This is a genomic window from Salinisphaera sp., assembly GCF_002729955.1.
In the GTDB taxonomy this organism is placed as follows: Bacteria; Pseudomonadota; Gammaproteobacteria; order Nevskiales; family Salinisphaeraceae; genus Salinisphaera.
Genome location: NZ_PBYA01000027.1, coordinates 1 through 115,343, shown reverse-complemented (window position 1 = coordinate 115,343; position 115,343 = coordinate 1). Strand labels below are relative to the sequence as shown.

The window sequence follows — 115,343 nt, the reverse complement described above, 5'->3', positions numbered from 1 at the left end:
CGCGGGCAGGTATCATCGGAGCCACACGACAGCGGCTCTGGTGTGCGCTCGAACAGGCCGGTATGCGGGTAAGCGAACGCGATATCCGCCCGCCGGACCTCGGCCGCTGCCGTGCCGGCATCGCCTGCAACAGCGTGGGCGGCGTGGTCGCAATATCGCATTTCGACGGTCGCGAGCTTGGCGAGAGCGAATCGGCGGCCGCATACGCGCGCGGCTTATTGAACGACATGGACACTCGCGCGAATGAACGCCGCGAGCGCAACGACAAGGCAGGTAGCAGTGATTAAACGCGTGGTATGGGCGGTGATCGGGCTGGGCGTGCTCGCCTGTGCCGCCCTGGCGATCGATACGGCCCGTTTTTTCAATTCCCCGCTGGAGAACAGCCAGGGCAAGCTGCTGACGGTCGATAGCGGCATGAGCTTCAACGCCATCGCCCGGCGGCTGGTGGCCGAAGACATCATCAGCCGTCCCCGCGACGCGAAGTATTTGTCGCTGTACGCCCGCTATCAGGGCGTGGCCGGCGACATCAAGGCCGGCGAGTATGTGGTTCCGGCCCGCCAGACCCCGGCCCATCTGCTGGAACTGCTGGTTTCGGGCAAGACGCGCCAATACCGCCTGACCCTGGTCGAAGGCTGGCGTTTTTCCGAATTCCGCAAGCTCATGGCCGACAACGATGCCCTCGACCACCAGCTGGCCGGCAAGAGCGATGCCGAGGTCATGGCCGCGATCGGCCATCCGGATGAAAACCCGGAAGGGCGCTTCATGCCCGACACCTATCTGTTCCCCCGCGGCATGACCGACATCGCCTTTCTCAAACGCGCCTATGAGGCAATGCAGCGTTATCTCGATACGCAATGGGAACAGCGTTCCGAGAATACCCCGGTCGAAACACCCTATGAGGCGCTGATTCTTGCCTCGATCATCGAAAAGGAAACCGCGGTACCAGCCGAGCGGGGGCGTATTGCTGGCGTGTTCGCACGGCGGCTGGAAAAGGGCATGCGCCTGCAGACCGACCCCACCGTGATCTACGGCATCGAAGACTACGACGGCAATATCCGACGTTCGGATCTGCGCCGGGATACCCCCTACAACACCTATACCCGGGCCGGGCTGCCGCCCACGCCGATCGCCATGCCCTCGCGGGCGGCAATCGAGGCCGCGCTCAATCCGGAGCCGGGGACGGCGCTTTATTTCGTCTCGCGGGGCGATGGCAGCCACGTGTTTTCCGACACGCTTGCCGAGCACAACCGCGCGGTCGACGAGTACCAGCGGGGCTCCTGAGCGTGGCGGCCGTGGATAACGGGGCACGCTTCATCGCCTTCGAAGGCGGGGAGGGCGCCGGGAAGAGCAGCCAGATCGCAGCAGTTGCTGCCATGCTCGAGGCGGCCGGTCATGAAGTGGTGTGCACGCGCGAGCCGGGCGGTACCGCCCTGGGCGAGGCGATACGCGGTGTGCTGATGGGCGAATATGAAACGCCCATGCCGCCGATGAGCGAACTGCTGCTGGTATTCGCCGCCCGTGCCGCCCACTTGAACGAAGTGATCGAGCCGGCGCTGGCGCGCGGGGCCTGGGTGCTTACCGACCGCTTCACCGATGCCAGCTATGCCTATCAGGGCGTCGCCCGAGGGCTGGGCAACGAAACGGTCGCCGCCCTGGAAACGCTCGTACAGGGCGAACGCCGCCCGGATCGTGTGCTGCTGTTCGATCTCCCGGTCGCCCAGGGGCTGGCCCGGGCCGGCAAGCGCGGCGAGGGCAACCGTTTCGATCGGGAAACGCTGGTGTTTCACGAAACCGTTCGCAACGCCTATCTGGCCCGCGCTCAGGCACAGCCCGAGCGCTATCGTGTGATCAACGCGGGCGAAACCATCGATGCCGTAAGCGAGCATATCGAGAAAGCGCTGGCCGATCTGATATGAGCGATACCCTGTCCGACGACGCCGCCAAGCCGTCCTGGCATGCCACGCCCTGGTCACGCATGGCCCAGGCGATCGCAACGGATCGCGTAGCCCATGGGTTGCTGGTCTGCGGCCCGCCAGGTATCGGCAAACGCCTGTTCGCCGAGCGTATCGTGGCTGCCTTGCTATGCCGCGACCGCGACGACAACGGCGATGCCTGCGGGCGTTGCGCGGCCTGTCGCCAGCGCCAGGCACAAACGCATCCGGATATCTCGCGGCTGGTGCCGGAAGAGGCGGGCAAGCTCATCAAGGTCGATCAGGTACGTGCGTTCTCGCAGCGTCTGCAGCTTACGCCCCAGTACGATAGCGGCCGAATCGGCTGGATCGACCCGGCCGAGGCGTTATCGCCCAGCGCGGCGAACAGTCTGCTCAAAACGCTGGAGGAGCCCCCGCCGGCCTGTCATATCGTTCTGGTCACCGACCGCGTCTCGGCATTGATGCCGACGGTACGCAGCCGCTGCCAGCTTTGGCGCCTCGCGCCACCCGAGCCGAACGAGGCAAGACAGTGGCTTGAAGAACGACAGATCGATTGCGAAGGCCTGGATGCCGACAGTCTGCGTACGCCCTTTGCCGTGGTTGATCGCCAGGCCCAGGACTACGCCGTCCTGATCGACGGCTGGGACGGTACGCTGTCAGACGTGATACGCAATCGTGAGGATCCGGCCGCGGCCGCCGAACGCCTGGCCAAGCAACCCGCCGATCTGTTGACCGACTGGCTCTATCGGCGGGCGAGCGGGCTGCTATCGCTTGCCCTCATGAAAGAGGGCCAATCGGCCGATAACCCGGAAGCACTGCCGGAGGGCCTGGCACGGGTCGCCACGCGCATGGACCCGCATGCTTTTCAGCCCTGGTGCGCCCAGGTGGCCGAGGCCGCGCGACTGGCGCGTAGCAATGCCGACTGGCAGCTGGTGATAGAGTCGTTGTTGCTGGACCTGAAAACCCGTCTCAAGCGCAAGCCGAGTAGATAGATGCCCGAACAGAATGTTGCCAGCCAGTCCGGAATCGTACGTTTGGACGTAGCCGACCGCGCAGAGCTTTGTGCGGCCTATATGCCTTTCGTGACCAACGGCGGACTGTTCGTCAAACAGCAGTATCTGACCCAGACCACCTACGATATGGGCGCGGACGTATTCTTGCTGATGCATCTGGTGGAGCAGAACGAACGTCTGCCCGTGGCCGGAAAGGTGGTATGGGTGACGCCGCGCAATACCGGCAGCCAGCGTCCGGCCGGGATCGGAGTTCAGTTTGCGGCCCAGGACGGCGGGGCCACCCAGCAACGCCTGGAAACGTTGCTGGCCGGCATGCTCGAAAACCGACGCACCAGCTATACGATGTAGCGCGCTGGGCGCTCGCTCGGCCGTTGCCCCGGAGCGTATCAGCCCGTGGCGGCCGCCGGTTCGTCCGCCGGCACGCGCGCTCTGAGCTGTTCGGCCAGCACGCTTTCGCTGGCGATGGCACGCCATACCATGTTGAACATGGCCGGGGCCTTCTCGGCGAGCGGGCGCTTGCGGCCACGCAGCAACCACATCGCGACCATGCGATTGGCCACGCCCCAGATGAAGTCGGAAATCTCGATTTCGTCGACTTCGTTGGTGAGCACGCCACGTTCGCGACCGTCGTTGATCACCCCGAGAAATACCGACATCAGCGCCGGCTGACGGAAGGTATCGTCATCACGCCAGGTACTCAGATAGACCGAGCTTAGGATGATCTGGGCGACCTTCGGGTTACGCTCGAAATAATCGAGCAAGACCCAGAACACCTTGCGCAATCGATCCTCGAAATTCTCGATCCCCTGCAGATGATCGATCATACGATTCGCCAGGTCGCCCAGCCAGGTATCGAGGCTCGCGAACAGCACCGCTTCCTTGCTGCCGTAGTATTTGTACAGCGTTTGCAGGCTGATTCTCGCCTCGCGTGCGATGTTGATCAGCTTGACGCGATGGAATTCACGCTCGGAAAAAAGCTCCAGCGCCGCGGCTTCGATGCGCGTACGCGTCGCCGGGTCCAGACGCGAAAGTGTGCGTTCACGCTCGCTGGTGGTTCTGGGGTATCGATCAATCACGGGTAACACTCATTACACGCCAAATTCTAGGCGACTTTAACAAGAGCCGTGTGCGCGCCCAAGTTTGTACAACTGATTGAAATAATTGCGGACAACTTGAAATGGCACGGGGTAATGCGAATATCGCCGCGTCTCGAGCGCTGGCAGGATAATGGAAATTACCTTTGTGCGCCGCATCGCACGCCGGTATAGTCGTTTGAGTATAGAGCGCGGCCATGTCTGTTGAGCGAGTGTCTACCGGGCCGCGATCCCAACGCTTCGAGCCATGGAGATGCCATGTTTGCCACACTTCTGAAAAAGATCAACGACGCCAAGCTGCTGCCGAAAATTTCGGACACCGAGCGGCATGCCCTCGAGGCGGGCTCTGTCTGGATCGACGGCGAATTCTTTAGCGGTAATCCGGATTTTCGTGCCATGATGGCCGAAGCCTACCCGGGTTTGTCGGAAGAGGAGCAGGCGTTTCTGGATGGCCCGGTAGAAGAACTTCTTCATCGCGTCGACGGTTGGAAGCTGCGAGAGACGCGCCGCATCCCGGACGATATCTGGCAGTTCCTGCGCGACAAGGGCTTTTTCGGGATGATCATTCCGAAGGAGTACGGCGGTTCCGGTTTCTCGGTACTCGCGCGCAGTGCGGTCATGACCAAGACCTCGGGTCTGGGCCCGGTCGGCACCCTGATCGTCATTCCCAACACCCTCGGTGCGGCCGAGTTGCTGCTTGAGTACGGCACCCAGGCACAGAAAGACAAATACCTGCCGGGGCTGGCAAGCGGCGAATATGTGCCGTGCTTCGGCCTGACCGAACCCACCGCCGGGTCCGATGCCGCCTCGATCAAGGCCGAAGGCGTCGTATTCAAGGATGACGACGGCGAAGCCAAGATTCGACTGAATTTCTCCAAGCGCTATATCACGCTGGCGCCGATCGCCAACATCGTCAGCCTGGCCTGTTCGCTACACGATCCGGACAACCTGCTGGGCAAGGGCGAATTTCCCGGCATCACCGTGGTCATGCTCGAAAAGGGCATGGACGGGCTTGAGCTGGGCGATCACCATCTGCCGATTGGCGCGTTCGACAACGGCCCGATCTACGGCAAGGACGTGGTCGCGCCGGTGGAAAACATCATCGGCGGCGTCGACGGTGCCGGCCAGGGCTGGCGCATGCTCATGGAACAGCTCGGCGGCGGCCGTGCCGTATCGCTGCCGGCCAGCGGTGTGGCCCTGGCCAAGACGAGTGCGGCGGCCGTAGGCCCGTACAGCATCGTGCGCGAGCAGTTCGGTATTCCGATCGGCCTCATGGAAGGCGTGGAAGCGAAGATCGCGCGTATCGCCGCCCTGACCTATACCCTGGAATCGGCGCGTATCTATGTCTGCGCAGGCGTGGACAACGGCAACCATCCGCCGGTGATCTCGGCGATTCTCAAGCAGCAGACCACCGAAATCGGCCAGCAGCTGGTGACCGACGGCATGGATGTCATGGCCGGCGCCGGCGTCATGCAGGGCCCGAACAATATCCTCGGCGGCGGCTATGTCGGCGCGCCGGTGAGCATTACCGTCGAAGGCGCGAATATCCTCACCCGCACGCTCATGATCTTCGGCCAGGGCGCGGTGCGCTGCCATCCCTATGCGCTGGATACGCTCAATGCGGTACAGGCCGACGACGTGCCGGCCTTCCGCAAGGCGATCCTGGGCTGGATGGGCCATTCGGTTAAGAATTTCTTCCGTGGCATCCTGCGCGGTGTGACCCGTGGCTGGACCGTGCGTACGCCGGTCAACGATGAAACCGCCCAGTATTTCCGCAAGCTCGGCTGGGCGTCGAGCCGATTTGCCTTCCTGACCGATCTGGCCATGTTCCTGATCGGTGGCAAGCTCAAGCAGCGCGGCAAGATTTCCGGGCGTTTCTCCGATGCCTTGTCGTGGATGCTGTTCGGCGTGACCACGCTGCGTCGCTTCCAGGCCGAGGGCAGCCGCAAGGAAGACCTGCCGGTCGTGCACTGGGCGCTGCGTTACAGCCTGCAGCAGGTCCAGCTGGCCTTCGAAGGCATCTATGCAAACTTCGACGTCCCGGTGCTGGGCTGGATCCTGCGCTATCCGGGCCGCTTCTGGCTCAAGATCAACCCGCTGTCCACCGGCCCGCGTGATTCCATGGACCGCGCGGTTGCGGCCAGCATCCAGGCGCCGGGCGCGCAGTACCAGCGCGTTGCCGGTGGCATGGGTACGCCGCGCGACGACGAACCCGGCATGGGCCGTCTGCTCAACGCCTGGCGTCTGGTCAGCGAAGCGCAACAGGCGACGATGCAGGTCCGCAAGGCGATGCACAAGAAGAAGATTCAGGCCCCGAGCCTGCTCGAAGCGCTCGACTCGGCGGTGGGCGTCGGCGTGATCACCCAGGACGACGCGGCCAAAATCCGCAAGGCCGAAGCGGCACGTCTCGAGGCCATCCAGGTGGATACCTTCTCGGCAGAGGAGTACTACAAGGATGAAGTCTCGGACAATATCGAAGAGCCGCCGTTTGCGCGTGCGGCCAATCAGTAACGCGCGCAGGCGCAACGCTTGGAAAAGGCACCTTCGGGCGCCTTTTTCGTTTGTGCAGGTCAGAATCCAGCGTACGTCTGTTATGGCGTACCGACGGCGTGTGCAGTGAACGGCGCGTCGATATCGGGAGGGGCAAATCGCGGACGGGCGTGGCAGAATGCGCGCCATGAACACGACGACCCAACCCCCGCTCACGCCTCGCGTGAACAGTGCCGGCTATACGCTCGGCGAAGAGATTGCCAACGCGATCACCTCCGGCATCGGCACCGCGCTATCGATCGCGGGGCTGGTGGTGATGGTCGTATACGCGACTTTGCTGGGTAACGTCTGGCACGTCGTCAGCGTGACCATTTTCGGCATTGCGCTCATTCTCAGCCATCTTTCATCCACGCTGTATCATGCGGTGCACCCGCCGCGTGCGAAAAGCGTGCTCAAGGTGTTCGATCATCTCGCGATCTACGTGCTGATCGCGGGTACCTATACGCCGTTCACGCTGGTGAATCTGCGGGGCGTGTGGGGCTGGACGCTTTTCACCCTGATCTGGGCGCTCGCCGTTGGCGGGGTGCTGATAAAGCTCACACGGCTCAATAACGTCAAGTATCTATCCACCGCCTTCTACGTGGCAATGGGCTGGACCGTGGTGCTGGTCATCGGGCCGGTCATCGAGAACGTGGCCATGGGCGGTGTCTGGCTGCTGCTGGCTGGCGGTATCTCCTACACCGTGGGCGTGCTGTTTTATGCCTGGAACAGCATGCCGTACAACCATGCGATCTGGCATCTGTTCGTGATCGGCGGCAGTGTGTTCCACTTCTTTGCCGTGCTGTTCTACGTGATTCCGCTGGCGCCGTCGGCGGCGGCACTGCTGGGCTGACGTGGCCGCCCGGCAGGCAACGCCGCAGGGGGTTCTGCAGTCGGTCTTCGGTTACGACGCGTTTCGTGGCCGCCAGGCCGAGATCATCGATACCGTCTGCAACGGCGAAGACGCGCTCGTGCTCATGCCCACCGGCGGTGGCAAGTCGCTGTGTTACCAGATTCCGGCGCTGGTACGCGACGGCGTGGCGATCGTGGTTTCGCCGCTGATCGCGCTCATGGCCGATCAGGTCGCCGCCCTCGAACAGCTGGGCGTACGCGCGGCCTATCTCAACTCCACCCTCGATTTTGCCGACCAGCAGGCCATCGAGCAGGCCATGCGCGCCAATACCATCGACCTGGTCTATGTCGCGCCCGAACGGCTCATGCAGCCGCGTATGCTCGATCTCGTGGCCGATTGCCGCATTTCGCTGCTCGCGATTGACGAGGCCCACTGCGTATCGCAATGGGGCCACGACTTCCGGCCCGAGTACCGTGCGCTGGCCGCGCTCGCCGACCGCTTCCCCCAGGTGCCCCGTGTGGCCCTCACGGCCACCGCCGACCTGCCCACGCGGGCCGAGATCATCGAACGGCTACGCCTCGAGCAGGCCAGTGTTTTCCTGCACAGCTTCGATCGGCCGAATATTCAGTACCGCGTGGCCGAGCGCGGCAGCGCCAAGCAGCAGCTGCTTGATTTCATCGAACGCGAACACGACGGCGAGGCGGGGATCGTCTACTGTCTGTCGCGCCGCAAGACCGAAGAAACCGCGGAATGGCTCAACCAGCGCGGCAAGACGGCGCTGGCCTATCACGCCGGGCTGCCCGCGCAGCTGCGCCAGACCCATCAGGCCCGGTTTCTGCGCGAAGAGGGCGTGATCGTATGTGCGACCGTGGCCTTTGGCATGGGCATCGACAAGCCCGATGTGCGCTTCGTGGCCCATGTCGATCTGCCGGCCAGCATCGAGGCCTACTACCAGGAAACCGGGCGTGCCGGACGTGACGGCGCCCCGGCCACAGCCTGGATGCTCTACGGCCTCAACGATACGGTACAGCGCTCGCGCATGATCGAGCAGGGCAATGCCCCCGAAGAGCGCAAGCGCGTGGAACGCAGCAAGCTCGATGCGATGCTGGCCTACTGCGAACTGGCCAGCTGTCGACGGGTGAGCCTGCTCGGGTATTTCGGGGAAGAGCGCGAACAGCCCTGCGGCAATTGCGACACCTGCCTGAACCCGCCCGAAACCTACGACGCGACCCGCTTGGCGCGCATGGCGCTCTCGGCAATCTACCGGACCGGCCAGCGTTTTGGCACCGGCTATGTGATTGACCACCTGCGCGGCAGCGCGAGCGATCGGGCGGTCGAACTCGGCCACGACGGGCTGTCGACCTTTGGCGTGGGCGCCGAGGTGGAAACCAAGCAATGGCGTTCGATCATCCGCCAGCTCATCGCCCTGGGCTATGTGCGGGTCGACCCCGGCTATGGCGGCCTGGCCCTGGGCGCAAACTGCAAGCCGCTGCTCAAGGGCAGGGAAACGCTGGAGCTGCGCGTGGATCGCAGCGGCAAGCGCGGGCGTACGCGCAGCCGTCTGAAAAAAGAGCTGCCGCCGATCGAAATGGAAGACGAACCGCTCTGGGAGGCATTGCGGGAGCTGCGCCTGCGCCTGGCCAAGGAACAGGACGTGCCGCCCTACGTGATCTTTCACGACGCGACCCTGCGCGAGATGCTGGCACGCCGGCCGACGAGTACGGCCGAACTGGAGAACGTGCCGGGCATCGGCGAGAAGAAACGCGATGCCTATGGTCGCGAATTCGTGGATCTGATCGCGGAATACGCACGCTGATCGCTCGCCAGGCAAAGGCGAAGCCGTTGCGCCGCCTTGGCGTGTGAGGACACGCCCTAAGACAGCTCACCCCAGCGAAACGCAGGCTCCGCAGCGCCATAAAGTGCGTGCTCGTGGCTGCCCAGCGTGGCCCATAGCTGATCGCCGTAGTCGTAGTGCCACCATTCGCTGGGCAGGTTGACGAAGCCGGCATCGTTCATGGCGTGGTAGAGCAGGCGCCGATTGTCGCGCCAGCGAAAGCGCTGCGTATCATCTCCGGCCGCGGTTTCGAAGTACGCCGTATGCGAGGCATCGCTCATGGCATCGAAACCGCTGCCCATATCCAATAGCCGCCCCCGGTCGTTGGCGATGGACAGATCGACCGCGCCGCCGGTCAGATGATAGGGCGGGCTCTGGGCGGGATCCGGCATCGGTCGGGATACGAATTCATCGATATGCTCAAGCCCGCCGCCTTGTTCGAGTTCACGGGCAAAGCGCTCGAACAGCCAGCGTTGCAGGGCCAGCGGGCGCCACGCATCGAACAACACCAGCCGATAGCCGGAAGGCAGCAGCGCGGCCGCCTGTAGCAGCCGTTCCAGCACGCCTTCGCGTACGAAGCACTCGGGCAGGGCGCCGGGTAGACCTTCCAGATGGTAGCGCGGTCGCACCAGAAGCCGGTCCGGCGCCAGGCTTGCCGGCACCAGCGCTTCGCCGTTGTCGACGATGGGCAGGTGGCGAACACGGTCGGTATCCACCGGGTCGGCGACGGGGACCGGGCGGTCAGTCACTGAGCACTCTCCTTGCCGGTAGGCGGTGAAGCAGCGTTTGTCTGCCCCGTGCCGAGCAGCGCGGTCAGCGCCTGGTCCCGGCTCATCGCAGGCGGTGCAAGACCGTAGATGACCACGCCCAGCACAAGCCAGCCGAGCAGAATGAGGTATTCATGCGGCCAGAGCAGCGACATGCCCGTGCCCGGTAGCAGTGTGGCCAGGATGATGGCCGTGGCGGCGAGGGCGCCGATCACGGGCAACATCAGCCAGCGCACGCGGTAGGGCGCTTCGGCATCCGGCTGTCGGGCGCGTATGCGGTACAGGCTGGCCACGGCCAGCAGCCAGGCCAGGCCGATATAGATGCCGCCGGTATCCAGAAACCAGGTCAGCGCCGCTTCGCCGAGCCAGCCGAGCGCCAGCACCAGATTCAGCGTGAACAGCAGGGCGGTATCGGGCGTGCCCCGGTGCGGGTCGACGCGGGCGAAGACAGGCGGAAATATGCCGGCACGGGCCAGCGCCAGCATCACCCGCGAGCTGGCTACGAACAGCGCGATGAAGCTGGTCAGAAGCCCGAGCAGGGCGATCACGTAGGCACCCCAGGCCAGAACGGGAAAGCCGGCGATACGATAGGCATCGATCGTGCCCTGCTCGAGTTCGGCGGTGCGTTGCCAGGGGATGATCCATGCCGAGGCGGTAAGCACCACGACATAGAACGTACCGGCCAGCAGGACCGTGATCACGACGGCGATGCCGATGCGTCGCGGGGACAGGCGTGCGTCTTCGGCGAGCATGCCCACCAGTGAAAAACCGGTCAGAAAGGTCATCGCCGGCAACACGAACCTCAGCGTATCGGCGATGGGCCGGCCGTCGGCCGCATAGGCCGGCCAGAAATTGGCGCGCTCGCCATGGGCAAAGCCTACGACGGTCAAACCCAGCCCGATCAGCAGCATGGCCGCGAACAACAAGACCTGCACGCCGCCGCCCACTTTCAGCCCGCGGCGATTGATTGCATAGACGGCGATTGCCAGCACCGCGCCAATGATCAGAACCGGTGCATGGACCGTTTCGCCGGCCAGTGTATAGAGCGCGCCGCTATCGATAGCGGGAAAGACGCGTGCCAGCAGGCCGCCGGCGGCTGCAACATAGAACGCCAGTGAACTGACATAGGCACCGATCAACAGCCAGCCGGCGACAAACGCCGTGGGCCGCCCGAAGGCCACGAACGCATACACGATTTCGCCACCGGCACGCGGGTAGCGCGACGCCAGCTCGGCATAGGCCGAGGCGACACAGGCGGCCAGCACCGCGCCGATGATCAGGCCGAATATTTCGCCGCCCGCGCCGTAGGCGGCAAAGAACTCGCCGTTGGTATAAATCCAGCTCGTACCGAGTACGCCGGCCGCGCCCATCGCGATAAGGCCGAACAGGCCCAGACTCTTGTTGAGATCGGTCATCGGGGGTAACCGGGCTGTGGCGACTGCATGATGCACACAGTGTGGCCGTATTGCGCACGCATGCAAAATGCCGCGCCTTGATCATTCGACGTAGAGTCGGGCTAGGCCGTCTGCTCCGGTGCCAGCGACGACGGTCTTTCTGGAGCGCAGAAGATGCGGGCGACGGCCTTGTATTGCCGTCGCCCGCGCGGGCGTCGTACGCCTTGGCTCAAAGCCCGGCGGCGAGCTCTGCGGCTTCGCGTATGGCCCGTTTGGCGTCGAGCTCGGCAGCGAGCTGTGCGCCGCCGATGACGTGGGTCTTGATACCGCGTGCGCCCAGCGTATCGGCGAGTTCGCGTCGCGTTTGCTGGCCGGCACAGATGACCACCGTATCCACCTCGAGAACCCGGGCTTCGTCGTCGAGCCGGATATGCAGGCCGGCATCGTCGATCCGCTCGTAGGTAACGCCGCCCATCATGTGCACGCCCTTGTGCTTGAGCGAGGCGCGATGTGCCCAGCCGCTGGTCTTGCCCAGCCCCTTGCCGGGTTTGGCGTCGGTACGCTGGAGCAGCCAGACTTCGCGCGGCGAGGGTTCCGGGTGGGGCTCGGTGAGACCGGATTCGTGGCTCAAGGTCGGGTCCACCCCCCATTCATCGAAGAACTTCTGCTTGTCTTCGGCCGGCGACGGGCGTGTATGGGTCAGAAATTCGCTCACGTCGAAGCCGATACCGCCCGCGCCGATCACGGCGACGCGGCGGCCGGCTTCCACCCGGCCGTGGATGACATCGATATAGGAGGCGACGCTGGCATGGCCGATGCCGTCGATATCGGGCGTGCGCGGGTTGACGCCGGTGGCGATCACGATGTCCTCGAAGCCCATGGCCACGAGGTCGTCAGCTTCGACAAGCGTATTCAGGCGCAGGTCGACGGCGAGTCGTTCCAGCTTGCGGGCGTAGTAGCGCAGCGTTTCGTAGAACTCTTCCTTGCCGGGAATGCGTTTGGCCATGTTGAACTGGCCGCCGATTTCGCTGGCGCTGTCGAACAGCGTGACCCGGTGCCCGCGCTCGGCAAGACGGGTCGCGGCTTCCAGGCCCGCCGGTCCGGCGCCCACCACGGCGATATCCCGCGGCTTTTTCGCCGGGGCGAAATTGAGCTTGGTTTCATGCCCGGCGCGCGGGTTGACCAGACAACTCGCCCGTTTCCATTGAAAGGTGTGATCGAGACAGGCTTGGTTGCAGGCGATACAGGTATTGATTTCGTCGACGCGTGCGCTGGCGGCCTTGTTGACGAATTCCGGATCGGCGAGGAACGGGCGAGCCATCGACACCATGTCGGCCGTGCCGTCGGCCAGCAGCGATTCGGCCACGTCCGGCATGTTGATGCGGTTGGTGGTGCACAGCGGCAGGGCAACTTCGCCCTTGAGCTTTTTGGTGACCCAGGCAAAGGCCGCCCGTGGTACCCGCGTGACGATGGTCGGGATACGCGCCTCGTGCCAGCCGATACCGGTATTGATGATCGTCGCACCCGCGGCTTCCACTGCCTTGGCCAGACGTACGATTTCCTCCCAGCGCTGGCCGTTTTCTACCAGGTCGAGCATCGACAGGCGGTAGATGAGGATGAAATCGGGGCCAAGCGCCTTGCGGATGCCCTCGACGATTTCCACCGCGATCCGCTGGCGGTTCTCCACGCTGCCGCCGTACTCGTCGTCGCGGTCGTTGACGCGTTCCACGAGGAACTGGTTGATCAGATAGCCTTCCGAGCCCATCACTTCGACGCCGTCGTAGCCGGCTTCACGGGCAAGCTCGGCACAACGGATATAGTCGCGAATGGTGTTCTTGACGCCCTGGGTGGTCAGCCGTCTGGGCTTGTAGGGCGTGATCGGCGACTTGCGATCCGATGCCGACACGATGAACGGGTGATAACCGTAGCGTCCGGCATGCAGAATCTGCATGCAGATCTTGCCACCCTCGGCATGCACCGCCCGCGTGATCTTGCGGTGGGGCCAGACATGCAGCCGATGTGACATCTGGCCGGCCATCGGCGATACCCAGCCGGCCACGTTGGGCGCGATACCGCCAGTAACGATCAGGCCGACGCCGCCCGCGGCACGTTCGGCGAAATAGGCCGCCAGTTCGTCGTAATGCCAGAAGAAATCCTCCATGCCAGTATGCATGGAGCCCATCAACACGCGGTTCTTGAGCTGGGTAAAGCCCAGATCCAACGGCTCGAACAGTTTAGGGTAATCGGTATTGTTCATGGTCTTTCTCGGAGGGCGTCGCGCAAGGATTATATCGAGGGTTGGTTGGTAACCGGGATCACCGTGTCGCTTTTGATCTAAGGCGAAGGAACGATTGTCGGCGTGTAATCGCTATGCCAGTGTCGACTCGAAAGGAGAGTGCGGCATGATTTCAATAGAATCGCACGTCAAGGAGATCGAGCGCGTTACAGGAGGCGCCTGCAGCGCGCGCGACGACGCGGTGGTGCAATCGTGGCGTCGCTGCGTGAACGACTACAGGCTGGACCCGGCCAACGCCCGAAATGCCTATATCGTTCCGCAGGCACGCCTGCGCGAGCATCAGGAACAGGCAGAAGCGTTGATTCGTATCAGCCGCGCCGGCCTGGCATCGCTGTTCGACCAGGTTGCATCCGACGACTACGTGCTGCTGCTCTCCGATGCACGCGGCGTCGCCGTGGATTATCTGGGCCATCCGCGCCTGGATGACGAACTGCGGCGCGCCGGGCTGTATCTGGGGGCCGAGTGGTCGGAAAGCCGTGCCGGCACCTGTGCGGTCGGCGCCTGTCTGGTCAGCGGCGAACCGGTGGTGATCCATCAGGATGACCATTTCGATACGACCCATGCATCGCTGACCTGTACCGCCGCGCCCATCTTTGACACCCGAGGCGAGTTGGCCGCGGTGCTGGATATGTCGCAGCTGCGCTCACCCGTGCCCAAAAGCAGCCAGCGGCTGGCCCTGCATCTGGCCAAGGCCACGGCACGACGTATCGAAATGGCCAATCTGGTGGCCCGAACCGGCGACGAGTGGGTATTGCGGCTCGCGCGTACGCCCGATTTTCTGGATACCGCACCCGATGCGGCTTTGTCGCTCGACGGCGCGGGGCGTATTTCCGGTGTCACGGCCAGTGGTCTCGCAGCCCTGGGCAGTCAGCTCGGCTGGTCGGTTGGCTCAGCCCGGGCATTGATCGGCTGCCCCATTTCCTCGCTTTTCGATATCGGTATCGACGACCTGCCCGCGTTCATGCGCGGTCAGCCGGCCGGGCAGCGGCTGCTGCACGTCAACGGCGAACCATTGCTGTTTGCCAGCGCGATGTCGCCGGCCCACGGTCGCCGCTCAGCCGGCCCGGTCATATCGATGCCGCGGGCCGAGCCGGCGGCCGTGGCCGACCAGTGCGATGCGGCCGTGCAAGAACTGCAAACGCGTGCCGCCAAACTGGCGGCGCGCCGTATTCCGATCCTCATTCAGGGTGAAACCGGCAGCGGCAAGGAGGTGCTCGCCCGGGCCATTCATGCGGAATGTAGCGAGGGCGGGCGCTTCGTGGCCGTCAATTGCGCCGCGATTCCCGAACAGCTGATCGAGTCCGAGTTGTTTGGCCATGTGCCCCATGCTTTCACCGGCGCGGACCGCAAGGGCCGAACCGGGCTGATCGAATCCGCCCAGGGCGGGACCCTGTTTCTGGACGAAATCGGCGATATGCCCTTATCGCTGCAAACACGTTTGCTACGTGTGCTCTCCGAGAACGAAGTCGTGCCGGTAGGCGGGGTAGAGCCGCGGCCGGTCGAACTGCGGCTGGTGTCGGCGACCCATCAGGCGTTGGAAACGCGGGTCGCGGAAGGGCGTTTTCGCGAAGATCTTTATTACCGCCTCAACGCCGCGACGCTGCACCTGCCGCCGTTACGCGAACGCAGCGATCTCGATACGCTGCTGGACGAACTGCTCGTCGATATCGGGCGTCGCCACCAAGCGCACTATCGGCTCGAACCCGGGGCGCAGCGCCTGCTTCGCGCCTATCGCTGGCCCGGCAATCTTCGTGAGCTGCGCAATGCCCTGGAGGTTGCTGCCGCGCTCTGCGACGACGGCCTGGTTCGTGAGAAAGACCTGCCCGAGAGGATTCGCCAACCGCATGGTCAGGGCCCGTCGCTGCTGCATAAGCTCGATCAGTGCCATGGCAACGTATCAGCGCTCGCCCGCGAGCTGGGCGTCGACCGTTCGACCGTGCATCGCTGGCTCAAGCGCGCGCGAAACTGACACGCCTGCCGCCACACCTGTGGAAATACCTGTTGCAGCGCATGCGTTACAGCACGCAGGAATCGAGCGCTTAACGCATATAAAACAATGCGTTGAAAGAACGGCATGGCTATTGCTCCCAATCCGTCAACCGTCATTAGAGGGCGAAGCGATCATGGCCCTAAGCGTATGCCCATATCCATGCGTCGGTATGCATACGCGATCGCTCTCGATGACGGGTTTTCGCTGGTTCAAACAATACAAAAACGGGGTCACTCGAAACTCTCGAGCGGCCCCGAAAAAGCCAAGGAGGAGAGTCCATGCTGGACACGACCGTGGCCGTACAGGCCAACAACGTACTCAATCGTCTCGAGGACGCACTGGCACAGAATGACATCGAGGCAGCCCTCGAATTGTTCGCTGGCGAGTGTTATTGGCGGGATATGCTCGCTTTCACGTGGAACATCAAGACCGCGGAGGGCAAAACGGGGATCCGGGACATGCTCTCGCACTGCCTCGAACAGACCCGGCCGCACGACTGGGCGCTGGACGCACGCGAAACGGTCACCGAAACCGACGGCGTCATCGAAGCCTGGATTGTGTTCGAAACCGCGGTAGCCCGCGGGACCGGGTTCATGCGTATCAAGAACGGCCTGATCTGGACGTTGCTCACCACGATGGACGAGCTCAAGGGCCACGAAGAAGCCACCGGCACCAGCCGCCCGCTGGGTGCGAAGCACGGCGACGATCAGGGCAAGCCCAGCTGGAAGGAGGAACGCGAGCAGGAGCTGGCCTCGCTGGGTGTGGATACACAGCCTTATGTGCTGATCATTGGCGGCGGGCAGGGCGGTATCGCCCTGGGCGCACGCCTGCGTCAACTCGGCGTGCCGGCTCTGATCATCGAGAAGAACGAACGGGCCGGGGATTCCTGGCGCAAGCGCTACAAGTCGCTATGCCTGCACGACCCGGTCTGGTACGACCATCTGCCTTATATCAAATTCCCGCGCAACTGGCCGGTCTTCGCGCCCAAGGACAAGATCGGCGACTGGCTGGAGATGTATGCGCGTGTCATGGAGCTGAATTACTGGGGCTCGACCGAAGCCCGCGGGGCGAGCTACGACGAAGCCTCGGGTACATGGACGGTGGAGGTCGAACGCGACGGGGAAACCATCACCCTCAAGCCACGCCAGCTGGTACTGGCCACCGGCATGTCCGCGAAGGCCAACGTTCCGCAAATCGACGGCCAGGATGTCTTTGCCGGTATCCAGCAGCATTCCTCCGAACATCCGGGCCCGGACGGGATGACGGACAAGAAGGTCGCGGTCATCGGTTCGAACAATTCGGCACACGATATCTGTGCCGCGCTCGCGGAAAATGGCGGCGATGTCACCATGATCCAGCGCTCGTCGACGCATATCTCGCGGTCCGAATCGTTGATGAAGTATGCGCTGGGTCCGCTTTACTCGGAGGAGGCCCTGGCGAACGGCATCACCACCGAAAAGGCGGATATGCTCTTTGCCTCCATCCCCTACGCAATCCTTGCCGACTTCCAGAAGCCGCTGTTCGACGAGATACGCCGGGTCGATGCCGACTTCTATGAGCAACTGGAACAGGCCGGCTTCATGCTCGACTTCGGCCCCGACGATTCCGGGCTTTTCATGAAATACCTGCGGCGGGCTTCCGGCTATTACATCGATGTCGGCGCCTCGCAAATGATCATCGACGGCCGTATAAAGCTGCAAAGCGGCGCGGAGGTGGCCCGCCTGACCGAAAACAGCGTACAGCTCGAAGATGGACGCGAGATCCCGGCAGACGTCGTGATTTATGCCACCGGCTACGGATCGATGAACGGTTGGGCCGCCGACCTCATTTCCCAGGACGTGGCCGACAAGGTCGGCAAGGTATGGGGGCTGGGGTCCGACACGCCCAAAGACCCGGGTCCGTGGGAAGGCGAACAGCGCAATATGTGGAAGCCAACCCAGCAGGAAGCGCTCTGGTTTCATGGCGGGAACCTAGCACAATCAAGGTTTTATTCTCACTTTCTAGCGTTGCAGCTCAAGGCGCGAATGGAGGGTCTGGATACGCCGGTTTATGGCCAACAACCCGCGCACCATAGAAGCTAGAAATCACTTTAACGGGAAAGGGGCTTCGGCCCCTTTTTTGCGCCGCCGTCTGGATCGACCGTGCAAAGAGTGCGCAGCGGTGTTTGATCGAAGGGTTGCGCGCAATAATATGCCCGGCGATTGACACAAATGCGCTAAGTCGGCGTATACACTGATTATCTACGGTAAACTTCGGTTTGTTATCGAAGAGAACCTACCGTATGACCGAATTCTCGGTTGTAGAGCAGCGGGCCTGTGAGCGTCTGGGGAGCATCGATGCGCTCGAGTCGCGCCTGATACGGCCCGAACCACCCGAGTCGCTCGCCATGATCGGCGACGATCGTTATCTGTCGGTGATGAATCGCCGGGTATTCAGGGCCGGGCTGACCCACCGTCTCGTTGACGCCCGCTGGCCTGCCTTCGAGATTGCCTTCGCCGACTTCAACGTCGACGCGGTCGCCGCTCTTGACGACACCGACCTGCAACGGCTGGCACGCGACGAGGCGCTTATTCGTCACCGGAAGAAAATCTTTGCGGTACGCGATAACGCGATTGCGATGCAGGCGATCATTGCGGAATTCGGTAGCTTCGGCGTGTGGCTTGCAGACTGGGCAGAGGACGAAACCGTCGAGCTGTGGCTGGAGCTGCGTGCACGCTTTAGCCAGCTGGGCGGCAATTCGGCGCCGGCGTTTCTGCGCATGTGTGGCAAGGACACCTTCCTGCTCACCAACTGGGTCGTGCGGGCACTGGATGAATGGGGCGCCTATCAGGGGCGCACCAGCAGTCGTGCTGCGCTCATGCAAATTCAAAGCGTATTTGACGCCTGGCACGAAGAAAGCGAACGCCCCCTGTGTCAGATCAGTCAAATTCTCGCATTATCAATAGATTAATACGGATATCGAATGTCGAATAAAGGTTTTTGTCGAGTTGTTTCCCTGGCGGTTCTGGGCCTCGCTACGATGTTATTCGTATCCGGCTGCGGGCAGGGCAAGGAGAGCACCGTCACAGTGGCCGGCGCACTCGATCTCGGCGGGGCCCAGGCGTTGCCCGACAAAGCGACCGCACGCATCAGTATATTCGAGCACCGAGCCGGTGGCGGCGATAAGCGCATCGTGGCGGAGCGCACGCTCCATGATCTCGACGGCAAGTCGATCAAGTTCACGGTCGATATCGAACGCAACCTCATCGACCCCGATGGCGACTACGGACTGCGTGGCGAGATACTGTCGGCGGATGGAACCATCCTTTGGCATTCGGAAAAGCCGAGAAATATCAAACCACTGGAAAATGATTCTGATATCGCGCTTAAACTGGTTCCGAATGCTACCGACGCCGACCTGAGCTTCCAACAGTTTCGTTGTGGCGACGGTTTTCATTTCGCGGCGGCGATACAGCCGGAGCGGGCAGTGGTGCGGCTGGGCAATCGGCGGCTCGGCATGCCTGTGACCGAACACAGCGATACGTTCCAGGGCGAGCATGGCAATCAGCTTATTCGGAACGCGAATGAAATCTCGGTTCGTATCGACGATAGCGCGCATCCGAACTGCTCGGTGGTTGCCGAGCAGTCGCCACCTGCCGCTGGTGAAACACGATCCGTGTCGCAGCCCGAGCCGTCCAGCGCGCCTAGGCGTGAGGGCGAGAATGCCGCAAATAAAGCCCAGCCGACTGAACAAGCAACAAACGACTGAACGCCGCGGGACGAGCGTCATCGTTTGGCGGGGCGCAGAGGCGCCTAAAGGCCTTTCTGAGCGGTACCAACGCATTCCGGGGTGGGGCGTTGATCTGGGCATAATTGGCGCGCTGCCGCTATGATTATCGGGCATGTTTGGAACGAGGCGCCCGAGGCCTGGGGGTTGTTTATTAACCCGCCACGAATATAAACGAGTTGTCGGGTTAGTAACGTGAGTGCGCGACGACGTGCTCGCCGCGGCTGACGGCCGCGAAGCTGTTGAACATCAAGGGCTGACACGTGCAGGCCTTGATTTTTATAGCATTGAAAACGGCTGATAGCGTCAGCTGTTCTGGGGGCCGGGTTAACAGCGGTTGTCAGCCGCACTTTTGCGTAGCGCGGGTGGGCGTTCAAGACAAGGGCGGGTGATGGTCGAGACCGAACGCGGTAGACGGGTATCGCGACGCGTGAGCGTGGCGCTGTATCTCGTGCTCGCCGGCCTTTTGCTGGCGTGCAGCAGCGAGCAGCAGCAGCCACCGCCTAAACCGAAACCCATCGCCTGGGCCGTCGCCGAAGTCGCGCAGAACGGCCAGACGCGATCGATTAGCGGCGTGCTGCAAATGCCGCAGCGTGCCCCCATGGCGTTCGAAGTGCCAGGGCGGGTATCCCAGGTGAATGTCGAAACCGGCGGCGTCTTTGAACGGGGCGATGTGCTCGCTGCACTCAACGACCGCAGTTATGCGCTTACGCTGGCACAGCGCCAGGCCGAGTTGGCAGAAGCGAAAGCCACGAGTGAACTCTCCCGTACCCGTTTTGAGCGCACCCAGGCACTGCGGGCGTCCAACGCGATTTCCCAGGCCCAGTACGACAGCGATGCCGCCGCGCTTGCAAGCGACCGCAGCCGGGTGGAGACGGCACAGGCACGCGTCGATATCGCGCGAAAGGACCTCGCCGATACCCGGCTGGTTGCACCCTATGCCGGGACGGTTGCCCGGCGGCATATCGAACCTGCCCAGCGCGTGCAGGCGGGAGAGATCGCGCTTGAGATCCAGAGCCGTGACGACGGCATGGAAGTCGTCGCCTCGGCACCGGAGACGCTGATCAACGCGCTCGACCGTGACGCAATGCATATTGTGACGCTGGCCGCAGCGCCGGATATGGCGATGATGGCCCAAATAACCGAAGTGGGCACCGACGCGGGCGATCGCAATGCCTATCCCCTGACGCTCGCCATCCCGGAGCCGATTGCGTTTGCGCGTGCCGGCATGACCGCCGAGGTGACGCTGCGTCTCACAGACGAGGCACTCGCCGGCGCCGGCGGCGACGACATCATCGAGATCCCGGTCACGGCATTCGCACAGGGCGCCGGCCGCCAGACGTTCGTTTATGTGGTGGATGAAAGCGATCGCCTGGTACGACGTGAGGTCATGGTGGTCGATATCAGTGGCGACAAGGCGCTGGTGGGTCGAGGTTTACGCTCAGGTGAGATCGTCGCCAGCCAGGGCGTGGCGTTCCTGCACGAAGGCCAGGCGGTCACCCGTATTGGCGTGGGCCCGCGCCAGTTCAACGAATAGCGCCCGTTGATGAATATCAGCCAGCTCGCGCTTCGCTATTGGCCGGTGGTGTTGATGCTGGTCGTGGTGGCCACGGTGGCCGGCGTTCTGAGTTATTTCTCGCTGCCGACCCGGGAAGATCCGGAGATTACGATCCGCGAGGCCGTGGTCACCACGCATTTCGAAGGCTTGTCGGCCGAGCGGGTCGAGCTGCTGATCACGAAGACGCTCGAAGAAGCGATTCGTCAGGTGCCCGAAGTGGAGCAGATCCGCAGCACCTCCATGCCCGGCACCTCGATCATCCACGTCGAGATCCAGGACAAGTACTTCGATCTGGAGCAGATCTGGGACGAAATGCGTCACAAGATCGAAGCGGTGCGCAACGACTTGCCGGAAGGGGCAACGCAGCCGCGGGTCAACGACGACTTCGGCGATGTGGCCGTGGTTACGGCTGCACTTACCGCCGACGATTTTTCCATGTCGCAGATGTTCGACATGGCGCAGCATATTCGCGACCGGCTGTATACCGTAAAGCACACCCAGCGGGTCGATATTCTCGGCGTGCAGCCCGAGCGTATCTATATCGAGACGACAAACGCGCGACTGGCCGAAATGGGGCTGGACCCGGAGCGGTTGATCGCGACACTGGCCGATCAGAACATCATTCGACCGGGCGGCGCGGTGGATACCGGCGGGCGTCGCTTCGCGATCGAGCCGAGCGGCCAGTTCGAGGATATCGAGTCCATTCGCGAGGCCCTGATCGCGCTGCCCGACAGCGATCGCGTGGTGCCCCTGCAGGACATCGCCACCGTCGAGCGCGGCTATCTCGACCCGCCCGGGCAAAAGGCGTATTACAACGGCCGACCGGCGCTGGTGTTTTCGATCGCGATGCTGTCCGGCAATAGCGTGATCGACTACGGCGCCGACGTTAAGCGCATGATCGCCACCTTGCAGCAGGACCTGCCGGCAGGCTACCAGCTGGATATCGCGACCTTTCAGGCCGAGCAGGTCGCAAACACCGTTTACGGCGTGACCGTCAACGTCTTGCAGACACTGGCCATCGTGCTGGCGGTCGTCATTCTGTTCCTTGGCTTGCGTACCGGCGTGATCGTCGGCTCGATCGTGCCGGCGGTGATGCTCGCAAGCCTCGCGGTGATGGGTTTTTTCGAGCTGTCGCTGCAGCGCATGAGCCTGGCGACGCTTGTTATTGCACTCGGCCTGCTGGTCGACAATGGCATCGTGATTGCCGAGGACTTCAAACGACGGCTGGAAGAGGGCGCCAGCCGCGACGACGCCCTCAAACAGACCGGCGATCAAATGGCGATTCCGCTGCTGTCGTCGACGTTGACCACCATTCTGGTCTTTCTACCGCTGATGCTCGCCGAGCACGTGGCCGGCGAGTACACGCGCTCGATATCGCTCGTCATCCTGATTACGTTGCTGATGTCGTGGCTGCTGGCCATGGGGCTGACCCCGCTGCTGTGTTATCGCTTCATTCGGGTAGAACCCGGCACCGCGGCGGACACGCCGCGATTCTCGGAACGGCTGTTTCGACGCATGAACGGGCTGTATGAAACCCGCCTGCGTCGCGTCATGCAGCGGCCGCTGTTGTTTGTGCTGGCCATGCTTGTACTGCTGATCGCTTCGGTGGTTGGGCTCAGCCACGCGCCGGCGAAGTTCTTTCCCGATTCCGATCGTGCGCAGATCCTGGTGTATGTCGATCGGCCGGCCGGCTCTCCGAGCACCGCCACCGACGCGGCGATTCAGCAGATGATGGCAATCGTGGGTGACGCCGAGCGTTTTCCCTACGTACGCGACTTCGCTGCCTATGTCGGCTTCGGCGGGCCGCGTTTCGTGCTTTCCCTGACCCCGGTCGACCCGGCGCCGTTTCGCGGCTTCATGGTCCTCAACATCGACGACTACGAGCATATGAACCGCGCGGAACGCGAAATTCGTGCCGCCCTGAATGCCGAAGTGCCGTCGGCGCGTGCCCGCGTCAAACGCATGTTCCTGGGCCCCAGCGATTCAAGCCAGCTGCAGATACAGATCAAGGGCCCGGACGCCGACTATATCTATGCGCAGGCGGATCGTATCGAAAGCCTCATGGCCACCGTGGCCCATACCATCGATATACGCCACGACTGGGAAAACCGGATCGATGCCATTCGGGTGGATATCGACCAGGCCAGGGCGCGTCGCGCCGGGGTCACATCCGCCGACGTGGCACGGTCGATGAGCCAGTACTTCGACGGTCGCCAGATTACGGAATTTCGCGAGGGCGACGACATATTTCCGATCGTGCTGCGCGCGGCGGACGCCGAACGGCATGATCTCGACCGGGTGAAGTCGCTGTCCGTGTTTTCCCAGTCCCAGGGGCATAGCGTGCCGCTGGAACAGATCGCGGCCTTCGAGCTCGTACCGAGGTTTGGCGTGATTGCACGCGAAGATATGGCACGCACGGTCACCGTCGAAGCCCGTAACACCCAGCTATCGGCCGAAGACATGCTGCCGCAGTTGCAGCAGGGGCTGGACGAGATCGAAGCGACGCTTGCGGCGCATCACCATATCGAGATCGATGGCGTCGTCGAGGAATCGGCCGAAGGCCAGGCCGCCTTGTCGGCGAACTTCCCGCTGTGCGCCGGCGCGATGCTGTTGCTGCTTGTTATCCAGTTCAACGGCTATCGGCGGCCATTGATCATTGTCGCGACGCTGCCGTTGCTGCTCATCGGCGCGGTGATCGGGTTGTACGCAATGCAAGCCAATTTCGGCTTCATGGAAATTCTCGGCCTGTACGCGCTCGCCGGTATTCTTCTCAACAACGGCATCGTGCTGCTCGACCAGATCGAGATCGAACGGGCCGCTGACAACACAACGGCCTACGAGGCCGTCATCTGCGCCTGCGTGCGCCGTTTGCGGCCGATCATGATGACCACCATCACGACCATTCTCGGCCTGCTGCCGTTGATCATCTTTCACGATGCCTTGTTCTACGGTATGGCCAGCGTGCTGGCATTCGGCCTGGCGGTGGGCACGCTGCTCACCCTCGGTGTCGTACCGGTGCTTTACTGCCTTGTATTTCGCGTGCGTAAGCCGGATATGGCCGGGCATGGCACCGCGCGGTGATTTCCTCGCCAGCCACGCCTGTGGGATTCCGGCGACAGCCCGGCTGCGAATGGCGCCACGGCCGGCCGATACAGACCGCATGAAAACGAGTATCAATTACTTCGCCATGGCCTTGGCGGTCGCTGCGGGCGTGTTTGTCGGCAATCTGGCAACGGACTTCACACGTCTTTGGGTCACCACATCGATGCTGGCCAAGGCGACGGGCGAACGGCCATCGTTCGCGGTTAATGAACCGCCGGAGTCCGCCGTTACGGCTGGTAACAATTACCGCGAACAGGTTGCCAGGGAGAATCGCCAGCAGGCGGCACAAGAACAGCGCCAGCGCTCCGACCAGATGCTCGAGCAACGCAAGGCGTCGCCCGAGGGTCGGCGTCTGTATGTTCAATGCGAGGCATGGCAGCGCAACTACGACAAGACACCAACGGATACCACGCGGCGATACGCGGATTTCTACTGCGGTCAGTATCGTCAGTACCTAAACACAGGCGTGATCACGAACGACAAGTCGCCGTTCTAGCGTGTCGGTCGTCCGGTTCGCGATGGCTGTATTGTGAGGCTGCAACGACCGATGCCCACGGCGCCTGCGGTCGGGCCGCGAACTTGCGTTCACAAGTCACGGCGTGGGACAGGCCAATGAATAAACGACTGACTGCGCCAGTTGCCGTGGTAATCGCCGACGATGTGCAGCGGCTTAACCACGGGGCAACGCAGGCCGTCACACACCGGACGCCCAGATATAACTGGGCATAATGTATATTATGTTAAATTAATAATATCGTGGATGATGATGGTTATGCCTGCGCAATACATTGGCGCTGCACGCGTGCCCTGTTTTATCGATACGCTGCGTCGAGCAACGCTGAGTCGCGCGCGGGTAACGGCCTCGCCCGCGCGCTCCAAATGAACAATAGCCGTCGCAGTTTCGACTACTACGCGGCAACCGTGGCCGCCTGGCGGCGTGCATTACGCGCCAGCTTCTGAGTGGCCAGAATAACCAGCGCTACGACCAGGACAGCCCACGGCGCGCCCGTGCCGGTTGCGATGCCTGCAACGAACCCCGCGATGAAGAACAGCGCCACCAGCGTGGTGACCCAGGACGCAACGGTTTGATGATGAATATTCAAAAGCATGACGTGACCCATTGAAGCGGTGACAACACAAAGCCAAAGACCGAACGAAACCTTCGCGCTGCCGGTGCTATATCGGCAGCCAATAAAACGGGTGCCGGCCGAAATGGCGCGTGAGAACGCGGTGGACAATCGGTCGGCACCCTAGTTTACGGCTTCACGTGCACCGGCTTGAGCGATTTCGCTGTGTTTTACAAGATTTTTTGTGTCTCATTGCGAAATCGCCGTTGCTTTCAATAAATCGGCCGATCATGCGCCGCGGTCGGCCTCGGCAAACCAGCGATAGATGCTGGGTAGCACGAGCAGCGTGAGCAAGGTCGAAGTCACCAGCCCGCCGATAACCACGGCCGCAAGCGGGCGTTGCACGTTCGAACCGATGCCGTTGGCAAGCAATAACGGTATCAGCCCGAGTATCGCCGTGAGTGCGGTCATGAGTACCGGCCGTAGCCGATGCTCGGCGCCTATTCGGATCGCCTCATTCATCGGCACACCTTGTGCGCGTAACTGATTGATATACGAAACCATGACCACGCCGTTCTGTACCGCCACCCCGAAGACGGCGATAAACCCCACCGCGGCCGGCACGGACAGATACAAGCCCGACAGCCACAGCGTGAAGATGCCGCCGATAATGGCGAACGGCACGTTCAGAAAGATCAGCGCGGCATAACGCAGGCTAGAAAAGGCGCTGTAGAGCAGCAAAAAGATCAATGCCAGGGTCACGGGCACGACCAGGTAAAGCCGTTTCATGGCGCGTTGCTGGTTTTCGAACTGACCGCCGAAATCGACGAAATACCCAGTCGGCAGGTCAACCTCCCGATCGATCTGTGCCCGCAGGTCGGCGACGACCCCGCCCATGTCGCGTCCGCGTACATTCATCTGCACGAACAGACGACGGCTGGCGTTGGCACGCGAGATTTTCTTGGGCCCGGTATAGGTTTCGATATCCGCCACCCGCGACAACGGAATCAATGCCCCGTCCGGCGCCCGCAAGCTCAGGTTGCGAATGGCATCGATGCGCTCGCGTTGCTCGGGCGCCAGGCGCAGAAAGATATCGAAACGGCGGACCCCGTCGAAAACCTGACCGACGCTCGCCCCGCCGATACCCATCGAAACGGTATCGAGGACATCGTCCACACTGATGCCATAACGCGCCAGCGATGCGCGATCGGGCCGGATGACGATCTGCTGCTTGCCGCCCTGCTGCTGCACGCGTACGTCGACCGCGCCCGGCGTCGTACGGGCGAGTTGTGCGATCTGATCGCCTAGCTTTGCCAGTTTGTCGAGATCATCGCCGAATATGCTGACAACGAGCTGAGCCTGGACGCCCGAAAGCAGTTCGTCGGTACGCAGCTGGATGGGCTGTGAGAAATTATTGGCCAGCCCGGGCACCCGCTCGGACAGCCTGTCCGACATGGCATTCTGCAACTGTTCATAGGAGCGCCCGCCTTGCCAGGCGTCCAGCGGTTTGAGGTTGACGGTCGTGGCCACGACGTTAACCGGTTCGGGATCGCCGCCGACCTCGGCGCGGCCGACCCGCGAATAGGCCCCCGTGACTTCCTCGAACTCTGTGACCGTACGCTGCACGCGTTTGCCATAGGCAATCGCCGAATCCAGGCTTGCGCCCGGCGGCAGCGTGGAGCGCACCATGAATGTGCCTTCACGCAGCGTGGGCAAGAACTCCGTGCCCAGACGCGGGAATATGGCCAGACTGGTCGCGAACAGCACGACCGTGACACCGAATACCCACCACGGCGCCTTGAGAGCGGCATCGCGCACGGGCCGATACCCGGCCTTGAGAACGCGGATCAGCCCTGGCTCGGCCAAAGCCTTCGTACGTGGCAGCAACAACACGGCCAGCACCGGAACCAGGGTGAGCGACAACAGCAGCGCCGCCGCCAGCGCAAAGCTGATCGTATACGCCATGGGCGAGAACAACTTGCCTTCCACGCCCTGGAGCGTGAACAACGGCAGAAACACGAGGATGACGATCGCCACCGCGAACACGATCGGCCGGCCAACCTCGCGTGCCGCGGCTGCGACGATCTCTGTCAGGCTCGCCCCGTCGGGATCGCCCCCTTCGCCGCCCTCGCCTTCGCTGCCACGCTGCGCATTCTGATCGTTCAGGCAGCGCACGATATTTTCGATCATCACCACCGAACCATCCACCATCATGCCGATTCCGATGGCCAGCCCGCCCAGACTCATGAGGTTGGCCGAAAGCCCCGACAGGCGCATGGCGATGAACGCCACCAGCAACGACAGGGGCACGCTCGATACCACGATGAGCGTTGAGCGCAGATTGCCCAGAAACAGATACAGCAAAACCAGCACCAGCACGGCGCCCACCAGCAACGCCTCGACCACCGTACCGGTGGCCTTGTCCACGAGTTCGGCCTGAGAGTAATACACGCGGGTGGTCATGCCCTCGGGTAGCGAGGCGTTGATCTCCTCGAGCTTGGCGTTCACGCGCTCGAGCACGCGTTGGGTATCCGAGCCCACTAGTTTGAGTACGTAGCCGCCGACCGATTCGTCGCCGTTGGCGATTTCGGCGCCCCGCCGGATTGCCCGTCCGTAGCCCACCGTGGCGACGTCGTGGATATACCCCGGCCCGCCGTTACGCGTGGCGATACGCGTATTGCGCAAATCGTCCAGGCCGGCGTCGCCCGCCGATACCCAGCCATAACCGCGGATGATGTATTCCTCGCCACCGCGCTCGATGAACGACGCGCCGACGTTGCGGTTGTTGCGCGCCAGCGCCTCGCGTACATCGCCAGGCGTCAAGGCGCGTGCGGTGAGCGCGGCCATATCGAGCGTGACCTGATACTGTTTTTCATAGCCGCCGATCGACAGCACGCCGGTCACGCCGTCGACGGTGCGCAGCTGCGGCTTGATCAGCCAGTCCTGTGCGGTGCGCCGCTGCATGAGCGAATGGTGAGCGCCGGGTTCGTTTTCCACTGCGTACATGAGAATCCGCCCAAGGCCGGTGGTGATCGGCCCCAGCTGGGGTTCGCCCAGGCCATCGGGCATTTCACGGCGGGCATCGGCCAGGCGCTCGTTCACCAGGCGGCGGGCAAAATAGATATCGGTGGCATCGTCGAAATAGACATCCACCCGCGACAGCCCGAAGATCGAGGTCGATTGCACGCGCTCCAGCCCCGGCAGCCCGTACATGCTGATCTCGATCGGATAGGAAATCAGGGTTTCGATATCCACCGGCGACAAGCCGGGACTGGCGGTATAGACCTGAACCAGCGTCGGCGTGGCGTCGGGAAAGGCATCGACCGGCAGCGAGCGCAACGAGAAATAGCCGCCGATGGCCAGGGCCACGACCGCGACGAGCACCAGCAGGCGGTTTGCCATGGCCAGGCGAATAAGTGCATTGATCATGTTCGCCCCGGCCCTAGTGTGAATGCGCGGCGCTGCGGCCCTTGGCCGTGAGCGCGGCTTTCAGATCGAACGCCCCGGACACGACCAGCCGGTCGCCCACGGCTAGTCCGCTGGCGATCTCCACGTCGTTCATCGTCTGTTCGCCCGTGGCGACCGGCATGAACAGGAATGCGCCCTGTTCTTCGGCAGGCACGAAAACACCTTCGCGCGTATCAATCTGCTGGATGGCATCGGCGGGTACCACGACCCGGATCTTGTTCGTATCGGACGACTTGCCGCCGTCCGACGATGCGTCGATACGTGCGGTGGCGAACATGCCCGCGCGCAGCAAGCCTTGCGGATTCTCGACGATGGCTCGCACCTGGACCGTTCGGGCCTCGGCGTCCAGACGCGGCGAAACCCAGTCGATATGGCCGTTAAAGTGGGTATCCGGTAACGGGCGCACACGGAATTCGACGGTCTGACCGGTTTGTAGCCGGGGCAGATCCTGCTCGGCGGCATCGATCATCAACCACATGCGGCTGTTGTCGACGATATGGATCGGGGTTTCGTTGGCATCCAGGGTCTGGCCGGCCACCAGATCGCGACGGGCGATCACGCCCGCTCGGGGCGCGATCAGGCGCATGCGCGATAACGGCGTATCCGCGCTGTCGTCGATGGCATCGATCGCCGTATCGTCCAGGCCGTACAACCGTAGCTCCGCGCGTTCGGCGCGGCGCTCGGCCCGGGCCTGTTCGTAGGCGGCCCGGGTTTCGGCCAGATCCGAATCGCTTACGATCTGGTCGGCGGCGAGTTTACGATCCCTGGCATAGGCCGCACGGCGGGTGCGATAGCGCGCGGAGGCAGTCAGATAGGCGGCTTTCTCCTTGCCGAGTGCCACGCTGTCGAGCACCGCTAGGGTGTCGCCTTTGTCGACCGGCTGACCAAGATCCACCGCGATATCAACAACCTTGGCCTGCAGGCGCGGGCCGACCCGTGCCACGCGATCGGCATCGAACTCGACCGTGGCCGGTGCAACGATGGTGGCACCGTTACTCGCCGCGCGCGCCTGGCCGATACCGATGTCCAGTTCGGCGCGCTGCTCGGCGCTGAGCTCGACACGGTCGGGGCTGGCTTCGTGTTCGTCGTGGCCATTGTGGGCGTGCTCGCCACCCTCACCTTCGCCTTGGCCTGTGTGGGCGTGGTCGCCCTCTTCTGAATGGGCGGTCGGCGTTGCGTGGTCGGAGTCATCGGTTGCGCTATTGCAGGCGGCAAGTAGCAGCGCGGCCGCGACAATGGCCGCCCGCGTGAGGCCCGCGATGGGACTGTTGTTCGTGTTCATGCGTCGGCCTTTGTGTTGTCCATGACGATCAGCCCGCCGGTGGCGCGCTCCAGGTCGGTGGCGGCGCGTACCAGCGCGGCCAATGCGTCGAGGTAATCGCGACGGATATCGACGAGGTTGTTCTGTGCCGAGGTAATCGCGGGCGCGCCCACCTTGCCGGCGGCAAACGAGCGACGCGTGAGTTCGAGCGTGCTCTCGGCGGCATCGAGCACCGCGTCGCTGAGCAGGTCCGCGCGTTCGCGGGCCGCCCGATAGGCGCTGAGCGCGGAAAGCACCTGCAAACGCACGTCGCGCTGCAGGTTGTCGGCATCGAGACGGGCACGCGAAAGTTCGGCGCTCGCGATCTCGCGCTCGCCTTCGTAGCGGTGCAGCAACGGTAGTTCGAAGCCGATACCGCCCCCGGTAATATCGGCCCCGCCGTCGCTGCGCCCGCCGGCTTCTTCCCGATAGAAGCCGAACACGGTCAGATTGGGCACGAGTTCGCGCCTGGCCAACGACAGTTCCGTGCGGGCGGCCAACACGCGGGCGGCCGCAGCCTCCAGATCGCCGCGTTTTTTTACGGCGCGTTCGAGCAGCCGGCTTTCGTCGGGCAGCTGCAAGCGCCGAAAGGCCAATGTGCCCTCGATACGTAAACGGCGTGCCGGGTCGATCGCGAGCAGGTTTTTCAGCTGCAGGCGTGCCTGGGTGGCCGTATCACGGGCGGCGGCGGCAAATGCCCGGGCCCGCTGAAGGCCCAGCAGCGCCGCATTGGTTTCGATCCGCGTGCCGGCGCCGGCTTCGAGGCGGCGGGCCGCATAGTCATCGAGTTTTTCGTTGGTATCGACGACCCGCTCGGCGGTGGCCACCGCCTGTTCGGCCACCAGTACCGACAGAAAAGCCGCGCGTGTGCGGGCGGCGATGCTGGCGCGCAGATAGGCGGCGTCGGCACGGGCGGCAGACAGTGCATGGCCGGCGACGGCTGCGTTCAGCCCGCCCTGGCCGGCAACCCAGAACTGCTGGCTGATACGAATACCGATATCCGTAGCCGAGCCATCGGGCTGATCGCGGCGGCCGGCCTCCAGCTCCACGCGGGGATTGGACGGTACCGCGACGTCGGCATGAATCGCCTCGCCGCCAAGGCGACGGATTCGGATATCGGCGGCGCGTACCGCGGGATTATAGGTATCCGCCCAGGCCAGCGCCGCATCCAGCGTCAGGGGTTGGGGGATTTGAACGACCGCGCTGGCGCGCACGGTCGCGAACAGCAGGCACAGACCGATCACGGTCGCACCTGCCGAAAAACGACAGAAAGACATGAGCGAACCTCATCGCAATGAATCGACAGGCGCTGGCGGGCAGCGCCTCAGGCCAATGATTCAGGCGATGGGGGGATCGATCAGTGGGGCATGCGTCAGGCTTACGTACCGTTTACCAACACCACCACGAGCCGGCGTCGCTGCCGCGAAATCCGCGCCCGCCAGATCCGAACGCAGCCCCACCAGATGCGCACTGGCATGACAGCAGTGATCGCTATGGCTGGCGTGGTCGGCATCGCCGGCGCCGGTCGCCGGGTGAACGTCAAACGCCGTGGTTTCAATATGGGCATGATCGCTACCCTGCGCGGCCGGCCAATCGATATGGCCCGCCCAGGCCTGGGCGCTGATCGCCACGAAGGCAATCAGCAAAACGGCCACAAGCCGTTGCAGGGTCGGATGACGCACGATCATCCGCGGGATGCTAGCACAGGCAAACCCTGCCTACGGCGCCGCCCGGGGCCCTGCCCGCTCGCCCACGGCCGGCGCGGCGTTGTATTGTGTGCGATCATATTGCGCGTTGAGTTCGGGGCCGGCTTCCAAGCCATTCTCGTTGGCACGGCTTGTTCACTGCCATGGTGACAGGCGTTCGTGGAAGCGGCTAATGTCGAGGCACATGACAGACACTCTCATTTCTTTCACGGATCGGCGGCGCGATACCCAGCCGGTTTCGACGCCCCGGGCGCAGTGGCCGGCCTGGCCGGTCTACGGTCTGGTCGACGACCTGTTCCCGGTCATTGCCGGCTGGCATGCGCAGGGGCGAAGAGTCGCGCTGGCAACGTTGGTCGCGATCACGGGTTCCTCCCCGCGCCCGCTGGGCAGCGAAATGGCGATCAACGATCACGGCGAAATCGCGGGCTACGTATCGGGCGGCTGCGTGGAAGGCGCGGTCGCGACCCAGGCGCTGGAGGTGCTGCGAACGGGCGAGGCGGTCATGCTCGATTACGGCGCCGGCAGCCCGGTTCTGGACGTACAGCTGACCTGCGGCGGCCGTATTGGCATATTCGTGCGCGCGCTCGAAGACCAGCAGGCCTATATTCAGCGCTGGCGTGAGGCGCGTGAGCGGCGACAGCCGCTGGACGTGGCGATCGACCTGGATACCGGCACGCATCGCGCCGGCCCGCCGCAGCCTGTCGGCGACGAACGCGTATTTCAGCAGCGTTATCTGCCGCCCGCGCGGCTGGTCATCGCCGGCGGCGACCCAGTGACCCTGGCCCTGGCTCAGCTGGCGCCGAGTTTCGGCTATGACGTAGTGCTGCTGCGCCCCTACGGCCCGCCCTCCCCGCCGCCGGACGCGGTCTTGACGCATTACGACACCCGGCCTCTGGCGCGCTCACTCGAGGCGTTGGAGCTGGATGCCTTCACCGCACTCTATACGCTTACGCACGATATCGACGACGACCATGCGGCATTGGCGAAAGGGCTGGCTTCGCCGGCATTCGCGATCGGCGCGCTCGGGAGTCGAAGCAAGGCATCCGATCGCAGCGCCCGCCTACGCGCGGCCGGGTTTTCCGAGTCGGACCTGGACCGGCTGCATACGCCGGCCGGCCTGTCGATCAATGCGCGCGAGCCGCGCGAAATCGCCCTGTCGGTATTGGCCGAACTGGTCGCGCTGCGACCGCGCGTAAACGCGGCCACGGCTTGATTGGTGCCGTCGTACTCGCCGCCGGCGCGTCCACGCGCTACGGCCATCGTTCCAAACTGCTGGCGCGTTTCAGCGGGCAGCCCGTCATCACCCGCACCCTGGCAGCGGTGGACAAGCAACCGATTCGGCCCGTCGTGATCGTCACCGGCCGTCAGCCGCAGCGCCTGCGCAAAGCGATACGACAACATAGCGGCCAGGATCGACGGTATCGCTACGTGCATAACCCGAACTACCACCACGGTATGGCTCACAGTCTGCGATGCGGGCTGCGAGCGCTGCCGGCGTCGTGCCAGGCGGCCTTGATCCTGCTGGCGGACATGCCGAATCTCGAGCGGCGTACCGTGGCACGACTCTGCCGGCTGTGGCGGCCGGGGCTGGATTATGTGCGGCCAGTCTGCCGGGGCCGACCTGGGCACCCGGTGGTGGTGGCGCGCCATTTGTTCGCAGAGCTGGCCGCCCTTGCGGGCGATCAGGGCGCGAAGGCGGTGCTGGAACAGGTACCGAAAGAGCGCTATCGGGTGATCGAATCGCCCCCCGGCTGCGTACAGGATGTTGATACGCCGGCTGCGTTACGGCATGCGCAAAAGACCTTCAATCGGGCTGATAGCGAAAACCAAACCGTCTCGATTCATTCATCGTTTATGGTGTAGAAGTATCGGTGTTACCGATGCGTCCAGACGCCGTCAGCAAACAAATAAACCAGAAAAGAATATTCCACCGAGCGACGCGCCGAGCGTTGCCACAGAACTGGAGAAATCCATGAGCAACCGAGACCCCCGCGGCGGCGCCAGCGATGCTGGCGAGGCGCCCCGCAAGGGACAACCCAAGCATTCGGCCTCTCGTCGTCGTTTCATGAAGACCGTCGGCATGTCCAGCATCGCAGCTGCGACCTCGGGTGCCGGCATCGGCCAGGCATTCGCCGACGAAGGCGACGCCCCCGCCAAGGCCGACGATACGCCGGCCGCCGGCAAGACCCGGGTCAAGTTCAAGATCAACGGGCAGATGAAGCAGATCGATGTGGCCCCGAACGTGATTCTGCTGGACGCCATTCGCGACGAACTGCAGCTGACCGGCACCAAGAAAGGCTGTGACCACGGCCAGTGCGGCGCCTGTAACGTGCACGTCAACGGCACCGTGATCAATTCCTGTCTGAGCCTTGCAGTCATGCACGACGGCGACGAGATCACCACCGTCGAAGGCCTGTCCGAAAACGGCGAGCTGCATCCGATCCAGCAGGCATTTCTCGATGAAGATGCCTACCAGTGCGGCTACTGCACCGCCGGCCAGATGATGACCGCGACCTACGTGCTGGGCAGTTCGCATATCGGCGACAGCGACGATGCCGTACGCGAAGCCATGAGCGGCAATATCTGTCGCTGCGGCGCCTACAAGAACATCCTCGCGGCGGTTCAATCCACCCGCGGCAAGGTCTAGGGAGGCTGCAATGCGAAATTTCGAATATCAGAAAGCCGATAGCGTGAATGCCGCGGTCGCCGCCCACGCCGGGCAGCCGTCGTCCTTCGTGGCTGGCGGCACCACCCTGCTCGACCTGGTCAAGATCGACATCATGCAGCCCGAGCGCGTGGTCGACGTCAACGGTCTGCCGCTCTACGACGTCGAGGAACTCGACGACGGCCGGCTCAAGATCGGCGCGATGGTGAGCAATACCGATCTCGCCTATCACCCGACGGTCGTCGAAAAATATGCCGTGCTTTCCGAAGCGCTGTTGTCGGGGGCCTCCACCTCCCTGCGCAACAAGGCAACCACGGCCGGCAACGTGATGCAGCGCGTGCGCTGCCCTTATTTTCGTGACGGCGTATCGGCCTGCAACAAGCGCGAACCGGGCACGGGCTGTGCCGCGATCGGCGGCCATAACCGTAGCGTGCATGCAGTGCTGGGTACCAGCGACCAATGCATCGCCAGCCATCCCTCCGACATGTGCGTGGCCATGGCGGCCATCGGTGCAAAAGTGCTCGTGACCGGGCCGGACGGCGAACGCGAAATCGATTTCCTCGACTTCCATCTGCTGCCCGGCGATTCGCCGGAGAAAGAGCATGCGCTGGACGCCGACGAACTCATCACCCACGTGGTGCTCGATGCGCCCATCAAGGGCAGCCGTTCGACCTACCTCAAGCTGCGCGACCGCGCGTCCTACCAGTTCGCGCTGGCCTCCAGCGGCGTGATCGTGGCGACCGAGGGCAACACCATTCGCGATGCCCGTATCGCCATGGGCGGGGTCGCCACCAAGCCCTGGCGTGCCCGCGAGGCCGAACAGGCGCTGATTGGTCAGCCCGCGAATGAGCAAAGCTTCAAGAAAGCCGCCGAGATCGCTTTCAAGGGGGCCACGCCCTACGAGCACAACGCGTTCAAGATTCCGCTCGGCCAGCAGGCGGTCGTACGCAGCCTGACCAACGCCACCGCGGCCCGAGCGTAGAGGACAAACCATCATGACCGACAAGATTCAAGCCAAGATCATCGGTGCGTCCAAGCCGCGTATCGATGGTCCGCAGAAACTGCGCGGCGAAGCGATGTACGCCGCCGATCATCATCTGCCGAACATGGCCTATGCCTATGGCGTATTCAGCACCGTGGCCAGCGGCACGATCGACAACATCGATCTGTCGAAGGCCAAGCAGATGCCGGGTGTGATCGATATCTTCCATCACGATCATTTTCCCGACCTGTATCGCACCCCGAGCAGCTTTGCCCAGGAAAACAAGGTCGACGAAACCCGTCTGCCCTTCGAAGACGGCAAGGTCTATTACCCGGGCCAGTTCGTGGCCCTGGTGGTCGCGGATACGTTCGCCAACGCGCGCGCGGCCGCCTATGCGGTAAAGGTCGATTACAGCGCCGATGCCGAGCCGATCGCCACCCTCAGCCAGGCACTGGAGCGCGGCGACGAGCCCAAGAAAGCCGACTCCAGCGGCCACAGCCGAGGCAACCCGGACAGCGCGTTCGAGTCGGCGACCAACCGGATCGACGTCACCTACGTGACTCCCATGGAAACTCATAACCCCATGGAAATGCATGCCAGCACGGCCAGCTGGGAAAACGGCGACCTGGTGCTGTATGAGGCCTCGCAGGGCGTGATCTTCGCGCGCAATGTCATGGCCAAGGTGTTCGGCCTGGCGCCCGAGCGCGTCGAGGTACGCTCGCCGTTCATCGGCTCCGGTTTTGGCAGCAAGCTCTGGATCTGGCCGCATGCGATCGCGGCGGCTGCCGTGGCTCGCGAGGTGGGCCGGCCGGTGCAGCTGGTGGTTCCGCGCCAGCAGATGTTCACCACCACCGGCCATCGCCCGCCCACGCAGCAGCAGATTCGTATTGGCGCCGACAACAACGGCAAGCTCACTGCCCTGACCCATGACTCGATCAACACCACGTCGATGGTCGATACCTATGTGGAAACCACGGGCAGCTGCACGAAGAGCCTGTACGACTGCGAAAACCTGCGGGTAAGCCATGCCACCGTCGGCGCCAACCACGGCACGCCGACCTCCATGCGCGCGCCGGGGGCGGCGCCGGGCCTGTTTGCGCTCGAATCGGCCATGGATGAAATGGCGGAAAAGCTGAATATGGATCCGCTCGAATTTCGCAAGGCGAACTACACCGAGCGCGACCAGAGCATGGACCTGCCCTTCTCCAGCATCCACCTGATGGAAGCTTTTGAAAAAGGTGCGGAAAAGTTCGGCTGGGCAAAGCGCAATCACGAGGTGGGCTCGATGCGCGACGGCGAGGAAATCCTCGGCTGGGGCATGGCCGCCTGCAACTGGGAAGCGCTGAAGATGAACTGCGATGCGCGGGTTTCGCTGCGTGCCGACGGCACGGCGTATGCCTCCTGTGCAACCCAGGATATCGGCACCGGCACCTATACCATCGTGGCCCAGGCCGTGTCGTCGATCACCGGTATTGCCCTCGACAAGATCGAGGTCGAGCTGGGCGACTCGAGCTATCCGAGCGGCCCGGTTTCCGGCGGTTCCTGGGCAACGGCCACCACCCTGCCCGCCATCGCCGAGGCCACGCGATCCGCCATCGAAGCGCTGAAAAGCTATGCCACCGGCGACGGCGGCGCCTTCGCGGGCACCAAGGCCGACGATCTGAGCTTCGACGACGGCAAGCTCAGCGACTCCAATGGCAAGTCGGTCGCTTATACCGACGTGCTCGGTCAGCTCAAACTGGCCAATGCCGATGGCGAGGCCCATACGCCGGGCGCCCCCCAGGGCGAATATTCCTTTCGCTCCTTCGGCGCGCATTTCGTCGAAGTCCGCTGGGACCCGGGTATCTCCCGCCTGCGGGTGTCCCGTGTGGTGAGCGCCATCGACGTGGGCCAGATCATCAACGAAAAGACCTCGGCTAATCAGGTCGAAGGGGCCATTGCCATGGGTATCGGCATGGCGTTGTTCGAGAACACCGAGTACGACGAACGCTCGGGGTTGCCGGTCAACAACAACTATGCCGAGTATCTGGTGCCGGTCCATGCGGACCAGCCGGATTCCGTTGACGTGATCCTGCTCGACCATCCGGACTATGCCTTCAACGAGTTCGGTGCCCGTGGCATTGGCGAAATCGGTATCACCGGCATGGCAGCAGCGGTGGCCAATGCCGTGCACCATGCCACCGGCAAGCGTATCCGCGAGCTGCCGATTCGTCTTGAAGAGCTGATGAACGCATAGCGGGAAGCGCTCTGCGCGAAGGGCGGCTGCGGCCGCCCTTCGTGTTTCTGCCCGCGCCCCGTCGATTCATCAACTTTATTCGCCTCTCGCGTTAAACCTTTGTGCCGGAACGATGTCTCAGGGGCATCGCTGCTGGCTATGAACAAGGCTTAACGTGACGATGGACGTATTGATCATCGAATCCGACGATCGCCGGGCGATCGATATCGGCGATTACCTGAGCAGTCGGGGTGACGACCCGGATTTCGCCTCCGACGGCGCCCTGGCCATTCGCCTGTGCGACGCACATCGCTACGACGCAGTCATTCTCGACCCCGACCCGCCCCGGGTCGACGGCGATGGCCTGTGCACCCGGCTGCGTGCCGGCCTCGGCTCGGGCCCGCCGATAATCGTTCTCTCCGGCAACGGCCGCGCGCCGCGTGCACCGATCGAGAATATTGAAAATTGCGTACTGGCCTCCAACGAGCTGCCCGATCTGTACGCACGTCTCGAATCCGCCGTGCACTACAAACGGCGCCGGCTCAAATCGGTTGGCAGCGCCGCCCTGCAGCTCGACCCGGACCTGGGCGTGGCCCACTGCGCCGGCGAAACCGTACCGCTTGCCCCGACGAGCTATCGCATTCTCGAACTGCTGGTGCAGGCACACCCCGATATCGTGCTGCGCGAAACGATCGAGAACGCGGTCTGGCCCGAATGCCGACCGGCGTCGGAAGCCGCCCTGCGTGGCCACGTGCACAGGCTGCGCCAGTTGCTGGCCGAAGTCGGCGGCGAGTCGCTGATTCGCACCGTACGCGGCGTGGGCTATCGCTTGAGCGACGCCGTTTAACCGCGCCTCAGCCCGCGGCCGAGGCGAGCAACGCCCACGGCATATCCAGACAGCACGGTTCGCGGCTTAAAAGCGCGTACTTCTCCATGCGGCGGCCAAGCCACGTTTGCGCCTTTCGACCCGATCGGTGCAATGTAATCTGGCGCCTGTACAAGAAATAAACATGGAGGAGACCGATGCGATATACCCTGCCCCTGCTGGTGGCGGGCGGGCTGTGCCTGCCGCTGTCCGCGCTCGCCAACAAAACCCCTGCCCATGATTACCCGACCCAGGCACGGGTCGAATATGTCTACGAATGCATGAACCGCCTCGGTGGCGAGAACTACGACACCCTCTACAAATGCGCCTGCAGCATCGACCGTATTGCCGATGAGCTGCCCTATGACGAGTACGTCACCCTGGACACCTACCAGCGCGGGCAGAATGCGGCGGGCGAACGCCCCGAGGTCTTGCGGGAGGGTTCGATCGCGCGGGACAGCCGAAGCCAACTCGCGGCGGTCAAGGCCCGGGCCAACCAGCAATGCATGATCGAAACGGAAAAAGACACGAACGACTGAGACGTCGCGCGTTTTAGCGGCCGATTGCTATAGACCTTGGTCGTACTCAACCCCCTGTAATTCCGACATTTATGCTGCATCGCAGCGCGCCGCCGGCCTGGCGGGGCGCAAGCGGCTTAACGCAGGCCTATGAGCAATTCGGCGAATGCTGCCTACGTGTGCGTGGACGTCGCATGGCGCGTGTCGATAGGGCGGTCCGGTTTCGCAAGTCTTGCCGCGCGGGCATTCGCCGACACCGGGAAAAACTCGCGTACTTCAAGATCGGGAAGCATTGCCTTGCAGAGTTGATTTGCGCCAGATCGCACCCCGTTGACGCTATCCCGGTGCCGTGCTATCGAAACCGTGAGGGGATAGACCGGACGCAGCGTTCGTAAAAGCCCCATTCGGCACGGCCAGACCCGTATAAAAAACAGTGGCCGCTGCCTCATAAAAATACGTGACGGAGGAGAAACGTCGTGAAACTACAACCCGCCAAGGGGGCTCTACGCCTGGCAACGGCTGCGGTAGCCGTATCCTCGCTGCTGGGGCCCGGCCTTGTCTTCGCCCAGAACGACAACGCCGGCAAAAACAACAACGGCTCGACAAACCAAAGCAATCAATCGCAATCGACCGACCTGGTCGAAATGCAGAAGAACCCCGATAACTGGATCATGTGGAGCGGCCAGTACAACGGCCAGCGCTACAGCGAACTCGATCAGATCAACACCGAAAACGCCGGCCAGCTCGCACCGGCGTGGACGTTCTCGACCGGCGTACTGCGCGGTCATGAAGGCGGGCCGCTGGTCAAGGGCGACACGATGTACATATCGACGCCCTTCCCCAACAAGGTCTTCGCGATCGATCTGGAAACCCACGCCATCAAGTGGAAGTACGAACCCGTCCAGGATCCGCGCGTCATTCCGGTGATGTGTTGCGATACCGTCAACCGTGGCCTGGCCTACGGCGACGGCAAGATATTCCTTCAGCAGGCGGATACCACCCTCGTGGCTCTCGATGCCGACAGCGGGAAGGTGGTCTGGAAGAGCGTGAACGGCAATCCGAGCAAGGGCCAGACCGCCACCAACGCCCCGCTCGTGGTCAAGGACAAGGTGATTACCGGTATTTCCGGCGGCGAGTTCGGCGTTCGCGGTTATCTGACCGCCTACAACATCGACGACGGCAAGCTCGCCTGGCGTGCCTACAGCACCGGCCCGGACGACACCATGCTCATCGATCCGAACAAGACGATCGATGCGATCACCCAGAAGCCGGTCGGCAAGGACTCGAGCCTGAAGAGCTGGGAAGGCGATCAGTGGAAGATCGGCGGTGGCACCACCTGGGGCTGGTTCACCTACGACCCCGACCTCGACCTGCTCTACTACGGCACCGGCAACCCCGGTACCTGGAATCCGACGCAGCGCCCGGGTGACAACAAGTATTCCATGACCCTCTTCGCCCGCGATCCGGATACCGGCGAGGCGAAATGGCTCTACCAGATGACCCCGCACGACGAATGGGACTATGACGGGGTCAACGAAAAGATCCTCGTGGATCAGGAAATCGACGGCAAGCAGCGCAAGCTCGTCGTGCATTTCGATCGCAACGGCTTCGCCTATACACAGGACCGTACCAACGGCGAGCTTCTGGTGGCCAAGAAATACGACCCGGCCGTTAACTGGGCCAGCGAAATCGATATGGAAACAGGCCGGCCGAAGCTGGTGTCCGAATACTCCACCGACGGCAAGGTCAACCAGAACGTCACCAATATCTGCCCGGCCGCGCTCGGCTCGAAGGATCAGCAGCCGGCCTCCTATTCGCCGAAGACCGGCCTGTTCTACGTGCCCACCAACCATGTCTGCATGGACTACGAGCCGTCGAAGGTGGATTACACCGCCGGCCAGCCGTACGTCGGTTCGACCGTTGCCATGTACCCGGGGCCCAACGATATCGTCAACCCGGTCAAGGAGTTCGAAGGCAAGCGTATGGGTACCTTCATCGCCTTTGATGCCACCACCGGCGAAATCAAATGGTCGGTACCCGAGCGCTTCTCGGTATGGAGCGGCGCCCTGGCGACCGCCGGCGACGTGGTCTTCTACGGCACGCTCGAAGGCTATCTCAAGGCTATCGACGCCAAGACCGGCGAGGAGCTGTACAGCTTCAAGACCCCGTCCGGCATCATCGGCAACGTCAACACCTGGAAATACGACGGCAAACAGTATGTCGGCGTGCTCTCGGGCATCGGCGGCTGGGCCGGTATCGGCATGGCGGCGGGTCTGACCGATCCGAACGCCGGCCTCGGCGCCGTGGGTGGCTATAAGGACCTCAAGAACTTCACCCAGCTGGGCGGTGTTCTGACGGTATTCACCCTGCCCGACGCCGTCGCAGAAAAAGCGCGTACCAGCGAAAAAGTCGCGTCCAAGTAACGCGTATTGGTATGCCTTAACCGCCCGTATCCGTTGTGCTTGTCGCTCGACGGGTACGGGCTTTTTCTTGGCCGCCACGCGGCTCAAGGTGCAATCGAGGAGATTCCTATGACCCCCTTTCGCCAGACGATCGCCGTATCGCTCGTCGCCCTGGCCAGTCTCGGGCTGGGCGCATCCGCGCTCGCCGCCGACGATGGCCCGATCGTGAACGATTACAGCAACATGGGCGCCGAATACAGCCCTTCCGACGACAGTAGCAAGAACGACGCTCCGCAGACCGCGGACCAGAGCAGCAACCGGTCGAGCGACGTGGATCAAGCCTCGCAACAGGCCGCGAACGACGGCGAACTCTACAAGGTCGACTGTACGGGCAGCGATTGCAAGGTCAGCAAGAACGTCATGGTCGGCTACGAGAAGTTCGGCAGCCACTGTGCCCAGTGCCATGCTCAGAACGCCGAAGGCAGCACGTTTGCGCCCAGCCTGGTGCAACGCCTCAAGGGCATGAACCAGGGGCGTTTCACCGCGGCCGTGGCCGGCGGCGTCACGCGACTGGATTCGACCACCGGCCAGTACAGCGTGATGCCGGCCTGGGCCAATAACGAAGACGTGATGAACAACGTGCAGAACATCTGGGCGTTCCTCAAGGCGCGCTCCGATGGCGAACTGCCGGCCGGCCGCCCCACGCCGATGGACGACAAGAGCTGATCGACCGTGGCGCGATCGTTTCTGCCGACTTGCCTGGCCGTTTTCCTGCTGGCGGGTAGCGCTGCGGCAGCGGCGCCCACGATGCCCGCATTCGCGGTCGAGCAGATCGCGGACGGCGTATTCGTCCATCAGGGCCTGCAGGCCGAGGCCGACGATCGCAACCATGGCGATATCGGCAATCTGGGCTTCGTGATCGGCGACGATTGCGTCGCCGTGATCGATACCGGCGGCAGTCCGAGCGTCGGCCGCGCGTTGAGGCGCGCGATCGAGGTACGGACGTCGCTGCCGGTCTGCTACGTGATCAATACCCATATGCATCCCGATCACATTTTCGGCAACGCCGCCTTTGCCGATACGGGCGCACGCTTTGTAGCGGCCGCGGGTTTCACGCAAGCCCTCGCCGCACGGCGTACGACCTATCTTGAGCGCGCAGAGCGCACGCTCGGCGTGGCAACCAACGACGGCTGGCTCGTCATGCCCGGCGACACGGTCGTCGAGCGCATGCGAATCGATCTGGGCGGTCGGTATCTGGCGCTCACCGCATGGGCCGATGCGCATACCGATAACGATCTCACCGTAGTCGACGAATCCAGCCGGACCCTGTTCACCGGCGATCTGCTGTTCATCGACCGTGTGCCGGCAATCGATGCCAGCGTGACCGGCTGGCTTGACGCAATCGAGTCGCTTGCCCAGCACGCCGCCGATATTGCTCATGTGGTGCCCGGCCACGGCCCGGTCGGAGAACAGTTGAACGCGATGCTCGCCCCGCAGACGCGCTATCTGAAGGCGATTCGCGACCAGGTTCGAAGCGCGATCGATGAGGGTTATGGCCTTGCCTATACGACCGCGCATGTCGCGCGCGCAGAACGTGATCGTTGGCTGCTGTTTGACGACTATCACGCGCGCAACGTCACGGCCGCCTACACGGAACTGGAATGGCAATGACCCTCAAGCCCGAATGCAACACGACGAGACAACGCAGCCCGGCCCAGCCATGGACCTGTGCCCCTGCGATGGTCGGCAGGCTGTGGCTCGCGACGGTATGCCTGATCCTGTCTATGAGTACGGCCACAGCCGACGTGCAACGCCGCGATCAGGACGAAGCGGCATGGAAGAGTCTGCGCGCCGAGTATTTCGGCGACCGTGCGATTGCCGACGGCCAGGATGTGGTTACGCTCGATGCGCCTTACCGCGCAGAAGACCCGGCCGTGGTGCCGATCACGATCAGCGACCTCCGAGCGGGGACCGACGAACCGCCGATCCGCAAGCTGTGGCTGGTAATCGACAACAACCCGGTGCCGATGTCGGCGCAATTCGAATTCGGCCCGGCGGCGGGTTCGGCCACCATCGCCCTGCGCGTCCGGGTGAATTCCTATACCTATATGCGCGTGCTTGCCGAGAGCAGCGATGGCCAGCTTTATATGGTCAAACGCTATGTGAAAGCCAGCGGCGGCTGCTCGGCGCCAATCGGCCGCGATCTGAATGCGGCCCGCCAGAATATGGGCGAGATGCGCCTTCGCCGTGTACGGATCGACGATGGCGATGAAACACGAAGCCAGCTCATGATCCGGCATCCGAATATCACCGGGCTGCAGATGGATCAGCTCACACGCCTGGTCGAACCGGCCCATTTCGTCGATGCGATCACCCTGCGCAAGGGCGATGCGCTGGTACTGGATTCGACGATGACCTTTTCGCTGAGCGCCAACCCCAGCCTGCAGTTCGATGTGGCCCGGAATGCCGCCGGCGAACTCACCGCCGAGGTGCAGGACAACAAGGGCAACCAGTTTCGCCAGACCTGGCCGGCCGACGCCGGCGCGAGCCAGGCAAAGACGACCGACGATGGAACTATCCGATGAACACTCACACTCGATTTTCTTACCGACTGGGGCGCACCGCGCTGGCCACCCTGCTTGCGCTGGGCGTGGCCCTACCGGCATTGGCGCAGCGCAGCCGTACCGTCGAAAACCCCGCCGCCGAAGCGCTGCGGGTCTGTGCCGACCCGAGCAACATGCCGTTCTCCAATGAAGCAGGCGAAGGCTTCGAGAACCGTATCGCCAACCTGTTCGGTGAACAACTGGGCGTGCCGGTGGAATACACCTGGATGCCCGAGCAGATGGGTTTCGGCCGCAACACGCTCAAACGCTGGCTGCCCGACGAGAATCGCTATGCCTGCGATCTGATCATCAGCGTGGGTAGCGCATTCGAAGTCGGCAAGACCACCCGACCCTATTACCGCTCCACCTATACCCTGGCCTATCTCAAGGGCCACGGCCTGGATACGATCGAACGTCCCGACGATCTGCTCGACCTGCCCCAGGCGCAAAGAGACGATTTGCGGATCGGTGTATTCACCGGCTCGCCGGCCGGCGACTGGATCATCCAGCACGGCATGATCGGTCAGATCGTCAGCTACCGCGCCCAATCCGGCGGTTACGACGTTGACCCCGCGGATATGGTGGCCAAGGACCTCGTCAACGGCGATATCGATATCGCCGTGGTCTGGGGCCCGATCGCCGGCTACTACGCCGAAAAGATCGATACGGCCGATATCGCCGTCGTGCCCTTCACCCGCGAAGACGGGCCGACGTTCGACTTCCCCGTATCGATGGGCGTGCGCTATGGCAACGACCAATGGTTGCACACCGTGCAGCAGCTGATCGACGACAACCATGCTGCAATCGACGCCATTCTCGACGACTACGGCGTACCCCGGGTGCCGCTGCGCGAAGTCGATCGCCAGGTTCAGGAAGACGACGATGATTAAAGCGCCTGCACATTTTCGCCAAACGCTGCGATGCGCATGCATGGCGCTGCTATGGCTGGCTGGCACGACCGTATCGGCGGCACCACAGGCCGAGCGCGATGCCACCGAACAGCACGACTTCTCGCAGGCGAACCGGCTGTTGTTCATGACCGACCATCTGCAGGGCGTAGAAACGCCCGCGGTTCTCGAGTATGCGTTTGCCCACCGTGAGAAGGACAACGACCGAGATTACGACGACCGAGTCACGCTCAACATCACCGACGGTGCGCAAGCCGGCAAGCATGTGGCCATCGACTTTCTCAGCGGCGAGCGTCATCGCTACATGCCGGACGTCGACAACGCCCGCGGCAATCCGGTCATCATGATGTTTTTGCAAAACGACGTGTCGACACTTGCCCAGCAGACCGGCGGGAGCTGGCGATACTTTCAACGACGGGTGAAGTTCGCGCTGCAGGATTCGGCGTCAGTGACCGAATCCACCGCCGACTATGGCGGCAGCGAGGTCGCCGTGCAGCGGATCGAACTCGAACCCTACGCCGAGGCGCAAGGCCATCGCGAGAAGATGGCGGAGGCGGTGAAGCGCCATTACAGCTTCGTTCTCTCCGATGCGGTGCCGGGCGGCATACTGGAGATGCGCGCAAGCACACCCACGGCGGATGGCCGTGGCGAAACGCTCGATCGAATTACGCTCCTGCCGGCCGAGCGCAACGCGCCGAAGACGCCGTGACCTGCAAGCGGGCCGTGCAGGTACTCCTGGCGGCGCTGATCGCGGCGGCATGCGGAGTCGGCATGGCGGGCCCGCCCACGGCGGACTCGCCCCGCACGCTGCTGATGCTGCCGTTCGATATGGTCGATTCCAGCCTGCAGGGCGAAATGAACCACGGCCCGCTCGAAGCCGATATGGCCCGTCTGGAGCGCACTCAGGGCGTCGTACGACGCGCCTTATCAGACCGCGACGAGTTCCGCCTCGTCGATGCCGCGCCGGTCACTGAGGATATTGCCCAGGCTCGACAAAGCTATCGTTATCTATACGAGTGCAACGGCTGCGAAATCGATCTCGGCCGGGCCGCGGGCGCCGAGCTGGTACTCACCGGCTGGGTGCAGAAAGTCAGCAACCTGATCATTAATATCAATGCCACGCTTTACGACGTACAGCGCGGCAAGGCGATCGCGGGCGCCTCGGTGGATATGCGCGGAAATACCGATCGCACCTGGCGTGCCGCCGCCCTCTATCTGGTCCACCATAGCCTGCCGGCAAATTATCACGCCCGTCAGGCTGCGCGTAACGAGCAGCGCTGATCGTGGCCGGGTTCAGCCGGGATCGACCGGGGCGACCATGGGGGCGACAGCAGCGTCGATGATCTGTCGAAGCTGAGTGTTGATTTGCGTGGCCAACGTATTGAAACGATCGAAATCGGTTGTCGTTGGCAATAACAGCGTGGCGACATGGATACGCTCGTTGTTTTCGAAGATCGCGATACGACAGGGCATATACAGGATCAGGCTCGGTTCGATTTCGATCACACGACGCGCATATTCGAGGTTGCAGAAGTGCACGATCGTGGCATCGCCGAATTGGGCATGCCCGCGGCGGCGTACGGCGTCGCCGATATCGTTGCGACCGACCAGGGCGAAATTGTGCTGGCCGATCGACTGCTCGAGATCGAGCACGACATCCACAAACGCCTTATCCGCCGGCGCCGTTCGATCGTATCGTGCACGCTCGCTCGCGCCGGCGGCAGACGCGATACCAAGCGCCACCAGCAAGAGCAGACGAGCAGGAAAAACGATTGCGCGCATCAAGCGAATCTATCACGGCGCGCGGGTTAGTTACTCATGATAGACGTATAGGCGCGCTGCCTGGCGAACATGTGATGACGCCGTTTGCGTCGCGCGCAGGTCACGCCCTATCGGTCTCCCCCGCTTTTCGAGTTACGAAGTGGCGTCGACGAGCCGCGCAAATCAGTTTTTCCGACGCGCGTCGACAAGCACATACCCGATCCGCTCGGTAGCGCCTGCGATCCCGGGCGCAGGCGCGACTGCTGAGAGCTGCGTTTTCGGTGTATCGCCCCGGCGGGCATTCGCGCCCACGCCGGGGCACAGACATACCCGGGCGGACGCAACAAGCGCCCAATGCCGAGGGCGCCCACGCCGCGTCGCGTGGAGCGACGTGTCGACGCGGCGGCGTCGCTTGGCAGAGGGCGTGGCCGCTGGCTGTTACGCGCGAAGGCCGGTTATGGCGAACCGGGGCCGTCGAGCCGGCGATGGCTGTACTACGCCGCGGTCGTCACAGACGACTGTTGTTGAAAGCAACCGGTCATTCTCCACCGATCCACACCGTTCGCAGCCAGTAGCCGGGCCGTACACCGAGTGCCAGACGACCTCTCAGGGCGTTGTGGAATCTCCGTTGGCCTTGAACGCTGCCCAGCCCCCGTGCTGCGAGATATCGGGCCACCCATGTTCGTCGATCGTGGCCTGCGGGCATAGCATGGCCGTGATCGTTTCGCCGCTGTCCATCTCGACAGTGGATTGCACGAGATCGGGCGGCTCGCTGGCAAGCAGCGCGTCGAACTGAGCATCGCTCAGGGCATAAATCTCGCCGGCAATGGCGATGCCCTGCTCATCTGCCTGTGCGAGCCGAATCGCCGGATGCCATCCTTCGTTCGCATCGTGCAGCCGATAGTGTGGCGCGGTCTTGGCGGCCTTCACAAAGCGCGCCTGACCAAGCGTGTGGTGATCCGGTTGCCCCGACAGCGCCGAGCCGCAGATAAAAAAAAGCGTGTCGTTCTGCGTCATCTCTCTTTCCATGGATAAACCGTTTCCTTTTCCGCGCGACAAGATGCCGGCGGTATGAAACTCAAGTCGGCCGAACGCGAACCCGTCGATCGTCGAAGCGATCGATTGGCGATCGAAAAAAGGCAGAAATCGCCGCTTCGTGAAGACGAAATCATTCGATACAAAGGCGGCAACTGGATACCGTTTTATCGTCAGGCACGCGACGCTCGCTTGATCTTGGCAAGGTTCTCGCTTTGTCTACACGCAAGATGCTTACCAAGGAGTTTGAATGTCCGCGTCCTATACCACCGCGGTTCACCGTATCGCGACCGCCGGCCCCGCTGATACGCGCGGGTTGGAACGCATGATCGATAAGGCGGAAATCGACCCGCAGCGGATCGTTGCGATCTTCGGCAAGACCGAAGGCAATGGCTGTGTAAACGATTTCACCCGTGGCTATGCCACGCAAAGCCTGCGCCAACTGCTCGCCGGGCATATCGGTGCGGCGGCCAACGAGATCGCCATGGTGATGTCCGGGGGCACGGAAGGCGTGCTGAGCCCGCATATCACCGTGATTACGCGCACGCCGAGCGCATCGCCGCCGGCCGCCGACGGCGCAAAAGCGCTGGCGGTAGGCGTTGCCCGCACCCCGACGATCGCCCCGGCCGCGCTTGGGGGCATGGCCCAGGTCGAGGCCGTGGCCGCGGCGGTCAACGATGCCCGTCGCCAGGCCGGTATCGAGGCCTCCTCCGATGTTCACTATGTGCAGATCAAGTGCCCGCTGCTGACCAGCGCGCGGATCGCGAAAGCCGAAGCCGCCGGCGGCGTGCTGGTGACCACCGATACCTACAAGTCCATGGGTTATTCCCGGGGCGCGAGCGCGCTCGGTGCCGCGCTTGCACTCGGCGAGATCGAAGCGGACACGCTTGCCGATGATCACGTACTGAAAGCCATGGATCGCTTCAGCCGGGTTGCCTCCGCTTCTGCCGGCAGCGAACTGAATTATTGTGAAGTGATCGTGTTCGGTAACAGTGCGACCGCCACCGGCGATCTCTATGCCGCACACGACGTCATGAACGACGCCATCGACGCGCGAGCCGTCGGCCTGGCTATCGGCGGCGAAAACGCCGATCACCGGCTCGTCCAGGTCTTCGCCAAGGCCGAAGCCAATCCGAGCGGCCAGGTCCGTGGGCGCCGACATACGATGATCGACGACTCCGATATCAACCATACCCGGCATGCGCGGGCGGTCGTCGGCGGCGTGATCGCTTCCATCGCTGGTGATCCCATGATCTATGTCTCCGGCGGCGCCGAGCACCAGGGGCCGGCCGGGGGCGGTGTCGTTGCGGCGATCCTGTCTCGCTAGAGACGGTTAGCGCGGTAGCGGCTTGAAGTGCGGCTTCTCTTGTACGCAGGTGTTCGACGACGTCTGCGTGCAAGGCACGCTGCAAGACAGTAGATAATCGCGCCGCCTTCGATTACACGGCACACGTTCACGCGACCCGAAGCCTCTTATATGGGGGGCGCTGGCGCAGGGCCACGATCCGTAGAATTCGCCCCTGATTCCGATTTGTCGAGGGACGATTATGCGCACGGATCGCTCGGTAGTTGCTATATCGCCGGCCATAGGCACGTCCGCCGGTTTGCCATGATCATTGCTGCATGAACGGGGACAAATATGCTTTCGAAGCCTCGGCTATCGCAGCACCGACCCGGGCGCACCATGCCGGCGCAGCTGCACTGTAGGCGCGCATTGGCGAGCCGCCGGTACGCATCGCATACTTGCGCCTTTGACTCACGTGGATGACGTTTCATGCCTCGAATCCAGACGATTGCCGTTTTCTGCGGCTCCAATACCGGCCGTGGCGATCGTTACGCCGACGGCGCCGCTGCGCTCGGCAGCGCGATCGCGCAAGCCGGCCTGGGTATCGTCTATGGCGGTACGCACAAGGGGTTGATGGGCGTACTCGCCGATGCGGTAATCGACGGCGGCGGGCACGCGCACGGCGTGATCACCCAGCGGCTGCACGACAAGGGCCACAGCCATCCACGTTTGCATGAAAGCGAAATCGTGGATTCCATGCGTCAACGCAAGGCGCGCATGGCGCAGGTCGCCGATGGCTTCATCGCCCTACCCGGCGGTATCGGCACGCTCGAGGAATTCATGGAAGTCTGGACCCTCAATCAGCTTGGCGAGATCGACAAACCGGCCGGTCTCTATAACATCGCCGGCTTCTATAACCCGCTCATGGCGCTGATCGACCACATGATTGCCGAATCATTCCTGCCTGCCGCACATCGCGACTCCATCGTCGTCGACGGCGACCCGGATTCGTTGATCACCGGATTGCGGGAATTCGAGCCGGTCACGGTTTCGAAATGGCTCTAATCAAGATCTGTTGACAGCGGCGTTGTTGCCTCCGGGCGCTACGCCAAGGGTCTGCTGTCGACCCGATTAGAGCCCGTGATCAAGGAGTGGCCCCATCCAAAGGGGAGCAAGCCAGGCGAATCGATCCTTACGCTGTCCGCTTCTGCCCGGCTGTGGAGGCTTCTAAACCTGATGATCCAGCTCCTCTTCTTCCGGCCTGCTGGTTTGCGTCGTTCACTGCTTCATGGCATCCAGCGCGCCGACCACCTGGTTGGCAAAGCGCGCTGCGGCAACGGAAAGACTGCGGCCCTTGAGTTGGGCACAGACCATGGGGGCGGCCGATATATCGCGTTCGTCGATAGGCCGTGCCACGACGCGCGGGTCGGTTTGGGCGTCGGGTGTGCCGATAGCCACCTGAAAACCAATATTCGCGGTATGGGCTATCAGCCCCCGCATCATTTCGAACGAGTCGGTTTCCACTGCGATGGTGGCCGGCACGGAGCGGGCATTGAGTACGGCATCGATGAGTGCGCGGGTTGCCAGCGTCGCGCGCGGGAGTACGAGCGGATAACTCAGGCAGTCGCCAAAGCGTAACGATTGGGCTGCCGCGAGCGGGTGGTCGATATCCATCATCGCCATGACCGGCTGGGCGACGACGATGAGCGGGAGTAACTCCGCGGTGCGCAGCGGCGAGATGACCAGGGCAAGATCGGCTTCGAACGCGGTGAGCGCACGCATGGCTTCGCCGCGATCGGTGATACGCACGTTGAAGGTTACGCCGGGATGGTTCTGTTGGAACGTACGCACTTGCTGTGAAAGAAAACTCACGGCCACCGCTTGGCTGGCCACGATTTCGACGTGCCCCCGCTTGAGCCCTTTCAGACTCTCGATTTCGGACTGCATCCGATCGAGGTCGGCCAGATGGCGGCGAACATAGCCCAGAAATATTTCGCCCGCCGCGAGCAGGCGCATGCCGCGCGCATGGCGCTCGAACAGCGGCGTGCCGAGGTCTTTCTCGAGATCGTGGATACGCCTGTCCAGCGCGGACGGCGTGATATAGAGCTGCTCGGCCGCACGCCGAATCGAGCCCGCGCGAACCACGGCGTCCATATAGCGAAAGTATCGAAAATGCTTCATCGGCGTCGGTCGGTTGGTACAAGCATGGTGGGGTAATCCCTTGGCAAGGAAGAACCATGCCAAGCGTTGACTTTTAGGCAACGCTGAACCGGAAAGAAAGCAATAGTCGGCGACGGTGTCGCCTGCGAGGCTGTGCCCATCGCTTATCGACGGTATTGACCTTGGCCGATATCCCCCGCCAACCGGTGCATGCGCAGGCCACTGCGGCCTGGCCGCGAGACGAACTCGGCATATCGCTGGTACGCCCGTCGCGACCGGCGCGGCCCCTGGCACTGGCAGAAGCCGCCCCCGAACCGATCACGATCGATGCGGCCCGTACCGCGCTCGTCGTGGTCGATATGCAGAACGATTTCTGTCACGACGAAGGCTGGTTCGCGGCCCGCGGTGTAGATATCGGTGCGATTCAGGCTGTCGTGCCCCACGTGCGCCTTACGATCGATGCCGCGCACGACCATGGCATGCCCGTGATCTTTCTCAACTGGGGCATTCGTGCCGATGCGCTGGAAATGAGCGTCGGCCAGCTCGCCTTCGGGCGACTGTTCGGCCGTGCCACGGGCTACGCCGAAGCGTATCGCGCTGCCGGCGAGCCTGCGCTCGTGACCGGTACCTGGGGCGCGGCCACCATCGATGCACTCGCGCCGCAGCCGCGCGACATCGTGGTGCACAAGAATCGTTTCAGCGGGTTTTGGCATAACGAGCTGGATGCCGTATTGCGCCGTCTGGATGTCACGACGCTGTGTTTTGCCGGCGTGAACACCGACCGCTGCGTGCTCGCGAGCCTGCAGGACGCCACGTTTGCCGGCTACGACGCCGTGCTTATCGACGATGCCACGGCCACGCCCTCTTCCGCCATTGTGCGCGAAGCCGCCTGCACGATCGTGCGCCAGCTCTACGGTTTTACCACCACTGTCGACGCTTTCGTCGATGCCCACTGATTTCGTCATTCCGAGGATTGCCGTCATGGTTCCGATATCCGTTTCGAAACGCCTTGTCCCCCTGCTCGCCGCAGCGTTCGCGGTGCTTACGATCGCTACCAGCGTCCAGGCCGCCACGCCGATCCGCATGGTGCTGAACTGGAAATACGAAGGGCCGCAGGCCTGGTTCTTTCTTGCCAAACAGCGCGGCTATTTCGCCGATCAGGGGCTCGACGTGACGATCGACCAGGGCTCGGGCTCGAGCGCGGCGGTATCGCAGGTCGCGACCGGCGCCTACGACGTAGGCTTTGGCGACGTCAATACGCTCATCGAGTTCGTCGCCAAGAGCCCGGACGATCACCCCTACGCGGTCTATCAGATCTACAACCAGCCGCCGTTCACGATCGCGGTCAACGCCGATAGCGATATCGAAAAACCGGCTGATCTGGAAGGCAAGACGATCGCCGGGCCCGCGAACGACGGCGCGCTGAAGCTTTTTCCAGCGTTTGCCAAGATCGCCGATGTCGATGTCTCCAAGGTCGATATCCTCAATATCGAGCCACGCCTGCGCGAACAAATGCTCATTCGCGAGCGTGTCGACGGCATGTTCGGTTATGTGAACACGATCCGGTTCTCGGCCATGCTCGCGGGTATCGATGCCAACGAGGATTTTCGTTTCATCCGCTACGGCGATTACGGGATGGATCTGTATTCCAACGCCATTCTCGTGTCCTCCGACCTCGTCGAGAACAATCCGAAAGCCGTGCGCGGGCTGGTCGCCGCGATCAACCACGCGATCGCCGATACGTTGGCCGATATCGATACCGGTATCGATGCGGTGATGCAGCGCGAGCCGCTGCTCAACCGCGACGTGGAAACCCAGCGCCTGCTGGCCACCCTGCGCGACGAGATCGCGTTCGACAATATCGGCGAGCTGGGCCTGGGCAATATCGATCGCGCGCGTTTTGCCAAGGCGATCGATATCGTCGTCGATGCCAAGGACCTCGAGCGCACGCCGAGCGTGGACGAGGTCTTCGATACGCGTTTTCTGCCGCCCGAGGCGGATCGTATCCACGCGCTCGATTACGAAACGCCGTAGACCCCTCGCGCGCTCGCGCATTTCGCATCTGAAACGACCCGATACACGCGCCCCGATTCTTGCATGCGAGGTGCGAGGCGCGCGCGCCCACCATCCGCTCTCACGAACGAACAAGACACCGACACATGAACCTGGAACTCGAGAACAAGATCGTCGCCCTCACCGGCCCCGCCAAGGGCATGGGCGAAGTCATTACGCGCGCCTTCGCCGCCCACGGCGCACGGCTGGTACTTCTCGCCCGCGATACGGCGCCGGTCGAACGCCTGGCCGACGAACTCCGCACGAGCGGTAGCGAAGCCTTCGTGGCGGGCTGCGACATCACCGATGCCGAGGCTACGGAGGCTGCCGTGCAGGCCGCGATCGCCCACTACGGCAGGGCAATCGATGTGCTGGTCAATATCGCCGGCGGCTCTGGGCCGATCGGCAAGACCGGCACCCAAACCACGGCTGAGGAATTTCGCCAGATCGTGGATCTGAACATGATCGGTTGTTTCAACACCATCCATGCGGTGGCGCCCGGCATGATTGCGCAGAAAGCCGGTCGCATCGTCAACGTCGGCGGCACATTCGGGATGCGCGGGCGCGCGGGGCGCATGGCCTATTCTGCCTCCAAATGGGGACTGCGCGGTATCACCAAAAGCTTCGCGCTGGAGCTGGGCGCCCACAACATCAACGTGAACACCGTTGCCCCCGGCATGGTCGACGGCCCACGTTTTCGCGACAAGGTCTGTGCCGATATCGCCGCGCGGGAACGCATCAGCCTGGAAGACGCGGCCGCCCGCCACGCCGCCGATTATGCGCTTGCACGCGTGTCCACGAGCGCGGACGTCGCCGATGCCTGTCTGTTTCTCGCCAGTGCCCGCGCACGCCAGATCACCGGCGTGGATCTGCCCGTGGATGGCGGCTGGGCCGCGCTCTAAGGAGTATCAGCATGAACAAACCACAATCCGTCGATCTCGTCATTCACGGCGGCACGATCGTTTCCGATACGCACCAGTTCGCGGCAAGCGTGGCGATCGACAACGGCCTGATCGTGGCGGTCGGCGCCGACCACACCATGCCGGCCGCGACCGAACGCTTCGATGCGAGTGGCCTGCATCTTCTGCCCGGCGCGATCGACGTACACGTACATTTTCGCGATCCCGGCTACGACTACAAGGAAACCTGGGAAAGCGGCACGGCCGCGGCCGCGATGGGCGGCACGACCACCGTGTTCGAAATGCCCAACACCCACCCACCGACAGCCGACCCCGCGGCCGTCGCCGACAAACTCGAGCGTGCCCACAGCAATGCCTACGTGGATTTCGGCGTGTACGGTCTGCTCGCCGAGAACAACGTCGACCAGCTCGAAGCGCTCGCCGAAGCCGGCGTGATTGGCTACAAATGCTTCATGGGCAATACCTTCGGTAACCTGCCCTCGCCTTCGACCGGCGCGATGCTGGAGGCGTTCGAACGTATCGCGCCGCTTGGGCTGCGTACGTCGCTGCATGCCGAAACGGCCTCGATCATGGCCTGGCGCTATGAACGCCTGAAAGCCGCGCAGCGCAACGATGCGCTGGCTCATGTCGCCGCGCGGCCGTCGGTGGTCGCGGTCGAGGCGGTTGCGCGCGCCGCGATTCTTTCTGAATGGTCCGGCGCACGGATTCATGTATTACATGTCTCGTCGGGAGCCGAGCTGCGTCCGATGGCCGAAGCCAAGGCGCGCGGCGTCGATATCACCGCCGAGACCTGCCCGCATTATCTGCGCTTCAATACCGACGACTATGCGCGCCTGGGCAGCGTGATCCGCGTGAACCCGCCGGTCCGCGAGGCTCACGACAGCGACGCCCTCTGGCGCGGGTTGGCCGACGGCACTCTGGACATGATCGCCACCGACCATGCGCCGCACTTGCCCGAAGAAAAACACAACGACGTGATCTGGGATGCCGACTGCGGTTTCCCCGGCGTCGAGACCCAGATGTCGCTGATGCTGGATTCGGTCAACGCCGGCCAGCTGTCGCTGTGCGACTACGTGCGCATTTCGTCGGTCGCGCCGGCCCGGGCCTGGGGCTTGCACCCGGCCAAGGGCCGGATCGGCGTCGGCGCGGATGCCGATATCGCCCTCGTGGACATGGCGCGTGCAGAAACCATCGACCAGAACATGCTGCACTCGGTGAATGCACGCATCTCACCTTTCCACGGCATGCGGGTGACCGGGGTGCCGGTGCATACGCTGGTAGGCGGGCGATTCGTCATGCGCGATCGCCGGCTCGTGGCCGAAGCGCGCGGCCAGGGTCGCAACGTCAAGCGCATCCAGAACATGCCCGCAGCCGATGTCCGCAACGCCGATCGTACGCTCGCCGCCGAACTCGCGCGCGCGCCGGGGGCGGCATCATGAACGCGGCTGCACAGACCAGGCCCGGCCGCTTCGACAACGCTGCGATCGTGCTCGAAGACACGGCGGTGACCTATGGCCACGGCGCGCATGCCACGCACGCGCTGACCACGACATCGCTCTCGCTGCGCGACGGCGAATTCGTCGCACTCGTGGGCCCGTCCGGCTGTGGCAAGTCGACCATTCTCAAACTCGCGGCCGGGCTACTGCCGGCCTCCGAGGGGTATGTATTCGTCGGCGGACGCGAGATCTCGGCCCGCGCCGCACGCGTGGGCATCGCGTTTCAAAACGCCACGATGCTGCCGTGGCTGAGCGTGCGCGACAACATCATGCTGCCGCTCAAGATCGTGTCTCCCTTCAAGGGCGATTACCGAGCCAAGAAGAACGGTGACTATCGCGCACGTGCCGACGCCCTGCTCGCCCAGGTCGGGCTGACCGGTTTCGGCGACAAATTCCCCTGGCAGCTTTCCGGCGGCATGTTGCAACGCGCCTCGTTGTGTCGCGCGCTTATTCACGAACCCCGGGTATTGTTGCTCGACGAGCCCTTCGGCGCGCTCGACCAGTTCACCCGCGAAGAACTGTGGGGCATTCTGCAAAACCTCTGGATGGACAAGAAACCCACGGTGCTGCTGGTCACCCACGACCTGCGCGAGGCTGCTTATCTGGCGTCGCGGATATGCATCATGAGCCCGCGACCGGGGCGTATCGTCGAAGACCGGGCGGTCGAATTCGCCCGGCCGCGCACCGTCGATCGAACCTACGACAACGATTTCGTCGAGCTCATGCAGAGCCTGCGTGCCAAGATCACCCACGACGGCCCGAATGCCGTGGGGAGCACGGCGGCATGAAAACGACTCTGTTCGGCCCCCGGGCGCGTCAGCGTGCAGCATCGCTGGCATTCATCGTCGGCTTCTTTCTACTCTGGGAAGCGGCCTGCGTTGTTTTTTCGATCTCGCCGTTCGTGCTGCCGCGCCCGAGCGCGGTACTGGTTACGCTCGTCGAGCGTTTTCCGGCACTCATGCCACATATCATTCAGACGTTGATGACCACGATGGTCGGTTTTGCCGCCGGCGTGCTCACCGGCGTGATTCTCGGCGCCGTGGTCGGGTCATCCCGAATCGCCTACGACACGGCCTATCCGCTGCTGGTCGGATTCTCCTCGATCCCGAAGGTCGCCGTGGTGCCGATCTTCGTGCTCTGGTTCGGCAGCGGCACGGTGCCGGCGATTCTAACCTCGTACGTGATCTGTATCTTCCCGATCGTGGTCAATGTGGCGACCGGGCTGGCCACGACCTCGCCGGAACAACAGGACGTGCTCAAGGCACTCGGCGCCAGCCGCCGCGAGATTCTGTTCAATATCAGCCTGCCGAGTGCGATGCCGTATCTGTTCGCCGCGCTCAAGGTGGCGATCACACTGGCCTTTGTCGGCACGGTGCTCTCCGAGACGGTGGCCGCCAATCGCGGTATTGGCAACGTGATGATGATCGCGACTTCCAATTTCGATGTGCCGCTGGTGTTCGCCGGCCTATTCCTACTCGCGGTGATGGGCGTAGTGCTCTATGGCCTGTTTTCGCTGCTCGAACGCCGTATCTGCGGCTGGGCATCGCGCGGCGCCGACACGCCGCTGGCCTGATTTTCGCTTACCAAGGAGCTGCTATGACAAACCGTTTACTACCTACACTCACCGGCGCGGCCATGCTTGCGGCAACGCTGGTTGGCGCGACGGCTTTCGCGGCCGAGAAGCTGCCGGTTCGTTTCACCCTGGACTGGAAGATCCAGGGCGTGCATGCCCCGTTCTATCTCGCGCAGCAGCGCGGCTATTTCGCCGATAACGGTCTGGATGTGACCATCGACCAGGGCGAAGGCTCAGCGGCCACGGTCAGTCGTGTGTTATCGGGCACGTATGACGCCGGTTTCGGGGACATGAACGCGATCATTCAAACCGCGGCCAAAACACCCGATACCGCGCCGGTGATGGTGTATCAGATCTACAACCAGCCGCCGTTCGCGGTGCTGACCAAGGCCGATAGCCCGATCCAGTCGGTGGCCGATTTTCCCGGCCATACTTTTGGCGGGCCGGCTGGCAGCGCGGCGACCAAGCTGTTTCCGGCCATGCTCGACGCTTCGGATATCAATACCGATTCGGTCCATATCACCAACGTAGCGCCGCAGTTGCAGGAACAGTTGCTTAATCGTGGTGACGTAGACGCGTCGCTCGTGTTCAACGTCACCAGTTATATGAATCTCGTGTCCCAGGGCAAGGATCCGGACGCCGATTACCGCTGGTTTGCGTATGGCGATAATGGGCTGAATATCTATTCCAACGGCGTGATGGTCTCGCAGGCCATGATCGCCGACCACCCCGGCGCGGTCGAAGGGCTGGTCACGGCGATCAACCATGCCATGCAGGACATCATCGCAGACTCGCAAGCCGGTATCGATGCGGTCAAGGCCCGCGAGGCGTTCATCGACGCCAGCGCCGAGCGCAAGCGCCTGGATTTCGCCATGACGCGTCTGATTGTTTCCGATGAAAGCCGCGCGATTGGTATCGGCGATGTCGATAAACAGAGGCTGTCGAAATCCATCGACACGATCGTCGATCTCTACGATCTCGAGCGTACGCCCAGCGCCGATCAGGTGTTTACCGATCGCTTCTTGCCGCCGCGCGATCAGCGCCTGCCCTAGTCCGTGTCCGCAGTCATAGCCCAAAAGGCCTTGTTCGGGCCCGCTTGCGAAAGCGACGGGCCTGTGCGCATCGGCCACGAGCATGGGCGCATCACCGCGATCGAGACGCTGGCCAACCAGCCCGTGGGGCCGCGGCGGCTGGCCATGCCGTGCTTCGCCAATGCACACGATCATGGTCGAGCGCTGCCGACGCTCGCCTTCGGCGCGCACGACCAGCCACTCGAAACCTGGCTGCTGCGCTTGGCGGTCGCGCCCTCGATCGACCCCTATCTCGCCGCCTGCGCCAGCTTCGGTCGAGCGGCACTTGGCGGCTCGGGCGCAGTGATGATGCACTGCACGCGCGCCCAAGGACTCACCGACCTACCCACCGAAGTGGCAGAAGTTGCCCGTGCGGCGGATACCGTCGGTATTCGGGCGGCGTTCGCGGTCGGCCTGCGCGATCGCAATCCGCTGCTCTATGGCGATGACAGGTTAGTTCGTGAATCGATGGATATTGAAACCCGTCGTGTTGCCGATCGTTATTTTCGTATCCCGACGCAGTCGATCGAGGCGATGTTGAAGAGCGTCGATGCCTGCGCCCAGGCCGTAGCCGATCGTGGGCTGGACGTGCAGTACGGGCCGACCGGCGTACAGTGGTGTTCGGATGCGCTGCTCGCAGCGATCGCCCAGGCCAGCGCCGACAGCAACCGGCGGGTGCATATGCATCTGCTGGAAACGCGCTATCAGCGCGACTGGGCCGATCGGCATTACCCGAACGGCATCGTTCGCCATCTGGCCGATATCGGCCTGCTCGGCCCGCGGCTGACCCTGGCCCACTGTGTCTGGGCACGCGACGACGAGCTCGATCTCATCGCCGAATCGGGCACGACGATCGCGGTCAATACCAGCTCGAATTTGACCTTGCGGTCCGGTATCGCGCCGCTGCGGCGAATGCTCGATGCCGGCTGTCGGGTCGCACTCGGACTGGACGGATCAGCACTCGACCAGGACGATGATGCGATTCGCGAGATGCGGCTTACCCGGTTGCTGCACGCCGATCGAGGCTTCGAAGACTGGAACGGTGATGAAGCCATGCTGCGTAGCGCCTTGGGTCATGGCCGGCACTGTATCGGCGCGCCCGGCAGCGGCATGCTTGCAATTGGCGAGCCCGCCGACTGGCTGCTGCTGGATCTGGACGCCATGCAGAAGTACTGCCTGGTCGACAATCCGCTGTCGAGCTTACTCTTTGCCCGCACGCGGGCCGCCGAGATCAAGGAGCTATGGGTAGCAGGACAGCCCGTGGTACGCGACGGCTGTTTAGCGAATCTTGATCTGGACCTGATCCACGCCGAACTTATCGAACAGTATCGGCGCCACTGGCACGATCGCCGCGATCTACAGAACGTTTGGCCGTCGATCGAAAATCATCTGCGCCGCTGGTATCAGCAGGCAGGCTGTTGCTAGTAGGGAACCGCAACGACGACCGCTTCGCGTTCAGCGAAATGACCGGCTGATGATTTGGGGGATATTTGGGGCATGCCAGGTCACGCATAGTCGAACCATGTCGTACCCTGCTCGTCGTACGTGCTGTTTTAGCCCGTAATCGACTGTTCTTAATGGTGCCGTCGGAGGGACTTGAACCCCCACAGCCTTTCGGCTACTAGGACCTAAACCTAGCGTGTCTACCAATTCCACCACGACGGCGCGCCGGCTATGCTAACCGATCCCGGCCGCGCACGCAGCCCCCGCCCCCGCACAAGGCGGGCAGCGGTACGGCCGAGGTACGGCGATCCCGCGATAAAGGGATGCGTTCATCCGTCGAGCACCGATGACTCGACATGGTGCTCGACATCGAGTTCCTTGTTCACGCTATAGTCGACCGGGCAGTCAATCAGGACAACACCGCCCTGTGCGTAGGCCTGTTCGAGCACATCGTGAAGCGCGTCCTCGGGGCCGAGACGTACGCCGCTGGCCCCGTATGCCTGTGCATAGGCAACGAAATCCGGATTGCCGAAGCCCATGCCGAAGTCCTCGAAGCCCGCCCCGGCCTGTTTCCAGCTGATGAAGCCATAGCCGTCGTCGCGTACCAGGAGCACGACCAGATCAAGGCCGAGGCGCACCGCGGTTTCCATGTCCTGGCTGTTCATCATGAAGCCGCCGTCGCCACAAATCGCCAGCACGCGACGGTCCGGGTGCACCATCTTGGCGGCCATGGCCGCCGCCAGGCCGGCGCCCATGCTGGCCAGTGCGTTGTCGAGCAGCACGGTGTTGTGTTCGAACGCCGGATACATGCGGGCGAACCAGATCTTGTAGATGCCGTTGTCCAGGCTGATGATGTCGCGGCGGCCCATCACCTGCCGTACTTCGCGGACCAGGCGTTGCGGCGTGGGCGGAAAGCTGTCTGCCGGTTCACTTGCATGTAGCAGCTGATCGACATATTCGCGCAGCCGCGCCAGACGGCTGGCGTCGAACCGCGTGCCCTCAAGGCGGGCGCGCAGGGTCTGCAGGGTATTGGAGATATCGCCCAGCACTTCGTGCGAGGGGCTGTAGTACTCATCCGGCTCGGCCGGCACGAAGTCGATATGCAGAATGTCCTTGCTCTTGTCCGCGTTCCAGACCGAGGGCGGATATTCGACCACGTCGTAGCCGAGCGTGATGACCAGATCGGCCTCGTCGATGGCGCTGTGAACGTAGTCGTGCTTGTGAATACCCATGCAGAACAGGCTCTGCGGGTGATCGTCCGCCAGCACGCCCTTGCCCATCTGGGTGCCAATCGCGAACAGACCGGTGGCCTCCACGAACGCCTGCAGCTGCTCGGTGATGCGTTTTCGATTCGCCCCTGCCGAGTAGATGATGATGGGCTGGCGCGCTGCCCGAATCATTTCCGCGGCCTGGTCGGTCGCCTGTTCGTCGGCGTTGGGACGACGCAGCGTGACCCGGCGTTGCGGCACGCTGGGTTCGATTTCTTCGCCGGCGATATCCTCGGGCAACTCCAGGTGCACGGCGCCGGGGCGTTCGGCCTCGGCCACCTTGAAGGCATGCCGCACGCAGCGCGGGATTACGCCGCTATCGGTGATCGAATAGTTCCACTTCGTGAGCGGTTTGAACGTATCGACCACATCGATGAGCTGGAACTTGCCCTGACGGTTGTCGCGCAGTGCTTTCTGGCCCGTGATCGCGAACACCGGCATACCGCCGAGCTGGGCATAGGCAATGCCGGTCAGCAGGTTCGTGGCGCCCGGCCCCAGCGTGGAAAGACACACACCTGCGCGCCCGGTCAGACGCCCATAGGTGGCCGCCATGAAGGCGGCGTGCTGTTCATGCCGGGTGACGACCAGCTCGATATCGCTGTCGCGCAGCGACTCGATCAGGTCGAGATTCTCTTCCCCCGGCACGCCAAACACATACTCCACTCCCTCTTCTTCGAGACAGCGGACAAAAAGATCCGATGCTTTCAAAATAATTCCCTGTGTGGCGGTGTCGGTTTCGACTATAGCCCATCGTAACGAGCGTTACCTGCATGCGTGCGGGCGGATGCGCTCACGGCATACACCCCGGGCCGAGCGCTCAGCGGGGCTCGGCGGCGACCACGGCGACGGTGAGACGCGATACGCACAAATGGCGATCCTGTTCATCGAACAGGTCGGTCTGCCAGACCTGGGTACTGCGCCCGACGCGGATCGGCGTGCACCGTGCGCGTACCGTGCCGCTGGATGCTCCGCGCAGATGGCTGGCATTGAGCTCGATGCCCACGCACACGAAGCGCTCGCGATCCACGCACAGATTCGCGGCCACGCTACCCATGGATTCGGATACCGCACAGGAAATACCGCCGTGGAGCAGCCCGAAGGGCTGGCGCGTACGTTCGTCGATCTCGAAACGGGCTTCGATCATGTCATCGCTGAAATCGGTATAGACCATGCCGAGCCGCGAAATCATGTCGCGATCGTTGACCGCGTTCAGCAGTTCCAGGCTTACGGGCTCGTACCAGTATTTCGACATCGCGCTCTCCTGTTTCGTGTGGGCATGCTGCTCGTGCATAGTACAGGCCACACATTCTCAACGACCCAGAGGACAGGCAATGGCCTTCAACACGGAAGACGGCCCCGGCGTGCATGCCGAGGTGCCGAGCGAAACCCGCGGCTTCATCTTCAACCACACCATGGTGCGCGTCGTCGACCCGCAGGCCTCGCTGGCTTTCTATACCAAGGTTTTCGGCATGCGTCTGTTACGCAAGGTCGATATGCCGGAAGGCGAATTCACGCTCTATTTTCTGGCCTGTACCGGCGACGACGACGTGCCCGAAGACAAGGACGCACGCGCGAAATACGTTAACGGCCGTGAAGGCGTGCTCGAACTCACCCACAACTGGGGTACGGAGAACGACCCGCAGGCGAGTTACCACAACGGCAACGACGAGCCGCAGGGCTACGGTCACATCTGCTTTACCGTGCCGGACCTGCAGGCTGCCTGCGAATGGATGGATGCCAACGGCGTGGCCTTCAAGAAACGCCCCGAGGATGGGCGCATGAGCCATATCGCCTTCGTGCTCGACCCCGACGGTTACTGGATCGAACTGGTCGGTCGCAAGTAGTCATGCGCGGCGGCTGCCGACGCGATCGGCAGCTGCCCGCCGGCCCGAGACAACGCGATTTACAGGCAACAAAAAACCCGCGCGATGGCGGGTTGAATGGTGGGCCGTGCAGGATTCGAACCTGCGACCAATTGATTAAAAGTCAACTGCTCTACCAACTGAGCTAACGGCCCGTATTGGGCGCGCATCATACCCGATTCTTTTCGGAAAATCAGCGCTCGGATTGATAAATCGTGGGATCGGCCACCCCGGCCTGTTCAAAACCCGCGCGCCGCAGCTCGCAGGCGTCACAACGCCCACAGGCACGGCCCTGTACATCGGCCTGATAACAGGACACCGTGCGCGCATAGTCGACGCCCAGCGCGACCCCCTGGCGGATGATCTCGGCCTTGCTCAAATCGATCAGCGGCGTTTTGATGGAAACGCGGTCACCGTCCTGTACGGCAGCCTTCGTAGCCAGCGCGGCCATCCGCTCGAACGCATCGATGAATTCGGGACGACAATCCGGATAGCCGGAATAATCCACCGCGTTCACGCCGATATAAATGGCCTGTGCGCCAAGTACCTCGGCCCAGCCGAGCGCTATAGACAGAAAAACGGTGTTGCGGGCCGGTACATAGGTCGAGGGGATACCCTCGCCACCGGCATCGGGCACATTGATCGCCGGATCGGTCAGCGCTGAACCGCCCATGCCGTCGAAGTCGAGCCGCACGCATTTGTGCTCGGCGATCCAGTCGTGCTCGCTGACATAGGCCCGGGCCGCCGCCAGTTCTGCGGTATGGCGCTGGCCATAGTCGAAGCTCAGGGCGTAGCACTCATGGCCGTCGGCATGCGCCTGCGCCAGACAGGTGGTGGAATCCAGGCCGCCGGAGAAAAGAACGACTGCGCGATTGCGTATCGGCTGGCTCATAATCGCAGGTCAGTTGGTTGGCGGCACCAAGCGCTTTCGAGTACGAAATGCCGTCCATGGCGCGTGGCGCTACGCCCGGCTGTGCAAGTTGGCGCTGGGCACCGTGAGGAATCAATTAGAAGGCAATCGCTCTACCAGCAACCGTATGCGCTGGGGCCAGCCGACCAACACGAGGCGATTGCTTACACCGTCTTCCGATAGCTGATCAGCCGTCCTGCCGCACGATTCGGCTAGCGCGCCACGAGGTCAACGGGAAAATGCCGGCGCGCTGTGTCGCGCCGGCTGAGGTCATACTTCTAGCCGTCGATGCCCTGAAGGCGCTTGCGTGCCATTTCGGCCACGTTGCTGTCGGGATACTGATCGACGACCCGCTTGAGCGTGCCGTAGGCGTTGTCCGTTTCGCCACGCTCGTCCTGGATCACGCCGATCTTGTAGAGCGAGCCCGGTACCTTGCTGCTGGCACGGAAACGGTTGACCACCGTCTGGAATGCCTCCAGTGCGGCGTCGTAGTTGCGCTTGACGTAGTTGGCTTCACCCAGCCAATACCAGGCGTTGTCGCTGTACGTGCTTTCCGGGTTCTGTTCCAGAAACCCTTTGAAAGCGCCGATGGCGGCGTCGTAGTCGCCGGATTTGAGCTTGTCGAAGGCGGCCGTATAGGCCTGTTCGATCGCCGGATCCTGGCTTGAGCTACTGTAATCCGACTGGCCGCTGGACCCGCCCGTACCGCCTGCAGCGCTGCTGCCGGCGGAGCCGCCGCTCTCGACGGCGCTCAAGCGCTTGTCGAGATTTTCGTACAGATCACGCTGGCCCTGTTCGTTCTGGCGCAGCTGATACTTGAGGGTATCGACCTGCCCCTGCAGATCACGAACTTCGGATTGAAGCCGCTGAACCGTCTGAAACAGCGAGAACAGGTTCGGACCGCCGTTGTTATCGGCCTGGGCGAGCATGATCTGCTGGTTCTGCGCGGCGTCCGCCGATGCGGCCGACGCCGGCCGGGAGGTGATCCCGGCCGACGCGGATACGGCAAACGTCACGAGTGCTATCGGTAGTACGTGACGCATGATGGCTGCTTACTTGGTGTAGATGAACTCGACGCGACGGTTCTTCGAGTAGGCCGATTCGTTCGATCCCAGCTCGGCCGGACGCTCTTCACCGAACGACAGGGTGGACAGCTGGCTCGAGCTCGCGCCCGACAGCTGCAGCGCCTGCTGCACGGATTCGGCACGACGCTCGCCGAGGGCCACGTTGTACTCACGCGTACCGCGCTCGTCGGTATGGCCTTCCAGACGCAGCTTGACGTTCGGATGCTGGCTCAGATAGCGGCCATGGGCCTGAATCGCCTGCGAGAAGCGCGACGGAATCGCACTCTGGTCGAGATCGAAGTAGATGATACGGGTCGACAGCGGGTTGTTCGGGTCCATGAACATGGCGCGGTCGGCCGGGTCGATACCCTCGAGGCCGCGTACGTCGATATCGCGACCGGAGTTCATGCCCATGCCCTGATCACCGCCCTGGCCACCCATGCCGGCAGCCGGCAGGTCATCGCCATCGCGCAGGTTCTTCTTGCCGCCACAGGCTGCAAGTACGAGCATGGCCGCAACCAGTACGGCTATCAGCGAAAACCGCTGCCCCATTTTAAACGTCATTTTATTCATTTTTTCCAAAAGCTCCTTGTGAACAGGTCGGCTCGAAAACATTCGAGCCCTTTCTTGAACGGATCGATCGACGGCATCAATAACCGAGCGGGCCCCAGGCCGGTTCTCGCACTTCGCCACTCTGGGAAAGACGCGAGCGGGTCTGGCCGTCCGTGGATACCGTGGCCAATTCGTTGTTGCGGCCCTGGCGGGCATAGATGATGGCTTGGCCGTTCGGCGCGAAATCCGGGCCGTCGTCGAGCGGGCCTTCGCTTACGATACGGATATTATTGTTCTGCAGGTCCATAACTGCAATACGGAAACCGTTGCCACTTTTCTGAACCATGGCGATTTCGCCGCCGTCCGGCGAATAGGTCGCGCGCTGATTGCTATCGCCCTCGAAAGTCAGGCGCTGAACCTGACTGCCATCGCTACGCATCTGGTAGACCTGCGGCTTGCCGCCGCGATCGGATGTGAAGGCGATGCGACTGCCGTCGGGCGACCAGCTGGCTTCGGTATCGATGGCACCGTTGTTGGTCAGCTGGGTGAGCTGATTGGTGGTCAGATCGTAGCTGTAGATATCCGGATTGCCGCGATAAGACAGCGTCATCGCGAGTTTGCGCCCATCCGGCGACCAGGCCGGCGCGCCGTTGATGCCTTCGCGCGACGAAATCTCGCGGATGTTTCCGCTGGCCAGATCCTGCACGCGCAGGCTGCTGCGACCGCGGTTGATATCAAAGGCCACATAGGCCAGCTTCGAACCGTCCGGCGACCAGGCCGGCGACATGATCGGATCGCGCGAGGAATACACGGTCGCCGGGTTGTTGCCGTCGTAGTCGGATACGATCAGGCGATAGCGTAGCGCGCCGTTTTCCTTCGCCATGGTGATATAGGCGATACGCGAGAGGAAGTACCCCTTCTCGCCCACGAATTTTTCGTAGATCAGGTTGGCAACGGTGTGCGCGGCGTCGCGCAGTTCGTTGCGACCGGCGTTGATCTGGAAGCTGGCGACCGAGCGCCCCTGGTACACATCCAGCAGATCGAAGGTGATCCGATAGCCGCCCTGCCCGTTCGGCGCGGCCGAGCCGACCACGAGATTATCCACGGACGAACTGCGCCAGGTCTGATAGTTGACCTGGTTCGCGTCGCTGGGCGTTTCCGCCATGTTGCGGCGTTCCGTGACATCGAACAGGCCGGTGGACTTGAGATCGTCGCTGGCCACCTGGGCCACGTCGACCGGCAGAGTGCCACCACTGGTGCCGAACGGCGAGATCGCGATCGGGATCGCGCTCTGTGCACTGTCGGTGATATCGACCTGCAGGGCGGCCTGGGCCGGCGCCGACGCCATGACCGCCAGCACGATCAGGGCGGCGAACGCCGCTTGGGTTCTAACGAGAATTTGTTTCATTGATCCGGCTCGAAATTGAACTCGATTTCAGAAGAAAAGACGCTGTCCGACGGGGCACGCGGTAACGGGTCGGATTTGCGAATCGCCTGCTCAACCGAGCGATCCACTGCCGCGCTTCCACAGGACCCGATCAGACGAAAGCCCGTGATCTGTCCGCCGGGCAACTGTTTCACCCGTACTTTACAGGAAATGTCGCGGGCGCCCGGCGGACGCACCCAGTTCGATTCCACACGATCCTTGATCGCCTGCACATAGGCGCCGAGAGCTCGCGAATTCGCTGCGTCGCGGCGGCCGGCGGCTTCCTGTTGCATCGCTTCGCGCATGGCTGCTTCGCGAGCCGCCTGTTCTGCCGCTGCCTTGCGTTGTGCCTCGGCACGGGCCTTGCGGGCGGCTTCCTCGCGTGCCTGTTTTTCTGCTTCGGCCTTGCGTTGGGCGGCTTCTCGGGCCTTACGCTCTTGTTCGGCCTTCGCCTTGCGCTCGGCTTCTGCCTTGGCCTTGCGTTCGGCCTCCGCCCGCGCCTGTTTTTCTGCTTCGGCTTTCTTGCGCGCCGCCTCGGCCTCGGCCTTGCGCTGTGCTTCGGCTTTAGCCCGAGCCTCGGCCTCGGCTTTTTCCTTCGCTTCGGCCTGGGCCTTGGCTTTACGTTCGGCTTCTGCCTTGGCTTTACGCTCGGCCTCGGCTTTCGCCTTGCGTTCGGCTTCGGCTTCGGCTTTGCGCTGCGCCTCGGCCTTGGCTTCGCGCGCGGCTTTCGCGTCCGCCTCGCGTTTGGCCTGGGCTTCCGCGGCGGCCTTCTCGCGCGCGGCGGCCGCTGCGGCCTCTTCCTTGGCCTTGCGTTCGCTTTCGGCCTTTTCGCGGGCCGCCTTGGCCTCGGCGGCCTGCTTCTTTTCCGCCGCCGCCTTTTCCTCGGCTGCGCTATTGTCTTCCGGCTCGGGTTCGGGCTCCGGTTCGGCTTCTGTCGGCGGCGCCTCGGGGGCAGCGGCCGGCGAAACCGCATCCGGCATGTCGGTGCTCACGGAGTCCGGGTTGATCACGGAGGCGTTGACGATCTTCTGGCCATGATTGCCGCGCGACGAGGCGTCGGTGACGAAGTTCACGCCCACGACCAGCAGCAGCGCGATCAGCACGTGCAAACCGATCGCCAGGATGACCGCGCGCCAGTTCTGCGCGAATGACTGCCACATCGTCAGCGTTCGCTCGTGCTGTCGTCGATGTTATCGGTCAGCAGCCCCACCTGCGAGGCACCCGCGCGCTGCAGCATCACCATGCCGCGCACCACGTTGCCGTAGCTGCCGGAGCCGTCGCCGCGTACGGCCACGGGGGCGTCGGGCCGCTCACGAATCACGCGCGAGGCAATATCGGTGACTTCGTCGCTGGACAGCGGCTGGTCGGGATTGGCGCCCACGTTGAGATACAGCTGGCCATCCTGGGTGACCGAGAGCACGATCGGATCGTTGTCCTCGGTATCCAGTACCTGGGCGGAGGCGTCCGGCAGGTCGACTTCGACGCCGGTGGTCAACAACGGTGCGGTGACCATGAAGATGATCAGCAGCACGAGCATCACGTCGATATAGGGCACGACGTTGATCTCGCTGGCCAGCCGACGTTTTCCTCGAATAGACATAGTCAGTAATTCCGAAGACAGGCGGCAGGATTAAAGCTCGGGCGGCGTGCGCGTGGGTTCCGGCGCCGGACGTGGTTTTTCCGGCGCGGGCGTGGCCGCATTCACGCCGCGTTCGACGATGCCGGACATCTCTTCCATGAAGGTCTGGAAGCGGTTCTCGATGAAGTCGACCTTGTTGCTGAAGAAGTTGTAGGCCACGACTGCCGGGATGGCCGCGAACAGGCCCATGGCGGTGGCGATCAGCGCTTCGGCGATACCGGGGGCAACCATCGACAGGCTGGCCTGCTTGACGTTACCCAGGGCAATGAAGGCACTCATGATGCCCCAGACGGTGCCGAACAGGCCCACATAGGGGCTGATCGAGCCGATCGTGGCCAGGATCGCCAGGCCGCGTTCGAGGCGCTCGAGCTCGCGCGACAGGGCCACGCGCATGGCGCGCTGTACTGAAGGCACGATCTCTTGCGGGCTGGCATTGCCGGCACTGCGCTGGCGGCGGAGTTCGTCATAGCCGTTCTTGAACAGCGACGGCATGCCCCGGCTGGTATCGGCCTGGGCCTGGGTTTCGGCGTAGATATCCTTGAGGTTGCCGCCCGACCAGAAACGGTCCTCGAACCATTCCATGTCGTTCTGGGTCTGGCTGAGCAGGCGTCGTTTGCTGAAGATGAGGATCCAGGACACAACGGATGCCAACAACAACGCAAGCATGACGAGTTTGACGAGCAGGCTTGCCTGCATGACCAGCCCCCACAGGGACATGTCCGTCGCAACGTTCATTGCATCTCCTTTTGCAATAACTCCGGCAGCGCACAGGGCCGGAAATCGTGAATTCTGACACACGCGACAGTGAATCGTGCCTGAATAAGCACGGTTTTTTCGCGGCGAATGGTTTGCTCGAAAATGATGCGGGCACGGCGGTGTTCGGCGACCGTGGTGAGCACTTCGATATCGTCGTCCAGGCGTGCGGGCTGCTTGAACTTGAGGTTGGCGTCCGCCAGCGTGAATGCGATGCCGTGGCTGTCGGCAAGGGCGCGATGGCTGTGCCCCTGGGCTTCCAGCCAGAGAGTGCGCGCGCGTTCGAGGTACTTCAGATAATTGGCGTGATAGACCACACCACTCGCGTCGGTGTCTTCGTAGAAGACCCGCAGCCGATAGCGCATGGCGGTTTGCTCGAAGAGCTCTACGTCACTCATCGCCGGGCATCGGGTTGAACAGATCCGCCGCGCCGGCATCGCGGGCAGCCGGCTGTGGCAGTCCGAAATGGCGATAGCTGGCCTGGGTGGCGAGCCGGCCACGCGGGGTGCGCATCATGAAGCCCTGCTGAATCAGATAGGGCTCGATGACGTCCTCGATGGTCTCGCGTGCTTCGCCGATCGCGGCCGCAAGGCTTTCCACGCCCACCGGCCCGCCGTCGAATTTTTCGAGCAGTGCGCCGAGCAGTTTGCGGTCCATGATGTCGAAACCGTTGTCGTCCACCTTGAGCATGTCCATGGCCTGGCGGGCCACGGCATGGCTGATACGCCCATCGGCCCGGACTTCGGCATAGTCACGGACGCGCCGGAGCAGGCGATTGGCCACCCGTGGCGTACCCCGGGCGCGTCTTGCGATCTCGGCCGCGCCCTCCTCATCGATCGACACGTCGAGAATGGCGGCCGAACGGGTGACGATATGCGCCAGATCGCTATGCGAATAGAACTCCAGCCGCTGGGCGATACCGAAACGATCGCGCAGCGGCGAGGTCAGCGCACCGGCGCGGGTGGTCGCCCCCACCAGGGTGAAGGCCGGCAGATCGAGCTTGATCGAACGCGCGGCCGGGCCTTCGCCGATGACGATATCGATCTGGTAGTCCTCAAGCGCCGGATAGAGCACCTCTTCGACGACCGGCGACAGCCGGTGGATTTCGTCGATGAACAGCACATCGTTGGGCTCGAGGTTGGTCAGCAGCGCGGCCAGATCGCCCGGGCGTTCCAGTACCGGCCCCGAGGTCTGGCGAAAACCCACCTGCATCTCATTGGCGATCACGTGTGCCAGCGTGGTCTTGCCCAGGCCCGGCGGGCCGAAGATCAGCACATGGTCGAGCGCTTCGCCACGGGCCCGGGCGGCGCTGACGAATATCTCCATCTGTTCGCGTACGCTGGCCTGGCCGATGTATTCGGCCAGGCCGCGCGGGCGCAGCGCGCGATCGAAACGCACCTCGTCGCCCTGTGCGCTGGCGCCGATCAGTCGTTGTGCGTCTTCCATGTCAGCGCACCGCCCGGCGCAGGGCTTCGCGAATCAGGGCTTCGCTGTCCATGCCCTCGGCGTCGATGCCCTTGAGCAACCGGTCCGATTCGGCCGGCTTGTAGCCCAGAGAGGTCAACGCCTGGCGGGCGATCGACTGCACGTCGCCAACGCCGGCTTCGCTGCTGGCCGCCGGGGCCAGCGCCGGCGCGATCGCGGTGCCAGAGAGCTTGTCACGCATTTCCACCAGCAGGCGCGCCGCCGTCTTCTTGCCCACGCCCGGCAGCCCAGTCAGCCGCGCAGCGTCGTCGGCTTCAATGGTGGCGACGAAATCCGCCACGCTCATACCGGAGAGTACGGTCAACGCGAGCTTGGCGCCGACGCCGGAAACCTTGATCAACTCCCGAAACAGGCTGCGTTCGTCGGCGGTGGCAAACCCGTAGAGCAGCATGGCGTCTTCGCGCACCACCATCTGCGTCAACAGCGTGACTTCACCGTGGCTGGCGTTATCGCCCGGCCGGCGGCCCTCGCCGAGAGCGAAAAAGGTCGACAACGGGGCTTCGACTTCATAGCCCACCCCGCCCACGTCGATGACCAGCCGTGGCGGCTGTTTTTCGATGATGCGCCCGCGTAGCTGTCCGATCATGCCCGGCGCCCGGTGGTGTTCGCAGCGATCTTCATGCGCGCCGCGCTACGGCTGTGGTGGATATGGCATACGGCCACGCCTGCGGCGTCCGCCGCATCAGCCTGCAACGTGGAATCCACGCCCAGCAGCACGCGCACCATGTGCTGGATCTGCTTCTTGTCGGCATGGCCACGCCCCACGATGGCCTGCTTGATCTGGGTTGGCGTGTATTCCGAAACAGGCAGTCCGTTGGCCGCGCCGGCACAGATGGCCGCCCCGCGAGCCTGACCGAGCTTGAGCGCGCTCGCGGCGTTGCGCGATACAAATACATCCTCGATCGCCATCTCGTCGGGGCGGTACTCGTTGATGACCGCGCTCAGCCGTTCGAAGATAAGGCCCAGCCGAACCGGGAACGCCTCGCGCGGCAGGCGAATACAGTCGATAACGATCGAGCGCGGCTGGGCGCCGCCCTCGATCACCGCGAAACCCGTGACCGTGGAACCCGGATCGATTCCGAGAATACGTGCCATGCCGCCGTCAGGCCGGCGCGTCGGCAAGAGTTTCTGCGTCCAGCTCGACGTTGCTGTAGACGTTCTGTACGTCGTCCAGATCCTCGAGTGCGTCGAGCAGCTTGAGACAGTTCTGTGCGTCCTCGCCCTGCAGTTCGACGGTCGTTGCCGGACGCATGGTCACATCGGCCGCATCCGGCGCGAAGCCGGCCGCTTCCACCGCCGCCTTGACCTGGGTGTAGTCGTCGGGCGCGGTGAGCACGTCGAAGGAGCCGTCTTCGTATTCCACGAGGTCCTCGGCTCCGGCATCCAGCGCCGGCGCGAGCACGTCTTCGTCGTCGTTGTCCGGACCGTAGGTGAGTACGCCCTTGCGATCGAACAGATAGGCCACCGAACCGTCGGCACCCAGATTGCCGCCGTTGCGGTTAAAGGTGTAGCGCACCTCGGAGACCGTCCGGTTCTTGTTGTCGGTCATGCAGTCGACCATGATCGCGACCCCGTTCGGGCCGTACCCTTCGTAACGAATCTCTTCGTAGTTGTCGCCCTGCCCGTCGCCGGTACCGCGCTTGACCGCCCGTTCGATGTTGTCCTTGGGCATGTTGGCGGCCAGCGCCTTGTCCCAGGCCAGCCGCAGCCGCGGGTTGTCGTTCGGATCGCCGCCGCCCATGCGGGCGGCCACCGTGATCTCGCGAATGATCTTGGTGAAAATCTTACCGCGCTTCTTGTCCTGGGCGTTCTTGCGGTGCTGAATATTCGCCCATTTACTATGGCCTGCCATAATGCCTCGTGGTTGCGCTGCAAACCGTGCCGGGATTCTACCAGCCGTAGGCCGGGGCGAGCGGTCTGACTGTCTTCGCCCTCGCCGCCGGCCCGGTCAGATTTCTATCTGAATACCGAGTTCCACCACCCGTTCGGGCGGAATACGGTAGTAGGACGTCGCCCGCGTGGCGTTGAGGGCCATGAACGCGAACATATGCTCGCGCCATACCATCATGCCCGGCACTTCGCTGGTGGGGATGAGCGACTCGCGGCCGACATAGAAGGTGGTGTGTTCAAGGTCTACATCCAGGCCGAACTCACCGGCGAATCGCAGCGCCACCGGCACGTTGCTGGCCTGCATGAAGCCATAGTAAACCTGCACGCGATAGACGCCGCGACCGAGGTCTTCGATCTTGAGCCGATCCGCTGCCGGTACCCGCGGCACGTCGAGCGTATTCACCGTGAGCAGAATCACCTGCTCGTGCAGCACGCGGTTGTGACGCAGATGATGCAGCAGCATCGGCGGCGTCTTGTGGGTCGCCTCGGTCATGAACACCGCGGTGCCCTCGATACGCATCGGCAGTTCGTCGAGCGATTCGATGAACTCGTCGAGCGGTTCCGTATCGTCCTGGAGCTGGCGACCCACCAGCTCACGGCCGCGCCGCCAGGTGCCCATGATGAAAAAGATCACGCCGGCGACCACCAGCGGATACCAGCCGCCGTCCGGAATCTTGAACACGTTGGCGCCGAAGAAGGCGAGGTCGACCACCAGCAGTACCGCCGCGATGACCCCTGCGATGCGCGGGAACCAGCCCCAGCGATACGCCACGAAGAACGCCAGGATCGTGGTGATGACCATATCCATGGAAACGGCCACGCCATAGGCGGCGGCCAGATTGCTCGACGAGCCGAACCCCAGAACGAGCCCGATGGTCGCAGCCATCAACACCCAGTTCATGAACGGGATATAGACCTGGCCGTAGGACTCGTGCGAGGTCTGCACGATATTTAGCCGCGGCAGCTGGCCGAGCTGAACCGCCTGCCGGGTGAGTGAAAACACGCCGGAAATCACCGCCTGGGAGGCGATCACCGTCGCAAGCGTCGCCAGACCCACGACCGGATAGAGGGCCCAGTCGGGCGCCATCTGGTAGAAGGGCTGGGTGATATCGGGGTTTTCCAGCATCATCGCGCCCTGGCCGAAGTAATTCAGCAACAGCGCGGGCAGAACCAGAAAGAACCAGGCCAGGCGAATCGGTGCCAGGCCGAAGTGGCCCATATCCGCATACAGCGCCTCGCCACCGGTCACCACCAGGAAGACCGTGCCGAGCACGAGAAATCCGGCGAGGCCGTTATCGGCAAAGAAGCTGGCGGCGTACATCGGATTGACGGCCGCGAATACGCCCGGGTGATGAACGATGCCGTTGATGCCCAGCAGGCCGAGCACCGTGAACCAGGTCAGCATGACCGGGCCGAACAGGGAGCCGACCGTGGCCGTGCCCCGTTTCTGAATCAGAAACAGGCCGACCAGAATGGCGATGGTGATCGGCACGATATACGGCTTGAACGCCGGGGTCGCAACTTCCAGCCCTTCGATCGCGCTGAGCACGGAAATCGCGGGTGTGATCGTGCCATCGCCGTACAACAGGGCCGCACCAAACAGGCCCAGCAGCATGAGCATGTAGCGACGGCTTTTCTTTTCCGTCTTCCACGGATTGAGCAGGGCGACGAGGGCGATGATACCGCCCTCGCCGTTGTTGCTCGCGCGCATGACCACCGCAAGATACTTGATCGAGATCACAATGATCAGCGACCAGAACAGCAGTGACAGCACGCCGAAGATATTGGCCGGCACGACGGAAATACCATCGTGGGAATAGAACGCTTCGCGTAGCGCGTAGATCGGGCTGGTGCCGATATCGCCATAGACGATGCCCAGCGCCGCCAGGCACAGAAACGGCAACGACTGCTTGCCCTTGTCGTTGCCGTTCGAGTGCGTGTGGTCACCGTTATGCGAACCGCCGGCGCTCGTGTCGTCGGCGGATTCGTCGGTACCGTTCTTGCTGCCTTTAGCTAGCGAGCGATCTTCTTCCTCGGCGGCCATTCAGCGCTTACTTCTTGCGCTTCGGCGGGAAATGAATCGGTCGCCCGTCCACCGCCAGCGCGGTTTCATGCACCGTTTCGCCCAGCGTGGGATGCCCGTGGATGATTCGGGCGATATCTTCGCTCGACGCCTTGTACTCCATGGCCACGACCATTTCCTGAACCAGCTCGGAGACATACGGCCCGATCATGTGCACGCCCAGAATCTCGTCGGTCTTGGCATCGGCGATCATCTTGACGAAACCGCCCTGCTGAGCCAGCGCCTTGGCACGACCGTTGGCCGCGAAAGGCACCTGGCCAACGCGATACTCGGTACCGGCCGACTTTATCTGGGCTTCGCTCTTGCCGACCCACGCCATCTCAGGGTGGGTATAGACAACCGAGGGAATCACGTCGTAGTTCAGGTGCGGCTTCTGGCCGGCCAGAATCTCGGCAACGGCGACGCCCTCTTCCATGCCCTTATGGGCCAGCATCGGATTGCCGATCACGTCGCCGACGGCATAGACACCCGGCAGGCTGGTACGAAAGCTCTCGTCGACGTCGACAAAACCTTTGTCGTCGAGCTCCACGCGCGCGCCCTTGGCACACAGGTCTTTCGTATGGGGACGCCGGCCCACGGCGACCACCAGGCGGTCGAAGGTGGTCGTATGCGATTCGTCACCCTGCGTGTACTTGACCTCGACGCCGTTCTTGGTCGCCTTGGCTTCGGTGACGCGGGCACCAAGCTGGATATCCAGGCCCTGCTTCCTGAACGACTTCAGGCCTTCCTTGGCCACGTCGCGATCAGCGATCGGCATGAATTCGTCGACGGCTTCCAGCAGCGTCACGTCGCTGCCCAGGCGCGACCAGACACTGCCCAGTTCCACGCCGATATAGCCGGCGCCGATGACGCCCAGCTTCTTCGGCACCTCGTCGAATTCGAGCGCGCCCCAGGAATCGACGATGCGATCGCCGTCGAAGGGGGCGATATCGAGCTCGACCGGCTCGGAACCGGCGGCGATGATGATCTTGTCGGCCTTGAAGGTGGCTTCCTTGCCATCGTGATCGACGAACAGCACTTCGCCGGAATCCACCACCTGACCGCTGCCGGCGAACGACTTCACGCCGTTGGCCTTGAACAGGCTGGCGATACCGCCGGTCAGCTGGGAGACCACGCCGGCCTTGCGCTTCTGCATCTTGGCCAGGTCGAGTTCGACCTTGCTCGCCTTGATGCCGTGATCGGCGAACTCGTTGTTCGCGCGATCGTAGAGCTCACTGGACTCGAGCAGCGCCTTCGAGGGGATGCAACCCGCGTTCAGGCAGGTACCACCCAGCGACGGTTTGTCGTCGAGGTCCAGCCATTTGTCGATACAGGCGACGTCCATGCCCAGCTGTGCCGCGCGAATGGCCGCGACATAGCCGGCCGGACCTGCGCCGATAACGACGACATCGAATTCCTTGCTCATGCTTTTCCTTGCAATTACGTGTGGCGGTTACGACTGTGGGCCTAGACCTGCAGCAGCAACCGGGCCGGATCTTCGATGAGTTCCTTGATCGTGCGCAGGAACAGCACCGCATCGCGGCCGTCAATGAGACGGTGATCGTAGGACAGCGCAAGCTGCATGACCGGGCGGATCACGATCTCGCCGTCGACCACCACCGGTTTTTCGTTGGTCGCATGCATGCCCAGAATCGCAGCCTGCGGCGGGTTGATGATCGGCGTCGACAGCAGCGAGCCGAACACGCCGCCGTTGGTGATCGTGAAGGTGCCGCCACTCATTTCGTCCATGGTGACCTTGCCTTCCTGGGCGCGCTTGCCGAGATCGCGGATCGTGGACTCGATCTGGGCATAGGACTGCTGATCAGCGTCACGCAGCACCGGCACGAGCAGGCCACGCGGCGACGATACGGCCACGCCGATATCGTAGAAACCGTGATAGACGATATCGCCTTCGTCGATGGAAGCGTTGACGATCGGGAAACGCTTGAGCGCCTCGACCGCGGCCTTGACGAAGAACGACATGAAGCCGAGACGGACTTCGTGGTCCTTCTCGAACTTGTCCTTGTACTGGTTGCGCAGCTCCATCACCGCCTTCATGTCGACCTCGTTGAAGGTCGTGAGCATGGCGGTATTCTGGCTGGCATCCAGCAGACGCTCGGCGATGCGCTGGCGAATGCGCGTCATCGGCACGCGCTGTTCGGTGCGCTCGCTGGGCGCGTCGGCCAGGGCCTGACGGTCGGCCTGTTCGGAAACGGCCTGCTCCTCGCGCTCGGAACGGGATTCGCCGCGCGACTCCGATTTTTCCTCGCCCTGGGCCGGCTTGGAATCGCCCTTGTTGTCGATCGCCTTCTGTACGTCCGCCTTGGTGATACGGCCGTCCTTGCCGGTGCCGTCGACATTGCGCGCAGCGATGTCGTTCTCGTCCATCAGCTTCTTGGCCGCCGGACTGGCGATCGCTTCGTCGTCGCCCGAGTCGGACTCGTCGGCGCCGTCGTCTTTGCTGTCGTCGCTCTTGGCGTCGTCGTCGCTGTCTTCGTCGGCCTCGGCCTTCTTGCCGTCGTCGGAGGCGTCTTCGTCACTGTCGTCACCGGCGTCCGCGCCGTCGCCTTCCTCGACGATGGCCAGCACGTCGCCCGCCTTGACCGTGTCACCCGCGGAGACCTTGATTTCGGCGAGCACGCCCGCCGAGGTGGAGGGCACCTCGAGCACGACCTTGTCGGTCTCGAGGTCGACGAGGTTCTCGTCGCGGCCGACCTTGTCGCCCTTGTTCTTCTGCCACTCACCCACGGTGGCTTCACTGACGGATTCCGGAAGCTCCGGGACTTTGACTTCTGTGGCCATGCTTGGTGTTTCCTAACTTGTCGAGATCGTTGACGTGAATCCGCGTGCTAGTGCGCGGCCAGTATCACTTCTTCTTGGAACGGGACTTGCGCGTCTGCGCCTTGCCCTTGTCCACGAGGCGCTCGCCGCCGGTCAGGCCCGCGTCGACCACCGCTTCCTGCTGCTTGACGTGCAGCTTGTGGTAACCCGCCGCCGTGGTAGCGGCACCCGGGCGCGTGGCATAAAGCAGCTCATGGCGCTCGGCCAGCGGCACCTGCAGGCGATGCTTGATCTGATACCAGGCGCCCTGGTTCTCCGGCTCTTCCTGACACCACACCACTTCCTCGGCGTTCTTGTAGCGCTCGAGCACCGCGGCATAGTCGTTGGCCGGGAACGGATAGAGCTGTTCGATACGCACCAGCGCCACGTTGTCCAGCTCGCGCTCTTCGCGGGCCTGATAGAGGTCGTAGTAGACCTTGCCGCTACAGAACACGACCCGCTCGATGGCGTCGTCGTCGATGCTGTCCGGCTCGTCGATCACGAAGTTGAACTGGCCTTCGGCCAGGTCTTCCAGCGTCGAGGTCGACAGCCGGTGACGCAGCAGGCTCTTGGGCGTAAGCACCACCAGCGGCATGCGCAGATCGCGCACCATTTGCTGGCGCAGCAGGTGGAACCACTGCGCCGGCGTGGACGGTACGCACACGATCATGTGGCGCTCGGCACAGAGCTGCAGGAAGCGTTCCAGGCGCGCCGAGGAATGCTCCGGCCCCTGGCCTTCATAGCCATGCGGCAGGAACATCACCAGACCACATAGCCGACCCCACTTGGCCTGGCCGCTGGAAATGAACTGATCGATGATCACCTGGGCGCCGTTGACGAAGTCACCGAACTGGGCTTCCCAGATGGTGAGCGTCGACGGGTCGGCGGTAGCATAGCCGTATTCGAAACCAAGCACGCCCGCCTCGGACAGCAGCGTGTCATTGACTGTGAACACCGAGCTTTCACGACCGACATGCTTCAACGGGACGAATTTCTGACCGTCCTTCTGGTTGTAGAGCACCGAGTGGCGATGAAAGAACGTGCCACGACCCGAGTCCTGGCCCGACAGACGCACGTTGAAGCCATCGTCGAGCAGAGTCGCGTACGCCATGTGCTCGGCAAAACCCCAGTCGATACGCGAGGCGCCGGCCGCCATCTTGCCGCGATCGTCGATGATGCGCTGGGCACGCTTGTGCAATTCAAAGCTGTCGGGCAGTTCGTGCAGGCGGGCCGCGAGCCGCTGCAGGGTTTCCACCGGCACCGACGTATCCACGATATCCGACCAGCGCTGCCGGCTGTAGCGCCCCCAGTCCACGGTATGCTCGTTGCCGACCAGGCCCAGCGTGGTACGCGAAATGTTCTTGCCCTCGTCCAGGCCGTCGCGATAGGCGTCGGCGAACTGCTGGGCTTCGTCCTTGTCGATCAGGCCTTCGGATTCGAGCTTGCCCGCATACAGCTTGCGGGTGGTCTCCATCTGCTTGACCTTCTGATACATCAGCGGCTGGGTGACCGCCGGTTCGTCCGCCTCGTTATGACCGTGGCGGCGATAGCAGATCATGTCGATGATCACGTCCTTGCCGAACGTCTCGCGGTAGTCCATGGCCAGGCGCGTGACGAACACGACCGCTTCCGGATCGTCGCCGTTGACGTGAAACACCGGCGCTTCGAGCATCTTGGCGATGTCGGTGCAGTACTGCGACGTACGCGAGACTTCGCCGAGCTTGGCGGTGATCGGGTTCTGCATGGTGAAGCCGAGCTGGTTGTTCACCACCAGATGCACGGTGCCGCCGGTGGCATAGCCTTCCGCCTGCGACAGCTGCAGCGTTTCCATGACGATGCCCTGGCCGGCGAACGACGCATCGCCGTGGATGAGCACCGGCAGAATGGTTTCGCCTTCTTCGTCGTGACGGCGTTCCTGGCGTGCCTTGACCGAACCCTGCACAACCGGGTTCACGGCCTCGAGATGCGAGGGGTTGAAGGCCAGCACGAGATGCACGCGCTCGTCTTCGATCTCGATATCGGTCGAGAAACCCATGTGGTATTTCACGTCGCCCGACATTTCGAGTTCGTCGAGGTCGTAGTCGCCTTCGAACTCGGCAAACAGTTCCTTCGGCGACTTGCCGAGAATGTTCACGAGCACGTTCAGGCGGCCGCGATGGGCCATGCCGATGACGATCTCGTCCACGTGGCTGCGCGCAGCCGAACGCACCACTTCATCCAGCGCGGGGATCATGCTGTCCGCGCCTTCCAGCGAGAAACGCTTCTGCCCGACATACTTGGTATGCAGATAGCGTTCAATGCCTTCGGCGGCGGTCAGCTGGCGCAGGACTTCCCGCTTTTCCTTTTCGTTCAGGCGCGGCTTGTCGACGCTCGCCTCAAGCCGACGCTGAATCCAGCGCTTCTGGCGGGTGTCGGTGATGTACATGTACTCGGTGCCGATGGTGCCCGTGTACACGCGCTTGCAGATATCGATGATATCGCGCAGCGGCAGCTCGTCCGCTTCGGTGAACAGCGACCCGGTATTGAACACCGTGTCCATGTCCGCCTCGCCCAGACCATGGAAAGCCGGGTCGAGATCGGGCACGTTCGGACGCTCGTAGAGGCCGAGCGGATCCAGATCGGCAGCCTGATGGCCGCGCATGCGGTAGTAGTTGATCAGACGCAGCACGCCGGCCTGCTTCTGGGCCGCACGCTGCGACATGCTCGCACGTGGGCGCGCACCCTGCCCGGCCGACGCCTGCGTATCCACGAATGAATCGCGAATCGGCCCGTGCGCGATGTCTTCCGCGCCGTCGCCGTTGAGGCTTTTGAAGTATTCGCGCCAGCTCGGCTCGACCGAGTCGGGATCCTTGAGGTACTGCTCGTAGTAGGACTCGACGTAGGCCGCATTGCCGCCGAACAGAGGGGAATTCTCGATGAACTTGTCGTTAAGTTCGCTTTTCATAGACTAAGGCCCTGTGGCCGTGTCGAGGCGCCGGGATCGCCTCTGTCAAACCGTGCCGATGCGACGCCTGCCGGCGGGCGCCGCGATGGCCGCTTATGATAACAAACCGTATCGTTGCCCGTGACCGAACACGGGCCGATATCAGCCCGTCTTCGTCGCGTCGTCTTCATCGTCCCAGCCGGCGGTGAGGTTTTTCAGGTAGCTGCGAAACTCATCGCCGATCTCGTGATGCTGAAGCCCCATTTCGACGTTGGCCTTCAGGTATCCGAACTTGCTGCCGCAGTCGTAACGGGTGCCTTCGAATTCGTAGGCCAGCACGGTCTGCTCGCCCATCAGGGCTTCGATGGCGTCGGTGAGCTGGATTTCGCCACCGGCACCGGGCTTGGTCTTGTCGAGCAGCCGGAAAATCCGAGGGGTGAGGATATAGCGGCCGACCACGGCCAGATTCGACGGCGCCTTGTCCGGATCGGGTTTTTCGACGATGCCGCGAATCTCGGACAGTCCGGGGCCGATCGGCTCGGCTTCCACGATGCCGTATTTGTAGGTTTCCTCCCAGGGCACGCGCTGTACCGCGAGTACGCTGGTGCCGTATTCCTGATACACCCGCTGCATTTGTGCCATGCACGGCTGGAAGGAGCCGGCGATCAGGTCGTCGGCAAGGATGACGGCGAAGTCCTGGTCGCCCACCGCCGGCAGCGCACAGCTGATGGCATGCCCAAGACCCATCTGCTCGGGTTGGCGAATATAGACACAGCTGATGCCCGGCGGCAGCACATCCTTGACCGCCTGCAGCAATTCTTCCTTGCCCTTGGCCTCGAGGGTGGCCTCCAATTCATAGTCCCGATCGAAATGATCCATGATCGAGTTCTTGGTGTGGCTGGTGATGAACACCATTTCCTCGGCACCGGCAGCGATCGCCTCCTTGACCGCATACTGGATCAACGGCTTGTCCACCACCGGCAGGATCTCTTTGGCGCTGGCCTTGGTTGCCGGCAGAAAACGCGTGCCCAGCCCTGCGACCGGGAACACCGCCTTACGAATACGCATAGTCGATCCTTTGGCTATTCAGCCCATGGAATTGAAGTCTAGAGATAGCGGATATCGCCCAGCAGATGGACGATATCGCCTTTGGAATTGGTCAATGCAAAATCCGCGCCCTGTGTGCCGAGGCTATAGGCAAAGCGAGCCTTGCTCGGCAGGAACACGGGCTTCTTGAAACCCAGCGACAGCGTATAGGCGGCCTGCTCGAGCTTGGGTTCGAGCTCGGCGGCGGCGCGTGCCTTGGTCCACATGCCGGTCGCGATGGCGCGCGGAAAACCGAACAGCTTCGCGCTCCAGGGGCTCAGATGGATCGGGTTGTAGTCACCCGCCGCGCTGGCATAGCGACGTCCGATGTTCTCGGGCACATCCCAGGTGACTTCTTCCTGGATGTCGAAGCCCAGCCCGTCTTCGTGTTTCTTCTTCGGCGACTTCGGCACGTTGGTCTTCTGGCGCGACAGCATCGTGCTGTCCTCCTGCCAGAGCAATTCGCCCGCGCGATCGCGCACGCGCGTGACCAGATCGAACTCGACGCCCTTCTCGACTTCGCGATGGCCGCCCACACTGACCTCGATATGCAGCTTCTCCGCGACTTCGATCGCCCGGTGCTGGGTGATCTGGTTACGCAGGTGAATCAGGCCCAGCAGCTTGAGCGGGAAACGCTTGTGGGTAAGCACCGCCATATGCATAGGAAACGCCAGCACATGGGGATAAGTCACCGGCAGATAGGGCGAGTGCTGGAAGCCGCAGACCTTGCGATACTTGGCCAGTTCTTCGGCCCGCACCTCGAGATCCGGCAGTTCCGCGACGATCGGCGGTATGGTTTCGTCGCCGGACAGTCCGCCCGACAGCGTTGTCGCTGCCCGCAGATAAGACGGCGCAACCGCCGGAAGAGAGTCGTATTCAAGCCGGGTTTCGTTTGCCATCGCCTAGGGGGTTGGTTTGGTTTAGCAGCGACGTTAACCCCTTTACTGGGGCGAAACAACACGCTTAGTCATTCGATAACGTCGGTTTCTCACCGGCCAGTTCCGCACGCCGGTTGGCCACCATCGTGGCGAAGTCTTCGGGCAGATCCTGGGCCAGCAAACGGTCCCAGTAGTCGATGGCCGCGCTGCCCTCGCCGCGTTCTGCAGCGGCCAGACCCAGATACCACAGCGCCTCGCGGCTTTGCGGTTCCAGCTCGAGCAGCTGTTCATACAGGGTTTTCGCGCGGCCCTGCAGATCGTCGGTCGCCGCCAGCGTCGCCTGTGCTTCGGCCGCGATGATGGGCGGTCGCGGCGCCGGCATGGCCGCATTGAGCGCCCGATATTGCTCGGCGGCCGCCGCATAATCGCCCCGGGCCTCGCTCGCGCGCGCAAGCATTGCCCGTGCCTGCATGTCATCGGGGTGATCGCTCACCCGCTGCTCAAGCTCCGCGACGATCGCGTTCAGGTCGGGGCTGTCCTGTTCAACGAAGGCCTGATAATCGCCAATCTTCCAGTACACCGCGGCCGAGCCGCCGACCATCACGACGAGCACCAGGATCGTGGCCACCCACGGCCGGCGCGGCGCCCGGGGCGATGGCGCGAGCTCGGGTGTTTCGTCGATATCGGCGAGCAGACGGGCACCGAGCTCGTCCTTTTCGATCTCCGCTTGCTGTCGAGTCAGCGCCCCCGTGGCGACCTCGCGCTCGATTTCGGCGTAGCGCTGGTGATAGATGGTGATATTCGCGGCCCGGCGCTTGTCCGCCGAGGGCGTACCCGCGCGCCATAGCGGAACCAGAACGAATACGAGACTGGCAGCGACGAGCACTGCCGCAAAGACGAGAAATTCGGTCATGAACGCTCTTCAGACGAGTCGGGGTCCGCGTCTCTTGCCTGTTCGTCGAGAACACGGTCAAGTCGCTCGCGATCGAGCGGCGGCGATGCCGTCGGCGCGCCACGGCGCCGGCGCATCAGCAGGAAAACCACCAGCAGGCCGATGGCCAGCATGACGAACGGCCCTGCCCAGAGAATGATCGTGGCCGAATCCAGCGGCGGGTCGTAGAGCACCCACTTGCCGTAACGATCGACCAGATACTGCTTGATCTCGGCGTCGCTGCGCCCGTCCGCGATCTGACGTTCGACGATGGCGCGTAAATCCTGTGCGAGCGGCGCGTCGGATTCGGCAATGCTGCGGTTCTGACAGATCAGACAGCGCAGCTCGGCGTTGAGGGCGTGATAACGCGCCAGCTCTTCGCCCTGCAAGTCCACCGCATGGGCAGCGGACATCGCGAGCAACATCAGGATGCCGACCAGCAGCGCACGCATCACGAGCCCTTCGCCTTGAGCTGCTCGAGCTTCGGAATGAGCGATGCGTTCATCTCTTCGCGCGTGATCGGCCCCACGACCTTGTAACGGATGATGCCCTCGGCATCCACGACGAAGGTCTCCGGCACGGCCGACACACCCCAGTCGATACCGGTCGCCCCGGTCGGATCGAATGCCACCACCGCAAACGGGTTGCCGTAACGACCCAGCCAGCGCTTAGCATTCGCCTCGGTGTCCTTGTAGTTCAAGCCCACCACGGGCACACCGGTACGCCGCGATACAGCGGTGATCAGTTCGTGCTCGGCGCGACAGGCGACGCACCAGCTCGCCCAGACGTTCACGAGGGTCACCCGGCCCTTGAGATCGTCGACGGTGATACGTTCCTGGTCCGATGCGAGCGTGGGCAGATCGAACGCCGGCGCGGGCTTGTCGATAAACGCCGAGGGCAGGATATCCGGGCGCCGCGTGAGCCCGTAGCCGAGCAGCACGATCAGCGCGAATACGATCAGAATCGGCAGAACCAGGCGCCAGCGCATCACGCGGTCGCCGTCGTCAGGCCGCGATCCGTTGCCACCGGCTTGTCGGCGGTGGCACGGCGGCGGCGATAGCGCTTGTCGGTCAGCGCGATCAGGCCACCCAGTGCGGATATGAAGCCGCCAGCCCAGATCCAGCGCACGAACGGCCGGTGGTAGATGCGTACGCTCCAGGCATCGCCGGAGAGCGGCTCACCGAGCGATACATACAGATCGCGCGTCACGCCGACATCGATACCGGCTTCGGTCATGCTCTGGCCGCCGGCGTTATAACGACGCTTGGAGGGATATAGCTCCGCGATCTGCCGGCCGTCTTCACGGACGATGAAATCGCCGATTTCGGCCACGAAATTCGGCCCGTCCACGTGCCGGGTACCGACGAAGGTGAACTCGTAGCCCACCATTTCGGTGCTCTGCCCGGGCGCGAGCCGCACATCATGCTCGCCGCCAAAGCCGCTCACCAGGCTGATACCGATCACGAAGATACCCACGCCGGCATGGGCGATGGCCATGCCGACCACGTTACGCGGCAACATCACGCGACGGCCGCGGCTACGCCGCACGATATCCTCGAAGGCGGTCACGATCGCCCAGCAACCCAGCACGCAGCCGGCCACTGCGGCAACCGCGGTGGTGCCGACCGTGAACAGCGGCAAGGCCACGCCGGCGACGATCGAAATGATCAAAGGCAGCCACAGCCGCGAGCGCAGCACATCGGCACGGGTACGTTTCCAGGCCATGACTGCGGCGGCACCGATCAGCACCACCAGCGGCGCAGTGAGCGGAATGAAGACCTTGTTGAAATACGGCGGGCCGACCGAAATACGTCCCATCCCCAGCGAATCCGCGAGGATCGGATACAGCGTGCCCAGCAGCACGCCGGCGGCTGCAACCACCAGAAAAATGTTGTTGAGCAGCAACAGCCCTTCCCGCGACAGCGCCGCGACCGGCTCGCGCCCGGCCTCGAACTGGGCCGCCCGCAGGGCGTAGAGCAACAGCGAGCCGCCGACGACCACCGCGAAGAAGGTCAGGATATAGATGCCGCGGGTCGGATCGGTTGCAAACGCATGCACCGATATCAGCACGCCCGAGCGCACCAGGAAGGTGCCAAGCAGTGACAGCGCGAAGGCGGTGATCGCCAGCAGCACCGTCCAGCTTTTGAAGATGCCGCGTTTTTCGGTGACCGCCAGCGAGTGGATCAGCGCGGTGCCGACCAGCCACGGCATGAAGGAGGCGTTCTCGACCGGATCCCAGAACCACCAGCCGCCCCAGCCCAGCTCCTTGTAGGCCCACCAGCTGCCAAGCGTGACGCCGATGGTCAGAAACATCCAGGCCGCGGTCGTCCACGGTCGCGTCCAGCGTGTCCAGGCGCTGTCCACCCGGCCGGTGATCAGCGCGGTTATCGCAAAGGCGAAGGCCACCGCGAAGCCCACATAGCCCATATAGAGCATAGGCGGATGCACCACCAGCCCCGGGTCCTGCAACAGCGGATTGAGGTCGCGGCCTTCCATGGGCGCGGGGAACTGGCGCTCGAACGGGTTCGAGGTGAACAGGGTGAACAGCAAAAACCCCACGCTGACCGCGCCCATAACCGCCAGCACACAGCTGGCCACGTCACGCGGCAGGGTACGGCTGGCCAGGGCAACCGCCAGGCTCCAGCCGGCCAGCAACATCATCCACAGCAGCAGCGAGCCTTCATGCGCGCCCCAGATCGCGGACAGCCGATAGAACCACGGCAGCTGGGTATTGGAATTCGCCGCGACGTAGGCCACCGAGAAGTCGTTGGCGTAGAAGGCGAAACCGAGAGCAACGAAGGCGATGCCCATCATCACGAACTGGCCGATCGCCGCGGGTGCGGCCACTGCCAGACAATCCGCCCGCGAGCGCCATATGCCGTACATCGGCAGCAGCGTCTGGAGCGTGGCCAGCCCCAGCGCCAGGATCAGCGCGAAATGGCCAATCTCCGGAATCATCGCTTGGCCTGCATGTTACTGGGCATGCAGCTTGTACCCGAGGCGTCCTTCATCGCTTCTGCCACGTCCGGCGACATATAGTTCTCGTCGTGCTTGGCCAGTACTTCGTCGGCCACGAACTGGCCCGCGTCGTTGAGCTGGCCGTAGGCGACGATGCCCTGCCCTTCGCGAAACAGATCCGGCAGGGTGCCGCGGAACTGCACCGGCACGCTGGCTTCACAGTCGGCCAGCGTGAAGCGCACCAGCAGGTCGTCGTTGTTGCGCTCGACCGAGCCGGTTTCCACCAGCCCACCGATTCGAAAACGGGTATGCGTCGGTGCTTCGCCGCCCACGATTTCGCTCGGCTGATAGAAATAGAGGATGTTTTCGCTGAAGGCGGTCAGGGCAAGCGCCGTGGCCGCGGCCAGGCCGACGAACAGCCCGCCCACCAGCATCAGACGACGACGTCGTGTTCTAGTCATCGAATTCCTCGTTCTTGATCCGTCGGGCGATATGACGGTGGGCGATGACCGGCGCGACGATATTGCCCACGATCACCACCGCGGCGATGGCATAACTGCTCCACACATAGCCGGCATAGCCGCCCATGGCCCAGAATTGCTGCCAGCTTTCATGCATCGGAAAACACCTTCTTGACCCAGCGACTACGCCGCTCGCGCCAGAGCAGTTGCGCGCGCATGTTCCAGAGCGTGAGCCAGCCGAACATCAGGGTGAACCCGAGCGCCGCGCACAGCAGCGGCCAGAGCATGGCCATTTCCATGGCCGGGCGCCCGAAGCGGGTCACGGTCGGGCCCTGATGCAGGGTGTTCCACCATTCGACCGAAAAATGAATGATGGGCACATTGATCACGCCGACCACCGACAACAGGGCACAGGCACGTGCCGCACTGCGCGGTGATTCGATCGCGTTATGCAGGGCGATAACGCCCAGATACAGAAACAGCAGGATCAGCTCGGAGGTCAGGCGTGCGTCCCAGACCCACCAGGTGCCCCACATCGGCTTGCCCCAGATCGAGCCGGTCACCAGGGCCAGGAAGGTAAAGCTCGCCCCGACCGGCGCCGCCGCGACCACGAAGATCTCGGCCAGCTTGAGCCGCCACACCAGGGCCACCGCGCCCGCGATCGCCATGCTCGTATAGCCGAACAACGACAGCCATGCGCTCGGCACGTGAATATAGAGAATACGAAACGCGTCGCCCTGCTGATAATCCACCGGCGCGTTGACCAGTCCGCCGTAGACGCCATAGACGGCCAGCAGCACCCCGGGCACCGCCAGCGCGAGCGCAATCGGCCGACTGACCCGGTAGAAATACGGCAGCGATCCGAAACGGTGCAGCCAGAGCATGAACGCAGACTTCGCCAAAACGTCTAGACCGTTGCGTAGCAAATGAATTGTGGATTGAGTCGACGCATAGTGTGTCTCGACCGTGCAGGCAATGCATTGATCTGGCGCAATCGGGCCGCGCCCGCAAATATTCGACCCCGAGCGCGCTTGGGGTTCCCTACTCCATGCTGATTTTCAACGCCGCGGCAATGGCAAAGGGTGCGGTGCTGATGCCAAGCATGAGCAGCGCAGCCAGCAGATACAGCGCGCCCGCAGCCGGCAGACCTTCGATCGCCGCGCGCATGGCCCCCGCGCCGAAGATAAGTACCGGCACGTAGAGCGGAAAAATCAGCAGACTCAACAACAGCCCGGCACGCGGCAGGCTCAACGTCAGCGCCGTCCCGATGGCGCCCACCAGCCCGAGCGTGGGCGTACCGAGCAGCAGGCTGGCCATGATAACGGGTACCGCGCTCGCAGGCACGCCGAGCAGCAACACGAGCAGCGGCGATGCCAGCACGAAGATCAGCCCGCTCGCCAGCCAGTAGGCCAGGACCTTGGCCAGCGCGATGAGTGCCAAGGGTTCGGGTGACAGCAGGTACTGCTCGAGGGTACCGTCTTCGTAGTCGGGCTTGAACAGCCGCTGCAACGACAACAGCGCGGCCAGCAGGACCGACATCCAGATCAGCGCGGGCGACACGGTCACCAGAATCGCCGGACTCGCCCCCGTGCCCAGCGGAAACAGGGCCACCACGAGCACGAAGAACAGCAGGTGGTGCACCAGCACGCCCCGCTGGCGAAACGCCAGCAGCAGGTCGCGTCGCAGTACCGCCCAGAACACGCTCAGCATGGCGTGAGCTCGATCGAGCGCACTGGCACGTCGGCCAGGTTCAGGGTCTCGTGGGTGGTGAACACCGCGATGCCGCCGGCGGCTACATGGGCCGCCATCCGTGCACACAGCAGCGCGCGCGAATCCACATCCAGCGCCGAAGCCGGTTCATCCAGCAGCCACAGTGGCGCATCGGTCAGCCAAAGCCGCGCCAGCGAAACACGCCGTTTCTGGCCGGCCGAGAGGCGGCCGCTGGGCCGGTGCGCCAGACGCTTCAAACCGAGTTCGGCCAGCGTCTCGCGAATACGCGGCTGGGCCACCGGACGTCCGCACAGACGCATGAGCACGTCCAGATTCTCGACCGGTGTGAGCGCGGCGTTGAGTGCGTTGTCGTGGCCGACGAAACACAGCTCATCCTTTAGAAGAACGGGGTCATCCGCGTCGCGCTTTTGCGCCGACTCCCAGACGATCTCGCCCGACAACGGCGTCTGCAGACCGCCGAGCGTGCGCAGGAGCGTGGTCTTGCCGGCGCCGTTTTCGCCCAGCACGCGCGCGGCCTCGCCGCCCACGAGGCTGATATCCAGGCCCTGGAACAGAGCCTTCTCGCCGCGCCCGCAGCTCAGGTTTCGAATGCCGAGTCGCGGCCGCTTCATAACTCGCTTGTATAAAGGCCTTGCGGCCGTTGACTGGTGCCCGGAGCCGGACTCGAACCGGCACGTCCCGAAGGACAAGGGATTTTAAGTCCCATGCGTCTACCAATTTCGCCATCCGGGCGCGAGCGCGGAATTCTAGGCGCTGTCGACGGCCCAGTCGAGGCGCAGGCGCGTGCGTTGCGGACTCCTGCGGGCACGCGTGGGGGCGTCCAGGGCGGGCGGCATACCGGTACTACCGATTGTTATATAGCTGGATCAACTCGATGGGCGGTCGAGTCTGGGTGCATCCCGATCGCCTGCCCTCTAAAGAATATGCATTCAGAACATAATTGCCCGGCCGGTAACGTCTTCACGCGCCAAAGGGCTTGGCATTTGCACTAGACTAAGCGCGGGGGACAACACGGGATGGGCGCTTTGCTGACGAAAATTCGTATCGTAGGGGCTGTGGCTGCCTTGGCCATGCTGCTCGGAGGCTGCGCGAGCGCGCCGGCCACAGTCGACGGAACAGACCGGGCGCCAGTACCCGCCGCGGCTTCGTCGACGCCGTCCGAACCGGCCACGTCACCCGACGCCGTACCGACCAACGCAAACACACCGCTGCCTGCGGCAAGCGATACCGACGCCGAGGCCGCCCAGGGCGTGGTTCTCGGGCCCGGGGATATCGTGGAAATGCGCATGTTCGGCCAGCCGGACATGAATACCCAGGGCTTCATTGCCGACAATGGCGAGCTGTCGCTCCCACTGCTGGGCGCTGTCGATATCGGCGACCTTACCCCCAACGCGGCCCAGACCCGGATCGAATCCGCCTACCGCGAACAGGGTTATTTCCGTGATCCGCAGATCAGCCTCACCCTGGTGGAGCACCGCAGCCAGCAGGTCGCGGTGCTGGGGGCGGTCAACCAGCCGGGACGATTTTCGCTGTCGAGCCGTACCACCGTGCTCGATGCGCTCGCCGAGGCCGGCGGCATCACCGCCCGCGGCGCGCGCTCGGTGGTATTGATCCACCGCGGCGACGCGCCCCGCCAGCGCGTGGATATCGATGCGCTGGTGGCCGGTAGCGGCGCTGGCGACAACGTACTCAAGGCCGGCGACACGATCTACGTGCCCGAGGCGCCGCTGTTCTATATCTACGGTCAGGTACAGCGCCCCGACGCCTATGCCATCCAGCCCGGCATGACCGTCATGCAGGCAATCTCGACCGGCGGCGGTTTGACCGATCGCGGCTCCAACTCGCGCTTCACCATCCATCGCAAGTCGCCCGACGGCGCGGTGCACGAGGTGGATGCGCTACCGACCACGCCGGTACAGCCGGACGACGTGATCTTCGTCAAGGAGCGCTTCTTTTGAGCACAGCCATCGATCGCCCGCTGATTCCGGGCATGCGGGCCACACCGACCGTCGGCCAGATCGTACGCGCGCTGTACGCACGCTGGCGCACCGTGGCGGCGGCCGTCGCGGTGTTCGTGGTGCTTGCCCTGATTGCCGCTCTGCTGATGAAAAGCTATGAGGCCCGCGCATCACTCGTCATCGAGTTCCCCAGTCTCGACCCGGTCACCGGCCAGGCCCGATCGACCGCACTCGCGGATAGCTATCGCGCGACCCAGATCGATCTGATGACCAGCCAGAACGTCATGCTCGGCGTGGTCGATCAGCTCGGCCTGGCCGAGGATCCCGAATTCAGCGCCGAAGTCGACGGCGACGGCGGTGAAGGCACCCTGCGCCAGCGGCTGGCCTCCAAACTCAGCGAGCAGGTCCAGGTGCGTGCCGGCCAGGTCAGCCAGCTTCTCGTGCTGTCCTATCGCGGCGATGATCCCCAGCGCAGTGCCGCCATCGTCAATGCCGTGATCGACCAGTACATGAAGGCCAGCGAGACCATGGCGACCGACCCGGCCCGCCAGCGCCTGGGCCAGTATTCGACCTTTCTCGACGGCCTGCGGGCCAAGGTCGACGAGGCCCAGGACGAACTCACGGATGCACGCCAGCGTTTCGACGTGATCGACTCGAGCGCCGCCGAGGGCGTGGAAACCAGTCGCCTCAACGATCTCGGCACGCGGCTCAACGCCGCCCAGGCCCGGTTGCAGGCGGCCCAGGCCGAAGTGGAGCAGATCAACGCGGCGCGCTCAAGCGGCCAGCCGGTGGTCGCACAGGCCGATATTCTGGATAGCAACGTTGTGCAGACGCTCAAGAACCGGCTGGTGGAATTCCAGGCCGAGCGGGCCGACGTGGCCGAATCGCTGGGCCCGAACCATCCGCGAATTCGGGCCATCGACGGCCAGATCGCCACGGTTCGCAGCCGCCTCGCCGACGAGATCGATGCCTATCTCGCCGCCGCGCGGCAAAATGTGCAGGCGGCCGGCGCCGAAGTGAACGCCCTGCGCGAAACCTACGACGCCGCGCGTGCCGAGGTCATGGACAAACAGGCCAAGCGCAGCCAGCTCGACAGCTATCGCCGACGTCTGGATAGCGCATCCCAGGTCTATGAAGCCGCCCTGTCGAGCTACGACCAGGTCCTGGGCGGCAGCGAGTTGACCGCCCAGAACGTCTCGGTGATCACCCGGGCCAGCCCGCCCACCAACACGGCCGGCCTGAGCTTCAAGCGCAAGCTCGCCGTCGCGCTGGTTCTGGGCGCGATCGTTGGAACGCTGATCGCCCTGCTCCAGGAACTGCGCGATCGCCGCGTTCGCCATCCTGAAGACATCGAACGCGAGCTGGAACTGCCGGTCCTCGGCGAACTCGATCTCGGAGGCAGCCGATGAATCAGGCGCCACAAACCGCATCGCGAATTCACGCGGACGTATTCGCCGCGCATGCGCCGCATTCGCCCAAGGCGGATACGCTGCGCGCCACGCTTGCCCGTATCGCTCTCGGCGACGCCCACGCTCGATGCCTGGCCGTGGTCGGCTGCGGGGCGCATCGGGATCGCAGCGCGGTGGCAGCCAATCTGGCCGTACTGCTTGCCCGTTCCGGCGAGCCGACGGCACTGATCGACGCCGCCCGCCAGCGCGCGCGCCAACAGGAACTGTTCGGCCTCGCCGATACCGGCATGGCGGATATCGCCGCGGTACCGGGACTCACCGTCATGCGCGCTACGGATACCCAGCCATCGCTGGCGGAAACGCTGGTCGAAGCGCCGGGCCGGTTCGGCCAGTTCGTGGCGCGTCTGCGCCAGGACTACGAGTTCGTGGTGATCGACACGGCTGACCACCCCGAGGATCTGGATGCGATCTCGGCGGCCGGCGTCAGCGACGGGGCGCTGCTCGTTGTCGAGCGTAACGTCACACCGCTGCACCGGCTGCGTCAGTTGACCGACGGCTTGCGTGAAAGCGGCGCCGCGCTATTGGGCGCCGTGCTCACCGACCGTTGAAACCCGTGCCGCTGCCGGCGACCGACGATCGACGCTTTGCCTGGCTGCTCCTTGCCTTGTTCTGGGCGACACTGGCCTTCGCCCTGTTGCCCGACGGTCTGGACTGGGCGCGCGACACCGCGCTGCAAAACGCGCAGCAGGGGTCGTTCGTACGCCGCATGCAGTGGATGCCGCCGTTCCTGCTCAGCGCGCTGATCATCTGGCTCAGGCGGGGCGTGGCACTGCAGGTCGCCCGCCAGATCGACCCCTGGCTGGCGCTGTTTCTGGGCTGGGCCATTCTCAGCTTGGCCTGGTCGGACTACCCCGCCGCCACCGTACGCAAGCTGGTATTGCTCGTCGGCACGGTTCTCATTGCTCTGGCCTTTCAGGTCGCGTCCTGGCGGCCGGAGCGCCTGCGCCGCCATAGCCGGGCGTGCATCAGTGCCCTCGTCCTGGCCTCGATTGCGGCCGTGTTCCTGATGCCGGATATCGCCCGTGTCGCCGGCTACGACAACGCCTGGACCGGCATCGCGCGCAGCAAGAATCATCTCGGCATGGCCGCCGGCCTGATGATGGTGCTCTGGATGCACGGACTGGCCATTGGCGAAGTGCGTGCCCTGCCGGCGCTGGCCTGGACGGCGATCGCGGCGCTCACCCTGATCATGGCGCGCAACGCCACCGCCCTGCTCTGCGTGCTGGCGGTGCTGCCGCCGCTATGGCTGTTCTTTCGACCGATCGTATCGTTGCGGCGCGTGGCCTTGAGCGGTGTGCTCGCGCTGGCCGCGATCGCGGTGAGTCTGTCGTTCGTCATTCTGGTCGGCCACGGCATACCGACCTGGGGCGAGCTGGTGAGCCCGGTCGCCACCGCCGTGGGCCGCGATGTGACCTTTACCGGGCGTCTGGAAATCTGGCGGCTGGTGTATGCCGAAGTCGTTCAGCACCCCTGGTTGGGCACGGGTTTTCAGGCCTTCTGGCTGGGCGCGGGCGGACCCGCGCCCTGGGTGACCCAGAATCTCTACGGCGGTCTTTGGCAGGCCCATAACGGCTATCTGGACGTTGCCAACGAGCTGGGCATTCCTGGGCTGCTGATCACCCTGGGTTTCTGCGTGAACACGGTTCGGCGTGGTCTGCTTTTGGTGCCGCGCTGGCGCGCCGAAGCGACCTGGCTGATTGCCTTCATGGTGTTCCTTGCGATCACCAATATCGCCGAGTCCACCCTGTTCCGGCCCATCCATTTTCTGTTTTTACTCTCGATTCACGCCAGCCTGGCGCTTGCGCGTCTGCGTGCCGTCGAGCCGTCGGAGCAAGCACGATGAGCGCGCCCAGAGCGTTGATTTCATACGGCCTGCTCGCAGGCCTGTTGCTCGCGGCCGCGAGCGCGGCCGCTGCCGCCGTTCGCGCCGAGGTCGTGCTCCCTGCGATTCCGGTCGCCGCGGCCAATGCCAGCGTCTTCGCCACGCCCATCGCTGCTACGGACGACAGCGTCTATACGGTCAACGTCGAGCCGGGGCCGCGCCCGGTGCCGACCCATGGTTTTGGCTTTCATACGGTGGTACGCAAGGGCGTACGGGGCGGCGACGGGGACTGGGAATGGCAGTCGCACCTGCTCGACGGGGATACCGCCAACGATCCCTATCACACCGCGGCCTCCATCGGCCTCGACCGTAAAGGCTTCGTGCATGTGGCCTACGATATGCATAACCTGCCCTGGCAGTATTCCGTATCGGCCGCCCCCGAATCGATCGATCGCTTCGTCTTCCGCGGCCAGCGTGTATCCCGGAAAGCCCGTTGGGGCAGCCAGAACCGGCGGGTGGAATTCCCGGCGCCCGGCACGGCGGCCATTCCCGGCACTCAGATCACCTATCCGTCGTTCTTCAACGATCGCGACGGCCAGCTCTACGTGACCTATCGCTACGCGGTGCGCCCGGCACGCACCTGGTCGCAGCGGCTGTTTTCGGGCGGGCTGGCCCGCTACGACGAGGCCAGCCGCAGCTGGCAGCCGATCGGCGGCGAGGTGCGCGCCGACGGCAAGGACATCAAGCTGCCCCCGGGCCGCTCGGAATACATCAGCCGCCCCTTCATCAGCGAACCCGGCTGGTGGGTCTATCAGATGCGACTGGCCTTTGATGCCGACAACGGCATGCACGTGGCCTGGCTGTGGCGGCGTGGCGATTCGGGCGTCGATCAGAACTTTGCCAGCTACGCCTATCTACCACCGGCGCGCGATACGGCCTACAACGCCGCCGGCGAACGCTATCAGCTGCCGATCGATCTGGCCGCGGCCAGCCGGGTCGCGCCCGAACGGATCGCCCGACTCGCGCCCGACGGCCTCTACAGCCCGGCCCGTATCAGCGTGAGCGCGGACGGCCACCCGGTGGTCTCGCTGCAGTCGGTGCACGGACCGCGTTATCGCAGCCGCCTGGACGACGGCCAATGGTCGGACCCCGAGCCAGTGCCCCGCCAGGCCTTCGAAACGCACTATGACGACAACGGCCACGAATGGGCGTTCGCGACCGGGCTGACGGTGCTGCGCCGGCCGGTTGAGGCCGATGGTCGCCCCACCGGCGCCTGGCAGACCGTCTACACGGGCGACGCCAAGCGCGGTACCGCGCTATGCCATACCCGCGCGATACCGGCCCCGGCCGACAGCGGCGCGGCGTTCTATATCCATGCCAACGTGCTGGATAACGGCCGTTGCCGCGACGACCGCGTCACCGTCCTGCGGCTGAGCGAGGGCTAGCGTGTCCATGCGCGTTGTCATCCATGCCCCCTGGCCGGCCGAATATGTGGCCGAACTGGCCCGCGCGCTCGCGGCCCGCGACGACATCGAGCGCCTGTGCCTGATCGTGCGCGCGGATTTTGCCTATGCCGAGGCCGCGAACTGTACGATCGCCCGCTGCTACCCGGCGGCCCGCGCCAAGCGCAATCGCTGGCAGCGCCTGAGCGCCCATGCCAAGGCGCTGGTACGTACCGCCAAGCGTATCTGGCAGGAGCGACCGCAGGTATTTCACGTACAGGCACTCCATCAGCCGTTGCTCGACTGGCCGCTGCTGCTGATCGCACGCCTGCGCGGCGCGCGCCTGGTCTGGACCGCTCACAACAGCCTGCCGCATGAGAGCACCCGTTTTGATGCGGTGTTGTTCCGACGCATCTATCGCCATGTGGATGCGGTGATTGCCCATACCCGTTTCACGGCGAGCACGCTGGTGGACGAGCTCGACGTACGCAGCGACAAGGTGCACGTGATTGCCCACGGTCCACTCACCCTGGGCGCGGCGCCGGCGCCGGCGCGTTCTGCCGCCCGCGAAGCGCTCGGCGTGGACGACGATACCTTTCTGATGCTGCTGTTCGGCCGGATTCGGCCTTACAAGGGGCTGGATCTGCTGTTGTCCGCACTGGATCGCACCGCAGACCCGGACATGCACCTGATCGTGGCCGGCGAAGATACGTTCGGCGAAGGCCGGCGTCTGCTTGCCGACCGCGATGACGTGACCGCCGATCTGAGCCGGGTGGATGACGACACCACCGCCCGCTATTTCGCCGCAGCCGATCTCGTGGTGTTGCCCTATCGGCGTATCGATCAATCGGGCGTGCTCATGCTGGCGTTGACCTATCGCTGCGCGGTCTTGGCAAGCGATATCGGCGGCCTGGCCGAGGTCATCGACGATGAACGCACGGGTTTTCTGCTCGCGCCGGTGGATGCCGAGACACTGGCAGACCGCCTCGCGGATTTGAAGGCACGCCCGGACGCGCTTGAGGCCGTAAGGCAGAACGTTGCCCGCGCGCAGGACGGCGAACAGGGCTGGCCGCAGCTCGCCGCGCATACCGCCCATCTCTACCAACGCGTGATCTAGCATGCGCCTCGCCTTACAAAAATTCAGACAGCGCCAGAAACGCACGGCGGCAGCGGCCGCCAGTGCCGAGCGCGGCCAGGCAGCGGCGTCCGCCCACGTGCTCATCATCGTCGAGAACCTGCCGCTGCCCTTCGATCGTCGCGTCTGGCAAGAGGCCTCTGCGCTGCGCGAAGCCGGCTATGCGGTATCGATCATCTGCCCCACCGGCCCGGGCTATCGGCAACGCTACGAACGCATCGACGGCATTGAAATTCATCGCCACCCACTGCCCACCGTTGCCGATAGCGCCTGGGCCTATCCGCTGGAATACTCGGCCGCGTTGTTCTGGCAGCTTGCATTGACGGCGCGTATAGGCCGGCGCAAGAGGATCGACGTCATCCATGCCTGCAACCCGCCGGATACCATCTTTCTGGTGGCGGCCGCCGCCCGCCCGTTCGGCGTGCGTTTTCTGTTCGATCATCACGATCTCTGCCCCGAATTGTTCGTGGCTAAATTCGGCAGTAACGGCGTCATGTATCGCGTAATGCGGGTGCTCGAACGCACCACCTTCGCCCTCGCCCGCGTTTCGATCGCCACCAACGAATCGTTCAAGCGCATCGCCTGCACCCGCGGCGGCATGGATGAGGCGGACGTATTCGTGGTCCGTAGCGGCCCAAACCTGGATCGGGTCCGTCGGGTGGCGCCCGACCCTGCCCTGCATAAGGGCCGCACCTATCTGGTGGGCTATGTCGGTGTGATGGGCGAACAGGAAGGCCTCGAGGATCTGCTGCAGATGATCGCGGATATCGTTCATCGGCGCGGCCGCCGCGATATCCAGTTCTGCCTGGTCGGCTTCGGCCCGTCGCTGGACGGCCTGCGCCGGCTGGCGCAGAAGCTGGCGATCGAGGCTTATGTGGATTTTCCGGGGCGCCTGGCCGGCGACGACCTGATGCGTGTTCTCTCTTCGGCCGATATCTGTGTCAGCCCGGACCCGAAGAATGAAATGAACGACCAGTCCACGATGAACAAGATTCTCGAGTACATGGCGCTGGGTAAAGCCCTCGTGCAATACGACCTCACCGAGGGCCGGGCGTCGGCCGGCGAGGCGTCCTTGTACGCGCGTCCCGGTGATCGTGACGACTTCACCGACAAGATACTCGCACTGCTCGACGATCCCGCGCTGCGCGAAAAGCTTGGCGAAACCGGGCGACGCCGTATCGAAGAACGCCTGGCCTGGCATCACGAAATTCCCCAGCTGCTGGCGGCCTACGAACGGGTGCTGGCATGAGCGAAACGCCCCAACAGGCGATGGGTCACCCGCGCATTCTGGTCATCTCGCCGGTGCGCGACGAGGCGCGATTCATCAACGCGGCCATCGACAGCCTCAGCGCGCAGACGGTACGCCCAGCGGCCTGGGTGATCGTCAACGACGGCTCCAGCGACGATACCTCGGCGATCGCCCGTGCACGGGCTGCGCAAACCGACTTCATTCATGTCGTCGACAAACCCGACCGCGGGCGCCGCCAGGTAGGCTCCGGCGTGATCGAGGCGTTCAACTACGGCCTGGCTGCCGCGCCGATTGCGGACTGGGACTATATCGTCAAGCTCGATGCCGATATCACCTACGGGCCGCGCTATATCGAACGCATGCTCGCCGAATTCGCGGCCGACGAGCGCCTGGCCGCGGTATCCGGGCGCGTGTTCCGGCCCGAGCCCGGCGGCGATGTCGAGGAGCGCAAGAGCCCCGATATGGTCTGCGGCCCCTTCAAGTTCTATCGGCGTGCCGCCTTCGAGGCCATCGGCGGCTTCGAACAGACGCTGCAATGGGATGGCATTGATATCCATCGTGCCCGCATGAACGGCTGGCGTACCCGCAATATTCCCGATCCCGAAGCGCGTATCCACCATCACCGGCTGATGGGTTCATCCGAGGTCAGCATCGTGCACGGCAGACTGCGCTGGGGGCGCGGCATCCATTTCATGGGCTACGACCCCGCCTATGCGGTGGCATCGGGTATTTATCGCATGCGTGACTGGCCCTACGGCGTAGGCGGGCTGCTCATCATCGCCGGTTATTTCGGTGCCGCAGCACGCGGCGTGCCGCGCTATCCGGACCCTGCATTCCGGCGCGATCTGCGCCGCTGGCAACGTCGCCAGCTCGCAGCGCTGCCGGCGCGTCTGCTGCGCTCGTTTCGCGGCCGCCGCCACGCGGACAAGGCAGACCAATGAACCTCGGCAAACGCACGTTTTCGGCGCCGGTGTTCCATGGCCTGGCCTATGGCGGGCTCAGCACGGGCTTGCTGCTCACGATCGCGGCGCTGTCGCCCCAGGGCATCAGCGAAAACGACCGCGAGCTGGCGGTGCTGGCGCTTGCGGTCATCGGCGTCGTATTCAGCCGCTACAACCTGATCTGGAAATGGCAGATGGGCCGCCCCGGCTCGATCGGCACCGGCGTAATGGTGAGCTGGCTGCTGTGTGCGGCAGGCTTTGTGTTCCTCGGCTTTCTGACCCGTCGCTCGGGTGAGTACGAACGTCGGGTCATCCTGCTGTGGCTGGTATTCACGCCCGTGCTTTTCGTCATCGCGCATCACATCGTGCGCTATGTCTTCTTTCGCTTTTTCCCCGACTCGATGAAATCGCGCAGCGCGGTGATCGTGTTCGTCAACGAGGGCGCCCAGCGTCTGGCGCATATCCTGTCCGCGCTCGACGTGCCGAAATTCCGCCTGCTGGGTTATTTCGAGGATCGAAGCCCGGAACGAGTCGGCCACCGTCAGGAAGACCGCCCCGTGCTTGGCGGTACCGAAGACGTGGTGGATTACGTGAACAACCACAGCGTTAACGTGGTGTTCGTCGTGCTGCCGCTGGAAGGCGCCGAGCGCGCAACCCATATCGTGCGTCAGCTCGGCGACACCACGGCATCGATCTATTTCATGCCGACCTCACCGCTGTTTCGCAGCGACCAACTCCAGTTCGCCAATATCGGCGGCGTGCCGGTGTTCTCGTTCAGCGACAACCCGTTCTTCGGCGCCGACGGCGTGCTCAAGCGCTTCATGGATATCCTGTTTTCGGCGGGCGTGCTGATTGTTCTCTCGCCGCTGTATCTGCTGCTCGCCGCGCTGATCTGGGCCACGTCGGGCCGCCCCATTCTATTCAGCCAGGAACGCTACGGTCTCGATGGCCGTCGTATCCGCGTACACAAGTTCCGTACCATGCATACGGCCGCCCCCGGGGCCGGTGTTGCCCAGGCCACCCGGAACGATCCGCGCGTGACGCCATTGGGGCGCATCCTTCGCCGCATGTCGCTCGACGAACTGCCCCAGTTCTGGGATGTGCTGCGCGGTGACATGAGCGTGGTCGGCCCGCGCCCGCACGCCATCGAACACAACGAAACCTACCGAGGGTTGATCGAACGCTATATGCTGCGCCACAAGGTACGCCCCGGCCTGACCGGGCTTGCCCAGGTCAACGGCCTGCGCGGCGAAATCCACGAGCTGGACTGCATGGAACGCCGGGTGGACTACGACCTGCGCTATATCCGCACCTGGTCCCCCGGGCTCGACGTCTACATCATATTGCGCACGATTGCGCTGATCTTTCGCGACCGTGCGGCCTACTGAAGTACGCTACATTCTGGCGGCCTCGCTGGTGGCACTGCCCTGCGGTGCGCACGCCGGCGAGCTGCGTCTGTCGCCCTATATCGAAGCCGGTGTGAGCCGCGACAGCAACCTGTTTGCTTCACGCGAAGAGACCCGCGAGGCCGATACGCAGCGCCGGGCCACCGTCGGCGCCGATGCGCGCTGGGGCATGTCGCGCCAGCAACTCTCGCTGCATATCGATCTGAGCCGCCTGAACTACGTCAAGAACGAGCGCCTCGATCACACCGCCTACAACGGCAACTTCGTCTGGAACTACGAAGTGGGCCATGCCCTGCGCGGCCGGCTCTACTACAACCGCTCCCGCGAACTGACCGACTTCGAGAACCGCGGCACGCGCGAGCAGGACTTCATTCGCCTGAGCAACCCGGGCATCGAAACCACGCTGGCCGTGACCCCGCACTGGCAGGTGGTCGGCGGCGTCGATTACCGGCTGCGCCGGCACAGCCTCGACAGCGAGCGCCGCTACGACCGCGACGAACTCGAATCCCGCCTGGCACTGCGCTATATCGGCGCACCACAGACAAGCCTGACCGTCGGCGTGGAGCGTATCGACGGGCGCTACCCCGAACGCGACCCGAACGACCCGCTCGCCCGGCGCTTCGTGCAGCACGAACCGTTCGGACGACTGGACTGGCGTATATCCGGGATCTCCCGGGTTCAGCTACGCGCCGGCTATGCCCACCGCGACAACCGCGGCGGCCAGTCGGAGGATTATTCCGCACCCACGGCCCGGCTGAGCTATATTCGCGACGTCTCGGCAAAGACCCAGCTTCGCTTCACCCTCTCGCAGGATATTTATTCTGCCGACAATATCGACGCCAACGCCCTGCGCAGCCGCGGCGCCGAGGTGGCCCTCGATTGGGAATACAGTCCGGCGATCGAACTCACCGCTCGCGGCGCCTGGAACCGGCGCGACTATCAGCAGACCTCGGTTGCCGACGACTCCCGCCAGGATGAGGTTCGCAACTACGGGCTGGATCTGACCTGGCGGCCACGCCCACAGCTGGCCCTGATCGCCAGCGGCGAGCGCGTCATCCGCGACTCCAGCGAACCCGTCTTCGACTATCGCGAATGGGTCGGCGGCATTGCGGTTCGCGTCACCCTGGATCCGCAGCCGCAGTAGCCGCGTTCAGGCGGGCAGCCCCGGTTTACGCCCACGCAGGGCGTTGAGCACCGAGTAGAGCAGCGCGCGCTGAAAAAGCAGCGCAAGGCCGGCATAGATGAGCACACCGACGCTGACCTGGGCGATCAGCACCAGCGCGGACGACGTGTCCGGCCCGAGCAGCCGCGCAACCCCAACCACCAGCACCGCCATGAGGGTCGCGCTGAGCAGGCTGGGCAGCACCGAACGCAAGAACGCCTGCCGGTCGATCCCGAACACCGGCCGGGCCACGGTGAGATAGAAGCCGGCCATGGCCGAAGTCGAGACCATGCGGGCCACGCCGATGGCGATCAGCCCGAGCGGCGCCAACAGCCAGAGCGCGATCGCGACGCAAACCAGCTCAGCGGCCAACGCCAGACAGCACAGGCGGGCCTCGCCCCGTGCGGCCAGCGCGGTCATCAGAAAATGCGTTGTCGCGCCGACGCCGCCGGCCAGCGCAAGCCCGGCCGCGATGGGCCCGGCCGCGGCCCAGCGTTCGCCGCCGAGCAAGGCGATGAGCGTGGGCGCACAGGCCGCCAGGCCAAAGAACACCGGCAGCAGAACCATCGCGGTATGCGACACCGTGCTCGCCACCGCGGCGCGCAGGCGCTGCGGGGCATCCTGGGCGCGCACGAAAAACGACATCGCGATGTTGTGGCTCACCGAGGCCGTCGGCCCGCGAACCGGTTCGATAATGCGCAACGCCATATTCAGATAGCCCGCGCCTTCGAGGCCGAACAGGCGGGCCACGACCCCCTGAAAGACCGCGTCGCCGGCCTTGTCCACGCAACGCGCGGCAAAAAACCAGCCTGCGACACCGGAGAGCTCCCCCAACCCGCCGAGCGACCAGGCCGGGCGCAGCCGTACCGGGTTGTCGACGACCAGCCATGCCAGCGTGACGAAACGCGAAACGAGCCGTACGGCCAGCAGCGACCACACGCCGACGCCCGAGAACACCAGGCCAAGACCCACACCCACGCCGAGCACATCGCCGGCCAGATTGGACCAGGCAATACGGGTAAAGGCCCGATGGCGGCGTGCCATGGCGGTAAAGATCGCCACCCCGGCATGGGCGAGCAGGATAGGGCTGAAACCGGCCACCAGCCAGGCCAGCGTGACCGTCTCGCTGGTGGCCGGATAGACACGCGCGATGACCGCGGCGGCCGCAAAGCTGGCCGCGATCAGCGCCACCGAGCCGGCCAGCACCAGCGCCAGTGCGCCGGCGAACTGCGAGCGCGAAATCACGCGCCGTTGCACCAGCGATTCCTCGAACGGCGCCGTGACCACGATCGCCAGCAGGCTGACGATGACGATGGTGAGCGAGGCTCGGCCGAATATCTCCGGCGACAGCCAGTAGGCGAATACCACCGTGGTGACGAGCTTCAACAGAATACGCCCGACCGCGTCCGCCAGCGACGAAGACAGCCATTTCAGCATGGCGCCCTCTGCGTTTTGCGGCGCGAACGCGCGACAATACGCGCATGACACGCGATTACCCGCTGGAAGAACTCATCGCCGGCCTTTTGCCGGCAGGCGCGGTCGTACGGGCCGGGCCGATCGCCCCGGCCGGCGCCCTGCCGCCTGTCGAGGCAGCGCTGGTCGAGCGCGCCGTTGAAACGCGGCGTGCCGAATTCGCGAGCGCGCGTACGCTCGCCCGCGCGGCCCTGGCGTCCCTCGGGCGCCCGGTCGCGGCACTGGGCGCCAGCCGCGATGCCGGCCCGGCCTGGCCGGGGGGCGTGACCGGCAGCCTTACCCATGCCGATGGCGTGGCGGCCGTGGCCGTGGCGTATCGACATGCGATCGCCGCGATCGGTCTCGATATCGAAGGGCCGCGCGCCCTCGCTGCGCCTGCCTGGCCGAGCGTGTTCACGGCCAGCGAACGCGCGGGCCTGGCCGACGAGCGCGATGCGGTGCGCCTGTTCTCGGCCAAGGAGGCGGCCTACAAATGTCTCGCCGGGCTCGGTCGGGCAGCGACCGACTTTGTCGATTTCGAGTTGATCGCCGCGGCGAATGGTTATCGCCTGCAAATGGCCGACCTTCCGCCACGTCTCGATATCGTGGTGCGCAGCCTTGTTCAGGGCGAACGCATCGTCTGTGTGGCCTGTACTCATTCGCCCGAGGGCCAGCCGGCCTGAAGCCAGGCGATCAGCGTTTCGATCAACACCATTCGCTCGGCGTTACGTGAAAACGTGTGGTCGGCCGACGGCAGAAAATGTTCTTCCAGATGCCCGCCCAGGTCCACGCCGGCCTGTGCCAACGCACGGCGTAGCTGCCCGGAATGGTTGTAGTAGCTGTGGGTCGCGCCCGAATAGGCATAGAACAGCCGCACGTCGCGTTTCGCGAGCAGGGCCAGATCGTGGGCCAGCGTGTCGCGTTCCGGCATCTGAAAGAAATCGACGCCTTCGAGCACTGCTCGATCAGCGTCGGCCGGGGCGCCGAACTTGCGTTCGAACCAGTTCTGCCAGCGTCTGGGCGAGGCCAGACGATGTGCGACATAGCGCCATTTGAAGCCGGCCGTGATCGCGCCATGGCCGTCGATCTGGGCCATGCCCAGGACTGCGTCATTGGCCATGGCCACCCGGTGCGCATCGTCGGCACCGCTGCACAGGCCGAACAACACCACGCCCGCAGCGCCGGTGCGAGTCTGCAGCAGCTCGATGGCGGCCGCGCATTCGGCCAGAAGTTCTTCGTCACGCTCGGCGGCAAGCGGACGCTTCGGCTTGCGGCTTTCTCCCATGCCGGCATAGTCGAAGCGCAGGCTGGCAAAACCGGCATCGCCCAGCGCCCGCGCCACCGCAACCGACAGGCCTCGCGGACCGACCCGGTGCTCGAGCCCCGAGTTGAGAAACAATACCGCAGGCCGCTCGCGCGCCTGTGGTGCATCCGGCTCGCAGAACATGCCCACCAGATGGGATTCATGACCGAAACGCAGCGGTATCTCAGGCATCTCAGGCAAGCACCCGGTCGAGCATTGGCTGGGCGGATTGCGGCAGCGCAACCCGACGGTATTGCGCACGTATGTCCATCCAGTCCATCGCCTCCGGCATTTCGACGATATGCCCGCCCCGGGCGGCGACCGTATCAATGACCGGCTGCCGCACTTCGCCGGGGCTCAAGGCCAGATCCCAGTCATCCGTTCGCGCCTGGGCATAATCCATGAGCCGTGCGCCGGCCAGTTCGTCCACGACGGCCGACGGCCAGTGAAAGCCCAGATACTCATCACCGCCACGCTCGGCGTGATGATGCCGACGCGGCCGATATCGGTTCATGTTGTGCGTCTGGCTTTCGTGCATCACGCCGATCTGCTGCAGATAGGTTTTGCCGTCGACCACCGGATCCCAGAGCAGCAGGCGACGGCGCTCGCGGGTCTGAGCACTCGCCGCCGCCGCGATCAATGCCCCGGTCCGCACGCCAACAATTCGAACATGGGACAGCGCGGTCGTATCCCGCAGCCATGCAATGGCTTCGCCGGTATCGGCGATCCAGCGCGCCCAGCTGGCCTCGTGCTGGCGACCGTGGCTTTCCCCGGTACAGCCATAGTCGAAGCGCAGCACATGGGCATTGCGGGCGGCCGCTGTTTCGGCGAGCTGCCAGCAGGCCCGATAAGCCCGCATGTACTCGTAGCCGATGCCCTGGCAGATCAGCAGCGCGGTTTCCGGGCCGGGCGCATCTGCTGGCGGCTGATGATAGGCGCCATAGAGCGCGCCTCCGGTACCGAAAAAGAACGGCTCCATCGCCACCTCAGGAAGACCGCGACAGGCCCAGACGTGCCATCAGACCGTCGCGACGCCCGCCCTCGCCGTTTCTCGTGTCATCGTTTTGCGGCTCGGGCTCCGCCGGTGTTGCGCTCGAATCCGCCGACGCCTGTGTTTGATCAGCGCCGCCCTCAGCGGGTTGGGCCGGATTCTTGTTGGCCAGCCGCATGGCGAGCTGGGCCAGGCTATCAAGCATCATTGCCCGTACCGGCACCTCCACACCATGACGTTCGCGGGCTGCGGCCACCGCGCGTACCGCCAACAGGGAATGGCCGCCCATGTCGATGAACGTGTCCTGTGCCCCGGGCGCTATATCGTGGCCAAGCGCCTCTGCCCAGAGCGCGGTGATCGCGCCCATCGCATCGGCATCCACGGCCGGGGCCGCGGCCTCGGCTCGCGTTTTTTCGAACGGGTCGACAAGCGCATTCCGATCGATCTTGCCGTTGGCCAGGCGTGGCCATTCGTTTTGGACCACGAACTGCTGGGCGACCATATGCAACGGCAGACGTTCGCGCAGATAACGGCGTAGCGCGGTCGGTTCGATCTCTTTATGACCGACCGCCGGCTTCCACCAGGCGACGAGCTGATCATCGCCCTCGCCGGCCGAGCGTACGCCGACCACCGCCTCTTCAACCGCCGGATGCGACGTAAGCGCGGTTTCGATTTCGCCCAGCTCGATACGAAAGCCGCGCAGCTTGACCTGGGTATCCGCGCGACCGATGAATTCGATGCGGCCATCGTCGCGCCAGCGGCATAGGTCGCCGGTGCGATAACGCCGCGCGCCGGGGCCACCGTCGGGGTCGGGCACGAAGCGCTCGGCGGTCAGTTCTTCACGGCCGACATAGCCCGCGCTCACACCCGCGCCGCCAACCAGCAGTTCGCCGGTTTCGCCGACCGCGACCGGCCGGTCCTGGGCATCGACGATACAGGCGCGCCAGCCCGCGATCGGCGGGCCGATAGTCGGCGGGCCATCGGCGCTCGTGTCGCCCACCGTCGCGAATACGGTGGTTTCAGTCGGGCCATAGCATTCCACGACCCGGCTCACCCCGGGCTGGGCCTCGAGTTTCGCGACCAGATCCCGACGCAGTGGTTCGCCGCCGACGAATACTGTTTTTACGCTCGCGGGCAGTTCAACGTGGCGCAGCAATGCGGCAAAGGCCGAGGGCACACCGCTGACCAGCGTGGGGGGCGTGGCCAGCGGGTTCACCAGCGCAAGCAGATCGTCTACCAGCACCACCGTCTTGCCGCGCGAGAGCGGCACGAACAGCTCGAATACCGAGAAATCGAAACAGATCGAAGCGGAGGCCAGCATGCGCTCGATCTCCGCGTCCGCCAGCGCCTGTTTCGCCCAGGCCAGGAATGCCATGACGTTACGATGACGTACCGACACGCCTTTGGGCCGGCCGGTCGAACCCGAGGTATAGATCACATAGGCCTCGCGTTCCCCGTCGACGCCCGGCTCCGGTACCGGCCCGGTCGCGGCCATCGCCGTCTCCAGGCTCAGCGTCGGCGTATCGCCCAGTACGCGATCCGCCTCGTCGACCAGGGTCAGCACGACCGCGCTGTCCTCGGCGGTGAAACGCAGGCGCTCCGCGGGGTAGTTCGGGTCCATCGGCACATAGGCCGCCCCGGCCTTGAGTACGCCCAGCATTGCCGCGATTACGGCCGGCGTGCGCGCAGCGCACAGGCCGACGCGATCGCCGGCGCCGACACCCTGCGCTGCCAATGCGGCCGCGATACGATCCGAGGCCTGCGCCAGGCGCGCATAGTCCCAGTCGCCGCTGGCATGGGCGATGGCGATGCTCGTCGGCGCGGCCGCGGCTGCCCGGCCCAGCGCCGTGACCAGATCCGCGTTCGGATCGAGCGCCAGCGCCGGCGGGTTGAAGCGTGCGCCGGGGTCGTCGCGCTCTGCCGCCGTCACGGGCAGCGCATCGAGTGACACATCGATATCGTCAAGCGCGGCGGCGAGCACGGCCTCGTAGTCGGCCAGCCAGGCGCCGATCATGTCGGCATCGAACAGTGCGGTCGCGTAATCGCAGTCGATCCACCATTCGTCGTCACCGATTTCCAGATCGAAATGCAGGTCGAACTGGGTCGTGGTCTTGACCGGCTCGTCGAGCTTGCTGGTCAGCTCCGGCATGACGGGATGCCCATCTTCCGGGGCACAGTTGAACACGATTTCGGCCAGCGGCAGGCGTGAAGGATCACGCGGACCGGGCACTTCGCGCAGAATCTGACCGAAGGTCGCCCCGGCATGCGCGCTCGCGCTGCTGATCATGCTGCGTACCGTGGCGAGCAGATCGGCGAACGACGCATTGTCGGCCGCCGTGAGTCGCAGCGGCAGGGTCTGCACACAGTGACCGAAAAGCTCCGTCTTGCCTTCCAGCACCTGCCCCGCCACCGGCATGGCCACGACGATATCGCGCTGGCCGGTCAGGCGCATGACCAGCGCTGCGAAGGCGGCGAAGGTCACGGCATAGCGGGTGATCGAACGCTCGGTGGCAACGGCGGTAACGCGTTCGGTCACCGCGTCCGACAGGCGATGTCGCAGGGTCGAACCTTCGGCCCGGCGTGGCACGGGGCGAGCGCTCAGGGTTGGCAGGCTCAGCGGCGGCGGCGCAGTTGCATAGAGTTCGCGCCACCAGGCCAGATCGGGTCCGGCATCGCGGGCGACGAGTGTCTGTACATGGTGCGAAAACGGCACCGCGGCGGGCAGCGCCGGCGCTCGGTGTTCCACCTTGGCAGCGTAGAGAGCGCTCAGGTCGCGGAAAAACAGCATCGACGACCAGCCGTCGCAGACCAGGTGATGCAGCATCACGCCGACGTCGTAGCGATCGTCGGCCACGCGATGAACCGCCACCTCGGCAAGCGCTGTGTCCGGATCGGACAGATCCAGTATGCGTTCACTCATGGCGCCGATCGCGGTATCGGCTTCGTGCTGGGGCTGCGCACTATCGCGTTGATCGATCCAGTGCAACTCCACCAGCCGCGCACCGTCGGCCCGATACTGGCGTTCGCCGTCGGCCGAAAAACGCAGGGACAGGGCCTCGTGCCGCGCGGCGGCGGCCTCGACGGCCGCAGCGAAGGCGCCATGGTCGAGCGAGCCCCGCAGCCGCAGGCGACAGACCTGGTTATAGGCCGCGGCCACGTCCGGATCCACCTGCTGGGCCAGCCAGATTTCACGCTGGGCCTCGATCAGGGGCATCGATTCGCCCACCGCGAGAGCCGCCGGCTCGGCGGCGTCGTGGCCAGGCCGCGCGTTCACCGCCGTACCCGAGCCGCCCGGCAAGGCACCGGCCTGCACCATGGCGTCCACACCGTCGAGAATCGCTCGTTCGACGGTGGCGATGTCCTTGTCGGTATGAGCGATCGAGAAGAAACAGTTCTGTGCGGCGTCGCGCACATACACACCGTGTGCGACCAGCCAGGGCGCCAACAGCACGGCCAGCGGCTGGTCCGGGGGCGAATCGAAGCGGAACCACGACGAGAAGTGACGAATACGAAGCGGTACGCCGCGTGCCTCCATCGCCGTATTGATGCGCTGGGCGAACCCGGCGGTGGCGGCATCCAGCGCGCGCTGAGAGGCGCCGGCATCGCTTTCGATCCAGTCGAGTACCACGTCGGCGGCCGCCATGGCCAGGGGATGGCGGACATGGGTACCCGCAAAGAAGGTCATCGGGGTTTCCGGGATCGAATCGTCGTCAAAGCGCCAGCGCCCGCCGTCGATTGCGTCCAGCCAGCGCGCGCTGCCGGCCAGCGCGCCGATGGGCATGCCGCCGCCGAGGATCTTGCCGTAGGTGCACATGTCCGCGCCGATCTCCCAGCGCCGGTTGATACCGCCCGGGGCACAGCGAAAGCCGGTAATCATCTCGTCGAGAATCAACGCCGTGCCTGACTGGGCCGTAATACGTCGCACCTCTTTCACGAAGGCTTCGGGCTGGCGGTCCGGATAGCGGCTCTGAACCGGCTCCACCAGTACCGCCGCAATCCGGTCGGCATGTTCGCGCAGAATCGACAGCGATTCCTGCGTGCCGTAGTCGAGCACGATGACGTCGTCCACGCCATGCCGGGCCGCACCGGGCACGCCCGGGCGCGTACGCAGCTGATCACCGGTTACATGGGCACGGCCCAGGACTTCGTCGAAGGTGCCGTGGTAATCGCCGGTGAAATACACCACGGTATGCCGCCCGGTGACGGTACGAGCACAGCGCAGCGCGGCCATGACCGCCTCCGAGCCGGTGGTGGTGAACGTGGCGCGCTCGTGTCCGGTCAAGCGACACAGCCGCTCGGCAATCCGCGGGGCCGTGGGCATCTGGGGGCCGAGTTCGAAACCGCGATCGAGCTGGGCGTGGACGGCCTGTCGAACCGCGGGATGCCCGTGGCCGAGAAACGCCACGCCCAGACTCATGGTGACGTCGATATAGTCGTTGCCGTCGATATCGGTGAGCCGGGCACCCTCGCTGGCCTGCATGGCAATCTGGTACGTCAGCCCCTTCCAGTCGCGATGAAACCCGACCACATGGCGCGGGTCGGCCATGTATCTCGGCCCGCTTTCTGCCAGCGCGCGCGACGAGGGCGTGCGTTCGCTCAGGCGCGTGGTCAGTGTCGCGATGAATGACCGCTGGGCGGCGGTCAGCGACGCGTCGCGGCCGGTCGCCACGGGTTTATAGGGCCCGAACCGGCCGCTGTACGCGTTCGACTGATCGGCCTGCCGGCGGCCGTGAAGCGCTATGCCCGTACCGGTGTCATCGCTCGAATGGCTTGGCGCGGCGGCCCTGCCATCGTGGGTCGGCTGGGCGACAGGCGGCGCTGACGGAGCGGCGCCCAGCAGGGCCAGCTGCTGCTGCATCAGCGCCAGCTGCTGTTCGACGATACGGTGCGTATCGCTGCCCGCGGACGTGCCCGCGGCCTGCGACTGCGAGGCAGGCGGCCAGGCCGCCGGCTGCGACGGCGCGGCGGGCGCCGATGCGCTGGATACGCTCGCTGGCTGCGTTGACGCAGGCTGTGCCGCGGCGGGCTGGGTGGGTACGGCTGGAGCAGGCGCAGGCTCCACCGGCGGTGGCATCTGCGCGTCCAGATGGGCAGCCAGCGCATCCAGCGTTTCCAAACGTTCGAGCAGATCCCGAAAGCGAATCGTAACCCCGAAGATCCGGGAAATCTCGGACGCGGCCTGGGTGAGGAACATCGAATCCATGCCGAGCCCGGCAAAGGTGCGCTCGGCGAGTTCCTGGTTGATATCGATGCCGGAAAGGTCATGGAACAGCGTGCGCAGGCGCTCACGCAGTTCGGGTACGCGATCGGGTACGGGCATGACGGTCTCGTTGGAGGAGATGGGCAAGCTGTCGGCAGCCGCCAGCGGCGCGGCCTGCTCCGATCCACGCTGCGGCGGATCGATCCAGTAGCGCTTGCGTTCAAAGGGATAGGTCGGCAGATGCAGGCGTCGGCGCGGCGATTGTTCATGACCAAACACGCCGGCCCAGTCCGGGGTCACCCCCGCCTGCCAGAGCGCGCCGAGCGCCTTGAGCAGGGCCACGTCGGCCGGGGTGTCGTCGCGTGGGCCGGCCTGGCTCGGCACGGCCGACAACGGCGAACCGGTGCCGCTCTGCTGACCGATCGCAGCCGTGAGCTGGCCGCCCGGGCCGCATTCGACAAACACCGGCTCGAGCTGTCGTTGCGCGGTTTCGATCGCGGGGGCGAAGCGCACCGCCTGGCGCATCTGGCGCGACCAGTAATCGGGGGCGCACATATCCTCGTCCGCCAGCAGCGCGCCGGTCAGCGTCGATACGACCGGCCGGCGTGCCGGGGACCGAGTGATCGCGGCGACCGCCGCTTCCAGGGGCGCCATGGCCGGGGCCATGGCACGGCTGTGGAATGCATGCGATGTGGCCAGCCGGGTGTTGCGTATACCGGCGTCATCGAGTCGCTGGGCGAGCATGTCGATCGCGCCGTGCGCGCCCGAAACCACGCACAGTTCCGGGGCATTGATCGCGCTGACCTCGACCGTGTCGTCAAGGTATGCATCGAGTCCATCAGCGGCTGCATGCACCGCCAGCATGGCGCCCGGTGCCTGCTCCGCCATCAGCCGCGCACGGGTGGCAATCAGCTGGCAGGCATCGGCTTCACCGAATACGCCGGCGAGCACGGCCGCGGCGAATTCGCCCACGCTATGGCCCAACAGCATATCGGGCTCCACCCCCCAGGCCCGCCATTGATAAGCCAATGCCAGCTCTATCGCAAAGATCGCCGGCTGGGTCGTGGCCGTATCGTTCAGCCGTTGTGCTGCGGTTTCGAGCGTCGTGGCGTCGGGCGTGATCAGGGTTCGGATATCGAGCCCGAGCGGCTCTTCCAGACCGCCGGCAAGCCGGTCCACGCTGTCGCGGAATACGCCGGGCGTTTCGTACAGCGCGCGGCCCATGCCCGGGTACTGCGCGCCCTGCCCCGGAAAGACGAACGCCACGGGCGGCGCGTCGGCCTCGGTGGCGGGCTGGTTCGCACTGCGTCGCGCGGCACCGGCCAGCGCCTGTGCCGCCTCGGCAACGGTCGTGGCCACGATCGAAATACGATGACTCATTGCCGCGCGCCCGACGGCCAGTGTCCAGGCCACATCGGCGAGCACGGCGTCGGGATGCTGCTCAAGCCATTCCGCCAGCGCGGTGCAGCGGGCGGCCAGCGCCGTGGGCGTACGCGCGGAGAGCACCAACAGCTGCGGTTCACGTACCGGTGCGTGGCCGACTGCCCGCGGCGGGGCTTCGGCCACGATGACGTGGGCGTTGGTGCCGCCCACGCCGAAGGACGACACCCCGGCAATACGCGGACGCTCGGGCTCCGAGGGCCACGGCGTGAGCTGTTCGACCACCTTGAACGCGGTCGATGCAAAATCGATACGCGGATTGGGCCGTTTGTAGTGAAGGGTCGGGGGCAGACGGCCCTCGCGGACTGCATGTACCGTTTTTACCAGCCCGGCAAGGCCGGCCGCGGAATCCAGGTGGCCGACGTTGGGCTTGACCGAGCCCAGCCATACCGGCGCGCCCTGGGCGCCGCCGCTGCGCCAGGCCATGGCCAGCCCTTCTACTTCGATGGGGTCGCCCAGCGGCGTACCCGTGCCGTGGGCCTCGATATAGCCGACCTCGTCGGGGCTGACCCCGGCGGCGCGCTGGGCCGCATGAACCACCGCCGCCTGGCCGGCCGGGCTGGGCGCAGTGAAACTCATCTTGGCTGCGCCGTCGTTGTTGATCGCGCTGCCGCGGATCACGGCCAGAATCTCGCTGCCATCGGCCACGGCATCTTCGTAGCGCTTGAGCACCACCGCGCCCAGGCCGCTGGAGAAGACCGTGCCACAGGCACCCTCGTCGAAGGTGCGTACATGCCCGTCCAGCGACGCCATACCGCCTTCCTGGGCGAAATAGCCCTGCGCCTGCGGCAGGCCGATGGACACGCCGCCCGCGATGGCCAGACGTGATTCGCCGGCCAACAGACTCATACAGGCCTGATGAACCGCGACCAGCCCGGTGGAACAGGCGGTCTGTATGTTGAGCGCGGGGCCGGTCAGCCCGAATTTGTAGGCGGTACGGGTCGGCAGGTAGTCCTTGTCGTTGGACACCATCGCGGTAAAGCTTTCCACCCCGCGAATGCGTACCTGATCCTCGATCGCGGCCCGGTCATGCAGGATGTTGTGGAGCAGATAGGGCTCCAGATAGCCGGCGCCGGCAAATACACCGACATTGGCGCCGTCGCGGCTCGGGTCTACGCCGGCCTGTTCGAGCGCCGCCCAGGCGGTCTCCAGCCACAGCCGTTGCTGCGGGTCGATCAACGCGGCTTCGCGCGGGGTGATGCCGAAAAACGCGGCGTCGAAATATTCGATATCGTCGAGTACGCCGCGGGCGGCAACGAAGCCGGGCTGGGAGAACAGCGCGTCGATATCGGGCTCGTGGGGACGCAGCGCATCGGCGTCGAAATGGGTGATGGATTCGACCCCGGCCACCAGGTTCGCCCAGAAGGTGTCGGTATCGCCCGCGCCGGGGAAACGCCCGGCCATACCCACGATCGCGATTCGCCGATCCCCTGTTGTCACGGGCGCATTGTCGACAGGCGTCTGCGCTGCGACCGCGGCCACGCGGGTGGTCGCGTCGGTGAGGCGTTCGGCCAGCTTGCGAATGGTGGCGTACTGGAACAGCTCCGCGATCGACGGTGCCTCGCCGTAGGTCTGGGCGATGCGACCACGAGCGACCACCAGCGAAAGCGAATCGCCGCCGATATCGAAGAAACTGTCGTCAATGCCGGGGCGCGGCACGCCGGTGACCTCGGTCCAGATTTCGGCGAGCGTCTTTTCGATATCGTTACGCGGCGCGATATAGCTGCGGGCACTGGCCGAATCCACCGCGAGATCCGGCATCGGCAGGCTGCGCCGGTCCACCTTGCCGTTCGCGGTCAATGGAAACGACTCCATCGGCATATACACGTTTGGGCACATCACCGACGGCAGGCGCGCGCTCACGTGCGCACGCAGGGCATCTTCATCGAAGTCCGTTTTCAAGCGTAGATAGGCGACCAGCCGCGGGGCCTGATCGCCGACCAGGCGCACCACGGCCTGGGCGACGCTGGCATGGGCGGTAAGCGCGGTTTCGATTTCGCCGGGCTCGATCCGGTGGCCGCGAATCTTGATCTGGTCGTCGCTGCGGCCCAGGCATTTCAACCGCCCCTTGCCCTCGGCGTCGACGTCCCAGCGCGCGAGATCGCCGGTACGGTAGCTACGCTCCGGCGCAACCCCGTCACCCGGAGACCAGTCGATGAACGCCGCCGCGGTGCGCTCGGGATCGTCGAGATAGCCGGCCGCGACGCCGGTACCGCCGATATAGAGTTCGCCTACCACACCGGGGGCGACGAGCGCGCCGCCACTATCGACCACATGACAGCGGGTATTGGCGATGGGCGTGCCGATACCGATATCCTCGCTGTCCAGAACACGCTCGCAGGTCGACCAGACGGTGGTTTCCGTCGGCCCGTACATATTCCACAGCGCGAATTCGCCCCGCGCGCTGGCCAGCAGATCGCGTGCCAGCACGGCATCCATGGCCTCGCCACCCACCATGGCGGTGAAGCCGTCCGGCGCCCGCCATTCAGCCAGGCGCAGCAACCGCCACGTCGAAGGCGTGGCCTGCAGGCGGTTCACGTGGTGGGCCTCGATCAGCCGTGCCAGACGCAGCCCGTCGAAGATGTCCGGATCGCGGGCGATCACTACGCGCGCGCCCACCAGCAACGGGCCGAACAGTTCCAGCACCGCGATATCGAAGGAGAGCGTGGTCACTGCCAGCAGGCAATCGTCGCGGCCAATGCCCGGGCGCTCGATCATCGACTGCAGGAAGTTCATCACGTTGGCATGGGTCAGTACCACGCCCTTCGGCTGACCGCTCGAGCCGGAGGTAAAGATCACATAGGCGGTGTCATCCGCCGCGACCCGCGCCCGGGCCGGTGCCGGGTCGCCCGCCGGGCTCTCTGCCTCGGCCTCGATATCGATAAGCGCCGGCGCGTTGTCCGGCAGCGCCGCGATGACCGAGCTTTCCGTGATCACGCATACCGGCCGGGCAACGTCGAATACCCGTGCCAGCCGCGAGCTGGGGTGGGTCGGATCGCAGGGCACATAGGCCGCCCCCAGGCGTTGTACGGCCAGGGCCGCAATCACCAGGTACTCGGAGCGCGGCAAGAAGATGGCAACGTGGTCGCGTGGCTTGACGCCACGGCGCGCCAGCCGCGCTACCAGCGCATCGATTGCAGCGTCGAGCGAGGCATAGCTCAGCTCGCGGTCCTCGCAGCAAAGCGCGATACGATTCGGTTCAGTGCGAGCCCGCCCTGCCACGGCTTCGTCGATGCTGCGTTCGGCCGGCAACGGGGTCGGCCGGGGCTGCCATTGCGTGACAAGACGTTCGCGATCGACAGGCGCAAGCCAGTCCAGCGAGGTCAGCGGGGCGTCGCCGCCCTGCTCGCCTGCGGACTCCGCTAGCCGAACGAGACGCTCCACCAGTCGGTTGGCCGTGTACGCATCGAAATGGGCCGGGTCGTAGCTCAGATCGAGCATGAGACGGTCGCCACCATAGGCGAACAGCGCAAGCGGATAGCCGGTATGACCGCGCAGGTCGAACTGCCAGTCGTAACCACGCTTATGCGGCGCGACGGCCGCGTCGATGGTCTTGTGATCGTAGATCACGATCGAGTCCATCGACCCCCGGCCGGTGCCGGAGGCGCGCTGAATGCCGAGCAGGCCCAGATGCTGGTGCGAATGCGTTCGACGCTGATCCTGCCGGCGTTCGCGCAGGAAATCGCGCAGCGACATGTCGGGGTCCACGCTGGCGCGCGCGGGGGTGGTATTGATGAGCAGAGCGATCACGCGCTGGGCATCCGGCAGACCGCCCTGGCGACCGGAGCGCGTCACGCCGAAGGTCAGATCGGTTGTGCCGGTATGGCGCCAGAGCAGAATGGCCCAAAGCGCCTCGATCAGCGCCGACCAACCGATCCCGCGATCGCCCAGGAGTGCGTCCAGGCGTGCCGTCGTCTCGCGACTCAGATAAGCCACCGCCCGTTTCGACCGCGGTGCAACGGCGCCATTGGGCGGCGCCTGACCATAGATGCTGGTCAGCATCGGCGCATTGGGTACGCCCTGCAGATACTCGCGCCAGAACTGCCGATCGGC

General features: G+C 64.0%; 96 protein-coding genes and 3 tRNA genes (1 of these 99 running past the window's edge). 51 read left to right on the top strand and 48 right to left on the bottom strand.

Annotation, left to right across the window (positions count from 1 at the left end; all coding sequences use genetic code 11):
• The 5 genes in view from pabC to CMN27_RS07040 are tightly spaced (at most 11 nt apart) and all read left to right on the top strand, a layout consistent with a single transcriptional unit that may run on beyond the window.
• Positions 1-287 carry the final stretch of an aminodeoxychorismate lyase gene (gene pabC, locus CMN27_RS07060; protein ID WP_293625086.1) on the top strand. 586 nt of this gene lie to the left of the window's left edge, so only the last 287 of its 873 coding nucleotides appear in the window; its start codon lies beyond the left edge, outside the window; it ends in the stop codon at positions 285-287.
• Positions 280-1,281, top strand: coding sequence for an endolytic transglycosylase MltG (mltG, locus tag CMN27_RS07055; protein WP_293625084.1), 1,002 nt, complete (start codon positions 280-282; stop codon positions 1,279-1,281). The genes pabC and mltG overlap by 8 nt, the downstream gene beginning before the upstream one ends.
• A gap of 11 nt (positions 1,282-1,292) precedes the next feature.
• Positions 1,293-1,916 carry a dTMP kinase gene (gene tmk / locus CMN27_RS07050; RefSeq protein WP_293625083.1) on the top strand — a complete coding sequence of 208 codons (624 nt, stop codon included), beginning with the start codon at positions 1,293-1,295 and terminating at the stop codon, positions 1,914-1,916.
• On the top strand, positions 1,913-2,923 hold the full coding sequence (gene holB, locus CMN27_RS07045; RefSeq protein WP_293625082.1) for a DNA polymerase III subunit delta': 1,011 nt from the start codon (positions 1,913-1,915) through the stop codon (positions 2,921-2,923). Before tmk ends, holB begins: the two co-directional genes overlap by 4 nt.
• A complete protein-coding gene (locus CMN27_RS07040) occupies positions 2,924-3,292 on the top strand; it encodes a PilZ domain-containing protein (protein WP_293625081.1) in 369 nt (122 codons plus the stop codon).
• 38 nt (positions 3,293-3,330) lie between these two features.
• Here CMN27_RS07040 and CMN27_RS07035 read toward each other — a convergent pair whose 3' ends face one another.
• Entirely contained in the window at positions 3,331-4,020 is a 690-nt protein-coding gene (locus CMN27_RS07035; protein WP_293625080.1) for a TetR/AcrR family transcriptional regulator, read from the bottom strand.
• 276 nt (positions 4,021-4,296) lie between these two features.
• Between CMN27_RS07035 and CMN27_RS07030 the strand changes: the two genes are divergently transcribed.
• The 3 genes from CMN27_RS07030 to recQ all read left to right on the top strand — a co-directional run bounded on the left by CMN27_RS07030 (position 4,297) and on the right by recQ (position 9,236).
• On the top strand, positions 4,297-6,549 hold the full coding sequence (locus CMN27_RS07030; protein WP_293625079.1) for an acyl-CoA dehydrogenase: 2,253 nt from the start codon (positions 4,297-4,299) through the stop codon (positions 6,547-6,549).
• Between the two features lie 157 nt (positions 6,550-6,706).
• Positions 6,707-7,420, top strand: coding sequence for a hemolysin III family protein (locus CMN27_RS07025; RefSeq protein ID WP_366515416.1), 714 nt, complete (start codon positions 6,707-6,709; stop codon positions 7,418-7,420).
• A 1-nt stretch (position 7,421) separates the two neighbouring features.
• Positions 7,422-9,236 carry a DNA helicase RecQ gene (gene recQ / locus CMN27_RS07020; protein ID WP_293625077.1) on the top strand — a complete coding sequence of 605 codons (1,815 nt, stop codon included), beginning with the start codon at positions 7,422-7,424 and terminating at the stop codon, positions 9,234-9,236.
• A 56-nt stretch (positions 9,237-9,292) separates the two neighbouring features.
• Here recQ and CMN27_RS07015 read toward each other — a convergent pair whose 3' ends face one another.
• The 3 genes from CMN27_RS07015 to CMN27_RS07005 form a co-directional block, all read right to left on the bottom strand.
• On the bottom strand, positions 9,293-10,003 hold the full coding sequence (locus CMN27_RS07015; protein WP_293625076.1) for a M15 family metallopeptidase: 711 nt from the start codon (positions 10,001-10,003) through the stop codon (positions 9,293-9,295).
• A complete protein-coding gene (locus CMN27_RS07010; RefSeq protein WP_293625075.1) occupies positions 10,000-11,436 on the bottom strand; it encodes an APC family permease in 1,437 nt (478 codons plus the stop codon). The genes CMN27_RS07015 and CMN27_RS07010 overlap by 4 nt, the downstream gene beginning before the upstream one ends.
• Positions 11,437-11,644: 208 nt before the next feature.
• Positions 11,645-13,672, bottom strand: a complete 2,028-nt coding sequence (locus CMN27_RS07005; RefSeq protein WP_293625074.1) for an NADPH-dependent 2,4-dienoyl-CoA reductase — start codon at positions 13,670-13,672, stop codon at positions 11,645-11,647.
• A gap of 145 nt (positions 13,673-13,817) precedes the next feature.
• On the opposite strand from CMN27_RS07005, the gene CMN27_RS07000 reads away from it, so the two are divergent.
• The 7 genes from CMN27_RS07000 to CMN27_RS06970 all read left to right on the top strand — a co-directional run bounded on the left by CMN27_RS07000 (position 13,818) and on the right by CMN27_RS06970 (position 24,623).
• Positions 13,818-15,680 carry a sigma-54-dependent Fis family transcriptional regulator gene (locus CMN27_RS07000; protein ID WP_293625073.1) on the top strand — a complete coding sequence of 621 codons (1,863 nt, stop codon included), beginning with the start codon at positions 13,818-13,820 and terminating at the stop codon, positions 15,678-15,680.
• Between the two features lie 299 nt (positions 15,681-15,979).
• Positions 15,980-17,782 (top strand): NAD(P)/FAD-dependent oxidoreductase, encoded by a 1,803-nt coding sequence (locus CMN27_RS06995; RefSeq protein WP_293625072.1) that lies wholly within the window; start codon positions 15,980-15,982, stop codon positions 17,780-17,782.
• A 200-nt stretch (positions 17,783-17,982) separates the two neighbouring features.
• Positions 17,983-18,651: a DNA-3-methyladenine glycosylase I gene (locus tag CMN27_RS06990; RefSeq protein WP_293625071.1), complete on the top strand. Its 669-nt coding sequence runs from the start codon at positions 17,983-17,985 to the stop codon at positions 18,649-18,651.
• Between the two features lie 12 nt (positions 18,652-18,663).
• A complete protein-coding gene (locus tag CMN27_RS06985) occupies positions 18,664-19,449 on the top strand; it encodes a hypothetical protein (protein ID WP_293625070.1) in 786 nt (261 codons plus the stop codon).
• A gap of 409 nt (positions 19,450-19,858) precedes the next feature.
• Positions 19,859-21,004, top strand: coding sequence for an efflux RND transporter periplasmic adaptor subunit (locus CMN27_RS06980; protein WP_293625069.1), 1,146 nt, complete (start codon positions 19,859-19,861; stop codon positions 21,002-21,004).
• A gap of 9 nt (positions 21,005-21,013) precedes the next feature.
• The gene (locus CMN27_RS06975) at positions 21,014-24,106 is read left to right on the top strand and encodes an efflux RND transporter permease subunit (RefSeq protein ID WP_293625068.1); all 3,093 of its coding nucleotides are present in this window, start codon (positions 21,014-21,016) and stop codon (positions 24,104-24,106) included.
• 79 nt (positions 24,107-24,185) lie between these two features.
• Positions 24,186-24,623: a hypothetical protein gene (locus CMN27_RS06970; protein ID WP_293625067.1), complete on the top strand. Its 438-nt coding sequence runs from the start codon at positions 24,186-24,188 to the stop codon at positions 24,621-24,623.
• Positions 24,624-25,035: 412 nt separating this feature from the next.
• Here the strand turns inward: CMN27_RS06970 and CMN27_RS06965 are convergent, their stop codons facing one another.
• From CMN27_RS06965 to CMN27_RS06945, 5 genes are all read right to left on the bottom strand, one after another.
• On the bottom strand, positions 25,036-25,365 hold the full coding sequence (locus tag CMN27_RS06965; RefSeq protein ID WP_293625066.1) for a hypothetical protein: 330 nt from the start codon (positions 25,363-25,365) through the stop codon (positions 25,036-25,038).
• Between the two features lie 117 nt (positions 25,366-25,482).
• Positions 25,483-28,623 carry a CusA/CzcA family heavy metal efflux RND transporter gene (locus CMN27_RS06960; protein WP_293625065.1) on the bottom strand — a complete coding sequence of 1,047 codons (3,141 nt, stop codon included), beginning with the start codon at positions 28,621-28,623 and terminating at the stop codon, positions 25,483-25,485.
• Between the two features lie 13 nt (positions 28,624-28,636).
• On the bottom strand, positions 28,637-29,944 hold the full coding sequence (locus tag CMN27_RS06955; RefSeq protein WP_293625064.1) for an efflux RND transporter periplasmic adaptor subunit: 1,308 nt from the start codon (positions 29,942-29,944) through the stop codon (positions 28,637-28,639).
• Complete coding sequence (locus CMN27_RS06950) at positions 29,941-31,239, bottom strand: TolC family protein (RefSeq protein WP_293625063.1); 1,299 nt, start codon at positions 31,237-31,239, stop codon at positions 29,941-29,943. The genes CMN27_RS06955 and CMN27_RS06950 overlap by 4 nt, the downstream gene beginning before the upstream one ends.
• A 60-nt stretch (positions 31,240-31,299) precedes the next feature.
• Entirely contained in the window at positions 31,300-31,644 is a 345-nt protein-coding gene (locus CMN27_RS06945; protein WP_293625062.1) for a hypothetical protein, read from the bottom strand.
• A 208-nt stretch (positions 31,645-31,852) separates the two neighbouring features.
• Between CMN27_RS06945 and CMN27_RS06940 the strand changes: the two genes are divergently transcribed.
• The 14 genes from CMN27_RS06940 (at position 31,853) to CMN27_RS06875 (ending at position 46,107) form a co-directional block, all read left to right on the top strand.
• A complete protein-coding gene (locus tag CMN27_RS06940) occupies positions 31,853-32,881 on the top strand; it encodes an XdhC family protein (RefSeq protein WP_293625061.1) in 1,029 nt (342 codons plus the stop codon).
• Positions 32,878-33,531 carry a nucleotidyltransferase family protein gene (locus tag CMN27_RS06935; RefSeq protein WP_293625060.1) on the top strand — a complete coding sequence of 218 codons (654 nt, stop codon included), beginning with the start codon at positions 32,878-32,880 and terminating at the stop codon, positions 33,529-33,531. Before CMN27_RS06940 ends, CMN27_RS06935 begins: the two co-directional genes overlap by 4 nt.
• Before the next feature lie 109 nt (positions 33,532-33,640).
• Positions 33,641-34,315, top strand: coding sequence for a (2Fe-2S)-binding protein (locus CMN27_RS06930; protein ID WP_293625059.1), 675 nt, complete (start codon positions 33,641-33,643; stop codon positions 34,313-34,315).
• 10 nt (positions 34,316-34,325) lie between these two features.
• Entirely contained in the window at positions 34,326-35,315 is a 990-nt protein-coding gene (locus CMN27_RS06925) for a xanthine dehydrogenase family protein subunit M (RefSeq protein ID WP_293625058.1), read from the top strand.
• Positions 35,316-35,340: 25 nt separating this feature from the next.
• A complete protein-coding gene (locus CMN27_RS06920) occupies positions 35,341-37,551 on the top strand; it encodes a xanthine dehydrogenase family protein molybdopterin-binding subunit (protein WP_366515419.1) in 2,211 nt (736 codons plus the stop codon).
• Between the two features lie 160 nt (positions 37,552-37,711).
• Complete coding sequence (locus tag CMN27_RS06915; protein ID WP_293625056.1) at positions 37,712-38,377, top strand: response regulator transcription factor; 666 nt, start codon at positions 37,712-37,714, stop codon at positions 38,375-38,377.
• Between the two features lie 176 nt (positions 38,378-38,553).
• Positions 38,554-38,934, top strand: coding sequence for a hypothetical protein (locus tag CMN27_RS06910; RefSeq protein WP_293625055.1), 381 nt, complete (start codon positions 38,554-38,556; stop codon positions 38,932-38,934).
• A gap of 521 nt (positions 38,935-39,455) precedes the next feature.
• Entirely contained in the window at positions 39,456-41,336 is a 1,881-nt protein-coding gene (locus tag CMN27_RS06905) for a methanol/ethanol family PQQ-dependent dehydrogenase (RefSeq protein ID WP_366515418.1), read from the top strand.
• 108 nt (positions 41,337-41,444) lie between these two features.
• Positions 41,445-42,041: a cytochrome C gene (locus CMN27_RS06900; protein WP_293625053.1), complete on the top strand. Its 597-nt coding sequence runs from the start codon at positions 41,445-41,447 to the stop codon at positions 42,039-42,041.
• A gap of 6 nt (positions 42,042-42,047) precedes the next feature.
• Positions 42,048-42,986 (top strand): quinoprotein relay system zinc metallohydrolase 2, encoded by a 939-nt coding sequence (locus CMN27_RS06895; RefSeq protein WP_293625052.1) that lies wholly within the window; start codon positions 42,048-42,050, stop codon positions 42,984-42,986.
• 113 nt (positions 42,987-43,099) lie between these two features.
• Positions 43,100-43,900, top strand: a complete 801-nt coding sequence (locus CMN27_RS06890) for a quinoprotein dehydrogenase-associated SoxYZ-like carrier (RefSeq protein ID WP_293625051.1) — start codon at positions 43,100-43,102, stop codon at positions 43,898-43,900.
• Positions 43,897-44,808: a quinoprotein dehydrogenase-associated putative ABC transporter substrate-binding protein gene (locus CMN27_RS06885; protein WP_293625050.1), complete on the top strand. Its 912-nt coding sequence runs from the start codon at positions 43,897-43,899 to the stop codon at positions 44,806-44,808. The genes CMN27_RS06890 and CMN27_RS06885 overlap by 4 nt, the downstream gene beginning before the upstream one ends.
• A complete protein-coding gene (locus tag CMN27_RS06880; RefSeq protein WP_293625049.1) occupies positions 44,714-45,535 on the top strand; it encodes a hypothetical protein in 822 nt (273 codons plus the stop codon). Before CMN27_RS06885 ends, CMN27_RS06880 begins: the two co-directional genes overlap by 95 nt.
• A 62-nt stretch (positions 45,536-45,597) precedes the next feature.
• Complete coding sequence (locus CMN27_RS06875) at positions 45,598-46,107, top strand: DUF3280 domain-containing protein (RefSeq protein ID WP_293625048.1); 510 nt, start codon at positions 45,598-45,600, stop codon at positions 46,105-46,107.
• 12 nt (positions 46,108-46,119) lie between these two features.
• Here CMN27_RS06875 and CMN27_RS06870 read toward each other — a convergent pair whose 3' ends face one another.
• Both CMN27_RS06870 and CMN27_RS06865 read right to left on the bottom strand, forming a co-directional pair.
• Positions 46,120-46,608 (bottom strand): DUF302 domain-containing protein, encoded by a 489-nt coding sequence (locus CMN27_RS06870; protein WP_293625047.1) that lies wholly within the window; start codon positions 46,606-46,608, stop codon positions 46,120-46,122.
• Positions 46,609-47,193: 585 nt separating this feature from the next.
• Entirely contained in the window at positions 47,194-47,604 is a 411-nt protein-coding gene (locus CMN27_RS06865; RefSeq protein WP_293625046.1) for a gamma-glutamylcyclotransferase, read from the bottom strand.
• A gap of 268 nt (positions 47,605-47,872) precedes the next feature.
• Between CMN27_RS06865 and CMN27_RS06860 the strand changes: the two genes are divergently transcribed.
• Both CMN27_RS06860 and CMN27_RS06855 read left to right on the top strand, forming a co-directional pair.
• Entirely contained in the window at positions 47,873-48,949 is a 1,077-nt protein-coding gene (locus CMN27_RS06860; protein ID WP_293625045.1) for a ring-opening amidohydrolase, read from the top strand.
• Between the two features lie 447 nt (positions 48,950-49,396).
• The gene (locus CMN27_RS06855; protein ID WP_293625044.1) at positions 49,397-49,972 is read left to right on the top strand and encodes a TIGR00730 family Rossman fold protein; all 576 of its coding nucleotides are present in this window, start codon (positions 49,397-49,399) and stop codon (positions 49,970-49,972) included.
• A 213-nt stretch (positions 49,973-50,185) separates the two neighbouring features.
• On the opposite strand, the gene CMN27_RS06850 is transcribed toward CMN27_RS06855, so the two are convergent.
• Entirely contained in the window at positions 50,186-51,088 is a 903-nt protein-coding gene (locus CMN27_RS06850) for a LysR family transcriptional regulator (protein ID WP_293625043.1), read from the bottom strand.
• Between the two features lie 161 nt (positions 51,089-51,249).
• On the opposite strand from CMN27_RS06850, the gene CMN27_RS06845 reads away from it, so the two are divergent.
• From CMN27_RS06845 to CMN27_RS06810, 8 genes are all read left to right on the top strand, one after another.
• The gene (locus CMN27_RS06845; protein ID WP_293625042.1) at positions 51,250-52,023 is read left to right on the top strand and encodes a cysteine hydrolase; all 774 of its coding nucleotides are present in this window, start codon (positions 51,250-51,252) and stop codon (positions 52,021-52,023) included.
• A gap of 25 nt (positions 52,024-52,048) precedes the next feature.
• On the top strand, positions 52,049-53,101 hold the full coding sequence (locus CMN27_RS06840) for an ABC transporter substrate-binding protein (RefSeq protein ID WP_293625041.1): 1,053 nt from the start codon (positions 52,049-52,051) through the stop codon (positions 53,099-53,101).
• Between the two features lie 125 nt (positions 53,102-53,226).
• The gene (locus tag CMN27_RS06835) at positions 53,227-54,021 is read left to right on the top strand and encodes an SDR family NAD(P)-dependent oxidoreductase (RefSeq protein WP_293625040.1); all 795 of its coding nucleotides are present in this window, start codon (positions 53,227-53,229) and stop codon (positions 54,019-54,021) included.
• Between the two features lie 11 nt (positions 54,022-54,032).
• Positions 54,033-55,478 carry an allantoinase AllB gene (gene allB / locus CMN27_RS06830; protein ID WP_293625039.1) on the top strand — a complete coding sequence of 482 codons (1,446 nt, stop codon included), beginning with the start codon at positions 54,033-54,035 and terminating at the stop codon, positions 55,476-55,478.
• Positions 55,475-56,323 (top strand): ABC transporter ATP-binding protein, encoded by an 849-nt coding sequence (locus CMN27_RS06825; RefSeq protein WP_293625038.1) that lies wholly within the window; start codon positions 55,475-55,477, stop codon positions 56,321-56,323. Before allB ends, CMN27_RS06825 begins: the two co-directional genes overlap by 4 nt.
• Positions 56,320-57,108, top strand: coding sequence for an ABC transporter permease (locus CMN27_RS06820; RefSeq protein WP_293625037.1), 789 nt, complete (start codon positions 56,320-56,322; stop codon positions 57,106-57,108). Before CMN27_RS06825 ends, CMN27_RS06820 begins: the two co-directional genes overlap by 4 nt.
• 23 nt (positions 57,109-57,131) lie before the next feature.
• The gene (locus tag CMN27_RS06815; protein WP_293625036.1) at positions 57,132-58,160 is read left to right on the top strand and encodes an ABC transporter substrate-binding protein; all 1,029 of its coding nucleotides are present in this window, start codon (positions 57,132-57,134) and stop codon (positions 58,158-58,160) included.
• 63 nt (positions 58,161-58,223) lie between these two features.
• A complete protein-coding gene (locus tag CMN27_RS06810; protein ID WP_293625035.1) occupies positions 58,224-59,603 on the top strand; it encodes an amidohydrolase family protein in 1,380 nt (459 codons plus the stop codon).
• Between the two features lie 153 nt (positions 59,604-59,756).
• Here CMN27_RS06810 and CMN27_RS06805 read toward each other — a convergent pair.
• From CMN27_RS06805 to CMN27_RS06795, 3 genes are all read right to left on the bottom strand, one after another.
• Positions 59,757-59,843 (bottom strand) — tRNA-Leu (locus tag CMN27_RS06805).
• A 107-nt stretch (positions 59,844-59,950) separates the two neighbouring features.
• A complete protein-coding gene (locus CMN27_RS06800) occupies positions 59,951-61,597 on the bottom strand; it encodes an acetolactate synthase large subunit (protein WP_293625034.1) in 1,647 nt (548 codons plus the stop codon).
• A gap of 109 nt (positions 61,598-61,706) precedes the next feature.
• On the bottom strand, positions 61,707-62,141 hold the full coding sequence (locus CMN27_RS06795) for a hotdog fold thioesterase (RefSeq protein WP_293625033.1): 435 nt from the start codon (positions 62,139-62,141) through the stop codon (positions 61,707-61,709).
• A gap of 79 nt (positions 62,142-62,220) precedes the next feature.
• Here CMN27_RS06795 and gloA point away from each other — a divergent pair, with 79 nt between their 5' ends.
• Positions 62,221-62,733 carry a lactoylglutathione lyase gene (gene gloA / locus CMN27_RS06790; RefSeq protein WP_293625032.1) on the top strand — a complete coding sequence of 171 codons (513 nt, stop codon included), beginning with the start codon at positions 62,221-62,223 and terminating at the stop codon, positions 62,731-62,733.
• A gap of 97 nt (positions 62,734-62,830) precedes the next feature.
• Here gloA and CMN27_RS06785 read toward each other — a convergent pair.
• The 29 genes from CMN27_RS06785 to CMN27_RS06645 all read right to left on the bottom strand — a co-directional run bounded on the left by CMN27_RS06785 (position 62,831) and on the right by CMN27_RS06645 (position 89,052).
• Positions 62,831-62,906 (bottom strand) — tRNA-Lys (locus CMN27_RS06785).
• A gap of 38 nt (positions 62,907-62,944) precedes the next feature.
• Positions 62,945-63,643 carry a 7-cyano-7-deazaguanine synthase QueC gene (gene queC / locus CMN27_RS06780; RefSeq protein WP_293625031.1) on the bottom strand — a complete coding sequence of 233 codons (699 nt, stop codon included), beginning with the start codon at positions 63,641-63,643 and terminating at the stop codon, positions 62,945-62,947.
• 296 nt (positions 63,644-63,939) lie between these two features.
• On the bottom strand, positions 63,940-64,704 hold the full coding sequence (gene ybgF, locus CMN27_RS06775) for a tol-pal system protein YbgF (protein WP_293625030.1): 765 nt from the start codon (positions 64,702-64,704) through the stop codon (positions 63,940-63,942).
• 9 nt (positions 64,705-64,713) lie between these two features.
• A complete protein-coding gene (gene pal / locus CMN27_RS06770; protein ID WP_293625029.1) occupies positions 64,714-65,289 on the bottom strand; it encodes a peptidoglycan-associated lipoprotein Pal in 576 nt (191 codons plus the stop codon).
• Positions 65,290-65,374: 85 nt separating this feature from the next.
• Positions 65,375-66,685, bottom strand: a complete 1,311-nt coding sequence (tolB, locus tag CMN27_RS06765; protein ID WP_293625028.1) for a Tol-Pal system beta propeller repeat protein TolB — start codon at positions 66,683-66,685, stop codon at positions 65,375-65,377.
• Positions 66,682-67,863: a cell envelope integrity protein TolA gene (gene tolA, locus CMN27_RS06760; protein WP_293625027.1), complete on the bottom strand. Its 1,182-nt coding sequence runs from the start codon at positions 67,861-67,863 to the stop codon at positions 66,682-66,684. The genes tolB and tolA overlap by 4 nt, the downstream gene beginning before the upstream one ends.
• 2 nt (positions 67,864-67,865) lie before the next feature.
• Positions 67,866-68,303, bottom strand: coding sequence for a protein TolR (gene tolR, locus CMN27_RS06755; RefSeq protein ID WP_293625026.1), 438 nt, complete (start codon positions 68,301-68,303; stop codon positions 67,866-67,868).
• A 30-nt stretch (positions 68,304-68,333) separates the two neighbouring features.
• Positions 68,334-69,077: a protein TolQ gene (gene tolQ, locus CMN27_RS06750; protein ID WP_293625025.1), complete on the bottom strand. Its 744-nt coding sequence runs from the start codon at positions 69,075-69,077 to the stop codon at positions 68,334-68,336.
• Complete coding sequence (gene ybgC, locus CMN27_RS06745; RefSeq protein ID WP_293625024.1) at positions 69,074-69,493, bottom strand: tol-pal system-associated acyl-CoA thioesterase; 420 nt, start codon at positions 69,491-69,493, stop codon at positions 69,074-69,076. Before ybgC ends, tolQ begins: the two co-directional genes overlap by 4 nt.
• The gene (ruvB, locus tag CMN27_RS06740) at positions 69,486-70,541 is read right to left on the bottom strand and encodes a Holliday junction branch migration DNA helicase RuvB (protein WP_293625023.1); all 1,056 of its coding nucleotides are present in this window, start codon (positions 70,539-70,541) and stop codon (positions 69,486-69,488) included. Before ruvB ends, ybgC begins: the two co-directional genes overlap by 8 nt.
• A 1-nt stretch (position 70,542) precedes the next feature.
• The gene (ruvA, locus tag CMN27_RS06735) at positions 70,543-71,166 is read right to left on the bottom strand and encodes a Holliday junction branch migration protein RuvA (protein ID WP_293625022.1); all 624 of its coding nucleotides are present in this window, start codon (positions 71,164-71,166) and stop codon (positions 70,543-70,545) included.
• On the bottom strand, positions 71,163-71,675 hold the full coding sequence (ruvC, locus tag CMN27_RS06730; protein ID WP_293625021.1) for a crossover junction endodeoxyribonuclease RuvC: 513 nt from the start codon (positions 71,673-71,675) through the stop codon (positions 71,163-71,165). The genes ruvA and ruvC overlap by 4 nt, the downstream gene beginning before the upstream one ends.
• A gap of 7 nt (positions 71,676-71,682) precedes the next feature.
• On the bottom strand, positions 71,683-72,432 hold the full coding sequence (locus CMN27_RS06725) for a YebC/PmpR family DNA-binding transcriptional regulator (protein WP_293625020.1): 750 nt from the start codon (positions 72,430-72,432) through the stop codon (positions 71,683-71,685).
• Positions 72,433-72,528: 96 nt separating this feature from the next.
• Complete coding sequence (locus CMN27_RS06720; RefSeq protein WP_293625019.1) at positions 72,529-74,514, bottom strand: KUP/HAK/KT family potassium transporter; 1,986 nt, start codon at positions 74,512-74,514, stop codon at positions 72,529-72,531.
• 7 nt (positions 74,515-74,521) lie between these two features.
• Positions 74,522-75,958, bottom strand: a complete 1,437-nt coding sequence (gene lpdA, locus CMN27_RS06715) for a dihydrolipoyl dehydrogenase (protein ID WP_293625018.1) — start codon at positions 75,956-75,958, stop codon at positions 74,522-74,524.
• Between the two features lie 41 nt (positions 75,959-75,999).
• On the bottom strand, positions 76,000-77,334 hold the full coding sequence (gene odhB, locus CMN27_RS06710; RefSeq protein WP_293625017.1) for a 2-oxoglutarate dehydrogenase complex dihydrolipoyllysine-residue succinyltransferase: 1,335 nt from the start codon (positions 77,332-77,334) through the stop codon (positions 76,000-76,002).
• 64 nt (positions 77,335-77,398) lie between these two features.
• Positions 77,399-80,296, bottom strand: a complete 2,898-nt coding sequence (locus CMN27_RS06705; protein WP_293625016.1) for a 2-oxoglutarate dehydrogenase E1 component — start codon at positions 80,294-80,296, stop codon at positions 77,399-77,401.
• 141 nt (positions 80,297-80,437) lie between these two features.
• A complete protein-coding gene (gene galU, locus CMN27_RS06700; protein WP_293625015.1) occupies positions 80,438-81,343 on the bottom strand; it encodes a UTP--glucose-1-phosphate uridylyltransferase GalU in 906 nt (301 codons plus the stop codon).
• Positions 81,344-81,381: 38 nt separating this feature from the next.
• Positions 81,382-82,260: a MaoC/PaaZ C-terminal domain-containing protein gene (locus CMN27_RS06695; RefSeq protein ID WP_293625014.1), complete on the bottom strand. Its 879-nt coding sequence runs from the start codon at positions 82,258-82,260 to the stop codon at positions 81,382-81,384.
• A 64-nt stretch (positions 82,261-82,324) separates the two neighbouring features.
• Positions 82,325-83,152, bottom strand: coding sequence for a c-type cytochrome biogenesis protein CcmI (gene ccmI / locus CMN27_RS06690; RefSeq protein ID WP_293625013.1), 828 nt, complete (start codon positions 83,150-83,152; stop codon positions 82,325-82,327).
• Entirely contained in the window at positions 83,149-83,622 is a 474-nt protein-coding gene (locus CMN27_RS06685) for a cytochrome c-type biogenesis protein (protein ID WP_293625012.1), read from the bottom strand. Before CMN27_RS06685 ends, ccmI begins: the two co-directional genes overlap by 4 nt.
• On the bottom strand, positions 83,622-84,158 hold the full coding sequence (locus CMN27_RS06680; RefSeq protein ID WP_293625280.1) for a DsbE family thiol:disulfide interchange protein: 537 nt from the start codon (positions 84,156-84,158) through the stop codon (positions 83,622-83,624). The genes CMN27_RS06685 and CMN27_RS06680 overlap by 1 nt, the downstream gene beginning before the upstream one ends.
• Positions 84,158-86,128 (bottom strand): heme lyase CcmF/NrfE family subunit, encoded by a 1,971-nt coding sequence (locus CMN27_RS06675; protein ID WP_293625011.1) that lies wholly within the window; start codon positions 86,126-86,128, stop codon positions 84,158-84,160. Before CMN27_RS06675 ends, CMN27_RS06680 begins: the two co-directional genes overlap by 1 nt.
• Complete coding sequence (ccmE, locus tag CMN27_RS06670; RefSeq protein WP_293625010.1) at positions 86,125-86,589, bottom strand: cytochrome c maturation protein CcmE; 465 nt, start codon at positions 86,587-86,589, stop codon at positions 86,125-86,127. The genes CMN27_RS06675 and ccmE overlap by 4 nt, the downstream gene beginning before the upstream one ends.
• The gene (gene ccmD / locus CMN27_RS06665) at positions 86,582-86,746 is read right to left on the bottom strand and encodes a heme exporter protein CcmD (protein WP_293625009.1); all 165 of its coding nucleotides are present in this window, start codon (positions 86,744-86,746) and stop codon (positions 86,582-86,584) included. The genes ccmE and ccmD overlap by 8 nt, the downstream gene beginning before the upstream one ends.
• Positions 86,739-87,473, bottom strand: a complete 735-nt coding sequence (locus CMN27_RS06660; protein WP_293625008.1) for a heme ABC transporter permease — start codon at positions 87,471-87,473, stop codon at positions 86,739-86,741. Before CMN27_RS06660 ends, ccmD begins: the two co-directional genes overlap by 8 nt.
• 157 nt (positions 87,474-87,630) lie before the next feature.
• A complete protein-coding gene (gene ccmB / locus CMN27_RS06655; RefSeq protein WP_293625007.1) occupies positions 87,631-88,299 on the bottom strand; it encodes a heme exporter protein CcmB in 669 nt (222 codons plus the stop codon).
• The gene (gene ccmA, locus CMN27_RS06650; protein WP_293625006.1) at positions 88,293-88,931 is read right to left on the bottom strand and encodes a cytochrome c biogenesis heme-transporting ATPase CcmA; all 639 of its coding nucleotides are present in this window, start codon (positions 88,929-88,931) and stop codon (positions 88,293-88,295) included. Before ccmA ends, ccmB begins: the two co-directional genes overlap by 7 nt.
• Positions 88,932-88,965: 34 nt before the next feature.
• Positions 88,966-89,052 (bottom strand) — tRNA-Leu (locus CMN27_RS06645).
• A 293-nt stretch (positions 89,053-89,345) separates the two neighbouring features.
• Here CMN27_RS06645 and CMN27_RS06640 point away from each other — a divergent pair.
• Genes CMN27_RS06640 through CMN27_RS06595 form a run of 10 tightly spaced genes read left to right on the top strand, consistent with a single transcriptional unit; the run spans position 89,346 to position 100,886 of the window.
• A complete protein-coding gene (locus CMN27_RS06640) occupies positions 89,346-90,278 on the top strand; it encodes an SLBB domain-containing protein (protein WP_293625005.1) in 933 nt (310 codons plus the stop codon).
• Positions 90,275-91,687 carry a capsular biosynthesis protein gene (locus CMN27_RS06635; RefSeq protein ID WP_293625004.1) on the top strand — a complete coding sequence of 471 codons (1,413 nt, stop codon included), beginning with the start codon at positions 90,275-90,277 and terminating at the stop codon, positions 91,685-91,687. Before CMN27_RS06640 ends, CMN27_RS06635 begins: the two co-directional genes overlap by 4 nt.
• Positions 91,684-92,295 (top strand): chain-length determining protein, encoded by a 612-nt coding sequence (locus tag CMN27_RS06630; RefSeq protein ID WP_293625003.1) that lies wholly within the window; start codon positions 91,684-91,686, stop codon positions 92,293-92,295. The genes CMN27_RS06635 and CMN27_RS06630 overlap by 4 nt, the downstream gene beginning before the upstream one ends.
• 5 nt (positions 92,296-92,300) lie before the next feature.
• The gene (locus CMN27_RS06625) at positions 92,301-93,590 is read left to right on the top strand and encodes an O-antigen ligase family protein (RefSeq protein WP_293625002.1); all 1,290 of its coding nucleotides are present in this window, start codon (positions 92,301-92,303) and stop codon (positions 93,588-93,590) included.
• Positions 93,587-95,014 (top strand): BNR-4 repeat-containing protein, encoded by a 1,428-nt coding sequence (locus CMN27_RS06620; protein ID WP_293625001.1) that lies wholly within the window; start codon positions 93,587-93,589, stop codon positions 95,012-95,014. The genes CMN27_RS06625 and CMN27_RS06620 overlap by 4 nt, the downstream gene beginning before the upstream one ends.
• Positions 95,015-95,021: 7 nt before the next feature.
• Positions 95,022-96,128, top strand: coding sequence for a glycosyltransferase family 4 protein (locus tag CMN27_RS06615; protein WP_293625278.1), 1,107 nt, complete (start codon positions 95,022-95,024; stop codon positions 96,126-96,128).
• Between the two features lies 1 nt (position 96,129).
• Positions 96,130-97,395, top strand: coding sequence for a glycosyltransferase family 4 protein (locus tag CMN27_RS06610; protein WP_293625000.1), 1,266 nt, complete (start codon positions 96,130-96,132; stop codon positions 97,393-97,395).
• Complete coding sequence (locus tag CMN27_RS06605) at positions 97,392-98,336, top strand: glycosyltransferase family A protein (protein ID WP_293624999.1); 945 nt, start codon at positions 97,392-97,394, stop codon at positions 98,334-98,336. Before CMN27_RS06610 ends, CMN27_RS06605 begins: the two co-directional genes overlap by 4 nt.
• On the top strand, positions 98,333-99,724 hold the full coding sequence (locus CMN27_RS06600) for an undecaprenyl-phosphate glucose phosphotransferase (RefSeq protein WP_293624998.1): 1,392 nt from the start codon (positions 98,333-98,335) through the stop codon (positions 99,722-99,724). Before CMN27_RS06605 ends, CMN27_RS06600 begins: the two co-directional genes overlap by 4 nt.
• Positions 99,711-100,886 (top strand): outer membrane beta-barrel protein, encoded by a 1,176-nt coding sequence (locus CMN27_RS06595; RefSeq protein ID WP_293624997.1) that lies wholly within the window; start codon positions 99,711-99,713, stop codon positions 100,884-100,886. The genes CMN27_RS06600 and CMN27_RS06595 overlap by 14 nt, the downstream gene beginning before the upstream one ends.
• 6 nt (positions 100,887-100,892) lie before the next feature.
• Here the strand turns inward: CMN27_RS06595 and CMN27_RS06590 are convergent, their stop codons facing one another.
• The gene (locus CMN27_RS06590; protein ID WP_293624996.1) at positions 100,893-102,341 is read right to left on the bottom strand and encodes an oligosaccharide flippase family protein; all 1,449 of its coding nucleotides are present in this window, start codon (positions 102,339-102,341) and stop codon (positions 100,893-100,895) included.
• Positions 102,342-102,385: 44 nt separating this feature from the next.
• On the opposite strand from CMN27_RS06590, the gene CMN27_RS06585 reads away from it, so the two are divergent.
• Entirely contained in the window at positions 102,386-103,039 is a 654-nt protein-coding gene (locus CMN27_RS06585; RefSeq protein ID WP_293624995.1) for a 4'-phosphopantetheinyl transferase superfamily protein, read from the top strand.
• On the opposite strand, the gene CMN27_RS06580 is transcribed toward CMN27_RS06585, so the two are convergent.
• From CMN27_RS06580 to CMN27_RS06570, 3 genes are all read right to left on the bottom strand, one after another.
• Positions 103,012-103,851: a hypothetical protein gene (locus CMN27_RS06580; protein ID WP_293624994.1), complete on the bottom strand. Its 840-nt coding sequence runs from the start codon at positions 103,849-103,851 to the stop codon at positions 103,012-103,014. The genes CMN27_RS06585 and CMN27_RS06580 overlap by 28 nt on opposite strands.
• Before the next feature lies 1 nt (position 103,852).
• Positions 103,853-104,638, bottom strand: a complete 786-nt coding sequence (locus tag CMN27_RS06575) for a hypothetical protein (protein WP_293624993.1) — start codon at positions 104,636-104,638, stop codon at positions 103,853-103,855.
• Positions 104,639-104,645: 7 nt separating this feature from the next.
• Positions 104,646-115,343 (bottom strand): non-ribosomal peptide synthetase/type I polyketide synthase (locus CMN27_RS06570; protein ID WP_293624992.1); only part of this gene is annotated, 10,698 nt, incomplete at its 5' end.

Excerpts from the sequence above, each read along its gene's own strand:
- holB (WP_293625082.1), top strand. The coding sequence starts at position 1,913 with ATGAGCGATACCCTGTCCGACGACGCCGCCAAGCCGTCCTGGCATGCC.
- CMN27_RS07040 (WP_293625081.1), top strand. The coding sequence starts at position 2,924 with ATGCCCGAACAGAATGTTGCCAGCCAGTCCGGAATCGTACGTTTGGAC.
- CMN27_RS07030 (WP_293625079.1), top strand. The coding sequence starts at position 4,297 with ATGTTTGCCACACTTCTGAAAAAGATCAACGACGCCAAGCTGCTGCCG.
- CMN27_RS07025 (WP_366515416.1), top strand. The coding sequence starts at position 6,707 with ATGCGCGCCATGAACACGACGACCCAACCCCCGCTCACGCCTCGCGTG.
- CMN27_RS07010 (WP_293625075.1), bottom strand. The coding sequence starts at position 11,436 with ATGACCGATCTCAACAAGAGTCTGGGCCTGTTCGGCCTTATCGCGATG.
- CMN27_RS07005 (WP_293625074.1), bottom strand. The coding sequence starts at position 13,672 with ATGAACAATACCGATTACCCTAAACTGTTCGAGCCGTTGGATCTGGGC.
- CMN27_RS07000 (WP_293625073.1), top strand. The coding sequence starts at position 13,818 with ATGATTTCAATAGAATCGCACGTCAAGGAGATCGAGCGCGTTACAGGA.
- CMN27_RS06995 (WP_293625072.1), top strand. The coding sequence starts at position 15,980 with ATGCTGGACACGACCGTGGCCGTACAGGCCAACAACGTACTCAATCGT.
- CMN27_RS06990 (WP_293625071.1), top strand. The coding sequence starts at position 17,983 with ATGACCGAATTCTCGGTTGTAGAGCAGCGGGCCTGTGAGCGTCTGGGG.
- CMN27_RS06985 (WP_293625070.1), top strand. The coding sequence starts at position 18,664 with ATGTCGAATAAAGGTTTTTGTCGAGTTGTTTCCCTGGCGGTTCTGGGC.
- CMN27_RS06980 (WP_293625069.1), top strand. The coding sequence starts at position 19,859 with ATGGTCGAGACCGAACGCGGTAGACGGGTATCGCGACGCGTGAGCGTG.
- CMN27_RS06975 (WP_293625068.1), top strand. The coding sequence starts at position 21,014 with ATGAATATCAGCCAGCTCGCGCTTCGCTATTGGCCGGTGGTGTTGATG.
- CMN27_RS06970 (WP_293625067.1), top strand. The coding sequence starts at position 24,186 with ATGAAAACGAGTATCAATTACTTCGCCATGGCCTTGGCGGTCGCTGCG.
- CMN27_RS06960 (WP_293625065.1), bottom strand. The coding sequence starts at position 28,623 with ATGATCAATGCACTTATTCGCCTGGCCATGGCAAACCGCCTGCTGGTG.
- CMN27_RS06955 (WP_293625064.1), bottom strand. The coding sequence starts at position 29,944 with ATGAACACGAACAACAGTCCCATCGCGGGCCTCACGCGGGCGGCCATT.
- CMN27_RS06950 (WP_293625063.1), bottom strand. The coding sequence starts at position 31,239 with ATGTCTTTCTGTCGTTTTTCGGCAGGTGCGACCGTGATCGGTCTGTGC.
- CMN27_RS06940 (WP_293625061.1), top strand. The coding sequence starts at position 31,853 with ATGACAGACACTCTCATTTCTTTCACGGATCGGCGGCGCGATACCCAG.
- CMN27_RS06930 (WP_293625059.1), top strand. The coding sequence starts at position 33,641 with ATGAGCAACCGAGACCCCCGCGGCGGCGCCAGCGATGCTGGCGAGGCG.
- CMN27_RS06925 (WP_293625058.1), top strand. The coding sequence starts at position 34,326 with ATGCGAAATTTCGAATATCAGAAAGCCGATAGCGTGAATGCCGCGGTC.
- CMN27_RS06915 (WP_293625056.1), top strand. The coding sequence starts at position 37,712 with ATGGACGTATTGATCATCGAATCCGACGATCGCCGGGCGATCGATATC.
- CMN27_RS06910 (WP_293625055.1), top strand. The coding sequence starts at position 38,554 with ATGCGATATACCCTGCCCCTGCTGGTGGCGGGCGGGCTGTGCCTGCCG.
- CMN27_RS06900 (WP_293625053.1), top strand. The coding sequence starts at position 41,445 with ATGACCCCCTTTCGCCAGACGATCGCCGTATCGCTCGTCGCCCTGGCC.
- CMN27_RS06890 (WP_293625051.1), top strand. The coding sequence starts at position 43,100 with ATGAGTACGGCCACAGCCGACGTGCAACGCCGCGATCAGGACGAAGCG.
- CMN27_RS06885 (WP_293625050.1), top strand. The coding sequence starts at position 43,897 with ATGAACACTCACACTCGATTTTCTTACCGACTGGGGCGCACCGCGCTG.
- CMN27_RS06880 (WP_293625049.1), top strand. The coding sequence starts at position 44,714 with ATGCTGCAATCGACGCCATTCTCGACGACTACGGCGTACCCCGGGTGC.
- CMN27_RS06875 (WP_293625048.1), top strand. The coding sequence starts at position 45,598 with ATGGCGGGCCCGCCCACGGCGGACTCGCCCCGCACGCTGCTGATGCTG.
- CMN27_RS06870 (WP_293625047.1), bottom strand. The coding sequence starts at position 46,608 with ATGCGCGCAATCGTTTTTCCTGCTCGTCTGCTCTTGCTGGTGGCGCTT.
- CMN27_RS06865 (WP_293625046.1), bottom strand. The coding sequence starts at position 47,604 with ATGACGCAGAACGACACGCTTTTTTTTATCTGCGGCTCGGCGCTGTCG.
- CMN27_RS06860 (WP_293625045.1), top strand. The coding sequence starts at position 47,873 with ATGTCCGCGTCCTATACCACCGCGGTTCACCGTATCGCGACCGCCGGC.
- CMN27_RS06855 (WP_293625044.1), top strand. The coding sequence starts at position 49,397 with ATGCCTCGAATCCAGACGATTGCCGTTTTCTGCGGCTCCAATACCGGC.
- CMN27_RS06850 (WP_293625043.1), bottom strand. The coding sequence starts at position 51,088 with ATGAAGCATTTTCGATACTTTCGCTATATGGACGCCGTGGTTCGCGCG.
- CMN27_RS06840 (WP_293625041.1), top strand. The coding sequence starts at position 52,049 with ATGGTTCCGATATCCGTTTCGAAACGCCTTGTCCCCCTGCTCGCCGCA.
- CMN27_RS06835 (WP_293625040.1), top strand. The coding sequence starts at position 53,227 with ATGAACCTGGAACTCGAGAACAAGATCGTCGCCCTCACCGGCCCCGCC.
- allB (WP_293625039.1), top strand. The coding sequence starts at position 54,033 with ATGAACAAACCACAATCCGTCGATCTCGTCATTCACGGCGGCACGATC.
- CMN27_RS06825 (WP_293625038.1), top strand. The coding sequence starts at position 55,475 with ATGAACGCGGCTGCACAGACCAGGCCCGGCCGCTTCGACAACGCTGCG.
- CMN27_RS06820 (WP_293625037.1), top strand. The coding sequence starts at position 56,320 with ATGAAAACGACTCTGTTCGGCCCCCGGGCGCGTCAGCGTGCAGCATCG.
- CMN27_RS06815 (WP_293625036.1), top strand. The coding sequence starts at position 57,132 with ATGACAAACCGTTTACTACCTACACTCACCGGCGCGGCCATGCTTGCG.
- CMN27_RS06795 (WP_293625033.1), bottom strand. The coding sequence starts at position 62,141 with ATGTCGAAATACTGGTACGAGCCCGTAAGCCTGGAACTGCTGAACGCG.
- gloA (WP_293625032.1), top strand. The coding sequence starts at position 62,221 with ATGGCCTTCAACACGGAAGACGGCCCCGGCGTGCATGCCGAGGTGCCG.
- queC (WP_293625031.1), bottom strand. The coding sequence starts at position 63,643 with ATGAGCCAGCCGATACGCAATCGCGCAGTCGTTCTTTTCTCCGGCGGC.
- ybgF (WP_293625030.1), bottom strand. The coding sequence starts at position 64,704 with ATGCGTCACGTACTACCGATAGCACTCGTGACGTTTGCCGTATCCGCG.
- pal (WP_293625029.1), bottom strand. The coding sequence starts at position 65,289 with ATGACGTTTAAAATGGGGCAGCGGTTTTCGCTGATAGCCGTACTGGTT.
- tolB (WP_293625028.1), bottom strand. The coding sequence starts at position 66,685 with ATGAAACAAATTCTCGTTAGAACCCAAGCGGCGTTCGCCGCCCTGATC.
- tolA (WP_293625027.1), bottom strand. The coding sequence starts at position 67,863 with ATGTGGCAGTCATTCGCGCAGAACTGGCGCGCGGTCATCCTGGCGATC.
- tolR (WP_293625026.1), bottom strand. The coding sequence starts at position 68,303 with ATGTCTATTCGAGGAAAACGTCGGCTGGCCAGCGAGATCAACGTCGTG.
- tolQ (WP_293625025.1), bottom strand. The coding sequence starts at position 69,077 with ATGAACGTTGCGACGGACATGTCCCTGTGGGGGCTGGTCATGCAGGCA.
- ybgC (WP_293625024.1), bottom strand. The coding sequence starts at position 69,493 with ATGAGTGACGTAGAGCTCTTCGAGCAAACCGCCATGCGCTATCGGCTG.
- ruvB (WP_293625023.1), bottom strand. The coding sequence starts at position 70,541 with ATGGAAGACGCACAACGACTGATCGGCGCCAGCGCACAGGGCGACGAG.
- ruvA (WP_293625022.1), bottom strand. The coding sequence starts at position 71,166 with ATGATCGGACAGCTACGCGGGCGCATCATCGAAAAACAGCCGCCACGG.
- ruvC (WP_293625021.1), bottom strand. The coding sequence starts at position 71,675 with ATGGCACGTATTCTCGGAATCGATCCGGGTTCCACGGTCACGGGTTTC.
- CMN27_RS06725 (WP_293625020.1), bottom strand. The coding sequence starts at position 72,432 with ATGGCAGGCCATAGTAAATGGGCGAATATTCAGCACCGCAAGAACGCC.
- CMN27_RS06720 (WP_293625019.1), bottom strand. The coding sequence starts at position 74,514 with ATGGCCGCCGAGGAAGAAGATCGCTCGCTAGCTAAAGGCAGCAAGAAC.
- lpdA (WP_293625018.1), bottom strand. The coding sequence starts at position 75,958 with ATGAGCAAGGAATTCGATGTCGTCGTTATCGGCGCAGGTCCGGCCGGC.
- odhB (WP_293625017.1), bottom strand. The coding sequence starts at position 77,334 with ATGGCCACAGAAGTCAAAGTCCCGGAGCTTCCGGAATCCGTCAGTGAA.
- CMN27_RS06705 (WP_293625016.1), bottom strand. The coding sequence starts at position 80,296 with ATGAAAAGCGAACTTAACGACAAGTTCATCGAGAATTCCCCTCTGTTC.
- galU (WP_293625015.1), bottom strand. The coding sequence starts at position 81,343 with ATGCGTATTCGTAAGGCGGTGTTCCCGGTCGCAGGGCTGGGCACGCGT.
- CMN27_RS06695 (WP_293625014.1), bottom strand. The coding sequence starts at position 82,260 with ATGGCAAACGAAACCCGGCTTGAATACGACTCTCTTCCGGCGGTTGCG.
- ccmI (WP_293625013.1), bottom strand. The coding sequence starts at position 83,152 with ATGACCGAATTTCTCGTCTTTGCGGCAGTGCTCGTCGCTGCCAGTCTC.
- CMN27_RS06685 (WP_293625012.1), bottom strand. The coding sequence starts at position 83,622 with ATGCGTGCGCTGCTGGTCGGCATCCTGATGTTGCTCGCGATGTCCGCT.
- CMN27_RS06680 (WP_293625280.1), bottom strand. The coding sequence starts at position 84,158 with ATGCGCTGGCGCCTGGTTCTGCCGATTCTGATCGTATTCGCGCTGATC.
- CMN27_RS06675 (WP_293625011.1), bottom strand. The coding sequence starts at position 86,128 with ATGATTCCGGAGATTGGCCATTTCGCGCTGATCCTGGCGCTGGGGCTG.
- ccmE (WP_293625010.1), bottom strand. The coding sequence starts at position 86,589 with ATGACTAGAACACGACGTCGTCGTCTGATGCTGGTGGGCGGGCTGTTC.
- ccmD (WP_293625009.1), bottom strand. The coding sequence starts at position 86,746 with ATGCATGAAAGCTGGCAGCAATTCTGGGCCATGGGCGGCTATGCCGGC.
- CMN27_RS06660 (WP_293625008.1), bottom strand. The coding sequence starts at position 87,473 with ATGCTCTGGCTGCACCGTTTCGGATCGCTGCCGTATTTCTACCGGGTC.
- ccmB (WP_293625007.1), bottom strand. The coding sequence starts at position 88,299 with ATGCTGAGCGTGTTCTGGGCGGTACTGCGACGCGACCTGCTGCTGGCG.
- ccmA (WP_293625006.1), bottom strand. The coding sequence starts at position 88,931 with ATGAAGCGGCCGCGACTCGGCATTCGAAACCTGAGCTGCGGGCGCGGC.
- CMN27_RS06630 (WP_293625003.1), top strand. The coding sequence starts at position 91,684 with ATGAATCAGGCGCCACAAACCGCATCGCGAATTCACGCGGACGTATTC.
- CMN27_RS06620 (WP_293625001.1), top strand. The coding sequence starts at position 93,587 with ATGAGCGCGCCCAGAGCGTTGATTTCATACGGCCTGCTCGCAGGCCTG.
- CMN27_RS06615 (WP_293625278.1), top strand. The coding sequence starts at position 95,022 with ATGCGCGTTGTCATCCATGCCCCCTGGCCGGCCGAATATGTGGCCGAA.
- CMN27_RS06610 (WP_293625000.1), top strand. The coding sequence starts at position 96,130 with ATGCGCCTCGCCTTACAAAAATTCAGACAGCGCCAGAAACGCACGGCG.
- CMN27_RS06605 (WP_293624999.1), top strand. The coding sequence starts at position 97,392 with ATGAGCGAAACGCCCCAACAGGCGATGGGTCACCCGCGCATTCTGGTC.
- CMN27_RS06600 (WP_293624998.1), top strand. The coding sequence starts at position 98,333 with ATGAACCTCGGCAAACGCACGTTTTCGGCGCCGGTGTTCCATGGCCTG.
- CMN27_RS06590 (WP_293624996.1), bottom strand. The coding sequence starts at position 102,341 with ATGCTGAAATGGCTGTCTTCGTCGCTGGCGGACGCGGTCGGGCGTATT.
- CMN27_RS06585 (WP_293624995.1), top strand. The coding sequence starts at position 102,386 with ATGACACGCGATTACCCGCTGGAAGAACTCATCGCCGGCCTTTTGCCG.
- CMN27_RS06580 (WP_293624994.1), bottom strand. The coding sequence starts at position 103,851 with ATGCCTGAGATACCGCTGCGTTTCGGTCATGAATCCCATCTGGTGGGC.
- CMN27_RS06575 (WP_293624993.1), bottom strand. The coding sequence starts at position 104,638 with ATGGAGCCGTTCTTTTTCGGTACCGGAGGCGCGCTCTATGGCGCCTAT.